The organism is Variovorax sp. 05T418, from assembly GCF_056396385.1.
On the sequence record NZ_JBFTLJ010000005.1, the window covers coordinates 1 to 111,215 of the forward strand.

At 66.1% G+C, this 111,215-nt stretch carries 105 protein-coding genes, 1 tRNA gene, 3 pseudogenes and 1 riboswitch (1 of these 110 running past the window's edge); of the genes and pseudogenes, 52 read left to right on the forward strand and 57 right to left on the reverse strand.

The features are described 5' to 3' along the window. The 8 genes from AC1DMS_RS12090 to AC1DMS_RS12125 form a co-directional block, all read left to right on the forward strand. Positions 1-442, forward strand: a 442-nt coding sequence (locus AC1DMS_RS12090) for an integrase core domain-containing protein (RefSeq protein WP_478181068.1), incomplete at its 5' end; no start/stop codon positions are given. Positions 443-778: 336 nt separating this feature from the next. Continuing rightward, the gene (locus tag AC1DMS_RS12095; protein ID WP_012747518.1) at positions 779-2,557 is read left to right on the forward strand and encodes a nitrite/sulfite reductase; all 1,779 of its coding nucleotides are present in this window, start codon (positions 779-781) and stop codon (positions 2,555-2,557) included. Further along, positions 2,554-2,949, forward strand: coding sequence for a DUF934 domain-containing protein (locus AC1DMS_RS12100; RefSeq protein WP_012747517.1), 396 nt, complete (start codon positions 2,554-2,556; stop codon positions 2,947-2,949). The genes AC1DMS_RS12095 and AC1DMS_RS12100 overlap by 4 nt, the downstream gene beginning before the upstream one ends. A gap of 20 nt (positions 2,950-2,969) precedes the next feature. Then, positions 2,970-3,602, forward strand: a complete 633-nt coding sequence (locus AC1DMS_RS12105) for a phosphoadenosine phosphosulfate reductase domain-containing protein (RefSeq protein WP_012747516.1) — start codon at positions 2,970-2,972, stop codon at positions 3,600-3,602. Between the two features lie 43 nt (positions 3,603-3,645). Further along, complete coding sequence (gene cysD / locus AC1DMS_RS12110) at positions 3,646-4,599, forward strand: sulfate adenylyltransferase subunit CysD (protein ID WP_012747515.1); 954 nt, start codon at positions 3,646-3,648, stop codon at positions 4,597-4,599. Next, the gene (locus AC1DMS_RS12115; RefSeq protein ID WP_012747514.1) at positions 4,599-5,936 is read left to right on the forward strand and encodes a GTP-binding protein; all 1,338 of its coding nucleotides are present in this window, start codon (positions 4,599-4,601) and stop codon (positions 5,934-5,936) included. Before cysD ends, AC1DMS_RS12115 begins: the two co-directional genes overlap by 1 nt. 43 nt (positions 5,937-5,979) lie before the next feature. After that, positions 5,980-6,309 (forward strand): ferredoxin FdxA, encoded by a 330-nt coding sequence (gene fdxA / locus AC1DMS_RS12120; RefSeq protein ID WP_012747513.1) that lies wholly within the window; start codon positions 5,980-5,982, stop codon positions 6,307-6,309. Further along, positions 6,267-7,340: an NAD(P)/FAD-dependent oxidoreductase gene (locus AC1DMS_RS12125; protein ID WP_049826086.1), complete on the forward strand. Its 1,074-nt coding sequence runs from the start codon at positions 6,267-6,269 to the stop codon at positions 7,338-7,340. The genes fdxA and AC1DMS_RS12125 overlap by 43 nt, the downstream gene beginning before the upstream one ends. On the opposite strand, the gene AC1DMS_RS12130 is transcribed toward AC1DMS_RS12125, so the two are convergent. After that, positions 7,327-8,631, reverse strand: coding sequence for an aspartate aminotransferase family protein (locus AC1DMS_RS12130; RefSeq protein WP_012747511.1), 1,305 nt, complete (start codon positions 8,629-8,631; stop codon positions 7,327-7,329). The genes AC1DMS_RS12125 and AC1DMS_RS12130 overlap by 14 nt on opposite strands. Before the next feature lie 117 nt (positions 8,632-8,748). Next, a riboswitch (TPP riboswitch) is annotated at positions 8,749-8,856 on the forward strand. A gap of 76 nt (positions 8,857-8,932) precedes the next feature. On the opposite strand from AC1DMS_RS12130, the gene AC1DMS_RS12135 reads away from it, so the two are divergent. Next, a complete protein-coding gene (locus tag AC1DMS_RS12135) occupies positions 8,933-10,273 on the forward strand; it encodes a purine-cytosine permease family protein (protein ID WP_012747510.1) in 1,341 nt (446 codons plus the stop codon). Here AC1DMS_RS12135 and thiD read toward each other — a convergent pair. After that, on the reverse strand, positions 10,221-11,084 hold the full coding sequence (gene thiD / locus AC1DMS_RS12140) for a bifunctional hydroxymethylpyrimidine kinase/phosphomethylpyrimidine kinase (protein ID WP_012747509.1): 864 nt from the start codon (positions 11,082-11,084) through the stop codon (positions 10,221-10,223). The genes AC1DMS_RS12135 and thiD overlap by 53 nt on opposite strands. A gap of 140 nt (positions 11,085-11,224) precedes the next feature. Here thiD and AC1DMS_RS12145 point away from each other — a divergent pair, with 140 nt between their 5' ends. The 13 genes from AC1DMS_RS12145 to AC1DMS_RS12205 all read left to right on the forward strand — a co-directional run bounded on the left by AC1DMS_RS12145 (position 11,225) and on the right by AC1DMS_RS12205 (position 22,631). Beyond that, a complete protein-coding gene (locus AC1DMS_RS12145) occupies positions 11,225-12,316 on the forward strand; it encodes an FAD-dependent oxidoreductase (RefSeq protein WP_012747508.1) in 1,092 nt (363 codons plus the stop codon). Beyond that, positions 12,313-12,516, forward strand: coding sequence for a sulfur carrier protein ThiS (gene thiS, locus AC1DMS_RS12150; RefSeq protein WP_012747507.1), 204 nt, complete (start codon positions 12,313-12,315; stop codon positions 12,514-12,516). The genes AC1DMS_RS12145 and thiS overlap by 4 nt, the downstream gene beginning before the upstream one ends. A 35-nt stretch (positions 12,517-12,551) precedes the next feature. Further along, positions 12,552-13,373, forward strand: a complete 822-nt coding sequence (locus AC1DMS_RS12155) for a thiazole synthase (protein WP_012747506.1) — start codon at positions 12,552-12,554, stop codon at positions 13,371-13,373. After that, a complete protein-coding gene (thiE, locus tag AC1DMS_RS12160) occupies positions 13,370-14,299 on the forward strand; it encodes a thiamine phosphate synthase (protein WP_012747505.1) in 930 nt (309 codons plus the stop codon). The genes AC1DMS_RS12155 and thiE overlap by 4 nt, the downstream gene beginning before the upstream one ends. Further along, a complete protein-coding gene (locus AC1DMS_RS12165) occupies positions 14,296-16,485 on the forward strand; it encodes a TonB-dependent siderophore receptor (protein WP_012747504.1) in 2,190 nt (729 codons plus the stop codon). The genes thiE and AC1DMS_RS12165 overlap by 4 nt, the downstream gene beginning before the upstream one ends. Before the next feature lie 90 nt (positions 16,486-16,575). Continuing rightward, positions 16,576-16,651: transfer RNA gene (locus AC1DMS_RS12170), tRNA-Asn, on the forward strand. A gap of 83 nt (positions 16,652-16,734) precedes the next feature. Then, positions 16,735-17,796 carry a tyrosine-type recombinase/integrase gene (locus tag AC1DMS_RS12175; protein WP_478181069.1) on the forward strand — a complete coding sequence of 354 codons (1,062 nt, stop codon included), beginning with the start codon at positions 16,735-16,737 and terminating at the stop codon, positions 17,794-17,796. Further along, positions 17,793-18,407 (forward strand): hypothetical protein, encoded by a 615-nt coding sequence (locus AC1DMS_RS12180; protein WP_478181070.1) that lies wholly within the window; start codon positions 17,793-17,795, stop codon positions 18,405-18,407. The genes AC1DMS_RS12175 and AC1DMS_RS12180 overlap by 4 nt, the downstream gene beginning before the upstream one ends. A 143-nt stretch (positions 18,408-18,550) precedes the next feature. After that, complete coding sequence (locus tag AC1DMS_RS12185; protein ID WP_478181071.1) at positions 18,551-18,802, forward strand: hypothetical protein; 252 nt, start codon at positions 18,551-18,553, stop codon at positions 18,800-18,802. Further along, positions 18,802-19,839, forward strand: a complete 1,038-nt coding sequence (locus tag AC1DMS_RS12190) for a ParB/RepB/Spo0J family partition protein (RefSeq protein ID WP_478181072.1) — start codon at positions 18,802-18,804, stop codon at positions 19,837-19,839. Before AC1DMS_RS12185 ends, AC1DMS_RS12190 begins: the two co-directional genes overlap by 1 nt. Then, positions 19,836-20,705: a toprim domain-containing protein gene (locus AC1DMS_RS12195; RefSeq protein WP_478181073.1), complete on the forward strand. Its 870-nt coding sequence runs from the start codon at positions 19,836-19,838 to the stop codon at positions 20,703-20,705. The genes AC1DMS_RS12190 and AC1DMS_RS12195 overlap by 4 nt, the downstream gene beginning before the upstream one ends. Then, the gene (locus tag AC1DMS_RS12200; protein WP_478181074.1) at positions 20,702-21,697 is read left to right on the forward strand and encodes an AAA family ATPase; all 996 of its coding nucleotides are present in this window, start codon (positions 20,702-20,704) and stop codon (positions 21,695-21,697) included. The genes AC1DMS_RS12195 and AC1DMS_RS12200 overlap by 4 nt, the downstream gene beginning before the upstream one ends. A gap of 697 nt (positions 21,698-22,394) precedes the next feature. Then, positions 22,395-22,631, forward strand: coding sequence for a hypothetical protein (locus tag AC1DMS_RS12205; protein WP_478181194.1), 237 nt, complete (start codon positions 22,395-22,397; stop codon positions 22,629-22,631). Between the two features lie 597 nt (positions 22,632-23,228). Here the strand turns inward: AC1DMS_RS12205 and AC1DMS_RS12210 are convergent. Continuing rightward, positions 23,229-23,435: pseudogene (locus AC1DMS_RS12210) on the reverse strand (J domain-containing protein); the annotation flags it as partial. A gap of 384 nt (positions 23,436-23,819) precedes the next feature. On the opposite strand from AC1DMS_RS12210, the gene AC1DMS_RS12215 reads away from it, so the two are divergent. Next, positions 23,820-24,338 (forward strand): hypothetical protein, encoded by a 519-nt coding sequence (locus AC1DMS_RS12215; RefSeq protein ID WP_478181075.1) that lies wholly within the window; start codon positions 23,820-23,822, stop codon positions 24,336-24,338. 107 nt (positions 24,339-24,445) lie between these two features. Here the strand turns inward: AC1DMS_RS12215 and AC1DMS_RS12220 are convergent, their stop codons facing one another. From AC1DMS_RS12220 to AC1DMS_RS12230, 3 genes are all read right to left on the reverse strand, one after another. Next, a complete protein-coding gene (locus AC1DMS_RS12220) occupies positions 24,446-24,997 on the reverse strand; it encodes a hypothetical protein (RefSeq protein WP_478181076.1) in 552 nt (183 codons plus the stop codon). Positions 24,998-25,126: 129 nt separating this feature from the next. Continuing rightward, positions 25,127-25,984, reverse strand: coding sequence for a hypothetical protein (locus tag AC1DMS_RS12225; RefSeq protein WP_478181077.1), 858 nt, complete (start codon positions 25,982-25,984; stop codon positions 25,127-25,129). A 15-nt stretch (positions 25,985-25,999) separates the two neighbouring features. Next, positions 26,000-26,374 carry a DUF2513 domain-containing protein gene (locus AC1DMS_RS12230; RefSeq protein ID WP_478181078.1) on the reverse strand — a complete coding sequence of 125 codons (375 nt, stop codon included), beginning with the start codon at positions 26,372-26,374 and terminating at the stop codon, positions 26,000-26,002. A gap of 192 nt (positions 26,375-26,566) precedes the next feature. Here AC1DMS_RS12230 and AC1DMS_RS12235 point away from each other — a divergent pair, with 192 nt between their 5' ends. Continuing rightward, positions 26,567-28,090, forward strand: coding sequence for an NYN domain-containing protein (locus AC1DMS_RS12235; RefSeq protein ID WP_478181079.1), 1,524 nt, complete (start codon positions 26,567-26,569; stop codon positions 28,088-28,090). A gap of 62 nt (positions 28,091-28,152) precedes the next feature. On the opposite strand, the gene AC1DMS_RS12240 is transcribed toward AC1DMS_RS12235, so the two are convergent. The 12 genes from AC1DMS_RS12240 to AC1DMS_RS12295 all read right to left on the reverse strand — a co-directional run bounded on the left by AC1DMS_RS12240 (position 28,153) and on the right by AC1DMS_RS12295 (position 47,363). After that, positions 28,153-28,578 carry a very short patch repair endonuclease gene (locus tag AC1DMS_RS12240; RefSeq protein WP_478181080.1) on the reverse strand — a complete coding sequence of 142 codons (426 nt, stop codon included), beginning with the start codon at positions 28,576-28,578 and terminating at the stop codon, positions 28,153-28,155. 47 nt (positions 28,579-28,625) lie between these two features. Further along, positions 28,626-29,990, reverse strand: a complete 1,365-nt coding sequence (locus tag AC1DMS_RS12245; protein ID WP_478181081.1) for a hypothetical protein — start codon at positions 29,988-29,990, stop codon at positions 28,626-28,628. Between the two features lie 479 nt (positions 29,991-30,469). After that, positions 30,470-33,607, reverse strand: a complete 3,138-nt coding sequence (locus AC1DMS_RS12250) for an SNF2-related protein (RefSeq protein ID WP_478181082.1) — start codon at positions 33,605-33,607, stop codon at positions 30,470-30,472. 167 nt (positions 33,608-33,774) lie between these two features. Continuing rightward, complete coding sequence (locus tag AC1DMS_RS12255) at positions 33,775-34,140, reverse strand: hypothetical protein (RefSeq protein WP_478181083.1); 366 nt, start codon at positions 34,138-34,140, stop codon at positions 33,775-33,777. 209 nt (positions 34,141-34,349) lie between these two features. Next, positions 34,350-36,098, reverse strand: coding sequence for a nuclease-related domain-containing DEAD/DEAH box helicase (locus tag AC1DMS_RS12260; RefSeq protein WP_478181084.1), 1,749 nt, complete (start codon positions 36,096-36,098; stop codon positions 34,350-34,352). 4 nt (positions 36,099-36,102) lie between these two features. Further along, a complete protein-coding gene (gene drmB, locus AC1DMS_RS12265) occupies positions 36,103-38,001 on the reverse strand; it encodes a DrmB family protein (RefSeq protein ID WP_478181085.1) in 1,899 nt (632 codons plus the stop codon). After that, positions 38,001-41,327, reverse strand: a complete 3,327-nt coding sequence (locus tag AC1DMS_RS12270; protein WP_478181086.1) for a helicase-related protein — start codon at positions 41,325-41,327, stop codon at positions 38,001-38,003. The genes drmB and AC1DMS_RS12270 overlap by 1 nt, the downstream gene beginning before the upstream one ends. Further along, positions 41,317-43,299, reverse strand: a complete 1,983-nt coding sequence (locus AC1DMS_RS12275; RefSeq protein WP_478181087.1) for a UvrD-helicase domain-containing protein — start codon at positions 43,297-43,299, stop codon at positions 41,317-41,319. Before AC1DMS_RS12275 ends, AC1DMS_RS12270 begins: the two co-directional genes overlap by 11 nt. Beyond that, the gene (locus tag AC1DMS_RS12280; protein ID WP_478181088.1) at positions 43,296-45,008 is read right to left on the reverse strand and encodes a DNA cytosine methyltransferase; all 1,713 of its coding nucleotides are present in this window, start codon (positions 45,006-45,008) and stop codon (positions 43,296-43,298) included. Before AC1DMS_RS12280 ends, AC1DMS_RS12275 begins: the two co-directional genes overlap by 4 nt. A gap of 119 nt (positions 45,009-45,127) precedes the next feature. Then, positions 45,128-45,598, reverse strand: a complete 471-nt coding sequence (locus AC1DMS_RS12285) for a M48 family metallopeptidase (RefSeq protein WP_478181089.1) — start codon at positions 45,596-45,598, stop codon at positions 45,128-45,130. After that, entirely contained in the window at positions 45,499-45,822 is a 324-nt protein-coding gene (locus AC1DMS_RS12290) for a YgjP-like metallopeptidase domain-containing protein (RefSeq protein WP_478181090.1), read from the reverse strand. The genes AC1DMS_RS12285 and AC1DMS_RS12290 overlap by 100 nt, the downstream gene beginning before the upstream one ends. Beyond that, on the reverse strand, positions 45,819-47,363 hold the full coding sequence (locus AC1DMS_RS12295; RefSeq protein ID WP_478181091.1) for a type I restriction enzyme subunit R domain-containing protein: 1,545 nt from the start codon (positions 47,361-47,363) through the stop codon (positions 45,819-45,821). The genes AC1DMS_RS12290 and AC1DMS_RS12295 overlap by 4 nt, the downstream gene beginning before the upstream one ends. Positions 47,364-47,395: 32 nt before the next feature. Here AC1DMS_RS12295 and AC1DMS_RS12300 point away from each other — a divergent pair. Together AC1DMS_RS12300 and AC1DMS_RS12305 are read left to right on the forward strand one after the other, a co-directional pair. Continuing rightward, positions 47,396-47,616, forward strand: a pseudogene (locus AC1DMS_RS12300) (haloacid dehalogenase type II); the annotation flags it as partial. Positions 47,617-47,727: 111 nt separating this feature from the next. Further along, a pseudogene (locus AC1DMS_RS12305) lies at positions 47,728-48,233 on the forward strand (SOS response-associated peptidase family protein); the annotation flags it as partial. A 35-nt stretch (positions 48,234-48,268) separates the two neighbouring features. Here AC1DMS_RS12305 and AC1DMS_RS12310 read toward each other — a convergent pair. Then, positions 48,269-48,511, reverse strand: a complete 243-nt coding sequence (locus tag AC1DMS_RS12310; protein ID WP_478181092.1) for a hypothetical protein — start codon at positions 48,509-48,511, stop codon at positions 48,269-48,271. A gap of 23 nt (positions 48,512-48,534) precedes the next feature. On the opposite strand from AC1DMS_RS12310, the gene AC1DMS_RS12315 reads away from it, so the two are divergent. Together AC1DMS_RS12315 and AC1DMS_RS12320 are read left to right on the forward strand one after the other, a co-directional pair. Continuing rightward, complete coding sequence (locus AC1DMS_RS12315) at positions 48,535-50,430, forward strand: ATP-dependent nuclease (RefSeq protein WP_478181093.1); 1,896 nt, start codon at positions 48,535-48,537, stop codon at positions 50,428-50,430. Next, complete coding sequence (locus tag AC1DMS_RS12320; RefSeq protein ID WP_478181094.1) at positions 50,427-52,253, forward strand: UvrD-helicase domain-containing protein; 1,827 nt, start codon at positions 50,427-50,429, stop codon at positions 52,251-52,253. The genes AC1DMS_RS12315 and AC1DMS_RS12320 overlap by 4 nt, the downstream gene beginning before the upstream one ends. 764 nt (positions 52,254-53,017) lie before the next feature. Here AC1DMS_RS12320 and AC1DMS_RS12325 read toward each other — a convergent pair. From AC1DMS_RS12325 to AC1DMS_RS12340, 4 genes are all read right to left on the reverse strand, one after another. Further along, positions 53,018-53,443, reverse strand: a complete 426-nt coding sequence (locus AC1DMS_RS12325) for a hypothetical protein (RefSeq protein ID WP_478181095.1) — start codon at positions 53,441-53,443, stop codon at positions 53,018-53,020. Positions 53,444-53,482: 39 nt separating this feature from the next. Then, positions 53,483-54,277 carry an endonuclease/exonuclease/phosphatase family protein gene (locus tag AC1DMS_RS12330; RefSeq protein ID WP_478181096.1) on the reverse strand — a complete coding sequence of 265 codons (795 nt, stop codon included), beginning with the start codon at positions 54,275-54,277 and terminating at the stop codon, positions 53,483-53,485. 314 nt (positions 54,278-54,591) lie between these two features. Continuing rightward, on the reverse strand, positions 54,592-55,860 hold the full coding sequence (locus AC1DMS_RS12335) for a hypothetical protein (protein WP_478181097.1): 1,269 nt from the start codon (positions 55,858-55,860) through the stop codon (positions 54,592-54,594). Between the two features lie 380 nt (positions 55,861-56,240). After that, on the reverse strand, positions 56,241-56,525 hold the full coding sequence (locus tag AC1DMS_RS12340; protein ID WP_012747503.1) for a hypothetical protein: 285 nt from the start codon (positions 56,523-56,525) through the stop codon (positions 56,241-56,243). Positions 56,526-56,806: 281 nt separating this feature from the next. On the opposite strand from AC1DMS_RS12340, the gene AC1DMS_RS12345 reads away from it, so the two are divergent. Then, positions 56,807-57,214: a hypothetical protein gene (locus AC1DMS_RS12345; RefSeq protein WP_012747502.1), complete on the forward strand. Its 408-nt coding sequence runs from the start codon at positions 56,807-56,809 to the stop codon at positions 57,212-57,214. 149 nt (positions 57,215-57,363) lie between these two features. Here the strand turns inward: AC1DMS_RS12345 and AC1DMS_RS12350 are convergent, their stop codons facing one another. Together AC1DMS_RS12350 and AC1DMS_RS12355 are read right to left on the reverse strand one after the other, a co-directional pair. Further along, a complete protein-coding gene (locus AC1DMS_RS12350; protein ID WP_012747501.1) occupies positions 57,364-57,747 on the reverse strand; it encodes a helix-turn-helix domain-containing protein in 384 nt (127 codons plus the stop codon). 12 nt (positions 57,748-57,759) lie between these two features. After that, a complete protein-coding gene (locus AC1DMS_RS12355; RefSeq protein ID WP_012747500.1) occupies positions 57,760-58,071 on the reverse strand; it encodes a type II toxin-antitoxin system HigB family toxin in 312 nt (103 codons plus the stop codon). 139 nt (positions 58,072-58,210) lie between these two features. Between AC1DMS_RS12355 and AC1DMS_RS12360 the strand changes: the two genes are divergently transcribed. Both AC1DMS_RS12360 and AC1DMS_RS12365 read left to right on the forward strand, forming a co-directional pair. Next, positions 58,211-58,444 (forward strand): hypothetical protein, encoded by a 234-nt coding sequence (locus AC1DMS_RS12360; RefSeq protein WP_150106772.1) that lies wholly within the window; start codon positions 58,211-58,213, stop codon positions 58,442-58,444. Between the two features lie 217 nt (positions 58,445-58,661). Further along, positions 58,662-58,871 carry a hypothetical protein gene (locus tag AC1DMS_RS12365; RefSeq protein WP_012747498.1) on the forward strand — a complete coding sequence of 70 codons (210 nt, stop codon included), beginning with the start codon at positions 58,662-58,664 and terminating at the stop codon, positions 58,869-58,871. Positions 58,872-58,891: 20 nt separating this feature from the next. Here the strand turns inward: AC1DMS_RS12365 and AC1DMS_RS12370 are convergent, their stop codons facing one another. The 5 genes from AC1DMS_RS12370 to AC1DMS_RS12390 form a co-directional block, all read right to left on the reverse strand. Next, positions 58,892-59,194, reverse strand: a complete 303-nt coding sequence (locus tag AC1DMS_RS12370) for a hypothetical protein (protein ID WP_012747497.1) — start codon at positions 59,192-59,194, stop codon at positions 58,892-58,894. Positions 59,195-59,217: 23 nt separating this feature from the next. After that, a complete protein-coding gene (locus AC1DMS_RS12375) occupies positions 59,218-60,693 on the reverse strand; it encodes a DegQ family serine endoprotease (RefSeq protein ID WP_012747496.1) in 1,476 nt (491 codons plus the stop codon). Between the two features lie 98 nt (positions 60,694-60,791). Then, on the reverse strand, positions 60,792-62,120 hold the full coding sequence (locus AC1DMS_RS12380; protein ID WP_012747495.1) for an ATP-binding protein: 1,329 nt from the start codon (positions 62,118-62,120) through the stop codon (positions 60,792-60,794). Continuing rightward, positions 62,117-62,776, reverse strand: a complete 660-nt coding sequence (locus AC1DMS_RS12385) for a response regulator (protein ID WP_012747494.1) — start codon at positions 62,774-62,776, stop codon at positions 62,117-62,119. The genes AC1DMS_RS12380 and AC1DMS_RS12385 overlap by 4 nt, the downstream gene beginning before the upstream one ends. A 54-nt stretch (positions 62,777-62,830) precedes the next feature. Next, the gene (locus AC1DMS_RS12390) at positions 62,831-63,601 is read right to left on the reverse strand and encodes an IclR family transcriptional regulator domain-containing protein (protein ID WP_012747493.1); all 771 of its coding nucleotides are present in this window, start codon (positions 63,599-63,601) and stop codon (positions 62,831-62,833) included. Positions 63,602-63,732: 131 nt separating this feature from the next. Between AC1DMS_RS12390 and pobA the strand changes: the two genes are divergently transcribed. Beyond that, positions 63,733-64,914, forward strand: a complete 1,182-nt coding sequence (pobA, locus tag AC1DMS_RS12395) for a 4-hydroxybenzoate 3-monooxygenase (protein WP_012747492.1) — start codon at positions 63,733-63,735, stop codon at positions 64,912-64,914. On the opposite strand, the gene AC1DMS_RS12400 is transcribed toward pobA, so the two are convergent. The 3 genes from AC1DMS_RS12400 to AC1DMS_RS12410 form a co-directional block, all read right to left on the reverse strand. Continuing rightward, on the reverse strand, positions 64,911-65,312 hold the full coding sequence (locus AC1DMS_RS12400) for an SRPBCC family protein (RefSeq protein WP_012747491.1): 402 nt from the start codon (positions 65,310-65,312) through the stop codon (positions 64,911-64,913). The two genes, pobA and AC1DMS_RS12400, sit on opposite strands and share 4 nt — an antisense overlap. Before the next feature lie 74 nt (positions 65,313-65,386). After that, on the reverse strand, positions 65,387-66,289 hold the full coding sequence (locus AC1DMS_RS12405) for a helix-turn-helix domain-containing protein (RefSeq protein ID WP_012747490.1): 903 nt from the start codon (positions 66,287-66,289) through the stop codon (positions 65,387-65,389). 37 nt (positions 66,290-66,326) lie between these two features. Continuing rightward, complete coding sequence (locus AC1DMS_RS12410; RefSeq protein WP_012747489.1) at positions 66,327-68,657, reverse strand: xanthine dehydrogenase family protein molybdopterin-binding subunit; 2,331 nt, start codon at positions 68,655-68,657, stop codon at positions 66,327-66,329. A gap of 221 nt (positions 68,658-68,878) precedes the next feature. On the opposite strand from AC1DMS_RS12410, the gene aat reads away from it, so the two are divergent. From aat to AC1DMS_RS12425, 3 genes are read left to right on the forward strand one after another with little or no spacing between them, the layout of a single operon-like run. Beyond that, positions 68,879-69,634, forward strand: coding sequence for a leucyl/phenylalanyl-tRNA--protein transferase (gene aat, locus AC1DMS_RS12415; RefSeq protein ID WP_012747488.1), 756 nt, complete (start codon positions 68,879-68,881; stop codon positions 69,632-69,634). Further along, positions 69,631-70,380, forward strand: coding sequence for an arginyltransferase (locus tag AC1DMS_RS12420; protein ID WP_012747487.1), 750 nt, complete (start codon positions 69,631-69,633; stop codon positions 70,378-70,380). Before aat ends, AC1DMS_RS12420 begins: the two co-directional genes overlap by 4 nt. A 30-nt stretch (positions 70,381-70,410) precedes the next feature. After that, entirely contained in the window at positions 70,411-71,256 is an 846-nt protein-coding gene (locus AC1DMS_RS12425) for an IclR family transcriptional regulator (protein ID WP_012747486.1), read from the forward strand. 59 nt (positions 71,257-71,315) lie between these two features. On the opposite strand, the gene AC1DMS_RS12430 is transcribed toward AC1DMS_RS12425, so the two are convergent. The 8 genes from AC1DMS_RS12430 to AC1DMS_RS12465 form a co-directional block, all read right to left on the reverse strand. Continuing rightward, positions 71,316-72,500 (reverse strand): serine hydrolase, encoded by a 1,185-nt coding sequence (locus tag AC1DMS_RS12430; protein WP_012747485.1) that lies wholly within the window; start codon positions 72,498-72,500, stop codon positions 71,316-71,318. A 115-nt stretch (positions 72,501-72,615) separates the two neighbouring features. Next, entirely contained in the window at positions 72,616-74,154 is a 1,539-nt protein-coding gene (locus AC1DMS_RS12435; RefSeq protein WP_012747484.1) for a 2-isopropylmalate synthase, read from the reverse strand. Between the two features lie 61 nt (positions 74,155-74,215). Beyond that, entirely contained in the window at positions 74,216-75,919 is a 1,704-nt protein-coding gene (gene leuA, locus AC1DMS_RS12440; RefSeq protein WP_012747483.1) for a 2-isopropylmalate synthase, read from the reverse strand. Between the two features lie 184 nt (positions 75,920-76,103). Beyond that, positions 76,104-76,928 (reverse strand): CDP-diacylglycerol--serine O-phosphatidyltransferase, encoded by an 825-nt coding sequence (gene pssA, locus AC1DMS_RS12445; RefSeq protein WP_012747482.1) that lies wholly within the window; start codon positions 76,926-76,928, stop codon positions 76,104-76,106. 185 nt (positions 76,929-77,113) lie between these two features. Further along, positions 77,114-78,130, reverse strand: a complete 1,017-nt coding sequence (ilvC, locus tag AC1DMS_RS12450) for a ketol-acid reductoisomerase (RefSeq protein WP_012747481.1) — start codon at positions 78,128-78,130, stop codon at positions 77,114-77,116. Positions 78,131-78,183: 53 nt separating this feature from the next. Continuing rightward, positions 78,184-78,456: a DUF4282 domain-containing protein gene (locus AC1DMS_RS12455; RefSeq protein WP_012747480.1), complete on the reverse strand. Its 273-nt coding sequence runs from the start codon at positions 78,454-78,456 to the stop codon at positions 78,184-78,186. 55 nt (positions 78,457-78,511) lie between these two features. Continuing rightward, positions 78,512-79,003, reverse strand: a complete 492-nt coding sequence (ilvN, locus tag AC1DMS_RS12460; RefSeq protein WP_012747479.1) for an acetolactate synthase small subunit — start codon at positions 79,001-79,003, stop codon at positions 78,512-78,514. A gap of 134 nt (positions 79,004-79,137) precedes the next feature. After that, positions 79,138-80,922 (reverse strand): acetolactate synthase 3 catalytic subunit, encoded by a 1,785-nt coding sequence (locus AC1DMS_RS12465; protein WP_012747478.1) that lies wholly within the window; start codon positions 80,920-80,922, stop codon positions 79,138-79,140. A 284-nt stretch (positions 80,923-81,206) separates the two neighbouring features. Here AC1DMS_RS12465 and AC1DMS_RS12470 point away from each other — a divergent pair, with 284 nt between their 5' ends. Genes AC1DMS_RS12470 through AC1DMS_RS12495 form a run of 6 tightly spaced genes read left to right on the forward strand, consistent with a single transcriptional unit; the run spans position 81,207 to position 84,716 of the window. Continuing rightward, a complete protein-coding gene (locus AC1DMS_RS12470; RefSeq protein WP_012747477.1) occupies positions 81,207-81,773 on the forward strand; it encodes an RNA polymerase sigma factor in 567 nt (188 codons plus the stop codon). After that, on the forward strand, positions 81,770-82,198 hold the full coding sequence (locus tag AC1DMS_RS12475; protein ID WP_012747476.1) for a DUF3619 family protein: 429 nt from the start codon (positions 81,770-81,772) through the stop codon (positions 82,196-82,198). Before AC1DMS_RS12470 ends, AC1DMS_RS12475 begins: the two co-directional genes overlap by 4 nt. Before the next feature lie 20 nt (positions 82,199-82,218). Then, positions 82,219-83,109 (forward strand): DUF3106 domain-containing protein, encoded by an 891-nt coding sequence (locus AC1DMS_RS12480; RefSeq protein WP_012747475.1) that lies wholly within the window; start codon positions 82,219-82,221, stop codon positions 83,107-83,109. A 14-nt stretch (positions 83,110-83,123) separates the two neighbouring features. Then, positions 83,124-83,690: an RDD family protein gene (locus AC1DMS_RS12485; RefSeq protein WP_026284176.1), complete on the forward strand. Its 567-nt coding sequence runs from the start codon at positions 83,124-83,126 to the stop codon at positions 83,688-83,690. Next, positions 83,687-84,094 carry a diacylglycerol kinase gene (locus AC1DMS_RS12490; RefSeq protein ID WP_012747473.1) on the forward strand — a complete coding sequence of 136 codons (408 nt, stop codon included), beginning with the start codon at positions 83,687-83,689 and terminating at the stop codon, positions 84,092-84,094. Before AC1DMS_RS12485 ends, AC1DMS_RS12490 begins: the two co-directional genes overlap by 4 nt. Positions 84,095-84,125: 31 nt before the next feature. After that, positions 84,126-84,716 (forward strand): LOG family protein, encoded by a 591-nt coding sequence (locus AC1DMS_RS12495; RefSeq protein ID WP_012747472.1) that lies wholly within the window; start codon positions 84,126-84,128, stop codon positions 84,714-84,716. Positions 84,717-84,740: 24 nt separating this feature from the next. Here the strand turns inward: AC1DMS_RS12495 and AC1DMS_RS12500 are convergent, their stop codons facing one another. Beyond that, positions 84,741-85,079, reverse strand: coding sequence for a P-II family nitrogen regulator (locus AC1DMS_RS12500; protein ID WP_012747471.1), 339 nt, complete (start codon positions 85,077-85,079; stop codon positions 84,741-84,743). Then, entirely contained in the window at positions 85,076-86,770 is a 1,695-nt protein-coding gene (locus tag AC1DMS_RS12505; RefSeq protein ID WP_012747470.1) for an NAD+ synthase, read from the reverse strand. Before AC1DMS_RS12505 ends, AC1DMS_RS12500 begins: the two co-directional genes overlap by 4 nt. Before the next feature lie 19 nt (positions 86,771-86,789). On the opposite strand from AC1DMS_RS12505, the gene AC1DMS_RS12510 reads away from it, so the two are divergent. Then, on the forward strand, positions 86,790-87,971 hold the full coding sequence (locus AC1DMS_RS12510; protein WP_012747469.1) for a GNAT family N-acetyltransferase: 1,182 nt from the start codon (positions 86,790-86,792) through the stop codon (positions 87,969-87,971). A 30-nt stretch (positions 87,972-88,001) separates the two neighbouring features. On the opposite strand, the gene ppa is transcribed toward AC1DMS_RS12510, so the two are convergent. Next, complete coding sequence (gene ppa / locus AC1DMS_RS12515; RefSeq protein ID WP_012747468.1) at positions 88,002-88,529, reverse strand: inorganic diphosphatase; 528 nt, start codon at positions 88,527-88,529, stop codon at positions 88,002-88,004. A gap of 254 nt (positions 88,530-88,783) precedes the next feature. Between ppa and AC1DMS_RS12520 the strand changes: the two genes are divergently transcribed. Next, a complete protein-coding gene (locus AC1DMS_RS12520) occupies positions 88,784-91,312 on the forward strand; it encodes a sodium-translocating pyrophosphatase (protein ID WP_012747467.1) in 2,529 nt (842 codons plus the stop codon). Beyond that, entirely contained in the window at positions 91,312-91,680 is a 369-nt protein-coding gene (locus tag AC1DMS_RS12525) for a nuclear transport factor 2 family protein (RefSeq protein WP_012747466.1), read from the forward strand. The genes AC1DMS_RS12520 and AC1DMS_RS12525 overlap by 1 nt, the downstream gene beginning before the upstream one ends. Before the next feature lie 19 nt (positions 91,681-91,699). Here AC1DMS_RS12525 and AC1DMS_RS12530 read toward each other — a convergent pair whose 3' ends face one another. Then, positions 91,700-92,314, reverse strand: coding sequence for a TetR/AcrR family transcriptional regulator (locus AC1DMS_RS12530; protein ID WP_012747465.1), 615 nt, complete (start codon positions 92,312-92,314; stop codon positions 91,700-91,702). 113 nt (positions 92,315-92,427) lie between these two features. Here AC1DMS_RS12530 and AC1DMS_RS12535 point away from each other — a divergent pair, with 113 nt between their 5' ends. Further along, positions 92,428-93,264: a metal-dependent hydrolase gene (locus tag AC1DMS_RS12535; protein WP_012747464.1), complete on the forward strand. Its 837-nt coding sequence runs from the start codon at positions 92,428-92,430 to the stop codon at positions 93,262-93,264. On the opposite strand, the gene AC1DMS_RS12540 is transcribed toward AC1DMS_RS12535, so the two are convergent. From AC1DMS_RS12540 to AC1DMS_RS12575, 8 genes are all read right to left on the reverse strand, one after another. Then, entirely contained in the window at positions 93,258-93,839 is a 582-nt protein-coding gene (locus AC1DMS_RS12540; protein ID WP_012747463.1) for a hypothetical protein, read from the reverse strand. The genes AC1DMS_RS12535 and AC1DMS_RS12540 overlap by 7 nt on opposite strands. A 222-nt stretch (positions 93,840-94,061) precedes the next feature. Further along, positions 94,062-94,292, reverse strand: coding sequence for a hypothetical protein (locus tag AC1DMS_RS12545; protein WP_012747462.1), 231 nt, complete (start codon positions 94,290-94,292; stop codon positions 94,062-94,064). Continuing rightward, on the reverse strand, positions 94,279-94,647 hold the full coding sequence (locus AC1DMS_RS12550) for a hypothetical protein (RefSeq protein WP_012747461.1): 369 nt from the start codon (positions 94,645-94,647) through the stop codon (positions 94,279-94,281). The genes AC1DMS_RS12545 and AC1DMS_RS12550 overlap by 14 nt, the downstream gene beginning before the upstream one ends. A 32-nt stretch (positions 94,648-94,679) precedes the next feature. Further along, complete coding sequence (locus AC1DMS_RS12555) at positions 94,680-95,564, reverse strand: DUF6999 family protein (RefSeq protein ID WP_012747460.1); 885 nt, start codon at positions 95,562-95,564, stop codon at positions 94,680-94,682. Then, positions 95,548-97,491 carry a beta-ketoacyl-ACP synthase III gene (locus AC1DMS_RS12560; RefSeq protein WP_012747459.1) on the reverse strand — a complete coding sequence of 648 codons (1,944 nt, stop codon included), beginning with the start codon at positions 97,489-97,491 and terminating at the stop codon, positions 95,548-95,550. The genes AC1DMS_RS12555 and AC1DMS_RS12560 overlap by 17 nt, the downstream gene beginning before the upstream one ends. 3 nt (positions 97,492-97,494) lie before the next feature. Continuing rightward, positions 97,495-98,451, reverse strand: coding sequence for a fatty acid desaturase (locus AC1DMS_RS12565; protein WP_012747458.1), 957 nt, complete (start codon positions 98,449-98,451; stop codon positions 97,495-97,497). Further along, the gene (locus AC1DMS_RS12570) at positions 98,435-99,223 is read right to left on the reverse strand and encodes a sterol desaturase family protein (RefSeq protein ID WP_012747457.1); all 789 of its coding nucleotides are present in this window, start codon (positions 99,221-99,223) and stop codon (positions 98,435-98,437) included. Before AC1DMS_RS12570 ends, AC1DMS_RS12565 begins: the two co-directional genes overlap by 17 nt. 9 nt (positions 99,224-99,232) lie before the next feature. Next, positions 99,233-100,807 carry a phospholipase D family protein gene (locus AC1DMS_RS12575; RefSeq protein ID WP_012747456.1) on the reverse strand — a complete coding sequence of 525 codons (1,575 nt, stop codon included), beginning with the start codon at positions 100,805-100,807 and terminating at the stop codon, positions 99,233-99,235. 44 nt (positions 100,808-100,851) lie between these two features. On the opposite strand from AC1DMS_RS12575, the gene AC1DMS_RS12580 reads away from it, so the two are divergent. The 5 genes from AC1DMS_RS12580 (at position 100,852) to moeA (ending at position 106,073) form a co-directional block, all read left to right on the forward strand. Next, the gene (locus AC1DMS_RS12580; RefSeq protein ID WP_012747455.1) at positions 100,852-101,412 is read left to right on the forward strand and encodes a peroxiredoxin; all 561 of its coding nucleotides are present in this window, start codon (positions 100,852-100,854) and stop codon (positions 101,410-101,412) included. A 20-nt stretch (positions 101,413-101,432) separates the two neighbouring features. After that, positions 101,433-102,866 carry an aldehyde dehydrogenase family protein gene (locus AC1DMS_RS12585; protein ID WP_012747454.1) on the forward strand — a complete coding sequence of 478 codons (1,434 nt, stop codon included), beginning with the start codon at positions 101,433-101,435 and terminating at the stop codon, positions 102,864-102,866. Between the two features lie 101 nt (positions 102,867-102,967). Continuing rightward, a complete protein-coding gene (gene moaA, locus AC1DMS_RS12590; protein WP_012747453.1) occupies positions 102,968-104,119 on the forward strand; it encodes a GTP 3',8-cyclase MoaA in 1,152 nt (383 codons plus the stop codon). Beyond that, the gene (gene mobA / locus AC1DMS_RS12595) at positions 104,116-104,766 is read left to right on the forward strand and encodes a molybdenum cofactor guanylyltransferase MobA (RefSeq protein WP_012747452.1); all 651 of its coding nucleotides are present in this window, start codon (positions 104,116-104,118) and stop codon (positions 104,764-104,766) included. The genes moaA and mobA overlap by 4 nt, the downstream gene beginning before the upstream one ends. Then, on the forward strand, positions 104,763-106,073 hold the full coding sequence (gene moeA, locus AC1DMS_RS12600; protein ID WP_012747451.1) for a molybdopterin molybdotransferase MoeA: 1,311 nt from the start codon (positions 104,763-104,765) through the stop codon (positions 106,071-106,073). Before mobA ends, moeA begins: the two co-directional genes overlap by 4 nt. Positions 106,074-106,107: 34 nt before the next feature. Here the strand turns inward: moeA and rnhA are convergent, their stop codons facing one another. Together rnhA and AC1DMS_RS12610 are read right to left on the reverse strand one after the other, a co-directional pair. After that, positions 106,108-106,557, reverse strand: coding sequence for a ribonuclease HI (gene rnhA, locus AC1DMS_RS12605; RefSeq protein ID WP_012747450.1), 450 nt, complete (start codon positions 106,555-106,557; stop codon positions 106,108-106,110). A gap of 55 nt (positions 106,558-106,612) precedes the next feature. Next, a complete protein-coding gene (locus AC1DMS_RS12610) occupies positions 106,613-107,368 on the reverse strand; it encodes a class I SAM-dependent methyltransferase (RefSeq protein ID WP_012747449.1) in 756 nt (251 codons plus the stop codon). Positions 107,369-107,387: 19 nt separating this feature from the next. Between AC1DMS_RS12610 and gloB the strand changes: the two genes are divergently transcribed. Next, positions 107,388-108,167 (forward strand): hydroxyacylglutathione hydrolase, encoded by a 780-nt coding sequence (gene gloB, locus AC1DMS_RS12615; protein WP_478181098.1) that lies wholly within the window; start codon positions 107,388-107,390, stop codon positions 108,165-108,167. Then, complete coding sequence (locus tag AC1DMS_RS12620) at positions 108,164-109,780, forward strand: transglycosylase SLT domain-containing protein (protein WP_012747447.1); 1,617 nt, start codon at positions 108,164-108,166, stop codon at positions 109,778-109,780. Before gloB ends, AC1DMS_RS12620 begins: the two co-directional genes overlap by 4 nt. Positions 109,781-109,818: 38 nt before the next feature. Here the strand turns inward: AC1DMS_RS12620 and AC1DMS_RS12625 are convergent, their stop codons facing one another. Both AC1DMS_RS12625 and AC1DMS_RS12630 read right to left on the reverse strand, forming a co-directional pair. Continuing rightward, positions 109,819-110,652 (reverse strand): ABC transporter permease, encoded by an 834-nt coding sequence (locus AC1DMS_RS12625; RefSeq protein WP_012747446.1) that lies wholly within the window; start codon positions 110,650-110,652, stop codon positions 109,819-109,821. Further along, positions 110,649-111,215, reverse strand: the 3' portion of a protein-coding gene (locus AC1DMS_RS12630; RefSeq protein ID WP_012747445.1) for an ABC transporter ATP-binding protein. Its footprint extends 279 nt past the window's final position; 567 of the gene's 846 nt are visible here — the last part of the coding sequence; the start codon falls outside the window, past its right edge — the gene reads right to left on this strand; the stop codon is at positions 110,649-110,651. Before AC1DMS_RS12630 ends, AC1DMS_RS12625 begins: the two co-directional genes overlap by 4 nt.

Genomic DNA, 111,215 nt, shown 5'->3' on the forward strand with positions numbered 1-111,215 from the left:
CAGCGCGCCCTACCACCCGCAGACCAATGGCAAATTGGAGCGCTTCCATCGTTCGCTCAAGGCCGAGGTGCTCAACGGACGCAGCTTCATGGACCTGGCTCAGGCTCAGGACGCCTTCGAGCACTGGCGCAGCGTGTACAACCACGAGCGCCCGCACGAGGCGCTGGGCATGCAAACACCCGCAGCGCGCTATCAGGTGAGCCCTCGGGCCCTGCCTGCCGTGCTGGCACCGATCGAATATGGACCCGATGACCAGGTGCTCACGGTGGGCTGGAACGGCTGGGTGCACTTCGAGGGTCGCAAGCTGCGCCTGTCCAGTGCCTTGCACAGGCTGCCCGTGGCGATGCGGCCGGCCCCCAAGGTTGACGGCTGCTTCGACGCCTTCTTCTGCCACCACCGCTTCATGCGGCTGGACCTGCGCAACCTCGCCACTCCAACCTGAGCGTCCAAGGTGTTTACTATGTCCCCGCACACCTGTTACCCAGGTCCCCGGTCCATACAGCGAAGCAAAAGAAAGTAGCTCGCCCGCCGGGGCGAGACCCGGCCCCGGAAAAAAATCAACCCACGTCGCCCCCCAAAAAAACCCCTATCGCCCTTATCCAGAATAAGCATCCAACCGCCCGCAAACCCGCATGAACACTGAAGAATAAGCTTATCCGCATAAAGCCCGAACCAAAAAATAGTTTGCTTCCATAAGCCCCGGTTTCAGAATCTCCGCTTCTTGCTGGGGCGCCCCGTTGTACGTGCGGCACCGCACTTCTTCAAGATCACACGCACGATGTACCAATACACAGAATTCGATCGCCAGTTCGTCCATCAACGGGCTGCCCAGTTCAGAGACCAGCTCGAGCGCTGGCAGAAGGGCCGCCTGCACGAAGACGAGTTCCGTCCGCTGCGGCTGCAAAACGGCTGGTATGTGCAGCGCTACGCGCCGATGCTGCGCGTGGCCGTGCCCTACGGCGAGCTTTCGAGCCGCCAGCTGCGCGTGCTCGCCCGCATCGCCCGCGAGTACGACGAGCCCGAAGCCGAGGTCTACCGCAAGGCCGTCGAGACGCAGGGCCTGCTCGGCAGCCACAAGCTGCCCACGCACTACGCCCACTTCTCGACGCGCCAGAACGTCCAGTACAACTGGATTCCGCTGTCGAAGTCGGCCGACGTGATGGACCTGCTGGCCTCGGTCGACATGCACGGCATCCAGACCAGCGGCAACTGCATCCGCAACATCACGAGCGACGAGCGCGCCGGCATCGCGGTCGACGAGATCGCCGATCCGCGCCCCTACGCCGAAATCATGCGCCAGTGGAGCACGCTGCATCCTGAATTCGCGTTCCTGCCGCGCAAGTTCAAGATCGCGATCACCGGCGCCGCCGAAGACCGCGCCGCCACCGGCTGGCACGACGTGGGCCTGAGGCTCGTGAAGAACGAAGCGGGCGAGATCGGTTTTCGTGTGCAGGTGGGCGGCGGCATGGGCCGCACGCCGATCATCGGCACCGTGCTGCGCGAGTTCCTGCCGTGGCAGCAGATCATGAACTACCTCGAAGCGGTGATCCGGATCTACAACCGCTATGGCCGCCGCGACAACATCTACAAGGCGCGCATCAAGATCCTCGTGAAGGCCGAAGGCCAGCGCTACATCGACGATGTCGAGGCCGAGTACAAGCAGATCATCGAGCACGACGGCGCGCCGCACACCATCACGCAGGAAGAGTACGACCGTGTGGCCGCCTCCTTCGTGCCGCCGACGCTCGCCACCCGCGTGCTGCAAAGCGCCGAGAAGACCGACGCCGAGCTGCGTGCCCACGCCGACGACGACGTGATGTTCGCGCGCTGGCTGGCCCGCAACGTGGCCGCGCACAAGAACCCCGCGCTGCGTGCCGTCACGCTGTCGTTCAAGCGCCTGAAGCAGGCGCCCGGCGACGCCTCGGCCGACCAGCTCGACACGCTCGCCGAACTGGCCGAACGCTTCTCGGCCGGCGAGGCCCGCGTCACGCACGACCAAAACATCGTGCTGCCCTGGGTGCATGCCGAAGACCTGCACGCGCTGTGGCTCGCTGCCCGCGCGGCCGGCTTTGCCAGCGCCAACGTGCACCTGCTGACCGACATGATCGCCTGCCCCGGCGGCGATTTCTGCGCGCTGGCCAATGCGCGCTCCATTCCCATTGCCGAAGCCATCACCGAGCGCTATCAAGACCTCGACGAACTCGACGACCTGGGCGAGATCGACCTGCACATCAGCGGCTGCATCAACTCCTGCGGGCACCACCACAGCGGCCACATCGGCATCCTGGGCGTCGACAAGGACGGCAAGGAGTGGTACCAGGTCACCCTTGGCGGCTCCGACGGCTCGGCCCTCAGCGGCACGCCGCAGGCCGGCAAGGTGGTCGGCCCTTCGTTCTCGGCGGCCGAAGTGCCGGGCGTGATCGAGGCCGTGCTCACCACCTACCGCGACACCCGCGAAGGCGGCGAGACCTTCATCGACACGCTGCGCCGCGTCGGCCACGACCCGTTCAAGGCCGCGGCCAACGGTGCGCGCTTCAAGGTGGAGGAAGCGGCATGAACCGGCGCCTCAACATCCTTGCCGCCGAGGAACATATCGACGACGGCGACCCGAAGGTGCTGCAGCTGCCCAACGATGCCGATCCGCTCGCCATCGAGGTGTGCCTGGAAGACATCGAGCGCATCGACCTGAACTTTCCGAAGTTCACCGATGGCCGCGCCTACAGCCAGGCCTTTTTGCTGCGCCGCCGGCTCGGTTTCAAGGGCGACATCCGCGCCACCGGTGACGTGCTGATCGACCAGTTGGTGCAGATGGAACGCACCGGCTTCTCGAGCGCCGTGCTCAAGGAAGGCGTGGACGCCACCGACGCACAGCGCCAGTTCGACCGCTTCTCGGCCTTCTATCAGGGCGATGCAATAAAGCCCGCGCCGCACTTCGCGGCCGGCACCTGAGCCCGCACGGAACCATCGACATGAGCATCGCCACGAACATCGATCTTGCACGCATCAACGCCGAACTCGGCCGCAACGCCGAGGGCCTGGTGGACTGGGCCATCGGCCTCGGCCAGCGCGCGATCGTCACCACCAATTTCCGCCCGTTCGAGGCGGTGATCCTGCACATGGTCACGCGCGCCAAGCGCGATGTTCCTGTGGTCTGGATGGACAACGGCTACAACACCGAGGCCACCTACCGCTTTGCCGACGAGGTGACCAGGCAGCTGGGCCTGGACCTGTACATCTACCTGCCGCGCCGTTCGCGTGCGCATCGCGAAGCCGTGGAAGGCCCGACGCCGGCGCTCGACGATCCGCGCCATGCCGCCTTTACCGAGGAAGTGAAGCTCGAGCCCTTTGCCCGCGCGCTGCGCGAGACGGCACCGCAGGTCTGGTTCACCGCGCTTCGGGCCACCGACACGGCCGTGCGCGCGCAGATGGACCCGGTCAGCGTCAATCCGGACGGCTTGATCAAGGTCGCGCCGCTCCTGCACTGGTCGTCCAAGGACCTGTACACGTACTGCGAAGCGCATGGCCTGCCCAACAACTTCGACTACGTGGACCCGACCAAGGGCGAAGACAACCGCGAGTGCGGATTGCACCTCTCGCACTGAGCGCCCACGCCTCGCCGATCCTCCGCATCCAGCACCCACCCCGATGAACGCCCGTACCGAAACCGAACTGCTGCTGCCGCCCATGCACTCTCCCGCGCGCCTGTCCAACACCCATCTCGATGCGCTGGAAGAGGAAACCGTCTTCATCCTGCGCGAAGTGGCGGCCGCCTTCGAGCGCCCCACCCTGCTGTTCTCAGGCGGCAAGGATTCGCTGGTGCTGCTCAAGTGCGCGGAAAAGGCCTTTGGCGCCGGCCGCATTCCGTACCCGCTGCTGATGATCGACACGGGTCACAACTTCCCCGAAGTGACGGCCTACCGCGACCAGCGCGCGAAGGAACTGGGCGCCGAACTCATCGTGCGCAGCGTGGAAGATTCGATGGCGCGCGGCACCGTGCGCCTCGCCCACCCCGGCGAATCGCGCAATGCGCACCAGTCGGTCACGCTGCTCGAGGCCATTGAAGAATTCCGCTTCGACGCGCTGATCGGCGGCGCGCGCCGCGACGAGGAAAAGGCGCGCGCCAAGGAGCGCATCTTTTCGCACCGCGATTCCTTCGGCCAATGGCAGCCCAAGGACCAGCGCCCCGAGCTGTGGACGCTGTTCAACACCCGCCTCGCACCGGGCGAGCACTTCCGCGTGTTCCCGATCTCCAACTGGACCGAGCTCGACGTGTGGCAGTACATCGAGCGCGAGCACGTCGGCCTGCCGTCGATCTACTACACGCACAAGCGCGAAGTGGTCGAGCGCCGCGGCCTGCTGGTGCCCGTGACCGAACTCACCCCGCCGCGCGACGGCGAAACCGTGCAGGTGCGCGACGTGCGCTTTCGCACCGTGGGCGACATCACGACCACCTGCCCGGTCGAGAGCCTGGCGGCCGACGCGGGCGACGTGGTCCTCGAGACGCTGAGCGTCGACGTCAGCGAGCGCGGCGCGACGCGGATGGACGACATGACTTCGGAAGCTTCGATGGAGAAGCGCAAAAAAGACGGGTATTTCTGATGAGCACGACAACGGCAACCCTTGACAACACCGCCCTCCACGGCGACACCGGCACCGCCCTGCGCTTCATCACCTGCGGCTCGGTCGACGACGGCAAGAGCACGCTGATCGGCCGCCTGCTGGTCGACAGCAAGACCGTGCTGCAGGACCAGCTCGCCGGCGTGCAGCGCGGCGGCGAAACCGACCTGGCCCTTTTGACCGACGGTCTCTCGGCCGAACGCGAGCAGGGCATCACGATCGACGTGGCCTACCGCTACTTCTCGACCGCCAAGCGCAAGTTCATCATCGGCGACGCGCCGGGCCATGAGCAGTACACCCGCAACATGGTCACGGCCGCCTCGGCTGCCGATGCCGCCGTGGTGCTGGTCGATGCCACCAAGCTGGCCTGGGCCGCCGAAGTGGAAGACGGCACCGTGGTCAAGCGCGAGTTGCTGCCGCAGACCCGCCGCCACACACTGCTGTGCCACCTTCTGCGCGTGCAGTCGATCGTGTTCGCGGTCAACAAGCTCGACGCCATCGACGACGCGGGCCTGGCCTTCGAGCGCATCTCGACCGCGCTCAACGCCTTTGCCGAAGCGGCCGGCGTGCAGGTGGCGGCCATCGTGCCGATCTCGGCGCTCAAGGGCTGGAACGTGGCCACGCGCCATGGCGACTGGGTCGGCTACGAGGGCCCGAGCCTGCTCGAACTGCTCGAGGAATTGCCGGTCACCGCGCAGGACGAGGACGTGCCCTTCGCCTTCCCGGTGCAGTGGGTCGAGAAGTTCTCGGCCTCGGCCGACACCTCGCAGGGCCGCCGCGTGTTCTGGGGCCGCGTGGCTTCCGGCCATGTGGAACCGGGCCAGCGCGTGACCGTGCTACCGAGCAACCAGACCGCCACGGTCGCGCAGGTGCTGAGCCACACGCGGCAGCCGAAGGTGGTGCATGCGGGCCACAGCGCCGGCATCGTGCTCGACCGCGAGGTCGACGTCTCGCGCGGCGACTGGCTGCTGGCGCCCGGCGCCTTCGAGCCGATGCGCGAGATCACCGCCACCGTGGCCTGGCTCGACGACGAGCCGCTGGTCGCGGGCCGCGTCTACTGGGCGCTGCAGGGCCACCGCTGGGTCAAGGCCAAGGTGGCGCGCATCGTCGACCGGGTGAACATCACCACGCTCGAATCCGAGCCCGCAACGCAGCTGGAAGCCAATTCCATCGGCGACGTGGTGCTTTCGCTGCAGCAGCCGCTGGCCGTGCTGCCCTTCACGCAATCGCGCGCCCTGGGCTCGCTGGTGCTGGTCGATACGGCCTCCCACAAGACCGCTGCCGCCGTGCTCGTGCAGCCTGCCGCCGCAAAGGCCTAAAATCTGGGGTTTTCCCCGACCTCACACTGACGTTAGAAGACAAATGACCCACGTCGTCTCCGAAGCCTGCATCCGTTGCAAATACACCGACTGCGTGGACGTATGCCCCGTGGATTGCTTCCGCGAAGGCCCCAACATGCTGGTGATCGACCCGGACGAATGCATCGACTGCGCCGTCTGCATCCCCGAGTGCCCGGTCAACGCGATCTATGCCGAGGAAGACCTTCCGGCCAACCAGATCGCGTTCATCAAGCTCAACGCCGAACTCGCGGTGGCCGATGGCTGGAAGAGCATCACCAAGCGCAAGCCCGCGCTGCCCGACGCCGAAGAATGGAAAGACAAGACCGACAAGGTCGGCGAACTGGTCCGTTGAACCCCCAAGGCCGAGCCCCCGTCGAAACCGACGCGCTGATCATCGGCGCCGGTCCGGTCGGGCTGTTCCAGGCCTTCCAGCTCGGCCTGCTCGAGATCTCCTGCCATATCGTCGATGCACTGCCCACCGCGGGCGGCCAGTGCGTGGCGCTCTACGGCGGCAAGCCGATCTACGACATTCCGGGCACGCCGGTCACCAACGGAAGCGAACTCGCGCAGTCGCTGCTCAAGCAGGTCGAGCCGTTCAAGCCCCAGTTCCATTTTGGCGAGCAGGTGGCCACGCTCGAACGGCAGGCCGACGAGCGCCTGCTGCTGACCACCACCGCCGGCACGGCTTTCCTGGCGAAGACCGTGTTCATCGCGGCCGGTGTCGGTGCCTTCGTGCCCAAGCGCATCGCGCTCGAAGGCATTGCGCAGTTCGAAGGCCGCTCGCTTTTCTACCACCCCGATTCGCTGGACCGCTTTGCCAGGCAGGCGGTGGTGGTGAATGGCGGCGACGACGTGGCGCTGGAAACCGCCATCGCGCTCACGGCCATTGCGAAGCAGGTCACGCTGGTCCACCGGCGCGACGGGTTCCAGGCCGACGAGGCGCTGGTCGCGTCGATGCGCGCGCTGGTGGCCGACGGCAAGCTCGCGTTCAAGGTCGGCCAACCCACCGCTTTCGACGGCAGGCAACTGCAGATCACCACGCCCGACGCAACCACCGTCGACCTGCCGCTCGACGCGCTGATCGCCTGCCTGGGCATCTCCCCGCGCCTCGGCCCCATTGCCGACTGGGGCCTGGAACTGGAGCGCAAGCAGGTGCCGGTCGACACCGAGAAGTACGAAACCCGTGAACGCGGCGTGTTCGCGGTGGGTGACATCAACACCTATCCGGGCAAGAAGAAGCTCATCGTCTGCGGCTTCCATGAAGCCACGCTGGCGGCCTGGGGCGCCACCGCCATCGTGTTCCCGGGCAAGGCGATTCCGCTGCAGTACACGACCACCAGCACGCGGCTGCACGAGCTGCTGGGCGTGGCTACTTCGCGCTAGGCAGCAGCGCGCGGTATTCGCCGATGAAGCGGCCGATGGCGGCGGCGAACCGGTCGATGTCCGCATCGGTCAGCGGCAGAGACAGCACGATGAAGCCGCGCGGCGAGGCGTAGATGCCCTCGCCCAGCAGGTGGAAGAACAGCAACTGCCGCAGCCGCCCGTCGACCGCCGCCAGGTCGTCCACGCGCCGCACTTCCCCGCGCACGAAATGTGCGTTCATCAGCGAACCGACGCCGGTGAACTGCATGGCCACATCCTCTTTCGCACACAGCGCATTGAGCCGCGCACGCATCGCCTCGCCGCGCTCGGCCAGCCTGCCTGCCGCCTCGGGCGTGAACAGCTTCGTGAGGCCCGCATAGCCGGCCGCCATGGTCATCACGTTGTTGTTGAAGGTGCCCGAATGGGAGAGCGACCCGGTGCGCGGATCGAACTGCGCCATCACGTCCGAGCGCCCGCCGAAAGCGCCGAACGACATGCCGCCGCCGATGTACTTGCCCAGCGTGGTCAGGTCCGACCGGATGCCCAGCTTGTTGGCGAGGCCGTTCGGTGCGAGGCGCGAGGTCATGACCTCGTCGAAGACCAGCAGCGCGCCCACCTTCGTCGCACCCTCGCGAAGTGCTTGCAGAAAGTCGAGGCGCCCCGGAATGCAGCCGCTCGCACCCTGCATCGGCTCGACCAGGATCGCGGCGATCTCCGACCCGTGCTTCTCGATCTGTTCGCTCGCAGCCTGCACATCGTTGTAGGGCAGCACCAGGAAGTCGAAGGGCACGGTCGTCGGCAGCGGCTTGGCGCCGAACCCGAGCACGCCGCCGTGGTAGCCGCCCGAAAACACCACGATCTTCCGCCGCCCCGTGAAGTGCAGCGCGGCCGTGAGCGCCATCAGGTTGGCCTCGGTGCCCGAGTTGGTGAAGCGCAATTGCTCGATCTGCGGAAAGCGCTCGCAGATGGTCTTGGCGAGCCTTCCTTCGAGCAGGTTGTGGCCCGTGAGGTTGATGCCACCCTGCATTGCCTCGACGACGGCATCGCGGATCTCGGGTGCCGAGTGGCCGTAGACGCCGGCCGTGTATTCGGCGATGAAGTCGGCATAGCGGTGGCCGTCGGCATCCCAGAGCGCAGCGCCCTCGCCCTTGGCGATGGTGAGCGGAAACGGCGCATAGAACAGCACCGAGCGGCTGTTGGCACCGGGCATGTAGCGCACCTGCGCCTCGAACTGGCGCCGGCTGGCCGGGTTGGCCTCGGTGAAGCGCTGGAAGGCCTGGGCAAGGGACTGGTCGATTGCGGAATCGCTCATGGAACACATCCTCGAAGTGGCGGCATGCGGATTGCCATATCCGGACCATCATCCATGGTTTGGAGGCTGGGCGCACAGGCTCGTACAATAGTTTCCGCTTTGCGCCACGGCGCGGAGCACCACCGCTAGGGGTGTCGAACCGGGATCCGTTCCGGGGCTGACTGAGAGAGTCCCTTTGAACCTGACTGAGGTAATCCTCGCGCAGGGAAGCTGGTCCGGCGGCCTGTCGCGTTGTCTCGCGCGATGGCTCCACCGCCGGAGCCTCGCCCACCTGCCAAACCTTTTGCACTGGAGCAACTGGATGGCACACGACGACGAACTTTCTTCCGCCAACGAGGCGCTGGCGCCCCTGCCCGCGTCGCAGCGCGTGTTCGGCTGGCACGACCACGCATCGCTCTGGTTCAGCCTGGGCGTCGGGCTGCTGGTGATGCAGATCGGTGCCTACCTGGTGCCGGCGGTGGGCACGCGCGACGCGGCCATCGCGATCGTGCTGGGTTCGCTGCTCGGCGCAGGCCTGTTGGCCTGGACTGCGCGGCTCGGCTGCGAGAGCGGCCTGGCGAGCGCCGGGCTGATGCACGCCACCTACGGCAGCGCCTTCGCACGGCTGCCGGTGCTGCTCAACATCGTGCAGCTGGTGGGCTGGACCACCTTCGAGCTCGTCATCATGCGCGAAGGCACGCAGGCGATCGGCCAGCAGGCCTTCGGCCTGGCGCTCGGCGGGCCGCTGGGCGGCGCCCTCACCACGCTGCTCTGGGGCGCGGTGCTGCTGGCGCTTTTGGCCGGCTCCATGGTCAAGCTGGTGCGGCGCTTCGTGAGCCGCTTCGGCCTGCCGCTGGTGGTGCTTTCTCTGCTCTGGCTGACCTGGCAGTTCGCGACGCGCCTGCAAGCCAAGGGCCTCGACGCCTTCTGGGCGCGCCCCGGCGACGGCGGCATGGGCATGTTCAGCGCGCTCGACCTGGTGATTGCGATGCCGGTCTCGTGGCTGCCGCTGGTGGCCGACTACGCGCGCCACGGCAAGCGCAGCGCAGGCGGCCTGGGCAGCGCCTTCAGCGGCACCTGGATCGGCTATGCGCTGGCCAACGTCTGGTGCTATGCGCTCGGCGTGATGGTGGTGAGCGTGGCGGAGCCGGGCACCGGCCTGGTCACCGCGCTGCTGCTCGCCCAAGGCGGCCTGGTGGCGCTGGGCCTGATCCTGATCGACGAGCTCGACAACGCGTACGGCGATGTGTATTCGGGCTCGGTGTCCACCCATAGCCTGCTGCCGCGCTGGAGCGTGCGGCGCTGGGGCCTCCTGCTGGCGGCGCTGTGCACGGCGCTCGCGCTGGTGCTGCCGATGCACACGCTCGAGCCGTTCCTGCTGATGCTGAGTTCGGTGTTCGTGCCGCTCTACGGCGTAATCCTGGGGCGGCTGGGCACGGGCCAGGCGGTCTTGTCGGTGGGCACGCGCCGGGTCGACCTGGGCGCGGCGCTGATCTGGATTGCGGGCATCGCGGCCTACCACGCGCTCGCCAAGTGGGCGCCGCAATTCGGCTCGGCGCTGCCCACGCTGGCCGCGACATTCCTGCTGGCCTGGGCCAGCCGGCCCAAGGCTACGCCGACGGCGGCAGGCGGTGCGTCGGCACTGGCGCAAAACCGTGGTTGAGCGGACCGTGTCCCGCGCCGGTCTTCACATGCGCACCGGCGGCCATCGCGCCGAGGATGTAGGCGCGCGCGCATTCGACGGCCTCGGGCAACGCAAGCCCCAGCGCCAGGTGCGCGGCAATGGCGGACGACAGCGTGCAGCCCGTGCCATGCAGGTTGCGGCTCGCGATGCGCTGCGAGGCCAGCCGCTTTCGAGCGCCGCCCGCCTGCAGCAGCACGTCGACCACCTCGTCGCCCGGCAAGTGCCCGCCCTTGAGCAGCACGGCCTGCGCGCCGAGCGCCAGCAGTTCGTTGGCCGCATCGTCGAGGGCATCGATGCCGCCGATCGCATGGCCGATCAGCAAGGCCGCTTCGTCGAGGTTGGGCGTGACCACCACGGCGCGCGGGAACAGCTCGCGCACCAGCACCTGCACGGTTTCGGAGGCGATCAGGCGGTCGCCGCTGGTGGCGACCATCACCGGGTCGAGCACTACGTTGGGCAGCCGGTAGTGATCGATGGCCCAGGCCACCACCTCGACCACCTCGGGCGCATGCAGCATGCCGAGCTTGACCGCATCCACGCCGATGTCCTCGACCACCGCCTGGATCTGCGCCTTGAGGAAAGCCGGCGGCACGCCATGGATGCCCGACACGCCGAGCGTGTTCTGCGCGGTGAGCGCCGTGATGGCCGTCATGCCGTAGCAGCCGAGCGCCGCGAAGGTCTTCAGGTCGGCCTGGATGCCGGCACCGCCGCCGCTGTCGGAGCCGGCGATCGAGAGCACGCGTGCGTAGCGCAGGGGCCCCTGGGGCGCGTCGGAAAGTGCTTGGGTCATGCTGAAAATTATCGGCGACTGGCCCTGCCTTGCTCCCTTCCCTTCCGGGGGAGGGCCGGGGCGGGGGCGCGCGGCGCATCCACGGGGCGCTCCGGTGGCCCCCCTCCCCACCTTCCCCCGGCGGGGGAAGAAGCAAGACCATGAGCCTCCCATTCCAATCCGCCGCCATCCTCGGCGCGGGCCTCATGGGCCGGTTGCTCGCGGTCACGCTGGCGCGGGCCGGCTGCAAGGTCGAGCTGTTCGAAGCGGGCAGCCCCGAAGCCGAAGGCGCCGCCGCGCGCGTGGCGGCCGCCATGCTCGCGCCGCTGGCCGAATCGGCCGTGGCGCCGGTGCCGCTCGTGCGCATGGGGCAGTACGCGCTGGGCCGCTGGCCCGAGTTGCTGGCACCGCTGGCGCAGCCCGTGTTCTTCCAGCGCGAAGGCACGCTGGTGCTGTGGCACCGCCAGGACGCCGCCGAGGCCGCGCGGCTCGCGCGCGTGCTGGCGCGCACCGGCACGCAGGTGCCTGAGCTCGCCCCCATGCGCACGCTCGACGGCAGCGGGATTGCCGCGCTCGAGCCGTCGCTCGGCCAGCGCTTCGCGCAGGGTTTGTTCCTTCCGGGCGAAGGCCAGCTCGACAACCGCGCGCTGCTGGCTTCGCTGCTGGCCACGCTGCAGGCCAGCCCCGGGGTGAAGCTGCATTGGCAGTCGCCACGCACGCCTGGCGATTTTTCTCCGGGCACGCCGGGCCAGCCCGACTGGGTGATCGACTGCCGCGGCCTCGGCGCCAAGCCGCAGTGGAACGCGCTGCGCGGCGTGCGCGGCGAAGTCGTCCGCGTGCATGCGCCCGAGGTGAGGCTGCAGCGGCCCACGCGGCTGGTGCATCCGCGCTATCCGCTCTACATCGCACCCAAGCCCGGCAGCGTGTTCGTGATCGGCGCGACCGAGATCGAATCCGACGACATGTCGCCCGCCAGCGTGCGCTCCACGCTCGAGCTGCTGAGCGCGGCCTATGCGGTGCACAGCGGCTTCGCCGAAGCCCGCATCCTCGAGATCGCGACCCAATGCCGCCCCACGCTGCCCGACAACCTGCCCGCGATCCGCCAGCCGCAGCCGCGCGTGCTGCAGATCAACGGCCTGTACCGCCACGGTTTCATGATTGCGCCCGCCGTGCTCGACGCCGCCATGGAGCTGCTCGTGCACGGCCGCTCTGCGCTCGCGCAGAAGCTCGGCCTGGAGACACCCGAAGCATGACGATGAATGTCCTGATCAACGACAAGCCCTACACGCTGCCGGACGGCGCCACCGTGGTCGACGCGCTGGCCGCACTCGATGCGGTGCCGCCGTTCGCGGTGGCCGTGAACCGCGAGTTCGTGCCGCGCTCGGCCCATGCGGCGCGCGCGCTGCAGCCCGAAGACCGCATCGAAGTGATCCGCCCCGTGACCGGCGGCTGAACAAGCAACCCACAGAGATGGAGACAACACGCACCATGACGACCGCATCTGCAATTCCGGACAACGATCCGCTGGTTCTCTACGGCCAGACCTTCCATAGCCGCCTGCTGCTGGGCACCGCGCGCTATCCCTCGCCGGACCTGCTCGAAGCCGCGGTGAAGCGCGCCAAGCCCGCCATGCTGACGGCCTCGCTGCGCCGCCAGTCCGCCAGCCCCGGCGCAAGCGACAGCGGCAACGGCTTCTGGGAGCTGCTGCGCCGGCTCGCGGTGCCGGTGCTGCCCAACACCGCCGGCTGCCACAGCGTGCAGGAGGTGATCGCCACCGCGCAGATGGCGCGCGAGCTGTTCGACACGCCATGGATCAAGCTCGAACTGATCGGCGACGACTACACGCTGCAGCCCGACACGCTGAACCTCGTCGATGCCGCATCGCAGCTGATCCGCGACGGTTTCCAGGTGCTGCCCTATTGCACCGAGGACCTCGTGCTGTGCCAGCGGCTGGTCGACGTCGGCTGCCAGGCCGTGATGCCCTGGGCGGCGCCCATCGGCACCGGCCGCGGACCGGTCAACCCCTACGCGCTGCAGCTGCTGCGCGAGCGGCTCAGCGTGCCGATGCTGGTCGATGCGGGCCTCGGCCTGCCCTCGCATGCCTGCCAGGTCATGGAATGGGGCTACGACGGCGTACTGCTCAACACCGCCGTGGCGCTGGCGCAAGACCCGGTGTCGATGGCCGGCGCCTTCGCCGACGCCGTGCAGGCTGGCCGCGCCGCCCACCGCGCCGGTGCCATGGCCGCGCAAGACTCCGCGCAGCCCAGCACGCCGGTGCTCGGCACGCCCTTCTGGCATCACGCACCATGAGCGCTTCGACAGACGCCCGCGCCATCTCGCAGGCCATCGTCGCGACGCACGGGCTGCGCTTCGGCACCAACATGCCCGCGGCCATTTCAGCGGGCCGCTTTTCCTCGGACGAGCCGGTGTACCGCGGCGCAAAGCAGGCCTGCACGGCGCTCGGCTTCATCGAGATCGATGCCGAATGCCTGGCACGCGCCTGGCAGGCGCAGACGGCGCGCACCGGTGCTTTCGATGCCAACCAGTGGCCCGAAACGCCCGTCGATTTCGGTATGCGCGCGTTCCCGCCCACCGAACGCGACGACGCCTTCGCGCCCTGCCCCGAACGGCTCGGCCTCTACGCCGTGCTGCCCGATGCGCAATGGGTCGGCCGCATGGCGCGCGCCGGCGTTCCCACGGTGCAGCTGCGCTTCAAGTCGGACGACGCGGCAGCCACCGAGCGCGAAGTGCATTCGGCCGTCGACGCGGTGCGCGGCACCGGCGCGCTGCTCTTCATCAACGACCACTGGCAGACGGCCATTGCCGCGGGTGCCTACGGCGTGCACCTGGGCCAGGAAGACCTCGACGCGCTCGCGCCCGAACAGGTGCAGCAGATCCGCGATGCGGACCTGCGGCTCGGCGTCAGCACCCACGGCTATGCCGAGATGGTGCGCGCCGATGCGGTGAGCCCGAGCTACATCGCGATGGGCGCGGTGTATCCGACCACCCTCAAGAAGATGGCGACCGCACCGCAGGGCGTGGCGCGGCTAGCGGCCTATGCGCGCCTGCTGCGCGGCTATCCGCAGGTGGGCATCGGTGGCATCGACGCTGTGCGGCTGCCCGAGGTGCTGGCCACCGGCGTCGGCTCCGTCGCCGTGGTGCGCGCGCTTGTCGCCGCAGAAGATCCCGAGGCCACGGCCGCGCAATGGATGGCGTCGATAGCCGCCGCCACATGAACGAAGCAATGACACAAAAGAAATTCCGATCCTGGCCGCTGACGCCGGTCTCTCGTGCAGTAGCCACCACCTTTCTTCTTCTGGCGGCCGGCGGCGCGCAAGCCCAGCAGCCAACCGAGCAGTTGCCCGCCATCACGGTGAACGAAAGCAGCGCCGCCCCGCAAGCCGAAGTGAGCGGCTTCGGCGACGTGCCGCTGCGCGAGCTGCCGCTCTCGGCCACGGTGATCGACAGCACGCAGCTTCGCACGAGCGGCGCGCGCCGCCTCGCCGACCTCACGCAGTTCGATTCCTCGGTGACCGATGCCTACAACTCGGCCGGCTACTGGGACTACCTCACGGTGCGCGGCTTCGTGCTGGACAACCGCTTCAACTACCGGCGCGAAGGCCTGCCGATCAGCGCCGAGACATCGATCCCGCTCGACAACAAGGAGCGCATCGAGATCCTGCGCGGCACCAGCGGCATCCAGGCCGGCACCAGCGCGCCGGGCGGGCTGGTCAACTACGTGGTCAAGCGGCCCACCGAGCAGGACCTGCGCACGCTGCGCATCGAAACCACCAGCCGCGGCAGCGTGCTCGGCGCGCTCGACCTGGGCGGGCGCTTCGGTGCGAACCGCGAGTTCGGCTACCGGCTCAACATCGCGAGCGAAAACCTCAAGCCGCTCGTGCACAACCTCGACGGCAACCGCAACCTGTTCTCGCTGGCGGGCGACTGGCGCATCACGCGCGATTCGGTGCTCGAGTTCGAGATCGAGCGCAGCCACAAGACCCAGCCGAGCCAGAACGGCTTCAGCCTGCTGGGCAGCACGCTGCCGGTGCCGGTCGATCCGAGGATCAACCTCAACAACCAGCCGTGGTCGCAGCCTTCGGAATTCAACGCGCTCACCGGCAGCGTGCGCTTCAGCCAGGCGCTCAATGCCGACTGGCGCTGGAGCGCGCAGATCGGCCAGCAAAGGCTCAAGACCGATGACCGCCTGGCCTATGCCTTCGGCTTCGATTGCCACCCTGAAAGCAACTTCTCTTACTGTGATCGCTACGGCCCCGACGGCACCTTCGACTTCTACGACTTCCGCAGCGAAAACGAGCGGCGCACGCAAACGGCCGGCAGCCTCAACCTCAAGGGCAACGTGACGGCCGGCAGCGTGCGGCACGAGCTCGGCTTCGGCCTGCTCGCGAGCCACGTGCGCAACCGCTTCCAGGACCAGGCCTACAACTACGTCGGCACCGGCAACGTGTGGGCCACGGCCGTGGTGCCGCCCGACCCCACGCTGACCGACGCCAACACCAACCGCGACGAGCGTTCCACCGAGCTCTCGGTGCAGGACGCGATCCGCTGGAACAGCCGCTTCACCACCTGGCTCGGCGTGCGCCACACGCGGCTGGACCGCGACAGCATCCGCACCGATGGCACGCGCCCCACCGGCTACAAGGACGGCATCACCACCCCATGGATCGCCGCCAGCTTCGCCATCCAGCCGGGCCTGCTGGCCTATGCGAGCTGGGGCAAGGGCGTCGAGTCGCAGGTGGTGCCGAACAAGAGTTCGCAGTACAACAACGCCGGCGAGGCGCTGCCCGCGCTGACCTCGCGCCAGTGGGAGCTGGGCCTCAAGGGCGGAAGCGACGTCTTCGCCTGGCAGCTCGCGTGGTTCGACATCAAGCGCCCGATGACGAACCTCGATGCCTGCAACCGTCTCGGCACCACACCCTGCGACGGACGCTACGACGGCAGCGCCGTGCACCGCGGGCTCGAAGCGGGCGCACAGTGGAACACGGGGCCCTGGCGCCTTGCAGGCAGCGTCACGCTGATCGATGCCAAGCGCCGCGGAAGCACCGCCGAGCCGGCCACCAACGGCCAGTCGCCCACCAACGTGCCCAAGCAGGTGCTGCGCGCGCAGGCCGGCTACCGCGTGGCTTCGGTGCCGGGCCTCGAGTTGCTCGGACAGCTCTCGCATGAAGGCCGGCGCAACGTGCTGCCCGATGGTTCGATCGCCCTGCCCTCATGGACGCGCGTCGATGCCGTGCTGCGCTACGACACCCGGCTGCGCGGCGTGAACACGAGCTGGAGCATCGCCATCGACAACCTGTTCGATCGCCGCTACTGGAAGGAATCGCCCTACCAGTTCGGCCACGTCTATCTCTTTCCAGGTGCACCGCGCACGCTGCGCCTGGGCTTGAGCGTGTCGCTCTGAATGAGTGCCCGAATTTTTTTCAGAAATTTATGGCGGCCACATTGGTGCGCTCGAAAGGCCCAAAAAATCACGCTATAATCTGAGGCTTGTTCCTCGATAGCTCAGTTGGTAGAGCGCCGGACTGTTAATCCGTAGGTCCCTGGTTCGAGCCCAGGTCGAGGAGCCAAAACTCTTGAGTTGACGGGCCTTTCAGGTCTCCGCGAATAGTCCGCCGGTAACGGCGGGTCCTAGATCGCAAGGAGTCCCGAAATGGCAACAGTGAACAAGTCCGCCGGTGACGGCAGTGCGTCTGACAGCGTGCTGCAAACCGGCTCTACAGGCTTCCCTCTCCCCGAGGGAGGCCTTTCTTTTTCCGGCGTTCGCTCCGGCGCGCTGCCCGCAATCCCGATGCGGGCCGGCGGCATCACGGTCGTAACGCTGATCAACCTGTACATGGCGCACTACGCCGGCCGCGACACGACGCGCCCGCAGCGCCTGTCGTGGTGGGCGGGCCACATCGGCCACCTCGCTCTGCAGGATGTGACCGACGATCACGTGCACGCCGCGCTCGAGGACCTTTCCCAGTGCCGCGCCACCTACTACGCCGGGCTGGATGCGACCGGCAAGCCCATCTACAAGGCCAAGCGCAAGGCGATCGCGCCCGCCACCATCAACCGCTACAGCGCCAGCATCGCCGCGGTCTTCACTTGGGCGATCAAGCGCCGCGTCGCGCCCAAGGGCTGGGTTCACCCGTGCCGCAGCATCGAGCGCCGCGCCGAGCACAACGAGCAGACCCGCTTCCTGTCCGAGGAGGAGCGGGTCCGCGTGCTCGAGGCCTGCAAGGCCTCCCCCTACCCCCGCCTCTACCTGCTGGTGCTGACCGCGCTCACCACGGGGGCACGCAAGGGCGAACTGCTGGGGCTGCGCTGGCAGGACATCGACCACGGGCACGGCGTTGCCTACGTCGGCCGCAGCAAGAACGGCGACCCCAAGACCCTGCCACTGGTGCCGGCGGTGGCGGGCCTGCTCAGGTCGTTCGGCACCGGGGCCGCACCGTCCTCGCGGGTGTTCGCCTCGTCACGCAACCCTTCCCAGCCGTACGCATTCGAGGAGCGCTGGAAGGAGGCGCTGCGCGCCGCCAAGGTGCGCAACTTCAGGTTCCACGACCTGCGTCACACTTGCGCGTCGATGCTGGCGCAGAACGGTGCCACCCTGCTGGAAATCGGCGACCTGCTCGGGCACCGGCAGCTGCAGGTCACGAAACGGTACAGCCACCTGGCGACCGGCCACAAGGCCGCGCTCGTCAATCGAGTTCTCGGAGGCATTCAATGAAGGCGAACCCAAAGGTCCATGACGGCAAGGTTGCAAAGAAGCGAACCCGCCCTGCACCACCCTCCGTCCACAGTAGGAGGATGCTGCGCGAACCCGACCCTCACGCTGATCTCACACAAGACGAGCGCAACGCCATGCCCCCATTGCAGTCGGACGATTTCGATCGCTGGCTCGTGATCGCGGTGCTGCGGCACAACCGTTCCCTCATCGAAGAAAACGGAGTCGCCCTCCTGCAGGCGATCGCCCAATGCCTCGACCACGGGGTGTCGCCGCCCGAGTGGTTGGCACGGGAGTTTGTGATTCGCATGCAAGCCTTCTTGAATTTCGAGAACGCCTCGCTGGACGGGGCGTTCGATGCGCGCCCTGTCACCGAAGACAAGCGCAAGATCATCGCCAAGAGGAAGCGCCTGATCTGGCCAGTCTCCGATGCAATCATGTCGGCTCTCAGGGAGGATCCGACCTTACCCATCAGCCCGGAACTGTTCGAAAAAGTGGGAGCAAAGCTGGCCATCGGCGCGAAGATGTGCCAGGAACTGTATGCGGAAGGCGTCGAGCACTACGGCACCCCTGACCCCAAGAGCTACCGGCGGGCGATGAAGTCGAAGCGTTGAGGCCCGCACCCTGATCGCAATTGGTGGCAAAACTGCGATTTCGCCACTAAGGAAAAAACTCACGCAGTCGCGAGACTCCTCGAATCAACACGCACTTGTGTTGAGGCGGGTCCTGTCAGGCCCGTCAATTCAGGAGTTTCTCGATGAATGACGAATCCGATTCGCGTCTGGCGTGCCTGCTCACGCTGGAGGGATACCAGCAGCGCACGGCCCCGATCTTTTCCGGCATCCACTCCTTGCGCTGGTACATCCGCCCGCGCAAGGAACAGCTGGTGGCGGCGGGCGCGCTGCTGTACATCGCCGGTCGCCTGTGGGTGAACCCCGACAAGTTCGACGCTTGTGTTCTGGAAGCGGGCTCCGCGCCCCGTCAGCCTGCGGCCGCACAGGAGGCCTGATGAATTCACCGGCAACTCCCGTGACCGGCCCGAACGCCGAGTTCCCCAGGATCGACAAAAGCAGTGCTCAGCGGACAGGCAACCCTGGTCCGACCGGCAACTTGGCCTTAGCTGGCGTCTTCGCGAAGGCGCCGCAGGGCCTCACGCGGCACGCCCTTTCCGGAGCGTTTCCGGACATGTCACCGGAAGACTACGAGCGCCTGAAGGGCAGCATCGCCATCTATGGCGTCCAACACGCCATCGTCCTCTACGACGGCGAAGTCCTCGAAGGTTGGCACCGCTACCGGGCCGCCTCGGAACTCAGGATCGACTGCCCCTGCATCGGTCCGGATATCCAGGACCCTCAACAATACGTATTTGCCGCCAACGCGGCTCGGCGTCACCTGACCGCGAGTCAGCTCGCCTTCGCGGCGGTCTCGGTGTATGCGTGGCTTCCTATTGGATCGAACCAACACGGTGGGTCCGCACCCGGTGCGCACCCTCAAAAATCCATCGCTGAGGTCGCGAAGATCACCGGGCTGTCCGAGCGCATCATTGCCTATGCGAAGTCGGTGAAAGCCGCCGACAAGCCGGATGTGGCGGACAAGGTCAAGGCCGGCAGGCTTTCCCTGAAGCAGGCTGCGGAGCAGGTGAAAGCGCCCCCCCCGATTGTCGGTCCCGCGGCACTTCCCGATCCCGGGCGTCCTCGCGATGCCGCGGCCGGCCTCGACAGCCCGGCGCGTGCAGCAGTGTCGGCACTCCCGCAACAGCAGCCCTCCGACCGCCGCAAGGAAAACCCGGTCGACGAGACGGAGGCCGTGCAGCAGCGCGTCCGCGAACTCGAAGGCCAGCTCGCATCGCTCACGAAAAAGCTCGCGGATGAGACGAGCCGCGGCAAGGTCCACGCCGACCTGTTCACCCAGTTGCAGCAACTCCTGAACGTCGGCTCGGCCGACCAGGTTGTGGCCGAAGTGAAGCGACTCCTTTCTGACGTTGGTTGTTCGCGCTCCGCAACATTGAACACCGTCATCGGTGAAGCGAAGTGTGCTCCCGCATGAAGCGAAACATCCTCACCCTGCCGAGTTCCCGGCAACTGATTTCCTGGTCGGACTTCGCCGTGGGCGACCACCGCATTTCCTGCCCGTCCTGCGGTCGCAAGCCCAGCGACAAGACCATGGGCGTCCGGATCAACGAGGACGGACGTGGCGTCGCGCATTGCTTTCGGTGCGGGTATGTCGAAATCCGCCATCGCGAGCGCGATCCGTCGACGCTGAAACGTCATGACCTCGCGCGTGTGGTCAACGTCATGACCGGCCTGCACTTCGCCGAACAACGGCAACGCGAAGCCGAAGCGGCTACTGGCGCCCTGGTGCGCTGGGCAGCGGCTGACTGGGCGACCCGGGAGCACCGCTACCTGACCGTCAAGGGGGTTGGCGCTCACGGTATTCGGATCGACGGCGACCTGCTGCTCGTGCCCATCCGGGACAACAACCGCTGCCTCCTGAGTTTGCAGAGCATCAGCCCCTTCGGCGTCAAGCGCTTTCACCCGCGCGGGCGGGTCAAGGGCGGTTACCACGCATTCGGTTGCCCGATCGGCAAGGTGGTGATCTGCGAGGGCTATGCCACCGGGGCCACCATTCACGAGGACACCAATTGCGCCGTGGCCGTGGCCTTCAACGCGGGCAATCTGATGCCCGTGGCGCTGGCCCTGCGCGCCAAGTACCCGGAGCTGACGCTCGTTGTCGCCGCGGATGACGACTGGAAGACCCCCGGCAATCCTGGCCTGACTGCGGCGAGGCGAGCCGCCGCGGCGGTGGGCGGCCTCCTGGCCGTGCCCGATTTCACCGGCCTGCCGCGAGGGGACAGCGACAGTGACTTCAACGACCTGCACCGGCTCGCTGGCCGGATCGAGGTGGCCGAATGAGCGCAGTGCGTGAAAACAACCCGGTGCTGGCGGCCATCCAAGCCGCTTACCCCGTGCCAACAGACGACCTGCCGCCTCTGCACGCCGTGGACGCGGCCGAGCTGGCCGCGATGGATTTCAAACCGCGCCAGCCGCTGCTGTCACCATGGCTTTGCAGTCAGGACCTTGCGATGGTCTTCGCGTCGCGCGGTATCGGCAAGACGCATTTCGCCTTGGCCGTGGCCTTTGCCGTGGCCACAGGCGGGCCCTTTGCCCGCTGGCAAGCTCCCGCTGCGCGCAAGGTGCTCTATCTGGACGGGGAACTGCCTGGTGCGCTGATGCAGCAGCGTCTGCTGATGCACTGCCCGGACACTGAGCCGGCACCGGGCTACCTGCGCATCTTCACGCCTGACCTCGTGCCCGACGGGCGCACGCTGCCTGACTTGTCCACGCACGAAGGCCAGGCCGTCATCGACGCCATGATCGAGCCCGACACCGCCCTGGTGGTGGTGGACAACCTCAGTGCCTGGGCCCGCTCCGGACGCGAGAACGAGGCGGAATCCTGGCACCCCATCGCCGACTGGCTGCTGTCCCTGCGCCGCCGCGGCATCGCGGTCCTGCTGGTGCATCACGCTGGCAAGGGCGGACAGCAGCGCGGCACCTCCAAGCGCGAAGACCTGCTGGACGTCGTGATCAGCCTCTCGCGCCCCAATGACTATGACCCGCAGCAGGGCGCCGTGTTCGTCGTGGAGTTCTCGAAGGCCCGCAACCTCGTCGGCGACCAGGCCGAGAGCATCGAGCTCGAACTGAACGTTGCCGTCGATCGCGCCACCTGGCGTTGCAGAACGGTGGAAGCATCGACCTTCGAGCGTGTCGTGGATCTCGCCAACGAGGGTTTGAGGCCCAACGACATTGCACTCGAGCTGGACATCAACAAGTCGAGCGTGAGCCGGCATCTGCGCACGGCGCGCGAAAAAGGTCTGATCAAGGCCGACAAGGCGCCGAGGCCATGAAGCTGCGTGACGCCCTGAAGGCGGCCGTCGAGCGGCAAGTTGCACGTTGCGTGCCCCAGCAAACGCAACATGCAACTTCTGCCCCCGAGCATGCAACCGCATATGCAACTCCTGCGCAACTCCGGGCTGCAACCCCGCGTGGCTGCCGGGTTCTGCATGCAACCGCCGATGCAACGAGTGCGCAACCTGCGAGTTGCATCGCCGCTCGGGAGCGTGCACTGCCGCACGCCACGGGTGCAACTGTCTGTCTGTTTCGGCTGTCCCGAGAGCAGGCCGACACCTGTCACGCGCAGCCGTGGACCGACGAAGAGGCCAGCACCTTCGTGCGCCGCCGCGCCGCGCTTCTCGAGCGAGGGCTCGGAGAGGTCGATGCGGACGACCTTGCCGGGCAATTGCACCTGCGCGATGTGGAGGGCGACGACCGCCGGCGTTGCGTCGAGTGCAGGCACCTTGCGGGAAAGGCGTCTACCGGATGGGAATGCCGGGAGCCTACGGCTTCCGGGTTCGGGCCCGGACTGCCGTTAGAGCTAGTGACGATCTCGCAGCGGTGTCCGGCGTTCCTCAGCGCGGAAACGACGACACCCGCGCGGCCGGAGGATGGTGATCAAACGCTCGGCGCGAACCAGCCCTGCTAGCTTCTTCCTCTCGAACAGTAAAAGGCTCGCACACGAGCCAAGGCGCACCGCGCATTCGCGTCTTGGGTCCGAGCGCAATCGGCGTTGATTTCGACTTCGGCTCGGCAGGCCTCGTGCAAGGCCACGCGGAGCGCTTCGATCTGACTGGTCCCCATGCTCCAAGCCGCTTTCTTGCGGTCAATGACGTCCTGGACGAATTGCTGATCAAAGGCGAAGGAGTGTTCAGGGTCGATCAGAGGAACCAGCCGCTCCAGGCGCGCGAGTTCCTGGTTGTATTGCGCTCTGGCCTGCAGCTCTGACTCCGATTCACGCGGCGCCAGCGCCGGTGGGGAAGTGGAAGGCACTGGTGCCTCGGGCGCATTTAGTTTCGCCAGAAGGACTGGATCAGTTATGTACTTGCCAGGGCTCGGCGGTGCAGCGCCGACGCGCGCTCCCGCCACTTGCGACGCCGCAGCGAAAATTCGCGGCGCATCGGGACCGATGGGTAAAACCTCGATAACCGCCCAAGCAACTAGCACCCAAATTAGCCCGCCAACGGCCCATGCGCGCCATGGTGCGGTCACGAAGCGGCGTGGCTTGCAGGTTCCCCTGATATCCGCATTGGCCCGGTGGACCGACGCCGATTCAGCTGCAGTTGTCCCCTCATTTCGATGGCCGGCCTGTTGCGTTCTCCGGGGATCGGGTGCCTTAGGTTGCGCGGGAGGTGGCTTAGGCGCAGGCGCAGGTGGTGGTGGTGGTGGTGGCGGTGTCGGTGGCGGTGGACGCGCTGCTGCTGCAGACGCGGCGCCAGCGGCTTGCCCGTCTCGCCACGCTTCTTGTCGCTCTGTATTCCGAGTCCGGCGCACTACGGCCTCTACCTCGGCATCCAGATCGCGCAGTTCCGAATCGTATTTCGAACGAAGTTCCGGATTCGACAGCACCCTGTACGCCTCGTTGAGCGCCTGCATCTCACGATGGGCACGCTGTGGATCGGCGGTGTTCTTGTCGGGATGGCAATTCTGAGCAAGCGCGCGGTAAGACGCACGAACGACGGCGGCACTTGCGCCGCGCGATACCTGAAGGATGTCGTAGTAGGGTGGGGAGCTGCGAAAACGATTCACCATAAAAGCCAGTCCAGGATGTTGGCTCGCTCCTCTCGACAAGGCGGCAGCGTGGCTGAAGCGGGCTGCATCACCGCGCGGCGCCCGCCGAGCCTCAGTTCAGTCGTCATCGGCCCCGCCTTTCGGATTGCTTCTTGACAGCCTACCGAGGCAGCTTTTGGATCGCAATGGGACGATTGTCATGAGCTCCAGAGCGACTAATGTCCGCCGCTCTGCCACGTCGCCGATCGCTCGCTGACGCGGGAAGGACCTCGCAGTTTTTTCTGGGGTCAATTCCAGCAATGCCTCAGCGCTGCCGACGAGTTGCCTGATGATTTCGTATTCTGTGGAGCGGTGAACATGGGACGTGGCGGGATCAGGTACGGCGCTGGCCGACCCGGCTGGAAGATGAAAGCCGAACAGTGCCTGCGCATAGACGTGCGCGTGTTGCAGCGCGCCGGGCTCCTGGCGCCAGGTGCATTCGGCTCTTCGGGATGGAGCCGCGCTGGCAAAAGCATGGGGATCATCGGCACGCTCGCCGAGCCCGGTGTCCTGTGGCTGCGCTACGCGACCGAGGGCCGGCCAGGCGACCATCGGGTCAAGCTCGAGCGCACCGCATGCACCTACGGAGGATGGCGCCCCTGGTTCGCCTGTCCGAGTTGTGCCCGGCGCGCGGCGGTGCTCTATTTGTGCAGCGGCGCGTTTCGCTGCCGGCTGTGTGCGAGCGTGGCCTATGCGAGCCAATCGGAGGGCGAAATTGGTCGCTCCTGGCGCAAACAGGAGAAGGCCGAAGCGAGATTGCGCAGGAAGGGGATACATCGGGCAACCTTCGATCACCTGGTGTCCACGATCGTGGACTGTGAAGAGCGCCGTGAGCAGGCCGTGTTCGCGTTTCTCGCGCGAATGCGGCCTGACGCGAAGGGGTGACGCTGGCCGAGTCCCCGCCGTCCTTCAAGACGGCATGCGGCCTGTGTAGGCGACACGGCACGTCGGAAGCAAGCACCACGTGTGCTGGACGACGGAGGCAGCGGCGGCTACGGCTTAACGGCAGCACGTGCGTCAAGCACGACCTGAATGCGCTGCACCAACTCCGGTGCCAGCTCTGCTTCGACAATAGTGCCCACCGAAGTGGTGACGGTGCCGCGCATGGTCTTGATCGGGCTTTCTTGTACAAAGTCCGCGATGTAGCCTAGCCATGCGCTGCGAGACAACTCGGTGGCGAAGTTCGCCTTCTGCCCGTGATCCAGTCGCCTGGGCACGTCGTCCAGCATCTGCGAGACGTCCTGCAGCGCAAACCGCCTCGCCTTCCCCCGGCCAATCACCCAGCCCACCGATGAAATGGTCACGGGCCTCTCGGCGACGTTGGTCACGTCAAAGTTGACGAATTCGGTGCGCTGCGTCCCGTCTCCGGGTATGAGCCAGTAGATGCCGACGCGGGTCTTGAGTCGCACACGGCGAGAGTCGAGCGCAAGCCACAGCGAGACGATGACCGCTGCCAGCGTGCCGAGGCCGGCCACCCATGTGCCGACCGCGTTGGCGATCTGAATCCACTGATCCAGGCTGAGGGGAGCCGATGCCGCATTCATGAATTCACCAATGCGGAGTACAGATGCCACCACCAACCCGTGCGCGTCTCGGCTTTCTTGAGGCACTGGAACATTGACAGCGGTTCGGTCGGGTTGAAGGAACACATGCCGATCTGAAGCGCATGCCGCTCATTCTCCACGCGGACCAGAGCGGCCCCCAGCCAGAGGCTGAATGCGAGCAGGATCACAACAAGGGGCATGAGGGTGGTGCACTTCATGGCTCGGCATTCTGCACGGGCCCACGCTGCCCTCCTGCATCGGCCTACGGGCCGCGTCGCCGCCCCGGAGTGGGAGGGGGGCACGAAACTCCTTCTGGCGCTCCTGGCCCGTCACGTGGTCGTTCGGCATCCGCTTGAAGACCACGGGGCCCACGAGCCTCCACCAATGCCGGTCGATGCGATACCGGAGCGCGGTGGTCATGTGCTGACGAAGGACGAGCATGGCGTCGTCGTACCGGGTTGGCCGGCGTGGGTCGGTGCCTGCGATCAGGTGCTCGGCCTTGAGCATGTTGCGGCTGACCTCGCCCCGCCAATCGCCCTTGTCGCGTCGCAACTCCGCCGTGAGGTCCAGGCAATCGTTGAAGCTGGTGGCGTCCAAGTACCAGTCGGAGAGCGCGGCGGTCTGAGTCGTGTCCAGGGTCTCATCAGCCACCAGGGCCGGGAGCGCGGTCGCGAGGCCGTGCAGGGGCACCCGATAGGCTGGAGACTGCACTCGCCCCCTGAGGTAGGTCTGGGCCAGCACGCGGCCGGTGCGTAGGTCGAGGCCTATCACGGCGAAGTACCCACGTCGAACGCGCTTGCGTTCACGCGCGGCCAGCCACTGAGGCGCCTTGATGGCGACATAGAGGGCGACGATGGCGCCGACAGCCTGGACCCAAGCGGCCCACTCGCTGCGAGGCATGCAGGTCAACTCCCAGGACCACTGCCAGAAAAGGCACCACTCGGGCGGGTTCGGGATGGCGGCGATGATGGCGGGATTGTTGGGCAAGGAGACCGGCATCTACTACGCGATCCCGCCGATCACTTGGTCAAGCGCCACCTTGCCCAGGGCCTTCACCGCATCCAGCGACAGCTCCAGCCCCTTGTCCTTGGCCATTGACTTGACCTTGGTCCAGACCGTCTTGGATCGGATGATGTCCAGAAGCTCGTGTCCCTCCCAGGTCAGCTCGGGACATGCAATGCCCGGCCCACCGAGGGAGTCGAAGCGGACGGCCTGGATGAAGCCAGCATCGCGCAGCAGGAGCAGGTGCCGCACCCTCTCGGTCTCATCGGGCGGGGTGTCCTGGCTGTAGGAGTACTGGGCTCCCTGGAATTGCTGCTCACCCAAGCCCTCAATTTCTTCGAGGACGGAGCGGATGGTGTCCCAGTCGCGTTTCATGGGAGGGCATTGTGAGGCCGAAGTCCGGGCGCGCCTACCGGCGACCAGGGCGCGCCCATAGGCTGAGCATGACGACAGGTTGATGGGGCGAAGCCGCCACCTCACCACAGGGCGGCACACGCGCTTCGCCGTAGCACCCATCGAAGCAAGCGGCGATGATGTCGGCTTCGTCAAGAAACCAAGAATTCGAACATGAAGAGCGCCCTGTTTGTGGACTTTGACAACGTCTTTTCGGGTCTGCGCCGGCTTGACCCGGCTCTCGCCGATCGGTTTGCATCACAGCCCCTGACCTGGATTCGATGGTTGACTGAATCGCTGCCAGCGCCGCCCCATGCACCGTCCGGGTCCAACCGACGACTGCTCGTGCGGCGTTGCTATCTCAATCCACAGGTCTACCAGCGTTTCCGTCCCGCATTCAACCGCGCCGGTTTCGAGATCATCGATTGCCCCGCCATGACCAGCGAGGGCAAGACCAGCACCGACATCCACATGGTGTTGGACATCGTCGATCTGCTGCAGCACGACGTCCACTACGACGAGTTCATCGTCTTCTCGGCCGACGCGGATTTCACACCCGTGCTGCGGAAACTCAGACGCTGGGATCGGCGCACGACGGTCCTGGCCATCGGATTCCCCTCGGCCGCCTACCAGGCGTCGGCCGACCTGCTGATCGACCAGGATGAGTTCGTCCGGGCCGGACTTGGCTTTTACGAGACAGAGGCAGAGGAGCCGCCAGCGCCGGTCGCACCCGTGCGGTCGCAGGCAGACATCGCCAGTGGCGTGGCGAGGTTTATCGGCAGGACCGTGAGTGATTCGGCCAGACCGGTGGCACTGGCCTGGCTGGCGAGCAAGGCCCCGGTCGAAGTGCAGGGGCTCGATGCAGCCAACTGGGCTGGCTTCAACAGTTTTCGGGGGCTGCTGAACTCGCTGAAGCTCGAACCGCTCCTGGTGAACTGGGAGCTGGGCCTCGTCGCAGATCCAAAGCGCCACGCGCTGCCGGATCGCTCTGTCGCGTCCATTCAGAAGCCCGCCCAAAGCGCTGAAAGCGCGCTTGATGGGGTGGCGCACCTGGTTCGGGACGAGGTTTTGAAAGCCCGGAAGCCGGTGCCCTGCGGGCGCTTGGCCCAATTGATCACCGACCAGTTCGGCCCTATTGCAGCCGACTGGGGCGGCAAAGGGACGTTCCGCAAATTCATGGAGGCGTTGAACCTCTCGCCGCTGCAGGTGGATTGGTCAGTGGGGAGTGGGCGGGTGATCGATCCTCGTGTTACCGCGCCGACAGCGGCCGAGTCCCGCACTGATGCCACTGAAGATTGGGGGCCTGACAACCACCTGTTGCCGCTCTTGACTCAAGTGCATGTTGCAACAGGCATGCCCCTCCTATCACCGACAGAGTTTCGCTTCCTGCTCGGTTGTCTGGCAGCCGACCTCTCAGAGCATCCGTTCCTGCTGACCGACACGGGCAAGCGGGTTCGGGATCGATGCCGGAATACGGGCCATTCAATCAGCCGCAGCGATGTGAGCTTCGTGCTCAAGGGCATCGTGCTCGGAGGGCACTCATTCGGAAGCAACCCTGTCGCTCAGGACACCATGGGTCAGAAGTTCGTGGACAGCGTCCTGGATCTGTGCCGGCGGGAGCAGTTGCTCCTCGACGACGCGCAGGAAGCCCAGCTGCGCAATTGGGCTCGCAGTCCGCAGGCCGGGTCCCACGTCTAGCAGCTCGGCGGTCCACCTGGCCGAGCGCCGCATGGTCCGTCATCCCGCCCTTCCCCATCCTGTCATTCAGGTTCTGCGCTCTGGGCCCTGATCGACCAATACAGGCCGTCAAGCCTGACAGGGTCCCGGGCTTCGCACTCCCAGATGGTGAAGACAGTCCATCCGAGGCGTTCGAGGAGAGCCGATTTCGCCGCGTCCCTTTCTACATTGCCCCGGAATTTCTTCTCCCAGAAATCGGGATTCGACGCTGGCGTGGTGGCGAGCCTGCACCCGCTGTGGCGGTGCCAGAAACAGCCATGCACGAAGATCACGACGCGATGGCGAGGAAGGACGATATCGGGCTTGCCCGGGAGCCGGCCGTCATGAAGGCGAAACCGGAGACCCGTGCCGTGCAGATACCTCCGAACGGAAAGCTCGGGCGCTGTGTTGGCGGGGCCGATAGCGGCCATCATTCTCGAGCGCGTGGCTCGGTCGACGATGTCAACCATCACTCACCCCGGCCCCGACCTCGACACCATTTCGGTCAATCGCACTCTCACATCTGGTCCTTCGAGACGAACCTGTCTTCCCGTTCGGCCGGAAGATAGGTTCGTATTTCAGGCACGTCAATTGCCCGAACGATCGTGCCGAGCGTGGTCCCGCCGTGACCCGCGAGGCTCAAGCCATACGCTACCGACAGCCGATCAAAATCGTCGGCATGCCACCCTGTGTCGACGAGATCTCGCGGCACGGGCAGGCGCACGATCTCGACGCCGACCCGCCATTCCGGCGTCGTGTTGATGGCCTCCCCGATGCGACCATAGAAGCGCATGCGCGATCCGCCACCGCAGAGTAGCAAGGGGACGCGCTGGAGTTGCGTGCTCGGCAGGCCCTTTCCCACCTTCGCGTCGTTGATGCTCCCGGCGACCTCCGCCCGATAGCGCTTGACGAAGAAGTCTTCGTCGACATCCTGTCCAACGACCTCGAGCTGATAGGCAGGCAGGTACTCTCGCACCGATTCCGGAATGGGGCGCAACCTGTCGGTGGGCATCGAGATTGCGGCAAGATGTGCGCCTGTCGCCTCATCGTTGTCGACATCTGGAAGAAGTGATTGCAGCCAGTCGACACGTGCACGATGCAAGTTCATCGCACCGTTGGGCTCAACCCGGCTCGAGTAGAAGGTCAGCACGCCACCGCCGTCGGCCGATGCACGAACGTGGAACATCGCGGAATCCACGGTGCCTGCGCCCACATCGACCAGCATCATCACCGGCCTGGAGTTCCAGTCCCATCGGGCGGACGACATGAAGCCCTGCAATTGCGCACTTACCTCGGGTACGGCGTCCACGCCCGACCAGTCGAATTCCGCCACTCCGTCCGGCGCGTCCGAGGCTGCCGAGAGCGAGCGGAGGCGGTAGTGGTCGACCTTCTCGAGGGTAATGGTGTCCGCACCAGGATCAGCCGCCAGATTCGCGGCAGCCCAGGCCAGCCGCCGGAACAAGGTCACGGTGTCCTTATCCTGATAGGAGCGCGCCGCCAGACCCAGGTTCAGGCGCCAGTTCAGCGCGTGCCGCCGGTAGATGTCGCCATGCTCCGTGAACAGCCAACTCCGGGCCCGGCGGATGACGAGTGCAAGGAAAGCACAGCAGTCGTTGAATTCCGTCACCGGGCTCTTCGCCCTGCAGGCAAGCAGCCCGAGCTTGAGGTTCGCGACGCGATGCGTGCCCTGCTCCAGCGAATAGGTTTCGCCGGTCCGGAAAACGCGCGTCGGAAGCAGGTAGCCATTGATGCCGGGACGCGCGCCATTCAGGGGGACAGGAAAGACTCCCGTGGCCGCAAACGAATCCCGGATGACTGCCTTGGTTGCGGAAGTGCCGAAATCGAGACCGATGATGAGGTCCGTCTCGTTCTCCGGCTGCATGGTCAACTGTCGTTCCGTTCCACGGTACTCGAATGCGGGCAGAGAACCGCCGTCGGCAGGATCGTCGACGAAGAGCGGATGTGGATGAAAGTCACCCCTACGAAGCAGCCGCGTTCTCGGCCGCGGTGGCTTCGCAGCGACCGCCTGTTCCGGCCGGACCGCCGCTCGCCCTGGCGCTGGCGACGGTTCCGGTTGTCGCGTTTTCGTGGTCAGGCGATTTCGTCCGCCGGGCGATCCGCCGGTGGTCGGCGCGGGGGAGGCCAGACGCACGGGTCCCGTCGCGCGTCGGGGTGGCACTGCCGGCGCCGCCCTCCCCACCGTGTCGGTTTTTTGCGCCAGCCCGCCGGGCAGTCGATCGGCGCCGGTCCTCGGCCCGCTCGAATCGGCCTTGCGGACGCCAAGTCCGAGGGCCTTCAACGCATCCCTCAGCTGCGTTCCCAACCTCTTCATCCTCTTCTCCTTGACTTGTTGACCCGTCCTCAATCGATCAGCACAACGCCCGCACAGACGAGCATCGACTCGTGCCGCACTTCCCTCCGGTTCTGTAGCCTCGCCCGACGCTCGGCTGCCCTTTCGCGGATCTTGGCGAGCCGCCCCTGGTTCGCCTTGATCGTCCGCAACTTTCCCTGCTGCCGCAGACGATCGATCATTTCCTGCAGACGCTGGATCTCGCGTGCCTCCTGCCGGTCGACCTGGTCCAGCTGGAAACTTACCCTGTCCCGGTTCTCCCGCCCTGCGCCGGCCGTGTAGTCCTGGTACCTGCCGTCGAGCGCATCCATGACCGTTTCGAAGCAGTCGCCAATGGTGTCGCCATCCAGCTGTCCGTGTGCTGCCGGCCATGGCAGGCCCTGCATGACGGCCACCGTCACCAGCCGCTCGGCATCGTCGGCGGAGAGACTGCCGGACGCTCCCGGTCTGAAGACCTCGAACGCGAGGCGCTCCGAGTCCTGTTCGCCGCTGATGCTCCATCGAGTGACCGCGAACACATGCACCCCGGCTCCAACCCCGACTCCACGGACTGCATCCCCAGGGAGGCGAACCGCCGACACCACTGCATGTCGATGCCGCTCCTCGGCCTCCAGTCGCCGGCGCACGAACGCGACAAGCGGGTGATACTGGGAGATCGATTCCGCGTCGATCCGGCCCCGCTTTAGGACGTTCTCGAATACACAGGGCTGGCGGCCACTGGCGGCTATCGCGAGCCTGGTCCTGCCCTGCAGGCGCTCCTTCTCCAGAAAGTCGGCAAACGCAGCCCGTGCCGGGGGGCCGAGATCGATCTCCCACAGGGCCGGGTCCCCCTCACCGACACGAACCAGCTGGGCGCCCTGGCAGTACTCGCCGATGAAATCACCGACGTACGACTGCAGGTCTTCCGAGCTCACATACCGATTGAGCTCCCTGGCCGCAGCGATCCGATGCTGGAGGTAGTCACCATGCGCCACCAGGCGTCCCGCCTCCTGCTCCAGGTTCTCCTCGATTCGTGACCGCTGTTCGACCGCCACGCATGTCTGTTCGATGACGCCCGCTTCCTCCTCCTCCGTCAGGTCGTGTTGCAGCAGGTCGAAACTCATCACCCGGATCATCTCGCCCAGGATTCCTTCGAGGCTGCCGAGCGCACGCTCGAAGATCCGGAGGCGCTCGAAAAGGCGGACGTATACGCGGTCATCAAGTGAGCCGCCGAGGAAGAGGTTGAGGATGACGATACGCTCTGCCTTCTGCCCGATGCGGTCGATGCGGCCGATGCGCTGCTCGATCCGCATGGGATTCCATGGCAGGTCGTAGTTCACCAGCAGCGAGGAGAACTGCAGGTCGATGCCCTCACTCGCGACCTCCGATGCGAGCAGCAGGCGCGGTCCGTCAGCGGACCGGAAGCGTGCAAGGGCCGCCGGCTTGTCCATACCGCCCATCAGCACGACCGAGTCAACGCCGATCTCCGCGAATCGTTCGGCAAGGTAGGTCAGCGTGTCACGGAAGTACGCGAACAGCACGACCTTGGCGCCGCTGGTCGTCTTCCAGTACGTGAGCAGCTGGTCGCGCAGTTTTTCGAACTTCGAATCGTGTCGCCGCAAGGCCTCGAAGTTGCCCACGTCTCGCGCGATGCGCGAAAGCTGGGCGATCAGGCTGTCGGCGTTCGGGCGCTTTCGGGCCCTGGCATCGAGGGACGCATCCTCGCCAAAGGCATCCCAAAGGATCTGATCGATCTCGTCGTCCAATTCGCTGCTGCGCCGCGACCATGATCGACACGCCGCTGCCATGGAGCTGCACATCTGCCGCTGAGGAATCGTCAACAGGAAGCCCTCGGCCATGTCGAGATCCCGGCAATACTTTCGCACGGCAGCCGTCACCTGGTCGTAGAAGTCGGCTTCGATCGGTGTCATGTCCACGCGCAGCGCGATAGGCTGACGCACCACACGGCGCTCGTGGACATCGCGCTTGCGAGTCCGGGTGACGACCTTGGTGATGGGGTTGATCCGGTCGATCTGCTCGGCCAGTGCCAAGCGGTGACTCACGGACGAGAGGGTCTCCGCACTGGGAGGCGACGCCAGGAGGAACTGCAGCGCCTCGCTGCGAACGGCCACCGCGGAGCCCCTCACGTCATCGAGAGTCGCCCCGATCGCCTCGACGTCCGGCTTGCCCTGCAGCAGCAGGTCACGCAGCCTGATCAGTGGTGCGTTCTCCTGCAACGCATGATCGAACGACCACTCGTGCGGGAACGAGTCGCTGTCGACCAGGTTCAGCAAGTGGAACAGGTCCGAGTTGCGGAGATGCACCGGAGTCGCGGACAGCAGGACGAGGTTGTTCGTCATGCGCCGCAGAATCTGCCCGAGCCGCGCCGTCTGCGTCTCGGGGTTCCGCATGTAATGCGCCTCGTCGACGATCACCAGGTCGAGCGCGGCATCGTCGCCGGCGCTGTCGTCGGCGATCCGTCGCAGCCGGGCGGCCAGCGACTGTTCCTCGTCATCGTCTTCAGGCAAGTCGGAAAGGCCACGCAGCCCCTGCATGCTGGCAATGATCGCGAAGGAAGCCCGCGAGTTGCCGGCCGCATGCTCGAGGACCTCCACGGCCTCCTGCGCGCCGCATTTGCGCGCGTCCACGCCGAATCGGTCCGCCAGCTCCTGCTTCCACTTGTCCTGCAGCATCGCGGGGCACACGACCAGCAGCCGGCGCGCATCCTCGCGGCTGCGCAGCTCGGTCCAGATCAGCCCGGCCTCGATGGTCTTGCCCAGCCCGACCTCGTCGGCGATCAGGATGCCGCGCGAGGGCGAATCCAGAAACGAGAGCACGGGCTTGAACTGGTAGGCGTAGAAATCGGTATTGGTCGTGTACAGGCTGTAGATCAGGTCGGCGAGCTTCCCGCCGAGCCTTGCGTGCGTAAGCGCCGAGCGCAGGTCCCGCGGCTTGCCGAACCGCAACCTGCGCATGTCGTCGTAGGGGTTCGAACCTTCCTCGGGTACCGGCTCCAAAGCCAGGCCCGGCACGAAATCGGTCCGGTCAGGAAAGATCACCTGCCATCTCGGTGAGATCGGGTTCCCGGTCTTCTCGCCCGAGAGCACACCGGCGCGTACCGGATTCGACTTCAGGCGAACACGCAGACCGGCGTGAAATTCGATCGTCATGGCACCTGCACCGTTGTCATCGGGTCATGATTGCGAACGCGAGCCAGGTCACGTGAGCTCCTCCATTTTGCAAAGGACAGCGGACAGGCCCACCGCCCGGCGGAGGGGTTTGCATTGCGCCACCAGCGCGATCGAGTCAGCCCGGACATGATTCGTCGGCCCTTGTCCTATCGGGCGGCCCCGAGACTGTGCTCGATGGCGGTCACAATCGCTTCGACATGCGCAGCGTCGGCAAAGCCGACCCGCGGCCAGTTGAACTGCGGGTCTGGCCACACGTCGCGGCCCGTCCGAGCCCGGAATTCGGCAACCAGCGCCCGGATCTCCCCCTCTGATATCGAGAGCCGCCTGGCCATGGACACTGGCTCGAACGCCACTTCGGCCTGGTTCCCGGTGGCGAGATCCGCGTGATAGACGGTGAGCTTGCCACGCCGAACGGATTGGAACCGAACCCCTGTGCCGCTGTCGAGCGGACGTCCCGTCCCGAAATGTTCCCCCAGTCTGGCGACGAGCGAATCGAAGATCTGGTTCTGCATGATTTCCTCAAGCTTTCATCTGAACTTCTTGCTGCTGACCTGCTGCCCGAGCCTGCCGGTGAAGACCACGTTCATCACCACGTCCCCCGGTGGTTCCCGGGTCGCCTCCCGCTTGCCCCTTCCGGCTCTCCGTGCCGCACTCGAAATTCGCGGGGCGGGTCGAGGATCGGCCGTTCGAAGGATCGGATCGCTTCCATGGAGCAGGACCGTCAGGCCGCTCGAGTGCTGGACATGTGACCGGGCATTCTCGCGGCGAAGGCCCCGGCCTGTTTCCCGTACGGGGCGCGGGACGCTTCGGGCAGCAGGACATGCAGCAGTCCCCGGGCTCGCGACAGGCCGGCGTAGTGGAGCATCGACCTCTCGGGTTCGCCCATGCCGTCCAGGTCGATAGCCAGCACGACGAGCCGCTCCAGCCCCTTGAAGGCGTGCATGGTGGAGAAGATCATGTCGCCTTCCTTGGCCGTGGCCGCATCCACAAGTGGCACCCTCGCCAAATCGCGGACGTCGGCCACCAGCGAGTTCTCGCGAGTCCGGGTGGAGAGGACGGCGATGTCCTGTGGACGGACATCCTGTTTGAGGAGTCTGGCCACCGTGGCCTCGAGCGAGGTCTTCAGCGCCTTCCGATCGCGGCTGTAGATGTTGTCGCACTCCGGCCCTTCGGGTGCACCTTCGATCGCCAGATCGATGCCGGAAATGATCGATGACTGCACGGCGACCTGGCGGGTGTTGCGGCAGTTCTCGAACAGGTCGTCGAAGGCAGGCTGCGCCTCGGCGAGGCGCCTGTCTACCTGATCCTGCACGTCGACGCCGTAGATGTTCTGGTTGCGATCGAAGAAGATGTGCCAGCGTCCACGATTGATTCCTGCGTCTCCGAGCATCAGGTCGAAGGCGTCGATGTTGTCGGGCGTGAGCAGATCCTGGGCCTCGTCGATCACGAGCACATCCCATGAAGGAAGGCCGCACTCCAGCGCGGCTTCGACGAAGGCGCGCGGGAACACCTCCGCGAACAGTTGCTGCGTGTTCGGTGCGGCCTCGAGCCGATCGAGCATGCCCGCCTTGGCGATGACATCGCGGTATAGCGCGTGCACGTGTCGAACGTCGATGTTCCGTGCAAGCGGATCAGTGGACATCCCGATACGGATGTGCTCGGCGAGGAGCTGGTTGAAGCAGAGGAACAGCACCTTGCATCCTTCGGCGGCAAGCTGCCTCGCCCGCTCGACAGCAATGACTGTCTTGCCCGTGCCGGCCTTGCCCCTCACGATCGTGCGCGGGTTGGCCGACATGCGTCGCGATGCACGAATCTGGTCCCGGGAGAGCTGCACCAGTCTGGACTCGACGCCCGTCAGGTAGCTTCCCAGGCTGAAGGCGGAGTCGACATCGGGTCGAAGGATCTGCCGGGCCCGCTGTATGTCTGCCCGCGTGGGCAGCCTCGGCGTGCGGCCGTGCTTGGCCTGGTATGTGGCCATCCAATGACGGTGGAGCTGCCCGATGTAGTAGCCCAGGTTCCGCCTGAATTCGCGCTTGTCGAGAAGCACCGCGGGCTCGATCTCGGCGCCCGTCGTGGTGAATGTCTCCATGGGCATGACGACGCCGAAGCCGTCCAGCAGGTCCCTGAATCCCGCGTCGGCCTCGACGAGCCTCTTGCGGACCGCGAACATCGTCCCCTTGGCCTGCGTCCAGGGGTCTTCGCGTTTCTCGTACGTCAGGCCGCCAGGCTCGCCGAACACCCATACGCCGTTGCGACAGGCGACCTTTCCGCCCTTCACTTCCAGCGAGAAGAATCCCCTGGTCGAAAGCACGACGATGTCGGCCTCGCCCCAGATCTTTGTCTCGTGCCCGTGCAGACCGAGAGAGTGCATGCAGATCCAGTCGGCATCCAGGTCCCGGCCAAGCTTTTCATAGACGATCCGCTCGCCGTACTTGCAGTCCTTGGGCTGGTCTGGAATCAGTGTCGCCATCGGGTCAGTCCGCCTGGTTTCCGAAATAGCCTTGCCAGTCGCCGAACTCGGACGACTCGGGGGAGCCGACGAGCATCGTGCGATCCAGCTCGCGATTGAACTTCTCGCACGCCGTCTCGGGCACCAAAAGGCAGCAGTGGCACGCGGCGCCGCTAATGCGATCGCCGGACTGGGCGGGGTCAGCCTCTAGGCAGACCGGGTCGCTCCCGCACCAGCGTGCGTTGCGGATGGTCTGGAGCACGATCCGCTCCAGCTGCCCCGGTTCTGCCAGACGGACCAATCCACCGAGACTGCCTTCCGAATCCGGCGACCCCGTGTAGATGAGGACGCCATTCATGGCCGGGCGCAGCTCGTCTGCTTCACCCACATAGAGCCGCTCGCGCAGCGCCGAGGAGGAGTATCCGCAGTCGATCGAGATCGTCCGGATCAGTGCATGAGCGAAGGAGTGGACGAGCAGCAGCCTGGCAGTAATGCGGTAGTCGCGGGGGTGTCCGCGCTCCTGCGCGACGGCAGCGGAACGCCCTTCCAGCACCCGGACGCGCTTGCCAATCGCTGGATTCGCTGCAACCCACGTGTCGATGGCGTCGCTCCTGAACCGGAGAAACAGACCCTCGCCACGGATCTCTGCGGCAGGCAGCCAGTTGCGGGGCGCCTTCGAGAGGGGCGAGACCAGGCCGTCCTGGATGGCCTTCGCGATCCGCTCACCACTGACCGGGTAGGGTTCGATCCGGCTGAACCCTGCGAGTGCTCTCACCTCGCGCAGGCGGGAAACCGCGCCGACGAGGTCGAACCACGGGGCGATCGCCTCGGGAGGCGCCGACACGTCATTGCTGAATTGCGGGACGATGCCTCCGACGACGGGATCGTCACGATCGTTCGACAGGGCCGCGTATTCCTCCGCACGCGACCCGGCATCGGTGAACTCGCCCTGCATCCCCTCGATCTTCTGCTTCTCGCGGTACGCCGCCATGAGCGCGTCCAGCGGAATGCCGTATGCATTTGCAAGGTTCGTCAAGACGGGCTCGACCGCTTCGCCGGGAAGCGCACCAAGTGTCATCCAGTGTCCCTCGATGATCTGGAAGGTGGCCTCGGAGACCGGCGGAATCGAAAGCGCCGATGCGACGACAGGGAAGTGTGCGTTCGAGGCACCGCGCTGGATCACCCGGGGTGGAGCGTCGCAATCCGGCTGCCGGTCGTGAAGCCACGGCCGGACGCCACGGCAGTTCATGCCCTTGAGGCTCTCCGGCCGGAATGCGTCACCCATCGACTCCGAGGAGTTGCAGGTGCGGCAACGCACATAGAGATCGGCAAGAGCAGCCGACTTTCCCCGCGACTTGAGCTCCAGCGCCGGCCGATCGCAAATCCCCTCGCTGCGCCTTCTGTGCGCCCACCATGCCCACGGGAACTCGTCCATATGGCCCTTGCGGCAGGCAAGCACGAAACGGACGGGCGTCGTGGGCACCCCCTTGGAGTGCCCTGCGCATTCGAGCTGGCTGCCGTCAGCGGACAGTTGGAATGGATCGCCTTCCGTGCCGATGCGATGGCACATCGGACACTCATGCCATGTCGGGAAGCGTATGGCGGGTGCGGAATGCGCCGGATCGACGCGCCCCGAGGGCCCGAACTCCTCCATCACGGGTGGCAGCCTGAAGTGGCTCACCCCGAGCTGGACCTGGAGGCGTGCCTCTCCGATGGTGAGGGACGGAAGGCGGGTTGCGCCTTCCCAGTCCTCCAGGCCCATCGGCATGAAGGAACCCTTCTCGAGATCGATGATCGCCCCGATGCCGTAGGTCGCGATCGTCTGGGATCGCCTCACCTTGCCCAGGGGCTGGACCCCCGCGATCGCAGCGGTCGCGCTCTTCGAAGGCGAACCAGTACGGAACGGTTTTCTGGTCGTGGCCACTATGCGCCCCCCGTCTTTCGTGGAATCACCTTGAGGACGAACGCCGTCGACGGCTCGACCTCGCGCATCGTGTTCGGAGTCGGCCACGCGAGACTTCCCCTTGATGCGCCCTCCTCTGCAGAGCACATCAGGTGAGGCGCCGTCCTGCCGAACGGAGCCTTCTTCTCCCAGTAGCGCAGACGGCCGGACGACGATCGGGCGTCCTGGCTGCGGCGCGCCCACTCCTCGAGCACGGCGGCGATCTCGTCCTTCGTATCCGATGCTTCCTTGCTGTCCGACGCGGCAGACACGCGGGCGAGTATCGACGTGACCAGCGCCTTGACCGAAGGACTGGACGGATCGAACTGTGCCGCATCCTCGTCGCCCTCAAGGCCTGGCACCAGATGCCGTACCACCGAGGCAACGACGGCATGAAGCGCCTTGTCTCGCGCGCGCGGTGCCCATGGGGTGACGCTGGTCGCCTCGACATTGCGATAGAGAGCACTGTGATACGTGCGGAAATGCTCGAAGTGGGACAGGTCGCGCGGCCGGCCGAAGTTGTAGAGCGTGACCACGAGACCGGGTATGCCACGGCCCACCCGGCTGCTGGCCTGTATGTACTCCGCGGTCGACTTGGGCTGCCCGTTGACCACCATCAGCCCGAGCCTGGGGACATCCACACCGACCGAGATCATGTTCGATGCCAGCACGGCGTCCTTCGGTGCCGCGTATTCGAATGGGTCGGACCTGAACTGCGCCAGCGTCGTGGACAACGCATGCAGGAGCCCCGGCAACTCGCGTGAGGACTGGCGGCTGCTCAGCTCCTCGGGTTCGAGTTCGAGCTCGCGCCTCGGCGTGCCGAGCCGCCCGGCAAGGAACTGCATCTGCCGCGGAACGTCATCCTGCATCAGGACGTAGGCGCCACCCAGCTCGCGCAGGCTGTTGAAGTAGGCGACGCAGGTCCAGTAGGCATCGATCGAGGCGTCGTCGGCCTTGCCGGTCGCGACCAGCGAGGCCGCAGATTGCAACAGGGCACCGATCACCGCCTGCAGGGCGAACTTCGGACTGCGGCCGGCCGTCGGGATGCCGATGTACAGCCGGTCGGGGCCGTCCGCATCGCGCACCGCGAAGAAGGAGTCGGACGCATCGAAACCCGGCGGCGGAAACTGGAGCACGCTCCGGTCGAAGAGTGCACGCACCTGGGCTGCCGCATACCCGATGGTCGCGGTCGAACCGATCACCTTGGGGCGAACACCGTCTCGGGTGCACAGCAGGTCGACACTCGTCTCATAGAGGCCTGCGATGGAACCCAGCGGCCCCGAGATCAGATGGAGTTCGTCCTGGACGATCAGTGCCGGAGGCAGTCCGCCGTCGAGGCCGAAGATCCGCCGGATATCGGTTCGCTTGGGTATCTGTGCGAACTTGTCGATGGTCCCGATGAGCAACGAAGGCGGGTTCTCATAGATCGTCGCATCGACGGTCAGCACAGGCAAGGGCAGCCCGCCGGTCTCGCAGTCCGCCTGGCTGCAGATGATGTCGATGCGCGGCTGCAAAGGGTCGGCCCGGTAGGCCACGGCCGGTAGCTCAGCCCCGCACACCGGACACCGGAGCAGCTGGCGGGGTGAGGATTTCGGCTTCTGATCGGCGTGTTCCTGATCCAGGGCTTCCCGGGCAACCTCCATGTTGTTGGGCGTCGCGTCGCCGCCAACGTAGAGCCCGAGGGTAATGCGCGCATGTCCAAGACGCCCGTCCGTCTCGCGCATTGCATCGCATGCGGCAATCAGCGACGCCGCACGCTGGAACTGCTGCACGGTCAGGAGTCGCAGGGTGTAGCGCATGAGCACGTCGACGCCACCGACCGCTCTCCGGTGCCCGTTCGTCAGGCGCCTGTGGAAGATCTGGAACGCGGTCAGCGCGAGATATGCCTCCGTCTTGCCACCACCGGTGGGAAACCACAGCAGATCCATGCACTGTCGATCATCCAGCGCGGGATCGGCGAGTCCGGGTATGACCAGCAACATGAACGCCAGCTGGAAGGGTCGCCAGACCAGCGGCCTCGCGCCCTGCCCCTTGGCACGAAAGCGCGACTGGCGGTCCATCGCGGCATTGGCCAGAGCAAAGGCAACCCACGCAGCCTCGTCGTTGCGAAGCGCATCCACACCGGCACGGATCCGACCCAGGGTCGAAGCGCATCGATCGATGTTGGCATCTGCCGCCCGGCGCAGTTCGCCGTGGAACTGGTCCTGCCGTGCCCTGAGCGTCTGCTGGATCCACAGCGCGTAGCACTCTGCGAATGCACCGAGTGATGCGGTGACCGCGTCCCGGGCGGATTCGCGTCCGAGGAATTCGGCCTTCAGCGCGTCAGGGTGGGATCGCCTGAAGGCCGCCAGGAGATCGTGACCATCCGGACTCGTGCCGAAGACACGGGTTTCGGGCAGCCAGGCCGTACGGACTTCCCGAACCACGTCGGCCGGGTCGGACGTCCAGGTCGCGGCGATGCCATGGCCGACAGCGAACTCCCGGACGTCCCGGTACAACAGCGCGTTTGTGAGCGCATCTTCGTCACTGCTCGTGATCGGCGGTGTTTTCCGCGGCTGTATGCCGGGTGCATCGCCCACCACGGCCTCGACGACCAAGCCCGCCTGGAACAGGCACCGGGCGTCCCTGGGCCCGGAGTTGTTCTCGTCGTCCAGTTCCTCGTTGATCAGCGTCACGGTCAGGACGTGCTGGTCGGGACCCGCACGCCGTCGCACGTGCACCGAGAGACGCCGATCGATGACCGCGCGTCCCTGGGCATCGATGAATTCGTGCTTGGGCGGAGGGGGGCCCGACTCCGGCCCCAGCCGCACGGAATACCCCAGCCGCCGTCGAGCCCAGGCCTTGCCGGATTGCGGCGCGCCCTCTTCCGACACTGAAGGTGAGCTGCCTTCCGGCGCATTGGTCGGCCTGCGCCCACCTGTGGGCTCCGGCCCGGCGTCGTCATCCTGCACCCGATCGGATTGCCCGATGTCCACGGGAACGTATCTCGAAGTCTCACCCAGGCTGATGATCACGGTCGCGCCCGTTCCGACCGCGAATGTGATGCCGATGGAGCAGGGACGAATGGCCCGGTAGCCAGGAACTGCTGTCTCCACTCCGGATGTCGGATCACTGCCCGAGTCCAGCCCGGCGTCATCGTCGATGCCGTCGACCGGCGCCCCGCGCGGCCAGAGAATGCCCGTCAGGTAGGTGTCGATCGGTGCAGACTCGATGAGTTCATCGGAACGAAGCGGCCCCATGAGCAAGCCGCTAGCCGCAGCCGCCAAGGCCGCCCTCACCTCGTCCTGCCGTGACGGATCATTTGCCATTGCGTTTCCAGGTCTTGAAGTCGCCAGTTCCGAAGAGCGTGATCCCGAGCCACAGGCGGCTCGATTGCCAGGGTTGGGGAACGGTCGGGGCCACGTCGCCGCGGGCTGCCAGCGAGATGACTTCGCCGATGCGCAGGTTGAATATCTTGTTCGGCAGGGACAGCCCCCGGCCCCACAGGAGATCCAGCAAGTCCGTGGTGACCTGCTGTGACGTGCATGCCAGCCTGAGCCCCTGCCCGTCTCCCTCCTGAAGGCAGATCTCGTATCGGGTATCGCGTGCGCGCGTCTTCTCGTGGGAGGATTCGATGCGCGTGAGGACGACCTTGTGCCCCCGGAGTGCTGCGACCCGTGCGGCAAGCTCGTGCTGCACGGCAGCGACCTGTTCAGCCCCGTCGTGGAAGTTCTGGTCCACAAGGCTGGCAGGATCGATGTCGCCAGGAAGGCCGAACTGCAAGTTGATCAGCTTTCCCCACGAGAGGAAGCGGCTCCTCCCACTTGGAAGGACGCATTCGTACGGAGCCTTGTAGATGCATTCCGAAGGAATCCGGCCGAGCGCCTTCCCTGCTCTCGTGACGGCGACGAACCCGACGTTGGCCACCTCGAGTGGATCCTCGGCGGGTGCCGCATCATCACGAGACCGCGGGTCGAGCAAGGCGACGTTGTCGAATTCCATCCCCTTGGCCTGATGGATGGTCGTGACATGGACCACAGCGCTTTCGGCGAGCTGGTCATCCGGAAAGGAGTCCGGCCAGGCGAGCCGCTCGCGCAGGTCACCAAGATCTATCGACGTGGCCTGTTCCGGCGCGCCGCTGGCCCGTGCGAGCCGCCACCACGCGCTCTCGCGTGGTGGCATGTGGAGAAAGGCGCGACTTGGAGGGTCGAAGCGCTCCTCTGCCCGCTGATAGACCATGTCAAAGGTGGATCGCGAAACGACCTGCGGCTTGAACTGCGAAAGGAGCACGGCGATCCACGCCGGCGCAATGGGTTGCGAACCAGCGACCCGAAGCCGGACTGACACTGCCGGTCCCTCCACGCGGTCGCCCAAGAGCATCTTGGTCACCCGGACCGCTTCCCCGTTGCTCCTCGTGAGAACCGCGACGGTGCCCTCCGGCAATGTCGCCAGCCATTCGGGACCCAGCTTTGCTTCGCGCGGTGACGCCGGCAGTCGCTCGAGAAACCGCTGCATCGCGGCAAGCTTCTTCTCCGCAGTGAGAAGGTCGCTTTGCAGGATCTTCCGCAGGCTGGAGGCCATGCTCGCCAGCTTCTCGGTGGATCGATGATTGCGGGTCAGTTGCGCCTCGCGCAGGCCAGTGCCCATCCGTCTCTTCAGGTCGTCCCAGGGATCGGGTGGCTCTCGCTGCCCCCTCGAGCGAGCCGCCCACCGGTAGATGGATTGAACCGGATCGCCGAGGACCGTGAACCCGACGGACTGCCCGCCCGAATTCAGTCTCGACAGAAGTTCGATCACCATTCCGGCGCGCACGCCGGGCAAGTCCTGGAACTCGTCGACGATGACGTGGCGGATGCCGGCCAGGCGCTCGCTGATTGCAGTGTTCGTGCCATCGGTGAAGGCCGCCGTTGCCGCGACAATGTTCTCGTCGTGCTGACGCGCTAGGAGTTCCGAAACTGCTGCGCCCCCCTGCCTCAGGATGCGAAATGCCCAGGAATCGAATGTCCGTATCGCGAGATGTCGGAGATCCTCGACGACCCCGGCGTCGGCGAGCCGGAGCGCGGCGAGTCGACGGGTCAATGTCGCGACAGCGCTTCGTGAGAAGCTGAGCACCAGAATCTGCGCGGGCTGCAGGCCCTCCCGAATCAGGTGCACAAGGCGCATTGCGGCCACCTGCGTCTTGCCGGTTCCAGGCCCTGCCACCACCAGAAGCCATTCACCGATGGCAGCCTCGATAACCGCCCGCTGTTCGGGAGTGGGCTCGAATTCGCTGTCGGCGACTGACTCGGTGGCGTTGGTCATGCTGCGCTGCTCTCCGCCAGGCTCCTGCGCTGTTCGCGTGATCTTCTCGGTCGCTCGCGGACGAGCCCGTGTACCACCTCCGCAATGCGTCGGGCAAGCAGCGGCGGAACAGCATTTCCTACCTGGACATACTGCTGCGTTCGAGTTCCCTCGAAAAAGTAGTCCTCGGGAAACGTCTGCAGCCTTGCCGCCTCGCGCACCGTGAGGCTCCTGCACTGGGTCGGGTCGTAGTGGATGTAGTAATGACCGTCCTTGGCGATGTGCGACACGATCGTGCTGGATGGGGCTCCGGCGCACTGCACCCGGAAGCGGTCCGGAAACGGCGTGCGGCGCTCAATCAACTCGCGGGCGTTCTCGTGGTCCGGAAGCAAGGCATCAGGGAAGGCATCGAGCTTGGGCGGATAGCCGAATTCCTGTGCGAAAGTCGCCGCGAAGAGGTAGCGCGCGAGGTCGCTTGCCATATGTTGGCGGGCCTCGTGCTGGATGACGCCGCCAAGACCGGGCGCCTCGAGCCAGCGGGCCAGATCCTTTGGCGCACCCGAAAGCGGCGACCGCTTGCCCTTGAACAACGCGCCGGTGTCATCAAGATCTGCGGACACCTGTGCCGCCGCGCTCATGGCTGCGACGACCTGCCTTTCACCATCGACGCCCCACCCGCGCACGGTCGATGACGCCTTCCGGACTGCGGCATGCCAGGCCGCCGCCGAGTCCGTGCCACGTGACAGCTTGCTCCTGATGCGAGGAAGCCCGGCCAGGGTCTGCTTGACCGTGACAGGACGATCGCTCGCGACGAGCAAGTCGGAATGACGGTCGGAGAGGTCGGAACGAACGCCGAGCAGGATCACCCGGTGGCGCGTCTGCGGGATCCCGTATCGCTCCGCTTCGATGATGTAGTCGTCCGGCATCATGTCGGACGCCTCATACGGCTTTACCAGCGACCTGATCTCGTACGAGAGACCCCGGGCCGGCGCCGCCAAGTCCTTGCAGATGCGCGAGAAGATCGGAAGGCCGCCATGATGGGAAGACAGCATTCCCTTGACGTTCTCCATCACGAACACGGGCGGCGCGTGCGCCCTGATGATGCGCAGGTATTCCCGATAGAGAAAGTGCTTCTCGTCAGCCTCGAACGCCACGTCATTCGTGCGCCTGGCCCGTCCGGCAAGCGAGTACGCCTGACAGGGGGGTCCGCCGATCAATACCCAGTTGGTCGCGCCGGCGAGCGCTTTCCGAATCCGGCCATCGACAAGTGCGGCGTCGCACTTGCCCAGTTCCGCGTTCATGATTTCGGTATGGACCTCGGTCAAGGCCTCCTGAACGACGGGCAATGCATCGAACTCGCTTCGGTCAATCTCGCCTCGGAGCATCGCGTAGTACGTGTCCAGCTTGCCCGCACCGGCCAGATGCCGTCGAAGTGCGCGCAGCCGCAAGGTTGCGCATGCGACCGGCTCCTTCTCGACCGAGAGCGCAATCCGGAATGCACGCGCTCCATCTTGATCCGTGAGTGCGGAAAAACCCTCGCCGAGGCCGCCCGGGCCAGCGAAGACATCGATTATCGGGACCGCTGATGCTCCTCCCACTGCGTTGTGTCCTTCTTGTTTCGTTCGGATGCTGGCCATCCGCGCATCGCCGGTCGGCAGATCTGCGGGCCCTGCACCCGGGCTGCGACCCTGCCAGCCCTTTTCGATCTGGCTTTTTACGACTGTATCCAAAATTAACACTGCGCGGCTACTCGCAACGCGAAAAAGAGAACGTCGGGATACTGGGAATGGAGCGCGGCCGATCCGATCGACGCCCATCCCGGTTCGCTCCTCACCACCTGTCGAAATCGCTACAACCCTTCCAGCTCGCCACCGTGCGTGGCAAGCCAAGTCCTGCGCTGCCCGAAACCCGGCATTGCGCGCTCGACGCGCCGCCAGTACTCGGGCGTGTGGTGCGGCTCGTGCAGGTGCGCCATCTCGTGCACCACCACGTACTCGGCGATCCGAGCCGGCAAAAGGATCGTCTTCCAGTGGAAGTAGAGCCATTCCCCCTTGCCGCACGAGCCCCATCGATACCCCAGGTCCTGCACCCGCACCCCCGCTGGCGCGACCTCCATCCGCGCCGCGTACTCGCCGACCTTGTCCTCCAGCCACGGTCGTGCCCGGCTGCAGTACCAGCGGATCAGGTGCTCGCGACCGTCCTTCGCCAGGGCCTGGGGCATCACGAAGCGCCCGCCCACCAGCTTGACCGCTGCATCCGACTCGGCCACCAGCCGCAGGCGGTAGCTGCGGCCCAGGTAGGGAAACCCTTCCCCATCCACGAACACCTTCCGGTGCGGCTGCTGCCCCAGGGCTCCTGGCGGGCGAGCTGCCGGTAGACCCACATGCGCTTGCGCTGCACGAAGTCCCGCAGCCTTGTCTCATCGACCGTGGGCGGCGCCGACAGCACCAGCTCGCCCGTGCGATCCACGATGATTTCCATCGACCGCCGCGCGCTGCTGCGCCGCAGCTCGAAGCGCAGGTCGTTGACCAATAGGGCGCTCATGACTTGCCCAGCCGGTCGTGGTTGGCGCGCGCCAGCTCCATCAGCCTGTCGGTCAGGGCCTCGAGCTGGGGAGTCGGCAACAGACGCGATCGCATCAGGACCTCGAAGACCCGGGCCCCGAGGCCATCCTGCGCCGGCTTGCGGTTGGGCCGCCAGAAAGTAGGAGTGAGCTCGCCCACGATAATGTCGACGAGCTCCACCGTCAGGTCCACCAGCTTCTTGCGCTCGGCGTCGGCGATCGCGCGGTCGCCGACCGCGGCATCGATGATCAGGCGCAGAAACGGTCCGTAGTTTGCCGGCAGGTCGGGGAGGCGATCGTCGGCCGCCATCGTCCCGGCCTTGATCTCGTCGACGAGTCCCCGCAGGGCGGCGGTCAGGTCGTCCCACTGCTCGCCCAGCCTCTCCAGCAGTTCACGCAGGCGCTCGCTCAATTTGCGATAGGCGACGGGGTCCTGGTCGAGGTTCTCGCGGATGTGGGCCCGGATGGCGTGCTCCATCTCGGAGGCCTTGGCACGGTCATTGGGCTCGCGCGCGACCTTCTCGCCGAAGTCGGCGTCGGTCAGTGACACCGGCGGGATCTTGGGGTCCACCCCCATCGACACCACGTGGTCGTCGATCAGCTTGCGGACCTTGGCGCCCACGTCCTTGCCGAGGATGGGAGTGTCCCGGTAACGGTTGCGGGCGCGGGCGTAGATGAAGGCCAGCAGCTTGGCGTCCGGGGCGAAGGGCAGTCCCTCCGGGCGCGGCAGCACCACGTCCAGGGTGTCGAGGAACTGCTTGAGCTTGACCGCGAACTCGGCGCGCAGCCGCTCGTCGTTCAGCACCTCGACGCAGGCCTCGTGGTCCGACAGGTTCTCGACACCGCGGCGGCGGAACAGGTCCACCACCCGCAGGTGGCGATCACGCAGCACCGGGATCTCGTCCTTCAGGCTCTGCAGGGCCCCGTCGATGTCTTCGTCGGCATAGACGTTCAGCGCCTGCTTCAGGTGGTGCGCCAGGCCGTAGTAGTCGACCACGATGCCGAACTTCTTGTCGTGGCCCGTGCGGTTCACCCGGGCGATGGTCTGCAGCAACTCGGCCTCGCGGATCGGGCGATCCAGGTACATCACCCCCTCGATCGGCGCGTCGAAGCCGGTCAGGAGCATCGACTTGACGATGAGGAAGGCCAGGGGGTCCCCCTTGACAGGGTCGGCATGGGTCAAAGGCTGCTTGAAGCGCTTGATGCGCTGCTCCTGAGCTGCGCCGTCGGTCCAGGGCCTCCATGCCGGGTCGTCGTTGTTGCTGCCCGAGATCACGGGCGCGAACTCCAGGCGCCGGAGGGTGTCCCGGTAGCGCCAGGCCTGCACCTTGGGCGGGCGCCGGCACAGGGCCTCGTCGTCGAGCGCCTTGTCCTCGGCGCTCAGCTGCTCCGCCTGGGCCAGCAGCTCGTCGCGTGCGGTGCTGAAGGCATCGAGGTAGCGCACCACCGCCAGACGGCTGTAGGCCACCACCTGGGCCTTGAAACCGTTGGGCAGGATGTTGGTCACGTAGTGGCCGAGCATGTCGCGGGCCTTGTCGGCGATCAGGGCCGGGGCCTCGCCTGCGCCCCTTCGAATACATGATCGACTGCTTGAATGCCAAGCGGAAGACTTCCTGCATGTGTCCTCATCGATGCGCTATGACCACATGTCCGCCCGCGACGTGGGCATCAAGGACAAGGCCTTCGTCAATCGCAACCACGAGCCCGGCATGCCGGCCTATGGCACGACCGAGATCTCCGACATCGGCGGCCTGCCGGCGCTGGTCGGCCTCTGAGCCTGAAGCGATCGCTTCATCGGGGCGATCGGTTCGCGGTTCCACGATCGAGAAGCTCTTGATCGATAGAGACGTGCGGCCGGTGGCGGTCAGCTCGGCCGTGGTCTCTCCTACGCCCCCGTGATGATCTGGGAGGACGGGCAGCGCGTGGTCAAGCCCATGCGCTATCAGTGCCGTCCTGCCGGAAAGCCCGCGAGCTACGACTCCCTCTATCCGGGCACCTACAACGCCCGGCGCGACAACCTGGAGGGGTTCTGGAAGGACGTCTTCGGTTTGTCGCACGGGGTCATGGTCGTCAATGCCTTCTATGAGCACGTGAAACGGGACGGCGAGGATGTGGTTCTTGAATTCGGGCCGCGGCCGCTGCAGGACATGCTGGTTGCATGCCTGTAGTCGGAATGGTCAGGGCCGGGCGAGCCGGACCGGCTCTCGTTCGCGGCGATCACCGATGAACCGCCGGCAGAGATCGCAGCCGCCGGTCACGACCGCTGCATCATGCCGATTAAGCCGGAGAACGTCGACGCTTGGCTGAGCCCGACCGCTCAAACCTGGAGGCCTCGTACGCAGTCCTCGATGACCGGGAGCGACCGTACTACGAGCACAGGCCAGCGGCATAGGACCGTGTGCGTAACTGCCACTGGCCGAAGGCTGCTCAGACTGAAAGCCGCAGTTCGCTAACGGCAGCTTTGCGGCATCTCAGTTCGCCTGCTTCAACCGCGACGAGGCAGTCAGCTAGCATCAGACGTTCGGGGGCGGCGCGCAAAAAACCTCCCGTGGCAGCAAAGACAAAGCCGACCTTGTCGGCAGGCAGCGCAGCCGACAGCGCCGGCAACAAGCAGGTGATTTCGCCGCCCTGCGGCCGCCAACCGAATGAGACGAACTGCAGGCCTGACATTCTTCAGGCAGGGGAGAAAGACAATGCACCTGGCCAAACTGGTCATCAAGAATTTCCGCAAGCTCAAACACGCGGAACTGTTCTTTCAAGCTGGCCTGAACGTCCTGGTCGGCGGCAACAACGTCGGCAAGACGGCCGTGGTCGATGCCTTGCGCGCGCTGCTAGCCGGCCATGACGAACCCTATCCACGCCTCGGCGAAGAAGATGTGCACCGCCCCCGCGACGGCACATCGTCCGGTGACATAGTGTTCGAGTACGTATTCAGCGGACTCAGTCTCGACGACGAAGCGGACTTCCTGGCTGCGCTGGTGCCTCGCGCGTCCGGCGGACTGGAAGCACACATCAAAATCCGCTACTCGGACCCCGACAAGGCTGGCCGCCTGCGCGCCAAGCGGTGGTGCGGCGAGCACGAGGACGTCGGACTGACGGCGGACATGATGGAGAACCTACGGGGCGTGTACCTGCCGCCGCTGCGCGACGCCTCGCAAGGCCTGAAGCCTGGCCGGACGAGCCAGCTTGCGCGACTTCTGCAACTGCTGGCGGACGAAGCCGGCATCGATGGCATCAACAAGGCGTTGCAGGAACTCGATGGCAAGCTAAAGACGCACTTGCCCATCGTCAACACGCACGAAGCAGTCAACAACCGACACAAGACGATGCTGGGCCCGCAGCTCGCGCAGCTGCTGGATGTCGGCCTGAGCGCCAGCGACTTCAAAAGTCTGAAGTCACGGTTGTCGTTGGTGGTGGACGCATTCGAGATCGAGCAAAACGGGTTGGGATTCAACAACCTGATCTACATGGCGGTCGTGCTGAGCGAGCTGACCAAGAATCCCGACTCCTGCTACCGGGGCCTGATCGTCGAGGAGCCCGAGGCGCATCTGCATCCCCAGCTCCAGGCGGTGTTGCTGCAGTACCTGCAGTCGATCCAGGCCGTCCAAGGTGAAACGCCGGTCCAGCTCTTCGTGACCAGTCACTCCCCGAACTTCGCGAGCATCGCCGACCTGGACAGCCTAGTATGCCTGGTCGACACCGGCATTGCGGTCGAGACCTTCCTCCCGCGAAGCGTCGTTTTCGAGAAAGGCAAGCGCGAGAAGCTCGAGCGCTACCTCGATGTCACGCGCGCCGAGCTCTTCTTCGCCCGCCGCGTCATCTTCGTCGAGGGCGCCGCTGAACTCATGATGGTTAACGCGCTAGCCAAGCGCATCGGCTACGACCTGCGTCAGCACGGCGTGAGCCTGATCAGCGTCGAGGGACTGAACTTCGATTCGTTCCTGCCCCTCTTCGGGGAAAAGGCGCTGAGGATTCCAGTCGCAGTACTGACCGACGCCGATCCAGTGCCGCCCAAGACTGATCCCTCAGCAGCGGCCGTGACGCCCCCGCCAGCGCCGGCCGCAGCTCCGACCGCTCCTGCCACCGCGGTCGACATCCTGATCGCTGCGCGTTCTGCGGCGCCGGTCGCAGCCGCCGTTTACGAGTCTGAAGAGGAAGAAGAGGACGAGGACGCGGAGCCGGTGTACCCCGCGCCCGGAGACACCATCACCGTCTCGGCCAACACTGCCAAAATGAAGGCCTGCGAAGACGCCCACGTCAAGGTGTTCCATGGCCTCAAGACCTTCGAGTACGACCTGGCACTGGAGTCGGACAACCGCTCGGCCATGCTCAAGGCACTGGCCGAGTTGCACCCGAGGATCGCGAAGTCCCTGACGACCACTGTCGCTATCGAAGTGGGTGATGCGGCCCAGGCCAAGGCGCTGTTCCGCGGCATGTTCGAGCGCCCGCAGAACAATGTGCAAAAAGGCAGCTTCGCCCAGTCGCTGGCGCAGGTCATTTCTGACGACAAGGTGGCCTTCAAGGTGCCGGCGTACATCCAGGCAGCCATTCAGCACGCTTGCCAGACGGCGGCGAATCCCAAGCCATGAGTGCGCTGACCCCTGAGCAGCAGGAGGTGGTCGACGCGCCGATGGTGCCTTTGTGCGTCATCGCATGCGCCGGCAGCGGCAAGACTAAGACGGCGGTGCACCGCCTCGTCCGGATGCGCCGCAATCTCGGCGAGGCGCGCGGCCGTGTGGCGCTGCTGTCGTTCTCCAACGTGGCCGTCGACACATTCCGCAAGGCCTATGACGACCTGGCGAGCAGCCTGCCGTCCAGCGCTGGCCGGTCGCGGGTCAACATCGACACCCTGGACGGATTCATCACCACCAACATAATCCGCCCGCATGGCCATCGGACTATGAAGTCCGAGCGGGCTGCCTTCCTGGTGACCGGCAGCGAGGCCTTCCTGGAAGGCTTCAAGTTCTCGACATCGTCGTTTCCACAATCGATCACGGCGCTTCACTTGGCGTTTGTGAGCGGTGACGAGGTCTTCTTCCATGTCTACAACGACCAGATTGAGCTGGTAAACACCTCGACGGCCCGCAACCTCATCGCGAAGCTGGGCCGCACCGGCGCCTATACGCATGACCTAGGACGCTACTGGGCTTACCGAGCGCTGAAGGAGCGGCCCGAGCTGCTCGCGGCTCTGGCCCGCCGCTACCCGCACATCGTGATCGACGAAGCGCAGGACATTGGGTCAGTGCATCGGGCCATCTTGGAGCTGCTCATCGGCGCCGGCTCGTGCGTGACGCTCATTGGCGATCCGAACCAGGGCATCTACGAGTTCGCGGGCGCCGACGGTACTTTCCTGACCGACTACCTTCAGCGCGCAGGCGTGAAGCAGCACTCGCTTCGACGGAACTTCCGGTCGGCCCCTAGCATCGTGGATCTTGCCAACGGCCTCTGTGGCCGAAGCGATGTCGCGGAGCGAGCTGCGCCCAGCGCGCCCCATGGCGCCTTCTTCACGGGCTACAAGCGGGACCAGCACCCACAACTCATCACCGCGTTTCAGGTCGCGATGTCCGCCGTCGGCGCCGACATCACGAGGTCCGCCGTCCTCTGCAGGGGAAAAGGTCTCGCGGCAACACTGCGTGGCGACGAAGCGCCGGCTGGTCAAGGTCTGATCAAGGCTTTCGCGGCTGCTGCGGTGCTGCGCGACCGGCGAAAAGACTTCCTGAAGGCTTTTCAGCGCGTAGCCGTCGCCGTGGTCGCGCTGTTGGACAACGCGCCCCATGGCCTGGTGAGTCAGATCACGCAACCCTCCAGTGACGCAGCGGCACGGGAGCTCCGCAGGGCGATCTGGGCATTTACGCGCGATGCGGCTACTGGCCTCCCCTCCTCGTCGCTGATAGCCGACACCCAGTGGCACTCTTTGCTGTTGTCCCGCATCAAGGTCTTGCTCGCCAGTCTGAAGTCAAAGTTCGGCCTTACGCCGATCGACAACATCGGCCGTAAGCTGTCCAAGAAGGCTTTGCCCAGCGCGCCGCTCGCAAGTGCCGAGGATCTGGCCGACAGCGATGCCACAACGCTACGGGTCGACACCGTTCACAAGGCTAAGGGAGAAAGCTTGGACGCCGTGCTGTACATGACCCTCAAGGAGCATGTGCAGGCGTTGGTGGACGGTGTCAGCACGGAGGTCGGTCGCATTGGCTACGTCGCGGCGACACGAGCCCGGGACCTGCTGTGGGTAGCGGTACCGCACAGTGCTCTGAAGGAATTGAGGCCGACGCTGCTGGCCAGGGGTTTCAAGGAAGTGGGCATCGCAGTGATGCCGGCCCCTGTGGCTAAGGCCAAGGACAGCACGCCCGTACTGATCGCGCCCGTCGTCGCGACAACGCCCGTCATCCCGACCACAGCTCAAACGCCATGATCTAACCGCAGTGTCCGATCTCAGTTTCGGTGGATCGGCTAGGCGCCCGTTGACGACGGCCGGTGAAGGGGACGATTAAGGGGGCTCCTAGGGGGCCTGGGAATCCAAGGGGGTTGCACCGGGTGTCGACGCACGGCCTGACCCTTGGTTCCTTCGATGCGTCCTTCACGCCGTGCTCCGCGCCGGCTTTGCCGACAGCTTCGCGTCCGTCCGCACCCTGCAGCGACTCTAGACCGCCGCGCTTCGTCGCACGAGAAGCAAGCTGAGCCTAGGGATGTGGTCGGCGCGTTGCCCGGGTTGGCGTGGCTGGATGAGGGCGTTTCGTGGCCGCGCGGCCGTGGGCTGGTGCTGAACTTGGACGGCGGGGGTGGTAGGTGCGAGGCAGTTTGTTTTCCTGCTGAGTGAAGAGGGGGGGGCGACCCCGCGTGGAGAGGGACCTACGGGCGTGTGCTTGTCGAAGCATGCCGCTGCCTTCTGCAGGCCATCCGGGCTGCCTGACGCGATGGGTGCTGCGTGCTGCCGGCGGTGATCAACAGTTCCGCCCTCATAAGGCCTTCCAACCGCGCCAGAAGCCGTAGATGGCCACGGCGATGCGTGCGCCATTGAGTCGTCGTGCGGCGCGCCACTGAACCTCTGTAGATATCGATTTCGCGCAGCGGAGTTTTGCGTGTGTCAGGCCATGTACAGCGGCTTAGGGCCCAGAACAGTCCTTTCCTCCGTCCAGTAAGCCAACGCTCAGATCCGCCAGTAGGTTGGCGCTTGGCTCACGGAAGCCTTTTGCCCCTGCGGTAGTGCACCGGCGAGAGCCGTTTGATGGGATCGAACTGCGCCATGTGTTCGGAGACCTCCCACAGCCACGCCTCCTGAACTTCATACCTCGAGTCGTACAGGATCCAGACGAGGAAGTCCCATTCGTAGTTTGTCGCCTTTGGCACGCAAGTCACAAAGCTGCCCGGCTTGCCGCTCGGCCGGTTGCCCTTGACTTGATAACGCTTGCCCCGGAAAACGAAATCGTAGCCCTTCTGCACAGCCGTCGCACCATACATGCATTCGGAGTACTGCTCCAGCGTAAGCCCCAACAACATTGCCGCATCGTATTCGGACAGAGTTGAGGTAATCGAGGGTGCGTTGCCGAACGCCTGCTCCCACTTGAGAGCCGCCTGGACGAGTTGCTGACGGAGCTGCCGCATAAGCGCCCTACCTCGATTTGCCCATAGGCATTCAGGGACCTATTCGGAAACCTCAGGCGAACTGAGCACCGGGACGCTCTCAAGGTCGCACATGAGCACGGCGTGATCAGAGATAGAGTTAGCCTGACCGCAAAGGGAGAATTCACCGACGGTTGTCAGCACGACTGGATGCGTCGCCCGACATTGGCGTGTAACCAGCACATGGTCAATCTCGCTGCGCACTCCATTGTGTCCATGGTACGTTGCCCCTACCGTTGCCACGCGGGTCCACCCGCTTGCCAGGATGGCCTGGAGGTGCCTGCCCTTCTGATAACCAAGAGATTTCAGGGAAACGTTCAGGTCCCCCAGAATGACCGCTGGCTGCTCACAAAGTCGCGCTGCCAGGTCCGAAGCCCACTCCCACGCCGCGAGCAGATGCGCCGCCTCAAGACCGTCGTAAGCCGGGACGCGCATACCCACGATCGTGAGTTCGTCCGTGCGGACGCCAAGGACATTTGTGCGCAGGTGAGGTTCGTGCGTCGGTACCTGCAAGTCGACCTGCTCCATGGGCTTACGAGACGCAATAAGTACCCTGTTCGCCTGCACTCCACTCGGGGCTGCAGGTGAGATGAGCTGATGGCAGTACCCCGATTCGAACAGCACTCGCCTAAAGGATTCTTCTTCGCTCTTCGGATAGAACTCGTTCAAGCAGATGAGGTCCGCGTCCAGGGCGCAGGCAGCATGCGCCGCCTCCGGTCTGAAAGTCGTCCGGCCAACCCTATGATTGACATTCCAAGTGGCTATTCGCATGCGGTTCCCGTTCATCATTCCGCCGAGCCGGTTGCAGCGAAGCATGTCTCCCTAGCCGAAACTCGGGACAAAACTTTTCTCGTTCGCTACCTCGTACGCACACGATAGTTGAAGCTCACCGGCCCTGGCGAGGGGCATTTGTCATGTCTTCGAACATGGCGACGGCGGCGGGAACACGCTCGGGTATGCGCCTCGAACGTCGGCTCCCAAGCGAATTGGGCCTCGTCGGTGAATGTCGGGTTGTGGCGCATCCTGCCACATCTCTGCCGGCGCGATCGGCGCTCATAGCTGACATTCAGGCGGCAATTCGGAATGGCTCCGCCAGGCACAGTGGTACCGCGTTGGCGACGCCCGCGCGGCTACGCCAACTGCGGGACCGCCTTGTACACCGCTTCGCACACGAGCTTGGCGTCCTCTGGCGTAGTGAGGCTCCTGTTCCAAACAAGAACCTGTTGCAGCGAATAGTCGAGCACCCCGGAGCCGGCCGGCCTGAAGAGAAACAGCACTGCTTGAATGGTGGCCTTGAAGTGATTAAACCGCGCCGCAGCAGCTTGGATGTGCTCTGGGTAGGTCGGCTTCAGCTCTTGGAACAGGCCAAAGATGTCGCGTCGGCAATGCTCAGGGACCTCCGGGTCCCCGTAGGTCGCCAGCATGCAGTCGTGCATGTCAACCGAGCCCATCAAGACGTCCGAGATGCACACCACGACGATGTTGAATATGCCTTCTCCGTTCTCGAGGAACTTGATAGGCTTACCCTCCGCGTTCTCGACTTTGCTAAGCAATGTGCCCTGGACCCGAAACACTTCGGCCTGCTCGTCTTCACCATCTTTCAGCACCTCATAGACCTTCGTGGCCGCGAGTTGCTTCGCGATGTCTTCCGCTGTCTTTTGGTCCTGCTGCAGCAAGCGCAGCTCGAAGTAGGCGGCTTCACCTGAGGGCACCTTCATCCTGAAATCAATAGAGCTCGTCTGTTCGGCTACCTGCTTCGCCTCGTAGTCCAGAGGGAACCCCGCGGTCTCGAACTGGTAGGCGAACGTGGCCTCCAATAGGAGTGCCAAGAAATTGCTCTTGTCATTCGACTTGGCAATGCCTTTGAGGAGCTGACCATAGCGGCCAATTGCTTCCAGGTAGACGAGCTTCTTGAAGAGACCCTCGACCTGGTCGCTGGGCTGCTCCGCGCCGCCGGAGGCTTTGATGGCGGCTTCAATGGTCTGGCGGTTGAGGGGCATATGCGATTGTGGGCGAGGTCGGAACGTCCGTCCTGGCTGCGGATTCCGGCGGTTGGCGCATTCGGCCCTTCCCCGCAGTAGGCGCGGAGCCTCGCCTCTCGATCCCCCTCCCCCCAGCGGCTGCATGGGCAGCCCGTTGACGGTTAGATGGCCGTAGGGCTCCCCTCGTGCATGAGGCGGTTCGAGCCACAGGCCGCGCGCGGCCAGCGAGGACGTCTCCAGCGCCTTGGTCGACAGCCACTCGCCAGTATTTCTGCGACGCAGAGAACTCGACCTTGAGCTCTTCGGCCCTGCCGCCTCCTGCGGCAGCGCGAGCGAGTCCACCTGTGCGATGCGCTCGCCGATTGAGCGCGCGCACGGCACCGCTTGCGGGTCGCTCAGCACCTTGCTGGGCGGCAATCCTTGCCGTCACCTTGGTCTTCACCATGCCGCTGGCTGGGTGAAGGCAAAGGTGAAGCCGGGTGCTTGGGATTTCCAGCGTCGAAGCGCCTGTTGGCGCCGTAGTTCGGCCCCCGTATTCGTCTGCCACCAATCCAGAACGGATCCCCGTCTGCTCAACCGACCGGGCACTGCTGTTGCTGAGGGAGAAGAAAGTCCGGCGCTGATTGGGATCCTTGAGCGCGTGATTGTGTGTACGATGGTGCCTCGCGGAGTCCTTGGCGGGTCTGTTAATCCGTAGGTCCCTGGTTCGAGCCCAGGTCGAGGAGCCACTACATGCCGCAAGGCCTCTGGATGCCCCGCTACCCAAAAGGTAGCGGGGCATTTCCTTTTGGGGCACCTCACCCCATCTTCGGCAGCCCGAATCCGAAGCCGAAGACAGAGCCGCTCTTCTTCTTGGCCCGCGCGGGCTCGGGCTCATCCTCGCGCGGCCCGATGTCGAGATCGTCGACCATCTTCTGCAGCTCGAGCAGCCCGGCGGCCATCGCGGCCTTGTAGGTCTTCATGGACCTCGCCTGCTGGCTGAGGACATGCCAGCCCTCGCCCTCGAGTTCGACCAGGCGCCAGCGGTAGGCGCCCTCTTCCTCTTCGATCACGGTGACGGCGATCCGGCGGAGAAGCTGCATGGCGCGATGCTCGCCCCGATCCGCGCTTCGGCACGTCGGACAAGCTCGACTCTCCGATCGCCATCAGGCAAAAAAACGCCCAGCACGCGGCTGGGCGGAATCCCTGGCGATGTCGCCAAGGGCCCCGCAAAACCAAGATTCGGGGGCAACTGCAAAGGGGATTCGAGCATTGGCTCGGAGTCCTGATATTACTGTATATTCATACAGCTTTGATGCGGACGGTCGAGATACCCGTTCGAAGGTCAGGCGCTTTCCAGCAAGAAGGCAGAGGAGAAATGCACATGAACCAGGCCGAACTTTTCTACCCGCAGGCTGCGGCTCCAACCCACGAGGCCGCGCTCCCGCAGGCCGATGTTTCGGAAGAGCCGCCTTTCAGGTTCGAAGACATCGAGCCCGAACCGCGGGTTGCCTACACCGTGCGGCTTGCCGACTACCCGCATCCGGCTGCGGACGCCGTCAAGGTTTCGGAGCAGCGCTTCCGGCGCGAGCTCGACCGGCAGCTCGGCGGCGACGTCACGCGTGCGCTGCGCGCGTTCCACAATGCCAGCGAATCCAGCGAAACCGACCTCACGAGAGAAGAGATGGCGCTCGCCAGGCGCTGGATGAAGGCCTATGACGCAGCCCGAACCGCCGGCTTTCGCGACCTTGGAGACACCGATGAAGCGTTCTTCGACGTGCGGGCGGTCTGAGTACGAATCCTGCCGGACTGCGCCGCTATTCCCCGATTGGGTTGCATCGATCGCGAGCCTGGACCAGCGCTTGCTCGACCCGGCCCGCTTGGCATGGCGCGGCATGTCGGCGCTGCTCGGCATCCGCCGTCCACGCGCACGGCCCGGTGTCAGGCCGCGATGGGCGCATTTCGCTCTTGGCCAATGAGCACGTCGGCCGGAATGCCCAAACCCTTGTTGAGGCGGCGAATCATGTGCAGCGTCAGCGGGCGCTTGCGCGCGAGCACTTCGTAGACGCGGTTCAGCGGGCCGATGTATGGCACGAGGTCGCGCACTCCCAAACCCGACTGCTCCATGCGGAAGCGGATCGCCTCGATGGGATCGGGCGGGTCGACGGGGTAGTGCTCGGCTTCGTAAGCTTGCACCAGCGTGCCGATCACTTCGAGACGTTCACCCTCGGGCGATTCGCGATCAGGATCGAGGTCGATCAGTGCAGACACCTCGCGCAGCGCCGCGCGGTAGTCGGCATCGGTGCGGATGGCTCTGACTTCCATGGTCGGACTCCTTTATTTGAACTGGTCGACGGTCGCAGCATCGATCTGGTCGTATTGCGCGTGCGTACCGATGAACTTGATAAAGACGTACTGCATCCTGTAGGCGATGGCGACGATCAGGCGGTAGTCGTTCCCCTTGATGTTGAACACCACGCGGTTGTTCGCAATGATGCTGGCGTTGGCGTACTGGGCCTTCACGACAGCGGGTGTCGTCCACTTTGCATTTTTTGCCTCTTCGTACCACGCCCTTAATCCGGGTTCGGCATCTCGATAACTCGGATCTTGGTAGAAACCGATGAGGTTCGAGTTTGCGACTACGTGCATCAGGAGAAAGTTTAGTCCCAAATTGGGACTAGCGCTAGTTGCCCCCTCCCAGAGTCCGACGCCTGTAGGGTGATCCGCACGAATCTCGTCAACGCAGGCTGAACACAAGCCGCCGCGGTTGGGCCATGATGTTCCCATCGTGCCAGCTACACCCATTGAGTACCTGCTCGAACTCGAACATGCCAGGTTCCCGGTTCATGTCCGGGATCCGGAGTTGATCCAGGCCATCGCGACGCTCAAGGCGCTGGGCTGCGTCGAAGCCGACATCACCCCGCCGCTCGATCTTCGCAGTTCGTTCAGGAACTACGAATCCGCGGTGGTCGTGAAGATCACTTCGGAAGGAATCACGGAACTCGCACTGGCGTACGGGTGACCGCCCCCTTCACCCGCTTCAGGTTCTTCCGGTCTGGGACGAGCGGCTCATCCCTTCCTTCGAATTCGTCTGCTCGCCGACGGATCCCTCGCGCGGAGCGGGCCACCGTCTAGTGCAGATTCAGAAATGTCAAAAAGAGGGTATTTCCCAAACCACAAATCGGTCGCCGAACGGTAACGACGCGTACATTAGCGCCAACGTACTATTGCCTCGCGCCATGCACTTGAAACCTCTACTCATCACCGCGCTCCTGCTCGTTGCGGGCGGCCTGTTCTGGTGGTGGGCCTCCGGCGGCGGATTCATTGCCGTGATCGTTGCCATTGGCCTGGGTGCCGTGCTCTTCCTGGTCCTTCGAGGAAACCGGTCCATCAAGGACGAACTCGATGCGCAGGCTCCCGACAAGGATCGGGGCGACAAGGAATCCTGAACCGGGGCGCCGGCCTCAGCTCAGCGCAGCGCAAACGCCAGCGTCACCGCGCCCAGGGCCAGCAGCGCGAGGCCCGCGATGAAGACCATCTCGCCCCAGGCCTCCAGCCGCACGCCCGAACTGCGCGAGCGCATCGAGATGAAAGACAGCAGCGCGCTGGCCAGGAAGACCAGCGCGTCGATGGCCAGCAGGCGGTCGATCAGGAGCCGCAGGTCGTCGCGCGGGCCCAGGTGGCCGATCGACATCACGGTCATGCACACGCCGATCATGGTGGCCGACGTGGGCAGGATGTGCGCCGAAAGGCCGCCCGCGGATGAAGCCATCTTTTTTTGTCCTGGCGCGGGCTTCACCCGATCCGCACCGGCACGAAGATCTTGTCTTCGCCGCGCTGGATCAAGAGCGCGACCGACTTGTCGGCCTTGGCCACCACCTCGCGCACCTGCTCCAGGCTCCTGGCGGGCGTGCCGTTGATGGCCAGCAGCACATCGCCCGCCTGCACGCCGGCCATGGCGGACGGGCCCGCCACATCCTCGACGAGCAGCCCGTTCTCGATGGCGGCTTCGCGCTTTTCCTGCGGCTGCAGCGGCCGCAACGCAAGGCCGAGCTTGCCCTGCCCCGCCGCGCTCTCGTTCTTGGCGACCTGCGCGGGCTTGTCGCTCGCATCGCCGAGCTTGGCCGAAAGCTCCTGCCGCTCGCCCTGGCGCCAGACTTCGAGCGTGACCTTCTTGCCCGGCGTCTGCTGCCCGATGACCGCAGGCAGGTCGCCCGACGAGACGATGGGCTGGCCGTCCACCTTGCGGATCACGTCGCCCGCCTTCAGGCCGGCCTTGTCGCCGGGGCCGCCCTTCTCGATGTTGGAGACCAGCGCGCCCTCGGGCTTGTCCAGCTTGAAGGAGTCGGCAAAGGCCTGGTTCACTTCCTGCACCGCCACGCCAAGGCGCGCATGCGTGGCCTTGCCGGTCGCGACGATCTGGTCCTTCACCTGCACCGCCACGTCGATCGGAATGGCGAACGACACGCCCTGGTAGCCGCCGCTGCGGCTGTAGATCTGCGAATTGATGCCGACCACTTCGCCGCGCGTGTTCAGCAGCGGGCCGCCGGAGTTGCCGGGGTTCACCGCGACGTCGGTCTGGATGAACGGCACGTAGCTGTCATCGGGCAGCGAGCGGCCCTTGGCGCTCACGACGCCGGCCGTCACCGTGCTCTCGAAGCCGAAGGGCGAGCCGATGGCCAGCACCCATTCGCCGACCTTCAGGTCCTTGGTGTTGCCGAGCGCGAGCGTGGGCAGGTTCCTGGCATCGATCTTGAGCACCGCGATGTCGGTCTTGGCGTCGGCGCCGAGCACCTTCGCGCGGTATTCGCGCCGGTCGGTCAACTTGACGGTGACCTCCTTGGCGTCTTTCACGACGTGCGCGTTGGTCATGATGATGCCGTCGGGGCTCACGATGAAGCCCGAGCCCTGCGCGCGCACCGGCACTTCGCGCTGCTGGGCGCGCGGGCCGATCTGGCCCTGGAAGCGGCGGAAGAACTGGAACATCGGATCGTCCGGATCGATGCCCTGGATCTCGGCCGCGGCCTGGTCCTCGGACGCCTTGGCGGTGCCCGTCACGCTGATGTTGACCACCGCGGGACCGTCGCGCGAAGTGATGGTGGAGAAGTCGGGCAGCGTCACCATGGCCGCGGGCGCCACGCTCGTGGCGTTGGTGGTCGGCGCATTCACGGCGCGGGCACTGGTGTAGGCGCCGGCACCGACGGCACCGATGACCCCGGCGGTCGCCAAGGCAAGCACCAGGGCATGGGGGGAAGTCAGTCGGGTGTTCATTTCTAGCTTTCCTTTCAATGCGTCTGCACGCAAACACGATGAAAGGAATGTCGGCCCGTTGGCTTAAGCGCGGCTTAAACAACGAACCGCGCGGCGATTCAGGCCTTGGCGGCAAATCGCACCAGCACCCGCAGCCCGCCCAGCGTCGGCGAGGCCGCAAGCGCCACCGTGGCGCCGTGCATCTGGGCGATCGACTTCACGATGGCCAGGCCGAGCCCGCTGCCCGGCGCCTGCGGCTCGCCCGAGCGGTAGAAGCGGTCGAGCACGCGTTCGCGCTCTTCTTCCGGCAGGCCGGGGCCGCTGTCGTCCACGCTCAGCTCCACCGCCGTGCCCAGGCTTGCAATGCCGACGTCGACCCGCCCCTCTTCGGGCGTGTACTTGACGGCGTTGTCGATCAGGTTGCGCAGCAGCATGCGCAGCGCCTCGGGCTGGCCGTTCACCACGGCCGGGTCGGCATGCGAGATGCCGATGTCGATGCGCCGGGCCTGCGCCGCCGCGACCGCGTCCGAGATGGCCAGGCGCGCCACTTCGCCCATGTCGACCGGTTCGGACTTTGCCCCCGCCGCCATGCTGGCCTCATGCCGGGCCAGCGCAAGCATCTGCTCGACCAGGCGCGTCGCGCGGTCGATGCCCGCGACCAGCCGGCTCACGGCCAGCTCGCGCGACGCGGCATCGGACGCGCGCTGCAGGCCCTGCACCTGCAGCTTCAGCGCGGCCAGCGGCGAGCGCAGTTCGTGCGCCGCATCGGCGACGAAGTGCTTCTGCGCATCGAAGGCATGCCGCACCCGGTCGAACAGCAGGTTGAGCTCCTGCACCAGCGGGCGCACCTCGTCGGGCAGGTTCTCCTCGCTCACGGGGGAAAGATCGTCGGCCTGCCGCGAGGCGACCTGCCCACGCACGCGCGACACCGGCGCAAGCGACCGGCTCACCACCCACCACACCACCAGCATGAGCAGCGGCGCCATCAAAGCCACCGGTGCGATGGTGCGCAGCGCCAGCGCGCCGGCCATGTTGCGGCGCGCCGCCATGTCTTGCGCCACCTGGATCACGAGCCCGCTGGTCTGCATCGAGAACACGCGGTAGGTGGTGCCGCGCGCGCGCACGTCGGCAAAGCCCAGCACCGCCAGCTGCGGCAGCGCGGCTTGTTCGGCCGATTCGAAGATGCGCACGCCGTCCGCGGTCCACACCTGCACCACGAAATCGAAGTTCTGCTCGCCGCTGCCCAGGCCGCCCACGGCCGCGCTCGGCGGCAGGCCGGCGCGCAGCGACAGCGCCATCTGCTGCATGTGGTAGTCGAAGATCTCGTCGGCCTCCTTCAGCACCGTGCGGTAGGCCACCAGCGCCTGCGCGCCGGCGGCCAGCACGATGGCCGCGAGCAGGAACCACAGCAGGCGCGCGCGCAGCGATCCGGTCAGCGCGCGGATCATGCCTTCGGCACCATGTAGCCGACGCCCCGCACGTTGCGGATCAGTTCGGCGCCGAGTTTCTTGCGCAGGCCGTGCACGTAGACCTCGACCGCATTGCTGCTGATCTCGTCCTTCCAGCTGTAGAGCTTTTCCTCGAGCTGGGCGCGCGACAGCACCATGCCGGGCCGCGCGATCAGCGGTTCGAGCACGGCCCATTCGCGCGCCGAAAGCACCACCGGCTGGCCCTCCACCGCGACCTCGCGCGTGGCCGGGTTGATGCTCACGCCCATGTGCTCGTACACCGGCTCGGCGCGCCCCGCGGCGCGGCGCAGCAGGGCGCGGATGCGCGCCAGCAGCTCGTCGAGATCGTAGGGCTTGAGCACGTAGTCGTCGGCGCCCGCGTCGAGCCCTTCGATGCGCTGCTGCACCGAGTCGCGTGCCGTGGCAATCAGCACCGGCATGCGCTGCTTGCGGGCGCGCAGGCTGCGCAGCACTTCAAGCCCGTCGCGGCGCGGCACGCCCAGGTCGAGCAGCACGAGGTCGTACTGCTGGGTGCGCAATGCGGATTCGGCCGCCTCGCCATCCTTCACCCAGTCCACCGCGTACTGCTCGGCGCGCAGCAGGTCGAGCACGGCCTCGCCGATCATCACGTCGTCTTCGAGAAGCAGGAGTCGCATGGTCTTGTTGTGTCCGTTTCGGGATTCGAGGCGGCGGCCGCGCGGAAGTTCAGCTCACAGCAGCGAGCGCACTTCGCGCGCCGCCTCGAAGAGCAGCGGCAGCATCTCGCGCTGGAGCGTCTCTTCCTGGTAGCGCGTGCCCGACAGCACCACGTTGAGCGCGGCCACGGTGCGGCCCTGCATGTCGCGCAGCGGCACCGCGAGCGCCTGCACGCCGAGTTCGTGCTCTTCGCTGGCAAAGCAGTAGTCGTCCTTGCGCACGCGGGAAATCAGCTGGCGCAGGCCGCGCGCCTGGGTGGTGGTGTGCGGCGTGAGCCGCGCGAGGTGGCGTCCCTTGAGCCACTGCGTGAACTGGGCCGGCGCCATGGCCGCGAGCAGCACCCGTCCGGTCGAGGTGGCATGGGCCGGCAGGCGCGCGCCAAGGTGCAGGCCATAGGCCAGCACGCGCGTCGGCGTGCCGTAGGCGCCGCTGCGCGCAATGATGACCGCCTCTTCGCCGTCGAGCACCACGGCCGAGAACGATTCACCGGTCTGCGCCGCCAGCCGGTTCAGCGTGGGCTGCAGCGCGCGCGGCAGCCGCGACGAGGCCAGGTAGCTGCCCGAGAAGCGCAGCACCTTGGGTGCCATCCAGAAATAGCTGCCATCGGTCTCCAGGTAGCCCAGGTGGGCCAGCGTGAGCAGGTGCCGGCGCGCGGCGGCGCGCGTGAGGCCGGCGCGCTCGGCGGCCAGCGTGGCGTTGAGGCGCTGGCGCTCGGTGTCGAAGCTTTCGAGCACCGCCATTCCCTTGGCGATGCCCTCGATGAAGTCGGCCTTGGCGATGGTCATTTCGGTCAATCTGCGAAGTGTTGCGCGATGATCGCGCAGCCATTCGCATGATCGCACAGAGCCTTGCCGCACGCCGCGACAGCCGGCCGCGCACGCCCTACGCTCTCGGAAAACCCATTGGAGACACGAACATGCGCACACAGGTCGCGATCATCGGCGCAGGCCCGGCAGGCCTGCTTCTCGGACAGCTGCTTTTCAAGGCCGGCATCGACAACGTCATCGTCGAGCGGCAGAGCGGCGACTACGTGCTCGGACGCATCCGCGCCGGCGTGCTCGAGCAGGTCACCATGGACCTGCTGGCACGCGCGGGTGTCGATGCGCGCGCCAAGGCCGAGGGGCTGCCGCACGAAGGCATCGAACTGCTGTTCAAGGGCGCGCGGCACCGCATCGACATGCACGGCCTGACAAACGGCAAGCAGGTCACGGTCTACGGCCAGACCGAAGTGACGCGCGACCTGATGGAAGCGCGTTCGGCCGAAGGCCTTGCCACCATCTACAGCGCCGCCAACGTCAGCCTGCACGACTTCGATTCGCAGCGCCCGCGCGTGCGCTACGAAAAAGACGGCCAGACGCACGAGATCGAGTGCGATTTCATCGCCGGCTGCGACGGCTACCACGGCGTGAGCCGCGCCAGCGTGCCGGCCGACGCCATCCAGACCTACGAAAAGATCTATCCCTTCGGCTGGCTCGGCGTGCTGGCCGACGTGCCGCCGGTGTCGCACGAACTGATCTACGCTAACACCGAACGCGGCTTTGCGCTGTGCAGCATGCGCAGCGCGCACCGCAGCCGCTACTACGTGCAGGTGCCGGCCGACGAGAAGGTCCAGAACTGGAGCGACGAGGCCTTCTGGAATGAGCTGCGCGCACGGCTCGACCCCGAGGCCCGCGAGCGGCTGGTGACCGGCCCTTCGCTCGAGAAAAGCATTGCGCCGCTGCGCAGCTTCGTGGCCGAACCGATGCGCTTCGGCGCGCTGTTCCTGGCCGGCGACGCCGCGCACATCGTGCCGCCGACCGGCGCCAAGGGGCTCAACCTGGCGACGGCCGACGTGGGCTACCTCTCGCGCGCGCTCGAGATCTTCTACGGCGAAAGATCGGCTTCCGCGCTCGACCGGTATTCCGACCTCTGCCTGCGCCGCGTCTGGAAGGCGGAGCGCTTCTCGTGGTGGTTCACCTCGCTGATGCACCGCTTCCCCGAGACCGGCGCCTTCGGCCAGAAGATCCAGGAAGCCGAACTTGACTACCTCGTGCATTCGCACGCGGCCTCCACCGCGCTGGCGGAGAACTACGTCGGCCTGCCGCTCGAAGACTTCTAGCCGGCCGCCTCGAGCGTCTTCTTCATCGCCACGCCGCCCTGCACCATCATCGGTTCGATGTAGGCGGCCAGTTCGTCGGGCAGCACATCGGTGATCCAGACGAAGCGCGAGCGCCCTTCGCCCAGCGCGAACACCTGGGCCGAGGCGTGGTGGTGGCTCGCCTTGCCGCCGGTCACGGTATAGGCCAGCCGACTGTTGGCCTCGTCGATGCCCACCAGCAGTTCACGCGCCACCAGGCCGTTGGCAAAGCTCACGATGCGCGCGCCCTTGCCGTCCAGCTCGCAGCCGGTGAGAAAGCCGGGCGCGAGGCGCGTGTGCACGGCGCCGAAGTCGCGCAGTGCGTCCCAGACGCGCGAGGCATCGGCTTCGACGATGAATTCCTTGTAGATCGTTGCCATGGTCGTGCGCCTTCAGGGGCAGGCCGCCGCATCGCAGCACCGGCTTGCGGCAAGGTCTTCGGGTTTCAGTCCGATCAGGTCGTACATGGCGATGGCTTTCTGCTCGATGGGTGGATCAGGCGGTCATCATCGAACAGTGCGGCCAGGCGGTCTTGGAAAATCTTGCGGTCGCCCTTGGCGGCCTGGCGAAAGCCGCGCGGCGATACCCCGGCCGCGCGGTGGAAGGTGCGAACGAAGTTGCTCAGGTCGGCAAAGCCGACCTCGAAGGCCACGTCGGTCACGGGCCGGTCGTCGTCCGCCAGCAGCCGCGCCGCGTGGCGCAGGCGCGAACGGACCAGGTACTGGTGCGGCGTGACGCCGAGCACCTGCGAGAACAGGCGCAGGAAGTGGAACGGACTCAGTCCCGCTTCGAAGGCCGCGGTTTCGAGGCCGATATCGCCGTGCGAGTTCGCGTCGATCCACATCGCCGCGTCGACCGCACGGCGCCTGTCGCGTGCCGCAGCGGATTGCGGCGCGGGTTTGCTGCGCCCTTCCACCACCTCGACGAAACGGCTCGCGAAGCACACGCCCAGCTCGTCGAGGCCTGCATCGCTGCGCCCCTCGGCCGCGGCCTGCGCAAGCTCGCCGAGCACCATCAGCTCGGGCAGCGGCGGAAGCCCTGCCGTGCGCCAGGTCCGCTGGTCGCCGCCGACCAGGTCGACGAAGCCCGGCGACAAATGGAACGCCAGGCATTCGTCGCCACAGACATGGTGGTCGTGAGTGCAGACGTATTCATCGCCCGGGCAACCCACCAGCACGGAGCCGGCCACCAGTTCATAAGCATTGCCGCGCGTGCGGTAGCCGAAGCTGCCCTTGCGCACGTACGAGACCGAATACTCGGCGTGCACCTCGGTGAACGGCCGCGCGCCAGGCTGGGCGTCGCAGCGGTAGCTCGACACGCGGATCGCATCGGTCTGCAGTTCGGTGGTGACGAGCATGGTGTGTGCGCCCTTCGATCACCCGGCCCGAGGATGCTCAATCGACGGTGTGCATGGCCTGCCACACGCGCGCCGGGCTCAGCGGCATGTGCAGGCGCGGAGCGCTGGCCGCAAGGCCGTTGCGCGCGAAGGCGTCGGCCACGGCGTTCACGATGGCGGGCGTGGCGCCGATGGTGCCCAGCTCGCCCACGCCCTTCACGCCCAGCGGGTTGTTGGCGCACGGCGTCGACTCGTCCATCTCCATGTGGAACATGGCCTGGACGATGTCCGCGCGCGGCGCCGCGTAGTCCATGAGGCTGCCGGTGAGCGGCTGGCCGGTTTCGTTGTCGTACACCACCTGCTCGTACAGCGCCTGGCCGATGCCTTGCACCGCGCCGCCTTCGAGCTGGCCGCGAACGATCATCGGGTTGATCACGCGGCCCACGTCATTGACCGAGCTGTAGGCCACCACGCTGATCTCGCCCGTGGGCGGATCGATCTCGATCTCGCAGACGTGGCAGCCGTTGGGCCAGGTCGGACCGGCCACGGTGCTGGTGGAGTCGACGAATATCTCGCGCTCGGGCTGCTTGCCTGCCAGGGCGAACAGGTCGAGTTCGAGGTCGGTGCCGGCCACCGTGAAGACACCGCGGGTGTAGGTGATGTCGTCGATGGCGGCTTCGAACTCCTGGGCTGCGAGTGCGCGCGCCTTGTCGATGGTGCGTTCGGCGCCGATGCGGACCGCCGAGCCGCCGGTGAAGAGAGAGCGCGAACCAGCGCTGCCGAAGCCGTCGCCGCGGTCGGTGTCGCCGAGCACGACGCGCACCTTCTCGATCGGCACGCCGAAGGCATCGACCGCCAGCTGCGCAAGCGAGGTGGCAATGCCCTGCCCCATGGCGTTGACGGCGGAGAACACCTCGATCACGCCATCGGCCTGCACCGAGACCGTGACGCGCTCCTCGAACACATTGCCGCCGGTCCATTCGAGAAAGGTGGCAATGCCCAGGCCGCGGTGCTTGCCGTTGTTCGCCGACTCGGCGGCCCGGGCGTCGAAACCCTGCCAGTCGGCCAGCGCCAGCGCCTGGTCCATCACCGACTCGAACTTGCCGGTGTCGTAGGTCTGCGCCATCGGGTTCTTGTAGGGCATCTGCTCGGGGCGGATGAAGTTGCGGCGGCGCAGCGCGATGCGGTCGATGCCGATCTGGCGGGCGGCCTCGTCCATCAGGCGCTCGATGGTGAAGATCGCCTCGGGACGGCCCGCACCGCGGTAGGCGCCAGTGGGCGCGGTGTTGGTGAGCACCGCCTTGAAATGGAAGTCGATGGTCTGGATGTCGTAGACGCTGGTCTGCACCCAGGGGCCGATCAGCAGTTGGATCGCAACGCCGGTGCCGGTGGCATAGGCCCCGACGTTGGCCAGCGTCCTGATGCGCAGCGCAAGGATCTTTCCGTCCGCATCGAGCGCGAGCTCAGCCCTGGCCTCGATGTCGCGGCCGTGCGCGCTCGAAAGAAACTCCTCGCTGCGGTCGGCCACCCACTTCACGGGGCGCCCGACCTGCAGCGCCGCAAACGCAACGGCAATGTCCTCCGGATAGGCGCCGGTCTTCATGCCGAAGCCGCCGCCCACGTCGCCCACCACCACGCGCACCTTTTCCTTGGCGAGGCCGATGGCGGCGCACACCGAATCGCGCACGCCCGACGGCATCTGGGTGCTCATGCGGATGGTGAGGCGGCCCGATTCGGCGTCAGGCGCGGCGAGCACCGAGCGCGGCTCGATGGTCAGCGCCACCACGCGCTGGTTGACCACGTCGAGCGCCACCACGTGCTTGGCCTTGGCAAAGGCGGCGGTTGCGGCGTCGCTGCTGCCATGGCGCATTTCGGCGGCGACGTTGCCGGTGGCCTCCTCGCACAGCAGCGGCGCGCCGTCGGCGGTGGCGCTTGCGAGGTCGACCACCATGGGAAGCGCTTCGTAGTCGACCACCACCGCCTCGGCGGCATCGCGTGCCTGCTGGACGGTTTCGGCCACCACCGCGGCCACGGCCTCGCCCACGAAGCGGGCTGTGCCATGCGCCAGGGCCAGGCGCGGAGGGCTGGCGCAATCGCTGCCGTCGGCCCGCTTGAAGCCCACGGCGCCCGGCATCGGCTTGACGCCGGCCTCGGCCAGCTCGGCGCCGGTGATCACGCGCAGCACGCCGGGCATGGCGGCAGCGGCGGCCGTGTCGATCGACACGATGCGCGCATGCGGATAGGGAGACCGAAGGAAGACGAGATGCGTCTGGCCGGGGAGCGCGACGTCGTCGGTATAGCGGCCTGCGCCGGACAGCAGGCTCTCGTCCTCGAGGCGGCGCACTGCCTGGCCGCTGCCGAAACGGGTGGGGATGGAATCAGTGGTCAACGTGGTCCTCTTGGGCAGGCCTGTACCGGGCGACGCCGGCCCGGCGGGTCCGCATGGAGTGTGCAAATGGGAAGCAGCACTATATGGGCTTCGGATAGTCTTGTGCGCTTCACGGGCAGCGCCTGTGGCGCCCGGGCCGCAATCGTTTGCCTTCCCGCTGCGGGACGGGCATTTTCCCGGCCTCGGCCGAAGCCCGGGCGAAGCCGTGTATACCTACGGCCATGCAACAACTGCCCTGGCTCGAACCCGGCGACGCACTGCCCGACCCCGCCTCCGCCTGGGGCGAGCACGATCCCGTACCCGGCCTGCTCGCCGCCGGCGGAGCGCTCGACGTCGACACCCTGGTGCACGCCTACGGCCGCTGCGTGTTCCCCTGGTTCAGCGAAGACCAGCCGATTCTCTGGTGGAGCCCCGATCCGCGCATGGTGCTGCAGGTGGCCGAATTCAAGCTCCACCGGTCGCTGCGCAAGACGCTGGCGCGGTTCACCCAGACCGCCGGCTGCGAGGTGCGCATCGACCATGACTTCGCCTCGGTCATCGCGGCCTGCTCGCAGTCGCCGCGCACCGGCCAATCGGGCACCTGGATCGTGCCGGACATGGTGCAGGCCTACATGGCGATGCACCGGGCCGGCCACGCGCACAGCGTGGAGACCTGGATCGACGGCCAGCTCGCGGGCGGCCTCTACTGCGTGGGGCTGGGGCGCGCGGTGTTCGGCGAATCGATGTTCACGCGCCGTCCGGACGCCTCCAAGATCGCGCTGGCCGCGCTGGTATGCCTGTGCCGCCGCTTCCAGGTGAAGATGATCGACTGCCAGCAGAACACCTCGCACCTGGCCAGCCTGGGCGCCCGCGAAATGTCGCGCAGCCGCTTCGTGGCGCACGTCGCCCGGGCCCGGGAACAACAGGGCCCACAGTGGCATTTCGAGCCCGTATACTGGGCAGAACTCCTTTCCGCGCGACCTTCCGGACCGACGTGACGCACCTCAAGGATCTTCCGCTTCACACGCTGCAGTTCTACGCGACGGCGCCCTATCCCTGCAGCTACCTGCCGGACCGCCAGGCCCGCTCGCAGGTGGCCACGCCCAGCCACCTGATCCACAACGACGCCTACTCCGACCTGGTGCTCAGCGGCTTCCGGCGCAGCGGCATGTTCACCTACCGGCCCTATTGCGACGGCTGCCGCGCCTGCATACCGCTGCGCGTGCTGGTCAACAGCTTCCAGCCCAGCCGCAGCCAGCGCCGCGCCGTGAAGCAGCACCAGAACCTGCTGGCGCGCGTGCTCAAGCTGTGCTTCGTGCCCGAGCACTACAAGCTCTACCTGCGCTACCAAACCGGCCGCCACGCCGGCGGCGGCATGGACCACGACAGCATCGACCAGTACACCCAGTTCCTGCTGCAAAGCCGCGTCAACTCCAGGCTGGTCGAATTCCGCGAGGCGCTGCCCGACGGCACGGCCGGCGCGCTCAAGATGGTGTCGATACTCGACGTGCTGAACGACGGTATCTCCGCGGTCTACACCTTCTACGAACCCGACAGCAGCGCCGGCTACGGCACCTACAGCGTGATGTGGCAGATCGAGCAGGCGCGCAAGCTCGGCCTGCCGCACGTCTATCTCGGCTACTGGATCGAAGGCAGCGCCAAGATGAACTACAAGGCGCGCTTTGCGCCGCACGAGCTGCTGATCGACGGACGCTGGCAAGCACCATCCGATTTCACAAGGTAAAATGGCGCCCGGTCCACACCGCATCGCGCCATGAGAAAAAACCAATCCGACGTTCCTGCCGTTCCAGTCATCCAGGTGATCGAGCGCATGTTCGCGCTGATCGACGTGCTCGCCTCCCGCGAGGAGGCCATTTCGCTGAAGGAAATCAGCGAGAAGACGGGCCTGCACCCCTCCACCACCCACCGCATCCTCAACGACCTGGCGGTCGGCCGCTTTGTCGACCGGCCCGAGGCCGGCAGCTACCGTCTCGGCATGCGGCTGCTGGAACTCGGCAACCTCGTCAAGGGCCGGCTCAACGTGCGCGACGCAGCCCTCGGGCCGATGCGCGAGCTGCACAAGCTCACCCAGCAGCCCGTCAACCTCAGCATGCGCCAGGGCGACGAGATCGTCTACATCGAGCGCTCTTACAGCGAGCGTTCGGGCATGCAGGTGGTGCGCGCCATCGGCGGGCGGGCCGCCCTGCACCTGACCTCCACCGGCAAGCTGTTCCTGGCGGCCGACGATCCGCAGCGCGTGCGCAGCTACGCCACGCGAACCGGCCTGGCCGGCCACACGCGCAACAGCATCACGCAGTTGCCCGCGCTCGAGCGCGAGCTGTCGAAGGCGCGCCAGTACGGCATTGCACGCGACAACGAGGAGCTCGAGCTGGGCGTGCGCTGCATGGCCGCCGGCATCTACGACGACCAGGGCAAACTGGTGGCGGGATTGTCGATTTCCGCACCCGCGGACCGGCTCGACGAAGGATGGCTGCCCAAGCTGCAGGCCACGGCCAACGAGATCTCGGGAGCGCTGGGCTACAAGGATGCCGCAGCGGCGGCGGCCGCGGGCCCTGCGGCAATCGGTGCCAGCAGCGCTTCAGGCCCCAGCGGGGGCTGATCGGCCGGCCCCGCCGGCGGTTCTCGACATGCCGCCCCTGTTCGGGGCGGCGGGTTCGATCAGCCGGCGACCTGGTAGGCCGCAGTGCTGCGCGATGCAGCCGGCGAGCCCGTCGAGGCGTGCGTGGCCTCGACCCAGCGGCGAACACGTTCCGCATCGGCAATGCGGCTGAACTTGCCGGCCGAATCCAGGAACACCATGATCAGCTTGCGCCCCGCCACCTTGGCCTGCATCACGAGGCACTGGCCGGCTTCGGAGATGTAGCCCGTCTTCTGCACGCCGATTTCCCAATCCGGACTCTTCACGAGACGGTTGGTGGTGTTGAACTGCAGCACGCGGTTGCCCACCTCGACCTGGTATTCAGGCGAGGTCGACAGCGAGCGCACCGTGGCGTCGGAATAGGCGGCATTGACGAGCAGCGCGAGATCCTGCGCGCTCGACTGGTTGCGGCTCGACAGGCCGGTGGGCTCCACGTAGCGCGTGTCCTTCATGCCGAGCATCTTCGCCTTGGCATTCATGATGCTCACGAAGGTTGCGAGGCCGCCGGGATAGGTGCGGCCCAGTGCATGCGCCGCACGGTTCTCGCTCGACATCAGGGCCAGGTGCAGGAGCTCGCCACGCGACAGCGTGGTGCCGACCGTCAGGCGCGAACGGCTGCCTTTTTCGGTGTCGACGTCGTCCTGCGTGATGGTGATCAGTTCGTCGTTGGGCAGATGCGCTTCGCTGATCAGGAGGCCGGTCATCAGCTTGGTGAGCGATGCGATCGGGAGCACCGCATGGTCGTTCTTGCTGAACAGCACTTCGTGCGTGTCCTGGTCGATCACCAGCGCAACGCTCGACTTCAGGTCGAGCGCGTCGTCGGTTCCGTGCAGGCCGGCCAGTTGCCCGAAGGACTGGCGCGCCGGCGTTTCGACGCGAACCACCGAGCGTCGCTGCACGGCAACCACGGTCTTGCCGTTCTTCTGGCGAATGGAAGCCACCACGTTGCGGCCGCCACGGACGACCTTCTCGCTTCTGTCGGCGACCTTGACGCCACGCGGCGCCTTGCCGGAGCGTTTGACTTCCACCGGCACCGGTCCTGCGGACTTCTTGGCCACGGAGGTCTTGGCTGCGGTTGTTTTTTCCTTCTTGGCGGCCTGTGCACCGGACAGCAAAAACGCCGTGGCGCAGAGCGCGACGGCGACGAATTTGACTGCGGGCAAGAACCGCTGGCTGGAAACTCGGCGGGGGCGGGTTTCGGGCATTAATAAATCTCCAGCGGCGAAATTGAGAACCGCAGTGTATCCAAATCAAAAAAGGCACGCAATATCAGTTACTTGCGTCCTGTTCTTCAATCGAATAACAAGAATCGCCTGTCACCTAACCTTGTGCCGCCACTTTCTCAGCTTGGCTCTGTAACTTGTTGAGCGCACTCAAATAAGCCTTTGCCGACGCGACCACGATGTCTGGATCTGCCCCGACACCGTTGACCACCCGCCCCGCATTTTGTAACCGAACTGTAACTTCTCCTTGGCTTTCTGTCGAGCCACTGATCGCATTCACCGAGTAAAGCACCATTTCGGCGCCGCTCTTGACATGCGATTCGATGGCCTTGAGAGAAGCATCGACCGGGCCATTGCCATCGGATTCACCAGTGACTTCCTTGCCCTGGACGGTGAAGACAACCTTGGCCTGGGGACGTTCACCGGTTTCACTGTGCTGCGAGAGCGAGACAAAAGCAAACTGTTCGTCAACGTTCGAGTGCTCTTCAGCGCTGACGAGCGCGAGGATGTCCTCGTCGAAAATTTCGGACTTGCGGTCCGCCAGTTCCTTGAAGCGCAAGAAGGCGGCGTTAATGTCGGCTTCGCTGGCCATGGTCACGCCCAGTTCCTGCAGCCGCTGCTTGAATGCATTGCGCCCGCTGAGCTTGCCCAGCACGATCTTGTTGGCGGCCCAGCCCACGTCCTCGGCCCGCATGATCTCGTAGGTGTCGCGGGCCTTGAGCACGCCGTCCTGGTGAATGCCCGAGGCGTGCGCGAAGGCGTTGGCGCCCACCACGGCCTTGTTGGGCTGCACCACGAAGCCGGTGGTCTGGCTCACCATGCGGCTCGCAGCCACGATGTGCGTGGTGTCGATGTTGAGGTCCAGTCCGAAGTAGTCCCTGCGCGTCTTGACCGCCATCACCACCTCTTCGAGCGAGCAGTTGCCCGCACGCTCGCCCAGGCCGTTGATCGTGCATTCGACCTGGCGCGCGCCGCCGATCTTCACGCCCGCCAGCGAGTTGGCCACGGCCATGCCAAGGTCGTTGTGGCAATGCACCGACCAGATCGCCTTGTCGCTATTGGGAACGCGCTCGCGCAGCATCTTGATGAAGTTGCCGTAGAGCTCGGGAATGGCGTAGCCCACGGTGTCGGGCACGTTGATGGTGGTGGCGCCCTCGTTGATCACGGTCTCCAGCACGCGGCAGAGAAAGTCGGGATCGCTGCGGTAGCCGTCCTCGGGGCTGAACTCCACGTCGGACACGAGGTTGCGCGCAAAGCGCACGGCAAGCTTCGCCTGCTCGTGCACTTCGTCGGGCGACATGCGCAGCTTCTTTTCCATGTGCAGCGGCGAAGTCGCGATGAAGGTGTGGATGCGCCCGCGCGCCGCGCCCTTGAGCGCCTCGGCGGCGCGCGAGATGTCGCGGTCGTTGGCGCGCGACAGGCCGCACACGGTCGATTCCTTGATGATGTCGGCGATCGCCTTGACGGCCTCGAAGTCGCCGTTCGAACTGGCTGGAAAGCCCGCTTCGATGACGTCGACCTTGAGCCGCTCGAGCTGCTTGGCGATGCGCATCTTCTCGTCGCGCGTCATCGAGGCGCCGGGCGACTGCTCGCCGTCGCGCAAGGTGGTGTCGAAAATAATGAGTTGGTCGGTCATCGTGGATCTCCTTGGTTCCTCTTGATCATTTCGCACCTTGCGCATACGGCGGGGGACGGCGTCAGGCGAGCTCAACCACCGATTGTGCGCTGTGCGCGCCGCGGGTCCGCGAGCGCTGCACGCCCGAGACAATGGCCTTCAGCGAAGCGGAGATCACGTTCGCGTCGATGCCCACGCCAAACAGCGTCTGCGCCTCGTCCACGCGCAGCTCGAGGTACGCCACCGACTTGGCATCGGCACCCGCGCCGATGGCGTGCTGGTGGTAGTCCATCACGCGCACGGTATGGCCCGTGGCCTTGCTCAGCGCCTGGGTGAAGGCGTCGATCGGCCCGTTGCCGCGGCCTTCGATGGCGCGGATCTCGCCGTCCCAGGGCAGGTCGCCGCGCAGCACCACCGAGGCGCTGGCGCCCTCGCCTTCTTCCTCGATCACGCGGTGCTGCAAAGAATGCGCGGCCTCGAGGCCGTATTCGCGCACGAACAGTTCCCAGAGGTCGGCGGCAGTGAGCTCTTTGCCGGCCACGTCCATCACGCGCTGCACGGTCTGCATGAATTCCATCTGCAGGCGGCGCGGCATCTCGAGGCCGTATTCGCTCTCGAGCAGGTAGGCCATGCCGCCCTTGCCCGACTGGCTGTTCACGCGAATCACGGCCTCGTAGCTGCGGCCCACGTCCTTCGGATCGATCGGCAGGTAGGGCATGTCCCAGATGTCGCCGTCCTTGCGCGCCGCGAAGGCCTTCTTGATCGCGTCCTGGTGCGAACCCGAGAACGAGGTGTAGACGAGATCGCCCACATACGGATGGCGCGGATGCACCGGGATCTGGTTGCAATGCTCGACCGTCGCGCGGATCTCGTCGATGTTCGAGAAATCGAGCTCGGGCGAAACGCCCTGGGTGTAGAGGTTGAGCGCGACGTTCACGAGGTCGAGATTGCCGGTGCGCTCGCCATTGCCGAACAGGCAGCCCTCGATGCGCTCGGCCCCCGCCATCAGCGCCAGTTCGCCGGCCGCCGTGCCGGTGCCGCGGTCGTTGTGCGGATGCACGCACAGCACGATCGAATCGCGGCGCGCGAGGTTGCGGTGCATCCACTCGATCATGTCGGCAAAGATGTTCGGCGTGGAATGCTCGACCGTGGTGGGCAGGTTGACGATGCACTTGCGCTCTGGCGTCGGCGCCCAGACTTCCGTCACCGCGTCGACCACGCGCTTGGAGAACACGACGTCGGTGCCCGAGAACATTTCGGGCGAATACTGGAAGGTCCACTGCGTGTTCGGCTGCTTCGCGGCAAACTCGTTGAACATGCGCGCATGGCTGCTCGCGAGTTCGACGATCTGGTCTTCGTCCATGCCGAGCACCACGCGCCGCATCACGGGAGCCACCGCGTTGTAGAGGTGGACGATGGCGCGCGGCGCGCCCTGCAGCGATTCGAAGGTGCGCGCAATGAGGTGGTCGCGCGCCTGCGTCAGCACCTGGATCGTCACGTCGTCGGGAATGCGGTCTTCCTCGATGAGCTTGCGCACGAAGTCGAATTCGATCTGCGAGGCAGAGGGAAAGCCGACTTCGATTTCCTTGAAGCCGATCGCCACCAGCGTCTCGAACATGCGCATCTTGCGCGCGATGTCCATCGGCTCGACCAGCGCCTGGTTGCCATCGCGCAGGTCGGTCGACAGCCAGATCGGGGCCTTGGTCAGCACGGCATCGGGCCAGGTGCGGTCCTTGAGGCCGATCGGGGCGAATGCGCGGTATTTGGCTTGAGGTTGCTTCAGCATGTCGATTTCTCTGTGATGGTTGGAATCAACCAGCAACCCCAAAAACAAACGGCCCGTTGCTGGTGCGAACGGGCCGTGGTGAGGGATTTGCGCGTGCGCTACCGTCTCCGCCCGTGAGGGAGGGCTAGTAGGGCCAGCAGCGAAATCTTGGTCATGAGGGTTGTGAATGTAGCACAAGCCGGCTTCAGTTATGCAAGCCCCGCTCGTCGGGCTCTTCGGTCGAGGTGCTGATCACGCTCGCCTGCTGCCCCTTGGCCTTGCGCCACGCGTAGACCACATAGCCGCTCAGGCCATAGGCCACGAAGAGGCCGAAAAGCACCGTGGGCGGATGGATGTTGATGACCGCGATGCCGAGCGCGATGAGCACGATCACCACGAAGGGCACGCTCTTTTTCATCTGGACGTCCTTGAAGCTGTAGAACGGCGCATTGGTGACCATGGAAAGTCCGGCGTAGAGCGTGAACGCGAAGGTGATCCACGTGATCTGCGTCCACGAGAGATACAGCACCTCGCCGCCGCGCTTGCCCCACTCGGTCATGAGCCAGATGAAGCCGGCCACGAGCGCCGCCGCCGCCGGGGACGGCAGCCCCTGGAACCAGCGCTTGTCGACCACGCCGGTATTGACGTTGAAGCGCGCCAGCCGCAGCGCCGCGCAGGCGCAGTAGACGAAGGCCGCGATCCAGCCCCAGCGGCCCAGTCCCTTGAGCGACCATTCGTAGGCGATGAGCGCAGGAGCGGCGCCGAACGACACCATGTCGGACAGCGAATCCATCTGCTCGCCGAACGCGCTTTGCGTGTTGGTCATGCGGGCCACGCGGCCGTCCAGGCTGTCGAGGATCATTGCGGCGAACACGCCGATCGCCGCGAGGTCGAAACGCGCATTCATCGCCATCACGATCGAATAGAAGCCCCCGAACAGCGCAGCGAGCGTGAACAGGTTCGGCAGTATGTAGATGCCCTTGCGGCGCTTGCGCGGCGGCACTTCGTCGGGAACCGTGTCGTCATGCATTGAATTTGCCTCCGTCCCTCGTGGGCACTGCGCGAACAGCTATCCATCCGATAGCTTCCTGGTCTGTAAATCGCATGGGTTCGCAGTGTAGTTCAGGGGGGATGGTCCGCCCCCTCATGAAAAAAGGCCACCCCGGCGGGTGGCCCTCGGAAAACGGGTGCCGCGGCACCCGCTTCATTGGCGGATCAGTTGCGGGTCTGGTCGACCAGCTTGTTCTTCTTGATCCACGGCATCATCGCGCGCAGCTTCTCGCCGACGACTTCGATCTGATGCTCGGAGTTCAGGCGGCGGCGGCTGATCAGCGTGGGAGCGCCGGCAGCGTTTTCCAGCACGAAGCTCTTGGCGTATTCGCCGGTCTGGATGTCCTTGAGCACTTGCTTCATGACCTTCTTGGTCTCTTCGGTCACGATGCGCGGGCCCGTGACGTACTCGCCGTATTCGGCGTTGTTCGAGATCGAGTAGTTCATGTTGGCGATGCCGCCTTCATAGATCAGGTCGACGATCAGCTTGAGCTCGTGCAGGCATTCGAAGTACGCCATTTCGGGCGCGTAGCCGGCTTCCACCAGCGTCTCGAAACCGGCCTTGATCAGCTCGACCGTGCCGCCGCACAGAACCGCCTGTTCGCCGAACAGGTCGGTCTCGGTTTCTTCGCGGAAGTTGGTCTCGATGATGCCGGCCTTGCCGCCGCCGTTGGCGGTGGCGTAGCTCAGCGCGAGGTCGCGCGCCTTGCCGCTCTTGTCCTGGTGCACAGCCACGAGGTGGGGCACGCCGCCGCCTTGCGTGTAGGTGCTGCGCACGGTGTGGCCGGGGGCCTTGGGAGCGACCATCCACACGTCGAGGTCGGCGCGCGGCTGCACGAAGCCGTAGTGCACGTTGAAGCCGTGCGCGAAGACCAGCGAAGCGCCTTCCTTGATGTTCGGTGCCACGTCGTTCTTGTAGACGCTGGCGATCTGCTCGTCGGGCAGCAGGATCATGACCACGTCGGCGGCCTTCACGGCGTCGGCCACTTCGGCGACCTTGAGGCCGGCCTTCTCGACCTTGGGCCAGGAGGCGCCGCCCTTGCGCAGGCCGACCACGACCTTGACGCCGCTGTCGTTCAGGTTCTGCGCATGCGCATGGCCTTGCGAGCCGTAACCGATGATTGCGACCGTCTTGCCCTTGATGAGGCTGAGGTCGGCGTCCTTGTCGTAGTAAACCTTCATGATGCGTCTTTCCTATTTAATCTCTGGCACCCCCTGCGCAGGGGTGCGTTCACTCACAGTTGGCCGGAGGGATTCCGGTCCTTCATTTGCTGGTTGATGGACACGAGGTTGTCGTGAATGCGGAACAGCAGGATCAGCAATTCGCTGTAGACGCGAACCATGATCGCGCCAAAAATCAGGATCGCGAAGCCGGTAAGAATGCCTCTGAAGCCGCCGCTGAAGAGCGCGCCCACGCCGGAAATCAATACCACCAGCAATCCCAGGAAATACAGTATCCGGATGACGATCGGGGTGACCATCTTCTCGAAGCCCAGCAAGTCTTGCATTACCTTCTCCTCGTGCCTTGGTTTAGAACAGTGGAACTGAGGGGATCTTCACCCCCTACACGCGCAGGATGCGCTCGCCGCGCCCGATGCCGCTGGCACCGGTGCGGACAGTCTCGAGGATAGCGCTACGGTCGATCGCTTCCAGGAAAGCGTCGTTCTTGCCGTGGTCGCCGGTGAGTTCGATGGTGTAGCTCTTGTCCGTGACGTCGATGATGCGGCCGCGGAAGATCTCGGCCATGCGCATCATTTCCTCGCGCTCCTTGCCGACTGCGCGCACCTTCACCATCATGAGCTCGCGCTCCGTATACGCGCCTTCGGTCAGGTCGACGACCTTCACCACTTCGATCAGCCGGTTGAGATGCTTGGTGATCTGTTCGATCACGTCGTCGGAGCCGGCGGTGACGATGGTCATGCGCGAGAGGCTCGCGTCCTCGGTCGGCGCGACGGTCAGCGATTCGATGTTGTAGCCGCGGGCCGAGAACAGGCCCACCACGCGGGAAAGAGCACCCGGCTCGTTTTCCAGCAGCACTGCAATGATGTGTTTCATGTTTGCGTGACTCCTCTTTTCGCCTGCGCGGAAGCTTTCGCTTTCGCCGCCCTCCCCCGCGCACGGTAATGCGCAGGCTCGGCGGGCAATAGATTCGTCAGTAAAGGGTTAAAAGCAAATGCGCCGCAGACCGGTCAGAGGTCTTCGGAGCCCAGCAGCATCTCGGTGATGCCCATGCCGGCCTTGACCATCGGGAACACGTTCTCGGTGGGGTCGGTGCGGAAGTCCATGAACACCGTGCGGTCCTTGAGCTTGCGTGCTTCGCGCAGCGCCGGCTCCACGTCCTGTGGACGTTCGATCAGCATGCCGACGTGCCCGTAGGCCTCGGCCAGCTTCACGAAATTGGGCAGCGCATCCATGTAGCTGTGGCTATAGCGGCCGGAGTATTCGATCTCCTGCCACTGGCGCACCATGCCCAGGTAGCGGTTGTTGAGCGAGCAGATCTTGATCGGCGTGTTGTACTGCAGGCAGGTGGAGAGCTCCTGGATGCACATCTGCACCGAGCCTTCGCCGGTGATGGTGAACACTTCCGAATCGGGCTTGGCGAGCTTGATGCCCATGGCGTACGGAATGCCCACGCCCATGGTGCCCAGGCCACCCGAATTGATCCAGCGGCGCGGCTCGTCGAAGCGGTAGTACTGCGCCGCCCACATCTGGTGCTGGCCCACGTCCGAGGTGATGTACGCGTCGGCGTCCTTGGTCATGTTCCAGAGCGTTTCGACCACGTACTGCGGCTTGATCACGTCCTTGTTGCCGCGGTCGTACTTGAGGCAGTCGCGCGAGCGCCAGGCCTCGATGGTCTTCCACCAGTCGGCCAGCGCGCCGGCGTCGGGCTTGGTGGTGCTCTCGCGGATCATCGAGATCAGCTCGGTGAGCACGTCCTTCACGTCGCCGACGATCGGGATGTCGACCTTCACGCGCTTGGAGATGCTCGACGGATCGATGTCGACGTGGATGATCTTGCGTTCGTTCGTCGCGAAGTGCTTGGGATTGCCGATCACGCGGTCATCGAAGCGCGCGCCCACGGCCAGCAGCACGTCGCAGTTCTGCATGGCGTTGTTGGCTTCGATGGTGCCGTGCATGCCCAGCATGCCCAGGAACTTGCGGTCGCTCGCCGGATAGGCGCCCAGGCCCATCAGCGTATTGGTGACCGGGTAGCCGAGCATGTCGACCAGCGTGCGCAGTTCGTTGCAGGCGTTGCCCAGCAGCACGCCGCCGCCCGTGTAGATGTAGGGGCGCTTGGCGTTCAGCAGCAGCTGCAGCGCCTTGCGGATCTGACCGCCGTGGCCCTTGCGCACCGGGTTGTACGAGCGCATCTCGACCTTGTCGGGATAGCCGGCATACGGGGTCTTCTTGAAGGAAACGTCCTTGGGCACGTCCACCACCACCGGGCCGGGGCGGCCGCTGCGTGCGATGTGGAAGGCCTTTTTCATCGTCATGGCCAGATCCTTCGGATCCTTGACGAGGAAGTTGTGCTTCACGATGGGGCGGGTGATGCCCACGGTGTCGCATTCCTGGAAGGCGTCCAGGCCGATGGCGGCGGTGGGTACCTGGCCCGAGATGATCACCATCGGGATCGAGTCCATGTACGCCGTGGCGATGCCGGTGACGGCATTCGTGAGGCCGGGGCCCGAGGTAACCAGCGCCACGCCGACCTCGCCGGTGGCGCGCGCATAGCCGTCGGCCGCGTGGACGGCTGCCTGCTCGTGGCGCACCAGCACGTGCTGGATGGTGTCCTGCTTGTAGAACGCGTCGTAGATGTACAGAACCGCGCCGCCGGGATAGCCCCAGATGTACTGGACGCCTTCGGCCTGCAGTGCCTTGACCAGCACTTCAGCGCCCATGAGTTCTTGCGTTGGGTTGCCGGCGCCAGAGGACGCGGCTGCTGCGGAAGCGAGTTCCGCCTTCGAGATTTCCATGATCAACCTTTGGAGTTTTTTCGGGAACGAAAAACCTTGGGTGCCCCTTGCCAGCCCTTGTGGGGCCGCGCCAGGACTTGAGGCCAAAGCCATGAGCGGACTGATGTTCCGCCGGACCTTGACCCGTTTGCCTTTTGACTTGCAGCGCGGATTATGACATTGATGAGCCAGCCGCCGCGCAAAAAACCCGGTGAAAAGGCACCGGGGCATAATCCGCGGCAGAAAAACATAAGCGCTTCCCGACATCCATTCCCCACGCGGCGCCCCCCGGCGCCCCCTCTCGCTTGGCCACTGAACAAGAACTTTCCGACTTTCTGAAGAGCGTCGAACGGCGCGCTTTCAAGCGCTCGGTCTACCACGTGCGGGACGAGGAAGCCGCGCTCGACATCGTGCAGGACAGCATGATGAAGCTGGCGCAGCACTACGGCGACAAGCCGCCGGAAGAGCTGCCGATGCTGTTCCAGCGCATTCTTTCGAATTGCACCCTCGACTGGTTCCGCCGTCAGAAGACCCGCCGCGCCCTGTTCTCCAACCTCGGCGACTTCGAATCTGCCGGAGACGACGGAGATTTCGATCTGCTGGAGAACTTCGTCTCGCCAACCGACTCCAGAGAAACGGAGAGTGCCGAGGACACGACCCGCCGCGCCCAGATCTTCCACGAGATCGAAGAACAGATCGCGGCTTTGCCAGGTCGTCAACGCGAGGCTTTCCTGATGCGTTACTGGGAAGAAATGGATGTGGCGGAGACGGCCGCTGCAATGGGCTGCTCCGAAGGCAGCGTCAAAACCCATTGTTCGCGGGCCGTGCACGCCCTGAGCAAGGCGCTCAAAGCCAAGGGAATTTCGCTATGAACACTAAGGTTCCAACCTCTTCTTTTGCTGCCGAGGATCAATTCGGCCGGCGCATCGCTGCGCGGCTGTCCGAGGGCAACCAGGAGCTACCGCACGACATCGGCGAGCGGCTGCGGGTCGCGCGCGCGCAAGCCGTCGCCATGCGCAAGCAGGCACCCCAGCTGCGGGCGGCCTCGACGGTCATGCAGTCCGGCCATGTGGCAACGATGGGCGGCGGCTGGTGGACCCGCATCGGCTCGGTGGTGCCCCTGCTTGCACTGGCTGCAGGGCTGATCACCATCAGCGTGATGCAGGACGAGGACCGGGCGAGCGAATTGGCCGAAGTCGATTCCGCCCTGCTGACGGACGATCTTCCCCCTGCCGCCTACACCGACCCTGGTTTTGCCCAGTTTCTCAAGGTCAAGGCGGATGGCGCTTCCGACTGAGTCATTTCTCTGTTGAACGAATGCGACGCCCTCCCGTTTCCCGCACCGATACGCCTCGCCCGCTGCGCCCGCCAACGTCGGGCGCTGTCATTTGGGCGGGTGTCCTTGCCGCCGCGTTGTTCGGCCTGACGCTCGCCAGCGCCCAGACGCATTCGGAGCAGCCGCTCAAATCCGCCGGCAGCGGCGCACAGGCGGCGGGTTCGCCGCCATCCGCCTCGAAAACCGCCCCGGCCACCCGGCCGTACTGGAGCGAACTCAGCGCGAAGCAGCAGCAGGCGCTGCGGCCGCTCGCGCCGCACTGGCACGCCCTGAACCCGGGGCACAAGCGCAAATGGCTGGCACTGTCACGCAACTACGCGAACATGTCGGCCGATGACCAAGCCACCTTGCACAGCCGAATGATCGAATGGGCCGCCCTGAGCAATCAGCAGCGGGCCCAGGCGCGCCTCAACTTTGCCGAGGTGAAACGCGTCCCTGCCGACGAACGCAAGGCCAAGTGGGAGGAGTACCAGGCCCTGAGCGAGGAAGAAAAGCGCCGGCTGGCGGAGCGCGCGCCCGCCAAGCCGCGCGGCGCTGCCATTCCGGTGCGCCCGGTTCCTGCGCAGAAGCTGGTGACGGTGCCGGCCGTGACGCCGGCGGGGCAGCACACCCCCCGCATCATGCTGGCCCCGCCTGCCGCTTCCGTGCCAGCCACGGTGCCCGCCGCCATCATGGTGGCGTCCCCGCCGGAACGCATCCCGTCCGCCGTCTCCGCGCCCTCCCCATCCGCCACCATGTCGCAGCCGACTCCGGCCGAGGCCCAGGTACCCATGCCATCATCGGCGGCCGCCCCGGTTTCGCCGCCATCGTCGCCATCACCGTCCGCCTCCAACCCTGCAGGCCGTGGCGCCGAGCAGCCCTTGCCCCCCTGATTCCCAAGGTTTCGATGGCTTCAAATTCTTCCGAGTTCTCGGAATCGAATCCCTCTTCATCGCTCGCAGATACCCCCTCCAGCGCTCCTCTTCTGATAGTGCCCGGCCTGTGGCGGCGAATGGCATGCTGGCTGTATGAAGGCATGCTGCTGTTCGCCGTGGTGTTCGTTGCGGGCTGGCTGTTCAGCACGCTCGGCCAGATGCGGGACGCCATGGATTCCCGCCGGCACCTGCTCCAGGCCTTCCTGTTCGTGGTGTTCGGCGTCTATTTCGTCTGGTTCTGGACCCGGGGCCAGACGCTGGCCATGAAGACCTGGAACATCCGCATCGTCGATGCGCACGGACGCCCGCTCACCCAGGCCCGCGCGCTCCTGCGCTACCTGCTCAGCTGGATCTGGTTCCTGCCGCCGCTGGCCGCCATCGCGCCTTTCAAGCTTTCGGGCGGAGAATCCACGGTGCTGATCTTCGGATGGGTCGCCGTCTGGGCATTGCTGGCGCGCTTTCACCCCGAGCGCCAGTTCTGGCACGACGCCTGGGCCGGTACGCGGCTCATAACCTCCAAGCCGATGAGCCGCCGATGAGTGCCCTGCCCAAGCTTCCCGACCCCGCCGTGAACCCGCAAAAGGCCCGCAAGGGCCTCGAGCGCGTGTGGCATGCCACCCTGATCTCGCTGCACGGCCTTCGCGCGGGCTGGAGCGAGCCGGCGTTCCGCCAGGAAGCCATCATGGCCGTCGTGATGATCCCGGCGGCCTTCTGGCTCGGCCGCAGCTGGGTCGAAGTGGCCCTGCTCGCCGGCAGCGCCATCCTCGTGATGATCGTCGAGCTGCTCAACACCGCAGTCGAAGCCGCCATCGACCGCATCGGCCCCGAATGGCACGACCTCTCCAAGCGCGCCAAGGACATGGGCAGCGCCGCCGTGCTGCTGTCGCTCACCCTGTGCGGCGGCATCTGGCTGGCGGCGCTGTGGCATCGCTTCGCGTCATGAAGATGCCCGCCGCACGAGGCATGATGGCGGCATGAATCCTGAATTTTCGATCTGTGTGTATTGCGGTTCGCGACCCGGCGAGCGAGTCGAGTTTTCCAAGGCCGCGGAAGCGGTCGGCCAGTGGATCGGCGCGCACCGCGGCCAGCTGGTCTACGGCGGCGGACGCACCGGCCTGATGGGCACGGTGGCCGAGGCCACCCGCAACGCCGGCGGCCGCGTGGTCGGCATCATTCCCAAGGCGCTGGTCGACCGGGAACTGGCCAATCCCCTGTGCGACGAGCTCCACGTGGTCGACACCATGCACGAGCGCAAGGCCATGATGGGCGAGCGCGCCGACGCCTTCGTCGCGCTGCCGGGCGGCATTGGCACCTTCGAGGAACTTTTCGAGATCTGGACCTGGCGCCAGCTCGGCTACCACGACAAGCCCACCGGCATCCTCAATACCGCCGGCTACTACGACGGCCTGCTGGGCTTCCTGGCGCACAGCGTGCGCGAGGGCTTCATGGGCGATTGGCAGATGGAACTGATCCGCACCGGCACCAACCCCACCGAACTGCTCAGCGCGCTGCGCGCCGAGGTGCCCCTGCACCCCCGCAACGACCGGCTGGCCGAAAACCTGTAGCGCGCTTCCCGGAGCGGGCCTTTTTCAGACGGCGTTCTCGTTTTCCTCGCCGGTGCGGATGCGCACGATGCGCTCCACGCCGGTGACGAAGATCTTTCCGTCGCCGATCTTGCCGGTGCGCGCGGAATTGACGATGGCTTCGATGCAGCGCTCCACGTCGCCTTCGTTGACGACCACTTCCACCTTCATCTTCGGCAGGAAGTCGACCACGTATTCCGCACCACGATAGAGCTCGGTGTGCCCCTTCTGGCGTCCGAAGCCCTTGACCTCGGTCACTGTGAGGCCGGTAACGCCCACCTCAGCCAGGGCTTCGCGTACGTCCTCGAGCTTGAAGGGTTTGACGATGGCGGTGATCTGCTTCATGGTTTTTGCGCTCCGGCGGTTTCGTTGAACTTGCTGGTGATAGGGTAACGCCAATCCTTGCCGAAACTCCGGTGGGTCACCCGAATGCCCACAGGCGCCTGGCGCCGCTTGTATTCATTGATCTTGATGAGCCGCGCAACCCGCTCGACCACCGCGCGCTCGTAGCCGGCGGCGATGATCTCGTCGATGCCCTCGTCGTCCTGCATGTAGCGTGCCAGGATGCCGTCGAGGATGTCGTAGGGCGGCAGGCTGTCCTGGTCGGTCTGGTCAGGCCGCAGCTCGGCGCTCGGGGGCCGCGTGATGATCCGGTCGGGAATCGGCGAGGCGCCGGTGCCGTACGGGTCGTGCGCATTGCGCCAGCGGGCCAGCGCGAACACCGTGGTCTTCAGCAGGTCCTTGATGACCGCGAAGCCGCCCGCCATGTCGCCATAGAGCGTGCAGTAGCCGGTGGCCATCTCGCTCTTGTTGCCGGTGGTGAGAACGATCGAGCCGAACTTGTTCGACAGCGCCATCAGCAGCGTGCCGCGGATGCGGGCCTGGATGTTCTCCTCCGCCGTGTCCTCGGGCAGGCCCTTGAACTCATCAGCGAGTGCGCCCTTGAACGACTCGAAGGTGTGCTTGATCGAGATCTCGTCGTAGCGCACGCCCAGGCGGGTGGCCATTTCGCGCGCGTCGATCCAGCTGATGTCGGCGGTGTAGGGCGAAGGCATCATGACGGCGCGCACCTTGTCCTTGCCGAGTGCATCGACCGCGATGGCAAGCACCAATGCGGAGTCGATGCCGCCCGAGAGCCCCAGGATGGCGCCAGGAAAGCCGTTCTTGCCGATGTAGTCGCGCACGCCCAGTACCAGTGCATCCCACAGCTGGGCTTCCGCTTCGCGCGGCGCAGCGATGGCCGAAGGCGCCGCCACCACTTCCACGCCCTGGGGCGAGCGCTCCATCTGCATGAAGACCAGGCTCTCCTTGAAACTCTCGGCCTGCATGGCCAGCGCGCCATCGGCCTGCAGCGCAAAGGAGGCGCCATCGAAGACCACTTCGTCCTGCCCGCCCACCAGGTGCGCATAGACCAGCGGCAGCCCGACGGCGCGCGCCCGGTCGGCCATCCGCGCCACGCGCTCGCCTTCCTTGCCGACGTGGTACGGCGACGCGTTGATGACGGCCAGCACTTCGGCACCCGCCGCGCGGGCCAGTTCGGCCGGTTCGTCGAACCAGGCGTCCTCGCAGATCAGCACGCCCACCGAGACGCCGCCGGCCTCGAACACGCAGGTGCCCTGCCCCGGCGTGAAATAGCGGCGCTCGTCGAACACCTGGTAATTCGGCAGCTCGCGCTTGGCGTAGGTTTCGAGGATGCGGCCTTCCTTGATCACGCTGGCGGCGTTGTAGCGCATCTGCACTGCCACCGAGCGGCTGCGCAGGCTGCCGCCGGTCGGATGCCCCACCACCACGACCATGTCTTTGAGATCGGCCAGTGCGGCGGCAATGCCTTTCACGGCATCATCGCAAGCTTCGGTGAAGGCGGGACGCAGGAAAAGATCCTCTGCCGCATAGCCGGCGATCGAGAGTTCGGGCGTCAGCAGAAGGCGTGCACCTTGGGCGTGGGCCTGGCGCGCGGCATCGACGATTTTCCTGGCGTTGCCGGCGAGGTCGCCCACCACAAAATTGAGTTGCGCGATGGCGAGCTTGAGCGTCATACGGAAGGAAGAAAAAGGCTTGAACGATTATGTCATTCGGGTGGTGGCGTCGCTGTCGGACCTGGACCCGAAAGCATGGAACGCCCTCCTCGCGGCCGAGGCGCAGCCCTCGCCCTTCATGCGCCATGAATACCTTTCGGCATTGCACGACAGCGGCAGCGCCTCGCCCGAAAGCGGCTGGATGCCGCAGTTCATCACCCTGTGGCGCGGCGAGGAACTGCGGGCGGCCTGCCCGGCCTACATCAAGACCCACTCCTATGGCGAATATGTCTTCGACTGGGCCTGGGCCAACGCCTACGAGCAGCATGGGCTTGCCTACTATCCCAAGGCGGTGGTGGCCGTGCCGTTCACGCCGGTGCCCGGCGCACGCCTGCTGGCGCGCGATGCGCAGGACCGCACGCTGCTGGTGCAGGCACTGGTGGCCTGGTGCAGGAAGGAAGAACTGTCGTCGCTGCATCTGTTGTTCGGCGCGGACGCCGACATTGCCGCCTGCACCGAAGCGGGCCTGATGCTGCGCAACACGGTGCAGTTCCACTGGACGAATGCCGCCCCGGGGGAATCAGGCGAGACAGCCGGCTACGCGGACTTCGAAGCCTTTCTTGCCAGCCTGTCGCACGACAAGCGCAAGAAGATCCGGCAGGAGCGCCGCAAGGTGGCCGAGGCCGGCGTGACCTTTCGCTGGTCGCGCGGCGCAGACATCGCCCGGTCGGATTGGGATTTCTTCTACCGCTGCTATGCGCGCACCTACCGCGAGCATGGCAACCCGCCCTATCTTTCGCGCGACTTCTTCCAGCGCATGGCCGACACCATGCCCGAAGCCTGGCTGCTGTTCGTCGCCGAGCGCGGAGGAAAGCCCATCGCGGCGAGCCTGATCGCGCTGTCCACCCACGGGGACGACGCGCTGGTGGCCTATGGCCGCTACTGGGGCGCCGTGGAGCGCGTCGACTGCCTGCATTTCGAGGCCTGCTACTACCAGCCGCTGGCCTGGTGCATTGCCCACGGCGCCCGGCGCTTCGAAGGCGGGGCGCAGGGCGAGCACAAGATGGCGCGCGCATTGATGCCGGTGAAGACCACCAGCGCGCACTGGCTCGCGCACCCCGGCTTCGCCGACGCGGTCGAACGTTTTCTCGAGCGCGAGGGCGAAGGCATCGAGAACTACATGGACCACCTGGGCGAACGCAGCCCCTTCAAGGCCGGCTGAGCAGCCGGCCGCGAACACCCGGGAAGCCGCTTACTTCTTGTAGGCGGCGATGCCGTCGACGATTTCCTTCTTGGCCGCGTCGATACCTTCCCAGCCCAGCACCTTGACCCACTTGCCGGCTTCCAGGTCCTTGTAGTGCTCGAAGAAGTGGCTGATGGCCTTCAGGCGCATCGGGTTCACGTCGTCGACCGACTTCCAGTGGCTGTAGATCGGCAGCACCTTGTCGGTGGGCACGGCCAGCACCTTGCCGTCGACGCCGGCTTCGTCCTCCATCATCAGGATGCCCAGGGGGCGGCAGGGCACGACCACGCCCGGCAGCAGCGGGTACGGCGCGATCACCAGCACATCGACCGGGTCGCCGTCGCCGGAGAGGGTCTGCGGCACGTAGCCGTAGTTGGCCGGGTAGTACATCGCCGTCGTCATGAAGCGGTCGACGAAGATCGCGCCCGATTCCTTGTCGACTTCGTACTTGATCGGGTCGGCATTCATCGGGATTTCGATCACGACATTGAAGGCGTCGGGGATGTTCTTGCCGGGGGAGACTTTGTCGAAGGACATGACGTTTTCGAGTAGTTGAAAAGTATGAGGGGAGATGGGGACAAACCCGGAGTTTACTTTCCGTGTCACGGCCCGGTCGCACGCGTTCTTGTTTTTGCCTGTAAATTGCACCCGTTGGCCAATCGGCTCCGCACCTCGGTGCTGCGAGCTTCGAGGAAGCAACGCGACGGAAAACCTGGGTCCCGTACGCGTTGCGCGCAGGACCCATGCTGTCCGTCTCCACTAGTCACAACGAACGAATGGAGAAGCAAAGCATGATCGGCAACACCCCCCTGATACTCGCCATCGTCTGCGGCCTCGTGGCCGTCGGCTACGGTTTCTGGGCCCGAAGTTGGATTCTCGCCAAGGACCCGGGCAACGCGCGGATGCAGGAAATCGCGGCCGCCATCCAGGCCGGCGCATCGGCCTACCTCGCCAAGCAGTACACCACCATCGCGGTGGTCGGCGTGGTCCTGGCCATTCTCATCGGCATCTTCCTGGACGCGACCACGGCCATCGGCTTCGTGGTGGGCGCGGTGCTTTCGGGCGCCTGCGGGTTCATCGGCATGAACGTGTCGGTGCGCGCCAACGTGCGCACCGCGCAGGCGGCCACGCAAGGCATCGGCCCGGCGCTGGACGTCGCATTCCGCGGCGGCGCCATCACGGGCATGCTGGTGGTGGGGCTGGGCCTCCTGGGCGTCTCGGTCTTCTACTGGTTCCTGGCGGGCAACGGCAACCTCACGCCGGACCGCAGCCTCTCGGCCATCCTCAATCCGCTGATCGGCTTTGCCTTCGGCTCCTCGCTGATCTCGATCTTCGCGCGGCTGGGCGGCGGCATCTTCACCAAGGGCGCCGACGTGGGCGCCGACCTGGTGGGCAAGGTCGAGGCCGGTATTCCGGAAGACGACCCGCGCAACCCGGCGGTGATTGCCGACAACGTGGGCGACAACGTCGGCGACTGCGCCGGCATGGCGGCCGACCTGTTCGAGACCTATGCCGTCACGCTGATCGCCACCATGGTGCTGGGCGCGCTGATGGTCACGGCGGCGCCGCTCAATGCGGTGCTCTATCCGCTGGCACTGGGCGGCGTGTCGATCATCGCGTCGATCATCGGCTGCTTCTTCGTCAAGGCCTCGCCGGGCATGACCAACGTGATGCCGGCGCTCTACAAGGGGCTGGCGGTGGCGGGCCTCCTGTCGCTGATCGCGTTCTGGTTCGTCACGAGCTGGCTCATCCCCGACAACGCCATTGCCCCGAGCGGCAGCCAGCTCAAGCTGTTCGGCGCCTGCTTCGTGGGCCTGGCGCTCACGGCCGCGCTGGTGTGGATCACCGAGTACTACACCGGCACGCAGTACAAGCCGGTGCAGCACATCGCGCAGGCTTCCACCACGGGCCACGGCACCAACATCATCGCGGGCCTGGGCGTCTCGATGCGTTCGACGGCATGGCCGGTGATCTGCGTCTGCGTGGCCATCATGGCCTCATATGCGCTCGCCGGGCTGTTCGGCATTGCGGTGGCCGCCACGGCCATGCTGAGCATGGCGGGCATCGTGGTGGCGCTCGACGCCTACGGTCCCATCACCGACAACGCCGGCGGCATCGCCGAGATGAGCGAGCTGCCCGACAGCGTGCGCGCCGTGACCGACCCGCTCGATGCCGTGGGCAACACCACCAAGGCCGTGACCAAGGGCTACGCGATCGGCTCGGCCGGCCTCGCCTCGCTGGTGCTCTTTGCCGACTACACCCACAAGCTGGAGAGCTTCGGGCTGAACATCAGCTTCAACCTGAGCGACCCGATGGTGATCGTCGGCCTGTTCATCGGCGGGCTGATTCCCTACCTGTTCGGCGCCATGGCCATGGAGGCCGTGGGCCGGGCGGCCGGCGCGGTGGTCGAGGAGGTGCGCCGGCAGTTCCGCGAGATCCCCGGCATCATGGAAGGCACCGGCAAGCCCGAGTACGGCAAGGCCGTGGGCATGCTGACCGGCGCGGCCATCAAGGAAATGATGATCCCCTCGCTGCTGCCGGTGGTGGTGCCGATCCTGGTCGGGCTGGTGCTCGGGCCCAAGGCGCTGGGCGGCCTGCTGATGGGCACCATCGTGACCGGCCTGTTCGTCGCCATCTCGATGTGCACGGGCGGCGGCGCATGGGACAACGCCAAGAAGTACATCGAGGACGGCCACCACGGCGGCAAGGGCTCCGAGGCGCACAAGGCGGCCGTCACCGGCGACACCGTGGGCGACCCCTACAAGGACACGGCCGGCCCGGCGGTGAATCCGCTGATCAAGATCATCAACATCGTGGCGCTGCTGATCGTGCCGCTGGTGGTCAAGTTCCATGCCGGCGATGCGGCCGCGGCCGTGCCGCACAAGGTCGAGATGCCTCCGGCAGCGACCGCGCCGGCCGCCGCTGCCCAGCCCTCCGCGCCCGCAGCGCCGGTGGCGGCAGTGGCCTCCGGCACCGTGGCAGCCGCCGACGCCGCGGCCGTGAAGGTCGAGAACGGCGTGGTGAAGTTCTACTTCGAGAGCGGCAAGGCCGAGGTCGCGCCCAATGCCAAGGAAGCACTGGCCGATGTCATCAAGGCCGTGCAGAGCGGCAGCGTGCTGCTCGTGAGCGGCTACCACGATGCAAGCGGCGATCCGGCCAAGAACGCCGAGCTCGCCAAGCAGCGCGCCGTGGCCGTGGGCGATGCGCTCAAGGCCGCCGGCGCCCCCGCGGACAAGATCGAGCTTGCCAAGCCCGAGCAGACCCAGGCGGACGGGCCCGCGAGCGAAGCCCGCCGCGTCGAAGTGAAGGTCAAGGCCTGATGCCCATCACGGAAAGACTCGAGGCCTTCATTGCCGCCGTGGAAAGCGGTGCGCACGCCCAGGCCATCGAGGACTATTACACCGAGGACGCGACCATGCGCGAGAACCAGGCCGAGCCCCGGCGCGGCCGCAGCGCGCTGGTTGCGCGCGAGCAGGCGACGCTGGACCGCACCGCCTCGGTGGTTTCGACCTGCGTGCGCCCGGTGTTCGTGAACGGCGACCACGTGGTGATCCGCTGGGTCTTCGATTTCCGCTTCAAGGACGGCAAGGCCATGCGCATGGAAGAACTCGCCTGGCAGCGCTGGGAGGGCGAGCGCATCGCCCAGGAAGAGTTCTTCTACGATCCGGCGCAGGCCAGGCCCACCTGACGCTCTTTGCTAGCTGGTACTACCTGGCGCTCTCCGCCGCCACCGCGCGCACCAGGCGCGTGGCCGGCGGCACCAGCTGGCCGAGCTCACCCACCCGGTCCTGTTCGATGGCCTGCAGCACCAGTTCGTTGATGCCGCCCACCACGGTCATCGCCATTTCGCTCGTCAGGTGCGCCGCGGGGCCGTTGTTGATGGCCGCCTGGATGAAGCCGGCGATTTCGCCGTTCACCCGGCGCCGCGCCGCCAGCCCCGGCATGCCCAGGCCGAGGATCTCGACGAACAGTGTGCGCAGCAGCGCCGGATCCTGCGCAAGGTAGTCGAAATACGCGGTGATCGCCCGCTCCACCTGCGCATGCCAGGGCTGGGCCGGATCGAAGGCTTCGCTCACCGCGCGCAGCGCCAGCTTGCTGGCTGCCTCGTACAGCGCGATCAGGCACTCCGACTTGGTCGTGAAATGCTCGTAGAAGGTGCGGCGCGACACGGCGGCCTCGCGCACGATGTCGGCAATGGTGGTGTCCGCGTAGCCCTTGGCGGCCACGGCGCGCGCCATGCCTTCCAGCAGCCGGGCGTAGTGCTCGTGGGCCGGCTCTGCGGAGGCGGCCTCAAGGGCTGGTTTTTCAGTCGCGATGCTCATGGAAAAGACATTGTCCTCCGCATTGGTACTTGACGGTACCAGCCGTGGCGCGCACCATTCCAGGAAATTGGTACGAATGTGTACCGCATCGCATTTTCCAAGGAACATCCGCCATGGCCGACCTTGTCGTGCGCCGCCTTCTGATCGACCTGCAAACGCCGTTCGGCCGCAACTGGTGCGGCGGCAACGCATTCTCCACCGCCTTTTTCAATGCGCTGTCGATGAGCTTTCCGTTCGGCGAGCAGTTCTTCATCGATGCCGTGCGCGACGCCGCGGCCACGCTGCCGGCGCAAGCACAGGAAGCGCTTCGCGCCGACGTGCGCGGCTTCATCGGCCAGGAGGCTACGCACCGGCGCATTCATTCGCTTTTCAACACCCACCTGCAGGACCAGGGCCTGGTGGACGGTTGGACTCCCCGCGCCGCCAGGCGCATGCAGTTGCTGGAGGGCGCCGATCCGCGCCATGCGCTGGCAGCCACCGCAGCCACGGAGCACTTCACCGCCATGTTCGCCGAATGGCTGCTCGCCCACCCCCAGGTGCTCGACGGCGCCGAGCCGCGGCTGCGCACCATGTGGCTCTGGCACAGCGCCGAAGAGCTGGAGCACAAGGCCGTGGCGTTCGACATCTACCAGGCTGCGCAAGGGTCCGACGCCTGGCGCAGGCGCTGGTTCCGGCGCGTGACGCTGATGTTCCTGGGCGACCTCATGCGCCAGACCGCCGACAACCTGCGCCGCGAAGGCCAGCTGTGGAAATGGGCGACCTGGAAGAGCGCCGCGCGCATCCTGCTTGGCAAAGGCGGCCTGCTCAGAGGCAACCGGCAGGCCTGGCGCAGCTACTTTCGCGCCGATTTCCATCCGGCGCAGCAGGACAGCAGCCTGTCGGCACGCTGGCTCGAGAACAACCGCGCACACTACACGGCGGTAGGCGCGGCGGCCGAGGCTCTTCAGTAGAAACTGGCCCTGTGGCTGGGGGGAGTGGCGGCGGCCCGCTGTTCGGGGCGCATTGCCAGGTCGTGCAGGGTGTCGAAGTCCGAAGGGGCATCCGGAATGCGCATCACGGTTTCCTGCTCGGTCAGCGAGGCCACCCAGAGGCCCGCGGCCGAGTCGGCGGGCTCGTCGTTGGCAAAGGTGCCGTCGCGGATGTAGAGGGTTTCGCCGTCGGGGCGTTCGGCGTGCAATTCGATCAGGCGCGAAATCGAAAAGTTGTAGGTCACCAGCTTTTCACGCGTCAGGCGGTCCTTGCCGCCGCAATTGAACGAGCCTTCCGCAGCAATGACGATGCAGGAGCCCTCCACGCCCTCGTCGACATGGCTTCCGGTGCGCCAGACGGCGTTCGGAAGGCGCGCGCGCACCTTGTCGATCACCAGGTCGCGCTGCTTGTTGAGGCTGCCCAGCGGCGGAACCAGCGAGCGCAATTGGCGCAGGCGCTCCGCAAAGATGTTGTCCATGAGGAATTCCACATGGTGCGTCGCACTGCCGGAGGAACGCTTGACCACCTGCATGACCACGTGGCGCGACTTGTTCATTGCAGATTCCTTCCGCAAATCGCCCGGCGCTGGGCGTTATTGCACATACACAAAATCATTTGCCGTCGACTACAAATTAGAACTTTTGACTAACGCAATAAATGCATCAATTGTGTCTAACTGTATATCTATTGCAGGCGATTTGGAAAGAAAATCTGCAATTCTCACGCTCGGGCATGTCGCCAAGGCGTCGCGCCGCCATGCTAGGCCCGCGAGTCCGGCTTATTCGAGCGATTCGTCGAGCGCCTTGCACGAGGGCGCGCAAACGGTCTGGGACTTGCCCAGCACCTGGCGGGTGCGCAATTGCGACCGTACGCGGTGCTTTCCGCACATGAAGCAGGACATGGTCGCCCCGCTGAACGACGCCGAAGCGCGGAACGGCGAGCCCGGTGCCTTCGATTTGTAACGCAGGCCATCGGCCACAACGGCGGTCTTGACCTCAGCTTTGGCCATCGGCTTTGTCCTTTTTCGGTTCGGTGTTGCGCATGGCGCGTGCAATGGCTTCTCTCGCGCTGACTTCGGCCGCAAGCGCCGTGTCGAGCGCCGAGCGGCAGAGGCCGGCATGTTGGTAATTGAGGTTTTCGTAGACCTCGGCGGCGGCAGGATAGGCGTCCAGCAGACGCCCCAGGTCGGCGCCCGGCTCAACGTCGTTGAATTCGTGCACCAGGTGTTCTACCACCGAGCGGTACTGCTCGGCGCCTACGGGGACGGCGCTGTGCTCAAGCCGCTCCAGCAGTTGAGCCAGCACGTGGGTCACTGCCAGATCGGTCTTGGAAGACGGATTATGGGTCGTGTTCATGGATTGCATCTGGGGGCAGCATACGCTTATGCAAGTGGCTGCTACGGCGTGGGGGTTGCCCCCTGCGCGGCCTGCATGCGCCGCAGCAGGCTGTGCAGCATCTCCGTCGACAGCCCGTGAATGACCAGCCGGTGCCCGGCCCGCAGGGTCGAAAGCGGCACCAGCGGATGCTTGTTGTTCACCAGGATGAGGTGCTCGGGGGCGCCCAGCAAGGTGGCCGCGTAGATGCCGATGGTTTCGTCCAGCTGCAGCGAATTGGCGGCGCGCCAGAAGTCGTTGTCGGTCAGCATCAGCTGGTACAGCGGCGTGAAAAGCTCGATGGCGCTCTGCAGGTCGAGAAAGTTGAGCCTGCCGCGCGGCATGTCCGAAAGCCGCAGGCCCGGGTCCCTGATCATCGAAAAATCGACCTCGGGCGCCTTGGCCAGCACCAGCCCCTTGTCGCGCAGCGCCTGGTTCAGCCGGATCACGAAGTTGAAGAGATTCAGGTCGTGCTTCAGGAAGGTCTCGTCCTTGAGCGCATCGATGTCGGCCGGCTCCAGCGGCGAGGTGCCCACGGGTACCGGCGAATTGCGGCCGATGAAGCCCAGCACCTGCGAGCCGAGGTGGAAATGCCGCAGGATCAGCCAGTTCGCTTCCGGCGAGACGAAGCGTTTCAGTCCCCAGGCCAGCAGCCGGTGCAGCAGCTTCGAGTGCGACCAGTTGCGCGGCACGAACACCTTCACCACCTGGATCAGGATGATCGTGAGCCGCGCCACTGGCCGCAGGAACGGCAGCAGGTACTGGCGCGAGCCCGAACTCGAATCGGCCAGCCACGCTGCCTTGACCTCGTCGGGCAGCGGCGTGCTCTGGTCCAGGTAGAGCGCAAGCCAGGGACTGGGATCGCGCTCGTCGTGTTCCTGCGCAAGAAAGTCAGGCGTTCGGCTCATGGGGCATCCGCTGTGTAATGTGCTGAAACTGCATCAGGTACAGCGCGGCCGTGTGGCGCGCGGTATCGATGATCTGGCGGGCCGCCCGGCCCCGGCCTTCGGCGCCCTCGCCGCCTTCCACGGCCATCACCATCTCCACCGCGGCGAGCCAGCGGTTCAGGTGGTTCTCGTCGTTGTGGCCGTGGTATTCGAGAAAGCGGAAGGCGTCGGGCAGCAGCTTCAGGCCGGCCTTGATCAGCGGCAGCAGCGCGGGAACGATGCGCTGGCCCGTGCCCTCGATGATGTAGATGGCGCCCAGCAGGCCGATCGGGTTGCGCGTGGCGGCCAGGCCGTGCAGGTAGGCATTGAGCGCCTCTCCGCCAGGGTTGCGGCGCAGATCGTCGATCCGCTCGACGGTGCCGCCGGCCTTGCGGTAGTCGCTGAAGAGAATGTTGAAGTCGTCCTGCTCCTCGCCCGCGTGCACGTCGATCAGCGCGGCCAGCGCCTGGTACGGGCCGGTCAGCGAAGCGGCGCCTTCGCGCATCCAGCGGCTGCCTTCGCGCACCTGCGGGATCCACTGCTCCATCCAGTTCAGGTAGTCGGGCAAGGCAAGGCGGCGCTCGCGGATCTGGCGGATCAGCGGCGTGCGCCAGGCGCGCGAGCGGTAGTCGTGCCAGATGCCGGCCAGTTCGGTCAGCAGCGCGCCGAGGCCTTCGGGCGCGGCGGCCGGGTCGTGCGGCGGAGCGATCGCGGCTTCGTCGTCCGGGGCCGCGTCGGCCGTGGTGCGCGGAACGGCCAGCGCCTGGGCGGGCGCCTCGGCGGCCTCGACCTCCAGCAGCATGTAGGCGGCCATGAAGCGTCCCGATTCCGGTACGTAGCAGAAGATCTGTTCGCCCGGCTTCAACGCCTTGGTGTGCAGGAACTCCGACAGCATGATCAGGATCGACGCGGCCCCCGTGTTGCCGCGCCAGGCCAGGTTGCTCCACCAGCGCTCGCGCGGAATGGCGAGGTCGGCCTTGGCCATCAGGTCCTCGACCACGGGAATGAATTTCTCCGACGAGTAGTGGCACAGGAAGTGGTCGATCCGCTTCGGATCGAGCCATCCGCCCTGCACCAGCGTTGCGTATTCATGGATGCCGATGTCGAACAGATGCGGCAGCAGGCGGATGTCCTGCCGCAGCGACAAGGCACCCGCCGCCTCCGCCTCGGCCCACGAGCCGAAGTCCAGATGGCCGCGCGCGCGGTCCTCGGTCAGGCCCAGCTGCATGCAGACCGGATAGTCCCCCGAGAACGCGCGCTGGTGCACCCACTTGAGCCGCAGCCGCAGCCCTGGATTGCCGGCCAGCGCGGGCGCGCCGTCCGACAGCAGCAGCGCGCCCGCGCCGTCGGAAAGCATCCAGCGCAGGAAGTGCGAATCGAAGTCGGTTTCGTAGCCGCGCGCCGCAAAGCGCGAGCGCTTGAAAAGCCGCGAGGGCATTTCGCTGGCCACCGCGAGCGCGCTGCGGTGTGCCCCCAGCTCGATGCCCTGCGCGGCCGACTGGATAGCCGACACGCCCGCAGCGCAGATGCCGTGCACCGACAGCGTCTCCATGGGCGGCGCCGCCAGTTCGCCCTGGATCATGTTGGCAAAGCCGGGCATCAGCGTGTCGCCGCCCGAAGAGCCGCTGGCCAGCAGCGACACGCGCGACAGCTCGGCGCCGCCGCGCTGCAGGCAGTCGCGGATCGCGCATGCCGCCAGCTGCGCATTGGTGTGGCGCGTCATGCCCTCCTCGTCGATCGCATAGTGCCGCGTGAGGATGCCGTTCTCGGCCAGGATGCGCCGCTTGATGCGCTCCGACATCCGGTTGAGCGGTGCGATGTAGGCATCCATGCGCTCGTTGGGAATGGGCTCGCCGGGCATGAAGTAGCCGGCGCTCTCGATATAGACGCGTTGGAATGGGACGGGCATGGTTCAGTGGGTTGGAGACTCGGGCGGCACGGGCACGGACGGCATCAGCGGGCGGCTGCGAAAACGCGGCCACAGCGCTCCGAGCACGAACACGCGAACCATGTAGGGCACCAGTCCCTGCTCGTTGAGCGCAGGATCGACCTGCGCGCGGTAGCGCGTGCGGTGCAGCTGCGTGAGCTCGGACCAGTGGACATGCGGGTTCTCGTGATGTGCGGTGTGCAGGCCGATGTTGAACAGCAAAGGGTTCACCAGCCCCTCGAAATTGCGCGCGTAGTTCAGGCGGGTACCCGCGGTATCGCGCCGCGCCTCCACATCCGGCACGGGCCGGCGTCCGTCGGCATGTGCGTGCTGCAGATAGTTGGTGGCCAGCAGCCAGTGCAGCCCGTGCAGCTGCGGCACGATCACCAGCAGAAGGGCCTTGCGCCAGTCGAGCAGCAGCAGCGCGCTCCAGCTGCCGAGCCACAGGGCGTACTGCGCCATGCAGTAGCGCCAGGGTCCCGGCCGGCGCCTGCGAAGCCGCGCGAGCCAGCCGAAGAACACCGGCACCAGCACCCACACGGCCTGGAACGGATGCAGCAGGTAGCCCCGCAGATGGTTGGTGTCGCCGCCGAAGCGGTAGGTGCGCGCCACGTCCCGCGGCCCGTGCCGGTGGCGATGGTGGTTGGCCACGTGCGCCGGCCAGAAGACGAAGGTTGGATGGCCCTGCAGCAGCGTGATCCAGAAGTCGGTGACCCGGTTCATGCGCCGCCCGCGCCACATGCGCAGATGCACATGGTTGTGGTGGATCACGCCCACGCCCAGCGTCAGGAACAGCATCGGCGCATAGAGCAGCACGGCAAAGCCGTGCATCCACTGCCATGCCGCCAGCGCCGGGAGCGCCGCCAGGTACGCCAGGCTCTGCCAGTCGCGCCCATGGCGAAGGCGCGCCGGCCGGCGCGGCGCCTCAGGCCGGCGTGCCATGCTGCGGTTGGCGTTGCTGCTTCTCGCGGAAGGCCAGGAACTGCGGCTCGGCCGCGTCGGCGGCAATGCGCGTGCCGAACAACCGGTCCATGAAAGTGAACTGGAAGCCGTAGTTGCCGCTGTGGCAGGCGTGGTGCAAATGGTGCCGGCGGCTTGCGGCAAACCAGTGGCTGTACGACGCCCGGGGAAAGAAGTCGTAGTTCGAATGCCCGATGCTGTTGAAGAACAGGCTGAACAGCGGCACCGACGCGAGCGACCAGAAGCTGAAGTCGTGCAGCAGCATCGGCAGCAGGATCACGTTGCCGAGCATGGCCGCCTCGATCGGATGGAAGCTGTACGTCGCCCATGGCGTGGTCACGACCGAGCGGTGGTGCGGCCCGTGAAAGCGCCGCAGCCAGCGCGTGTGCAGCAGCCGGTGGTTGAACCAGAAATGAACGTCGTTCCAGATCGCGAGCACCAGGATTTCGGCCGCGACCTGGCGCCAGCCCGCGTCGGCATCGAGCCGCGCCCAGCCCAGCTGGAGCAAGCCCCACGGAAACACCATGCCCAGCCCGAACACGAGCACCGACACGCCCGACTGCGCCAGTTCGCGGCGCAGCTGCCCCGGCTGCAGCGGCCGCGGGTCGAGCACGCGCCCGATGCCGAGCGCGGGCAGCACCCGCCGGGCCAGTAGCCAGTTGAGGACACCGAATCCCAGGTAGATGCCGCCGAAAAAGATCAGCCCCCAGCACATCACCTGGAGGGCCGACAACGAAATGAAGCTTTGCGCCATCCCCCGAGGCTACAGCAGCATTTCGGGAACCAGGGGTGCAATGATCAGGTTGTGGAGGCGCTGGAAGAAGCTCGATTCCGGCTCCGACGTGAGGATGACTTCCTTCTCGCCATCGGTGGTGAGCCACTGCAGCGTGCCGGTGTCCTTGGCAATGCGCAGCCGGTACGAATTCTGCAGCTTGCTGATGTTGATGACGCGCAGCATCTCGCGCGCCAGCTGCGGGCTGTCGACCACCACGCCCATCTCGGTGTTCTGGCTCGCCGAGCGCGGATCGAGGTTCATCGAGCCGATGAAGATGCGGGTCTTGTCGATGGCGGCGGTCTTGGAGTGCAGCCGCCCCAGCGATTTGCCGAACATGCCGAAGCGCTCGCCCGCGGTGGTGCGCTGCGGGCTCAGCTCGTACAGGTCGGCACCGCTCCTGAGCAGCCGCTCGCGGTAGCGCGCATAGCCGGTGTGCACCAGCGGCTCGTCGTTGGCGGCCAGCGAATTGGTCAAGAGCGTGAGCTTGACCTTGCGCCTGGCAAGGTCCTCGAAGGCCGCCATGCCGCGCTCGCCGGGCACCAGGTAGGGCGAGGTCAGGTCGACCTCGACCTTGGCGTCCATCAGCAGCGTCCAGACCTTCATGGTCACGCTGGTGGCAATGGCCTCGTCCTCGGTCATCGTTGCGGGCTTGGTGGGCGGATCGGCAATCGCGCGGGCCTCGCCCCACAGCAGGCCCATGCGGCCACCGTCGAGTTCTTCCGCGATCGGCCCGTAGCCCAGCACGTCGGACGGCGGCAGCACGATCTTCGGCGGCGGCGCGGCCATGCCGATCCAGGCGTCGAAGTCGGCGGCCGTGGGCGTGCGGCCGCCCTCCCCGCGCACGATGTCGGCAATGGGCCAGACCTGCTCGCTGTTCCAGTAGGCGTCGAAGATCGATTCGAGCTGCGGCAGCACCTTGCCCACCACCAGCGCGTCCATGTCGATGAAGTTCTGCGCCTCGCTCAGCACGAAATACTCGTCGGCGATGTTGCGCCCGCCCACCACCGCCATGACGCCGTCGGCGATGAAGAGCTTGTTGTGCATGCGGTGGTTGAGCCGCCCGATCTCGTGCGGCGAGGCCGCGAAGCGCGAGAGAAAACCGCCGCGTCCGCAGCAGAACGGATTGAACAGCCGCACCTGCACATTGGGCGTGGCCGAAAGCGCGAGCAGCGGCTGCTGGCTCTTGACTGTGTAGAGATCGTCCACCAGCAGCCGCACCTGCACCCCGCGCCCGGCCGCCTCGCGCAGCGCGCGCATCAGGAGGCGGCCGGTGGCGTCGTTCTCGAACTGGTAGTACTGGACCACCAGCGAGCGCTGGGCGCGCTCTGCAAGCTGCACGCGCGCGTCGAGCGAATACACGCCGAGCGGCATCAGCCGGAAGCCCGAATGCTCGCCCGGCGGCGTCGAGGCGGCTGCGATGCGTGCCAGGGTGGTGGACGGATCGGCCGCGGCGGCGTTCACCGCCGCCCGCTCGCGCGCCGGCGGCAGCGAGCCGCACGCCGCCAGCGCCGCAGCCATGGCGCCGGCAAGACAGATACGCAGAAGTGGGGTCCAGAGGTTCATGATGGCATCCTAGAATTCGTTTCACCCCTGCTCGGAGTTACACCATGGCAAGACCGATCCTCTCACGCATTGCCCTGATGTCGGTCGCCGCCGGGCTGGCACTGCCCGCCTGGGCTGCACTGGACATCGGCGATCCGGTGCCCAAGTTCACCGCCAACGCCGCGCTCGGCGGCAAGACCTTCCGCTATTCGCTGGCCGAGGCGCTGGCCAAGGGCCCGGTGGTGGTGTACTTCTTTCCGGCGGCCGACTCCAGCGATTGTTCGATCGAAGCGCATGCCTTCGCCGAAGCCGTCGACCAGTTCGCCGCGCTCGGCGCCACGGTCATCGGCGTGTCGGCCGACGACATCGACACCCTCTCCAAGTTCTCGGTCAAGTCGTGCCAGAGCCGCTTTCCCGTGGCTTCGGATGAATCCAAATCCGTGATCAACGGCTTCGACGCCCTGATGCAGACCCGGCCCGACTTCGCCAACCGACTGTCCTACGTGATCGCGCCGAACGGCAAGGTGGCCTATTACTACCAGAACCTGAATCCGGACAAGCACGTGGAGCGCATGCTCAACGCGGTCCGGGCGCTGCCGCGGCCGGGCGCAGGCGCACCCCGGTAGCGGGTGCAAAATCCCGTCCCATGCAACTCAACTTCATCGCCAACGCCGACGTCCCGTCATCCTCCGGCCGCACCCTGCAGGTGCTCGACCCCTCCGACGGCCAGCCTTTCGACGAAATCCAGCGCAGCAATGCCGCCGACATCGATTCCGCCGTGCGCGCGGCGCGCGACTGCTTCGAGGGCGTCTGGCACAAGGTGAGCGCGGCCGACCGCGGCCGCCTGCTCTACAAGCTCTCGCAGAAGGTTGCCGAGCACGTCGACGAGCTCGCGCTCATCGAGCAGCGCGATTGCGGCAAGCCGGTGAAGCAGGCCCGCGCCGACGCACTCGCGCTGGTGCGCTATTTCGAGTTCTATGCCGGCGCCTGCGACAAGCTGCACGGCGAGACCATTCCCTACCAGGACGGCTACAGCGTCTTCACCTGGCGCGAGCCGCACGGCGTCACCGGCCACATCATTCCGTGGAACTACCCGATGCAGATCTTCGGGCGCAGCGTGGGCGGCGCGCTGGCGGCCGGCAACGTGTGCGTGGTGAAGCCGGCCGAGGATGCCTGCCTTTCCCTCATTCGCGTGGCGCAGCTGGCGGCCGAGGTCGGCTTTCCGGCCGGCGCGCTCAACATCGTGACAGGCTACGGCCATGAAGTGGGCGACGCGCTCGCGCGGCACGAAGGCATCGACCACATCAGCTTCACCGGCAGCCCGAAGATCGGCACGCTGATCCAGCAGGTGGCGGCGGAGCGGCATTGCCCGGTCACGCTCGAACTCGGCGGCAAGAGCCCGCAGATCATCTTTGCCGACGCCGACCTCGACGCGGCCATTCCGGTGATCATCAACGCCATCGTGCAGAACGCCGGCCAGACCTGTTCGGCCGGCTCGCGCGTGCTGATCCAGCGCGGCATCTACGAGCCGCTGCTCGAGCGCCTCGGCCGTGCCTTCGAGGCCCTGCGCGTCGGCCCCGCGGCCATGGACCTGGACGTCGGCCCGCTGATCCGCCAGACACAGCAGCAGCGCGTGTGGGATTTCCTGAGCGACGCCCAGGTGGCGGGCATCCCGATGGTGGCCCACGGCATCGTGGTCGACGAGGCGCCCGAAACCGGCTTCTACCAGGCCCCCACCCTGCTGCGCGACGTGCCGGTGAACCACCGCCTCGCCCAGGAAGAGGTGTTCGGCCCGGTGCTCGCCGCGATGCAGTTCGCCGACGAGGACGAAGCGGTGGCGCTCGCCAACGCCACGCAGTTCGGCCTTGTGGCCGGCGTCTGGACGACCGACGGTGCGCGCCAGTTCCGCATGGCCAAGCGGGTTCGCAGCGGCCAGGTGTTCATCAACAACTACGGCGCCGGCGGCGGCGTGGAACTGCCGTTCGGCGGCGTCAAGTCGTCGGGCTACGGACGCGAAAAGGGCTTCGAAGCGCTCTACGGCTTCACCACGCTCAAGACGGTGGCCATCAAGCACGGCTGAGGCGCGCGCCGCGTGCAGGGCCGGGTTCCGGGCGGCGCTCGCCGAGGAGTAGCCCTTTTCGGAATCGGCCCGCGCCCGATGGAGTAAATTGGCCGCTGTCCATGAACCGCAAAAGCACCACCGTCATTCCGCTCTCCGAGGTCGGCCGCGCGCGCCCCGCCGTGGCGGTTCCGGAGGTGGCCGTGCCCGCCACCGGGCGGCTGCTCGACCGCCTGGGCCGGCCGCTCACCGACCTGCGCATCAGCGTGACCGACCGCTGCAACTTCCGCTGCAGCTACTGCATGCCGAAGGACGTGTTCGACAAGGACTACCAGTACCTGCCGCACAGCGCGCTGCTGAGCTTCGAGGAAATGACCCGGCTCGCGCGCCTGTTCGCGGCCCATGGCGTGCGCAAGATCCGCCTCACCGGCGGCGAGCCGCTGCTGCGCAAGAACATCGAGGCGCTGATCGCGCAGCTCTCTGAAATCCGCACCCCGGGCGGCGAACCGCTCGCGCTCACGCTCACCACCAACGGCTCGCTGCTGCAGCGCAAGGCGGCCGCGCTGGCCGCCGCCGGCCTGCAGCGTGTGACCGTGAGCCTCGACAGCCTGGACGATGCGGTCTTCCGCCACATGAACGACGTCGATTTTCCGGTGGCCGACGTGCTCGCCGGCATCGAGGCGGCGCTGGCCGCGGGCCTCGGTCCGCTGAAGGTGAACATGGTGGTCAAGCGCGGCACCAACGAGCAGGAAATCCTGCCGATGGCGCGCTACTTCCGCGACCACCACGGCGGCAAGGTGGTGCTGCGCTTCATCGAATACATGGACGTGGGCGCCACCAACGGCTGGCGCATGGACGAGGTGCTGCCCTCGGCCGAGGTCATTGCGCGCATCGGCGCCGAGTTTCCGCTGGTGCCGCTCGAGCCCAGCGCGCCGGGCGAAACCGCCCAGCGATGGGCCTACGCCGACGGCGGCGGGGAAATCGGCGTGATCAGCAGCGTGACCCAGGCCTTCTGCCACGACTGCAGCCGTGCGCGCCTGTCCACCGAGGGCAAGCTCTACCTCTGCCTCTTCGCGAGCGCGGGCCACGACCTGCGCCCCCTGCTGCGCGGCACCGCCACCGACGAGGACATCGGCTCCGCCATCGGCCACATCTGGCAGGGCCGCGCCGACCGCTATTCCGAACTGCGCGCGCTGCGCGGCCCCGACAGCGGCGAGCACGACGCCAACAACCCCGCGCCGCGCCGCGTCGAAATGAGCTACATCGGCGGATGACCCCCAAAACACAAGATTCCATTTCCCCCGGCGAGATCACCGGCCTGCTGCTGGCCGGCGGCCGCGGCTCCCGCATGGGCGGCATCGACAAGGGCCTGCAGAACTTCAACGGCTCGCCGCTTGCCATGCATGCCGTGCTGCGCCTGGGCATGCAGGTGGGCGAGGTCATGATCAATGCCAACCGCAACCTGGCGGCTTACGAGTCCTTCGGCGTTCCGGTGTGGCCCGACAGCCTGGCCGACTATGCCGGCCCGCTCGCGGGCTTCCTGACCGGGCTCGAACGCTGCGAAACGCCCTACCTTCTCACAGTGCCCTGCGACACGCCGCTGTTTCCGCTCGACCTGGCGAGCCGGCTGGCCGAGGCCCTGGTGGCCGACAACGCGGAAATCGCCATGGTGAGCGCGCCCGAGGCCGCCGCCGAGCCCGGCGCAGCGCCGGTGCTGCGGCCGCAGCCGGTGTTCTGCCTGCTGCACACCACGCTGCTCGAAAGCCTGGTGAACTTCACCCAGTCCGGCGGACGCAAGATCGACGCCTGGACCGCGCAGCACCGCACGGTGCTCGTGCCCTTCGACCGCCCCGGCGACGCCCCCGACGCCTTCTTCAATGCCAACACGCTGGCCGAACTGCACGCGCTGGAAAACCGATGAGCCGCATCGCCGACATTGCCGCCGCCCTTGCCGGCTATGACCCCCAGGCGCTGAGCGTCCAGGGCGTGCAGGCCTTCCTGGCGCAACTGGTAGCACCCGCCGTGGTGGCCGAGCGCGAGGAAGTCGCGCTGCGCGAAGCGCTCGGCCGTGTGCTGGCCGAAGACATCATCTCGCCGGTCAGCGTGCCGCCGCACGACAACTCCGCGATGGACGGCTTTGCCTTCGACGGCGCGATCCTGCGGGACGATTCGCCGACCGACGCCTCCATCGAGCTGCGCGTGGTGGGCACTGCCTTGGCCGGCACGGCCTGGCGCGGCGTGCTCGCCGCCGGCGACGCGGTTCGCATCATGACGGGCGCGGTCATGCCCGAAGGGCTCGACACCGTGATCCCGCAGGAATTCTGCAAGGTCGACGGCGACCGCGTGCGCTTTCCCGCCAAGGTGCTTCGGCGCGGCGACAACCGCCGCTTCGCGGGTGAAGACCTCATGCAGGGCCAGCCGGCCCTGCGCCGCGGCGAGCGCCTGTCGCCTGCCGCGCTGGGCATGGTCGCCAGCCTGGGCCTGCCTTCGGTGCCCGCGCTGCGGCGGCTGCGCGTGGCCTATTTCTCGACCGGCGACGAGATCCTGAGCCTTGGCGAGCCGCCGCGCGAAGGCGCGGTGTACGACAGCAACCGCTACACCGTGTTCGGCCTGCTCACGCGGCTGGGCTGCGAAGTGATCGACCTGGGCCTGGTGCGCGACGACCCGGCCACGCTCGCCGCCACGCTGCAGCATGCCGCGGGCCAGGCCGACGCCATCATCACCAGCGGCGGCGTGAGCGTCGGCGCCGCCGACCACACGCGCGCCGTGATGCAGCAGCTCGGCGACATGGCTTTCTGGCGCGTGGCGATGCGTCCCGGCCGGCCGATGGCGGTGGGGCTCGTTCCTCGCAGCCAGCAGGCCGCGCCAGGCTCGGCGGTGCTCTTCGGCCTGCCCGGCAATCCGGTGGCCGTCATGGTCACCTTCCTCGCCTTCGTGCGGCCCGCCCTGCTGCGCATGATGGGCTGCCACGAGATTGCCGCCGCGCCGGCGCCGCTGCTGCGCGCGCGCGCCGCGAGCGCCATCCGCAAGAAGCCCGGCCGCACCGAATACCAGCGCGGCTTCGTGCGGGCCGTGGCCGGTGCGCTGCCCGAGGTCCGCATTGCCGGCAACCAGGGCTCCGGCGTGCTGAGCTCGATGGTCGAGGCCAACGGGCTCGTGGTGCTGCACCACGACCAGGGCAATGTGGCCGCGGGCGACGAAGTCGACGTGATGATGCTGGAGGCGTAGCCCGCCACGGGCCGCGCACTCGGCAGGCAGCGGCTCAGATCCGGCCCAGCGCCTTGTCCACGCCCTTGTTGGCCAGCATGTCGGCACGCTCGTTGCCGACGTCGCCCGAGTGGCCCTTGACCCAGCGCCATTCGATCACGTGGCCTCCTTCGGCCACCAGCTTGTCGAGTTTCTGCCAGAGCTCGACGTTCTTGACCGGCTGCTTGGTCGAGGTGCGCCAGCCCTTGGCCTTCCAGCCGCGGATCCATTCGGTGATGCCCATGCGCACGTACTGGCTGTCCAGGTAGAGGATGACCTTGCAGGGCCGCTTGAGCGCGGCCAGGCCCTCGATCACGGCGGTGAGCTCCATCCGGTTGTTGGTGGTGTTGAGTTCGCCGCCGAACAGTTCCTTTTCGGTGGCGCCCGACTTGAGCCACGCGCCCCAGCCGCCAGGGCCGGGATTGCCTTTGCACGCACCATCGGTGTAGATCACGACTTCGTTCAAAACGCTCTTTTCCTTCTTCTTCAATATTCAATATTCAATATTCAATATTCAATGTTCAATCGGCGCGGTCGGCCTTGGCCCTGTGCATCTTGCCTGCAATGGGTACCGGCGCGGTGGCGCGCGCCGCCGCGCGGCGCCAATCGGCGCTCAGCAGGCGCATGCCGCGCACCCGCTTGACGGCCACCAGGAAGTACGCCGCGCCGAAGATGGGCCACCAGCGCTCGCCGGCGGCGTCCATCCAGCGGCAGCGCTCGAGCCATGCCTCGCTGCGCACCGCGGGCCGGTAGACGCCGAAGCGCCCCGACTCCACCTCGAAGCTCAGGAGCCGCAGCCAGTCGCGCATGCGCCAGTAGCCGATGAACTCGCCGCCCTCGGGCAGAAAGAGATCGCCGAGGCCGAGCCGGCGGTACAAGTGCGCGCGGCGCTGCCTCATGCCCCAGAGGCTGGCCGGATTGAGCCCGCAGATCACCACGCGGCCCTCGGGCACCAGCACCCGCTCCACTTCGCGCAGGGCCGCGTGGGGGTCCTGGCTCAGCTCCAGCGCATGCGGCAGCACCACCAGGTCGAGGCTGTTGGCGGCAAACGGCAGCGCCGCAAAATCGGTGTACAGCGCAGCCCTGCCGGACGGCTGGCCGGGGTCGGGCAGCGCCAGCCAACGGTGCGGCATGCGGTTGGTGCGCAGGCCATCGACCCCGGCAGCGCCGAGCTGCAGCGCGTGGTAGCCGAAAACATCCGCCACGGCTTCGTCGAACTGGGCCTGCTCCCACGCGAGCAGGTAGCGGCCGGGGGGGGTCGCGAACCAATCCTGCAAACCTATAATTTGACCGCTCATGACCCTTGTTCCGCTGCCCGCCTTCGCTGACAACTACATCTGGATGCTGCAGGACGGGTCCAACGCGATCGTGGTGGACCCGGGCGACGCCCAACCGGTGTTCGACGCCTTGGCGCGCGACAAGCTGCAGCTCGCCGCGATTCTAGTCACGCACCATCACCCCGATCACACGGGCGGCGTGGCCGCGCTCCATGCCGCCACCGGCGCGCCGGCCTTCGGTCCGGCACGCGAACGCATTCCGCAGCCCTTCAAGCCGCTGTCGCATGGCGACACCGCCGAGGTGCTCGGGCTGCGCTTTTCGGTCATCGACGTGCCTGGCCACACGGCCGGCCACATCGCCTACTTCCTGCCCGCAAGCGCAGGCCGGGCGCCGCTTCTTTTTTGCGGCGACACGCTGTTCTCCGGCGGCTGCGGCCGGCTGTTCGAAGGCACGCCAGCGCAGATGCTGGCCTCGCTCGATGCGCTGGCGGCGCTGCCGGGCGACACCCGCGTGTGCTGCGCGCACGAATACACACTTGCTAACCTGCGTTTCGCCCGCGCGGTGGAACCCGGCAATGCCGATCTGACTCAGTACAGCGCGCACTGCGAAAGCCTGCGCGCGCAGGGGCGGCCCACGCTGCCCTCGCAACTGGCCACCGAACGCCGGATCAACCCCTTTCTTCGCAGCCGCGAAGCCACTGTCCTTAGAGCGGTGCGCGAGCACGCCGAGCTTTCCGCCGATGCGGCCGAAGCCGAGGTGTTCGCTGCGCTGCGCCAATGGAAAAACGACTTCCGATGAAACTTATCGCTGCTGTCTGCCTTGCAGGCTCACTGTTGCTCGCGGGCTGCGCGGGCACCAACAGCCCGTCTTCCTCCTCCACCACCACATCCGCGCAATCCACCGCCGGCGGCACCGGCGCCAAGGCTTCCGGCAGCGCGGCGCCGGTCTACCCGGGCGGACCGCTCACCCCCATCACCAGCAGCGAAGCCCATTCGCAGAGCGTCGTCACGCTGGCGCCGCCCGCCGACATGTGGGACCGCATCCGCCGCGGCTTCAAGATGCCGAACCTCGAAAGCGACCTGGTGCGCGACCGCGAGCAGTGGTATGCCACCCGGCCCGACTACATCCAGCGCATGACCGAGCGCTCGAACAAGTACATCTTCCACATCGTCGAAGAACTCGAGCGGCGCAACATGCCGACCGAACTCGCGCTGCTGCCGTACATCGAGAGCGCGTTCAATCCGCAGGCCATTTCCAGCGCACGCGCCGCGGGCATGTGGCAGTTCATGCCCGCCACCGGCACCGACTTCGACCTCAAGCAGAACATCTTCCGCGACGACCGGCGCGACGTGGTGGCCTCGACGCGCGCCGCACTCGACTACCTGCAAAAGCTCTACGGCATGTTCGGCGACTGGCAGCTCGCGCTGGCCGCCTACAACTGGGGCGAAGGCAGCGTGAGCCGCGCCATCGCCAAGAACCAGCGCCTGGGCCTGCCCACCACCTACAGCGATCTTTCCATGCCGGCCGAAACGCGGCTCTACGTGCCCAAGCTGCAGGCGGTGAAGAACATCGTGGCCAATCCGCAGGCGTTCAACACCGAGCTGCCGCTGATCGCGAACCACCCGTACTTCCAGACCGTAACGCTCACGCGCGACCTCGACGTCGAACTGGCGGCCAAGCTGGCCGACATCCGCCTCGAGGACTTCCGCGCCCTCAACCCGGCCGCGCACAAGCCGGTGCTGCTGGCGGCCGGCACGCCGCAGATCCTCCTGCCCTGGGACAACGCGGCCGTGTTCCAGCGCAACTTCGATGCGTACTCGCAAGGCCAGTACGCCAGCTGGACGGCATGGGTGGTTCCCAACACGATGACGGTGGCCGACGCAGCCCAGCGCTCGGGCATGAGCGAAGCCGACCTGCGCGCACTCAACAGCATTCCGCCGCGCATGCTCATCAAGGCCGGCTCCACGCTCATCGTGCCGCGCGGCGCGCGCGTCAAGGAAGACGTGACGGCGCTGGTGGCCGACAGCGGCCACCTGAGCTTCCAGCCCGAAATCGTCAATCGCCGCACCACCGTCAAGGCCGGACGCAACGACAGCGTGGCCAGCATCGCGCGCCGCTACAAGCTCAAGCCCGACAGCGTGGCCGAGTGGAACGACGTCAAGCTCAACCATTCGTTCAAGCGCGGCTACAGCGTGGTGGTGTACCTGCCGGTCCGCGCTGCACCCGAAGCGCGCGTCGGCACGGGCGCGGCACGGGCGCACGGCCGCACCGCCGTTGCCGACAAGCGCGGCGGCGGCCCCGTGAAGGCGGTTGCCGCACGCGGCCGCAACGTGGTGGTGGTGAAGACGCCGGCAGGCAAGCAGGTGGTGCGCGAGAAGCGCGGCGGCACGCCGTCGAAGAAAAAGCGCTGAGCCTTGCCCGCGAGCCGGCGGCAACCGAAGCGCGGACGCTAGAGCTTTTCGGTTTCGCCGCTGCGCGGCTGCCACTTCATGAGGCGCTTCTCGATGAGGCCGACCAGGCCGTCGAGCAAGAGCGCAAAGGCCGTCAGCACCACGATGCCGGCAAAGACGGTGTTCACGTCGAAGGTGCCCTCGGCCTGCAGGATCAGGTAGCCCACGCCGCGCGCCGAGCCCAGGTACTCCCCGACCACGGCGCCGACGAAGGCCAGGCCCACCGAAGTGTGCAGGCTCGAGAACACCCAGCTCGTCGCGCTCGGCAGGTAGACCGTGCGAAGCAGCTGCCGCTGGTTGGCGCCGAGCATCTTCGCGTTGGCCAGCACCACCGGGCTCACCTCGCGCACGCCCTGGTAGACGTTGAAGAACACGATGAAGAACACCAGCGTGACGGCCAGCGCCACCTTGCTCCAGATGCCGAGGCCGAACCACAGCGCGAAGATCGGCGCGAGGATCACGCGCGGCATCGAGTTGGCGGCCTTGATGTAGGGATCGAGGATCAGGCTCGCGGTGGGTGCCAGCGCCAGCCAGAGCCCGCAGGCCAGGCCCAGCACGGTGCCGATGCCGAAGGCCAGCACCGTCTCGAGCAGCGTGGTGCCCAGGTGCCGGTAGATGTCGGCATTGCCCTTCAGGCCTTCAGGAAACAGCAGGTTCGGCGGCACCTCGAACGGCAGGAACCAGCTCCAGATGCGCCCCGCCACCTGGATCGGCTCGCCCAGGAAAAAGGCGATCTGCTGGTTGCGCGACGCCAGGTGCCAGCCCACCAGGATGATCGCGAGCAGCACCAGCTGCCAGAAGCGCGCATTGCGTTCGTTCAGGCGCGGCATCATGCGGCCTTCCTGAGCTGCTGCGCATAGCCCTTGAGCACTTCGTCGCGCAGCACCTCCCAGATCTGGGTGTGCAGCTCGACGAAGCGCGGCTGCGTGCGCACCTCGGCCACGTCGCGCGGCCGCGCCAGGTCGATGGCGAACTCGCCGATCGGATGCGTGGCCGGGCCAGCCGACAGCACCACCACGCGGTCGCTCATTGCAATGGCTTCGTCGAGATCGTGCGTGATGAAGAGCACGGCCTTCCGACCTTGTGAGCCCCCGGGCGCTGCGCGGCTCGGCGCGCTCCAGATGTCGAGTACCTCGTTCTCCATCAGCTGGCGCGTCTGGATGTCGAGCGCGCTGAAGGGCTCGTCCATGAGGATGATGTCGGGGTCGAGCACCAGCGTCTGCGCGAGCGCCACGCGCTTGCGCATGCCGCCCGAGAGCTGGTGCGGATAGCGGTCGCCAAAGCCCGAGAGGCCCACGCGCGAAAGCCAGGCCTCGGCCTGCCCGCGTGCATCGGCATCGGGCACGCCGCGGTACTGCAGCCCCACCATCACGTTGTCGATGGCGCTTCGCCACGG

Excerpts from the sequence above, each read along its gene's own strand:
- AC1DMS_RS12215 (WP_478181075.1), top strand. The coding sequence starts at position 23,820 with ATGAAAGCCGAACAGTGCCTGCGCATAGACGTGCGCGTGTTGCAGCGC.
- AC1DMS_RS12345 (WP_012747502.1), top strand. The coding sequence starts at position 56,807 with ATGAACCAGGCCGAACTTTTCTACCCGCAGGCTGCGGCTCCAACCCAC.
- AC1DMS_RS12275 (WP_478181087.1), bottom strand. The coding sequence starts at position 43,299 with ATGACCAACGCCACCGAGTCAGTCGCCGACAGCGAATTCGAGCCCACT.
- moaA (WP_012747453.1), top strand. The coding sequence starts at position 102,968 with ATGAACCGCAAAAGCACCACCGTCATTCCGCTCTCCGAGGTCGGCCGC.
- AC1DMS_RS12495 (WP_012747472.1), top strand. The coding sequence starts at position 84,126 with ATGAATCCTGAATTTTCGATCTGTGTGTATTGCGGTTCGCGACCCGGC.
- AC1DMS_RS12100 (WP_012747517.1), top strand. The coding sequence starts at position 2,554 with ATGAACCGGCGCCTCAACATCCTTGCCGCCGAGGAACATATCGACGAC.
- AC1DMS_RS12485 (WP_026284176.1), top strand. The coding sequence starts at position 83,124 with ATGGCTTCAAATTCTTCCGAGTTCTCGGAATCGAATCCCTCTTCATCG.
- ilvC (WP_012747481.1), bottom strand. The coding sequence starts at position 78,130 with ATGAAGGTTTACTACGACAAGGACGCCGACCTCAGCCTCATCAAGGGC.
- AC1DMS_RS12240 (WP_478181080.1), bottom strand. The coding sequence starts at position 28,578 with ATGGTTGACATCGTCGACCGAGCCACGCGCTCGAGAATGATGGCCGCT.
- AC1DMS_RS12425 (WP_012747486.1), top strand. The coding sequence starts at position 70,411 with ATGAGAAAAAACCAATCCGACGTTCCTGCCGTTCCAGTCATCCAGGTG.
- AC1DMS_RS12365 (WP_012747498.1), top strand. The coding sequence starts at position 58,662 with ATGCACTTGAAACCTCTACTCATCACCGCGCTCCTGCTCGTTGCGGGC.
- ilvN (WP_012747479.1), bottom strand. The coding sequence starts at position 79,003 with ATGAAACACATCATTGCAGTGCTGCTGGAAAACGAGCCGGGTGCTCTT.
- moeA (WP_012747451.1), top strand. The coding sequence starts at position 104,763 with ATGAGCCGCATCGCCGACATTGCCGCCGCCCTTGCCGGCTATGACCCC.
- AC1DMS_RS12350 (WP_012747501.1), bottom strand. The coding sequence starts at position 57,747 with ATGGAAGTCAGAGCCATCCGCACCGATGCCGACTACCGCGCGGCGCTG.
- AC1DMS_RS12185 (WP_478181071.1), top strand. The coding sequence starts at position 18,551 with ATGAATGACGAATCCGATTCGCGTCTGGCGTGCCTGCTCACGCTGGAG.
- AC1DMS_RS12405 (WP_012747490.1), bottom strand. The coding sequence starts at position 66,289 with ATGCTCGTCACCACCGAACTGCAGACCGATGCGATCCGCGTGTCGAGC.
- AC1DMS_RS12500 (WP_012747471.1), bottom strand. The coding sequence starts at position 85,079 with ATGAAGCAGATCACCGCCATCGTCAAACCCTTCAAGCTCGAGGACGTA.
- AC1DMS_RS12570 (WP_012747457.1), bottom strand. The coding sequence starts at position 99,223 with ATGGCGCAAAGCTTCATTTCGTTGTCGGCCCTCCAGGTGATGTGCTGG.
- pobA (WP_012747492.1), top strand. The coding sequence starts at position 63,733 with ATGCGCACACAGGTCGCGATCATCGGCGCAGGCCCGGCAGGCCTGCTT.
- AC1DMS_RS12580 (WP_012747455.1), top strand. The coding sequence starts at position 100,852 with ATGGCAAGACCGATCCTCTCACGCATTGCCCTGATGTCGGTCGCCGCC.
- AC1DMS_RS12125 (WP_049826086.1), top strand. The coding sequence starts at position 6,267 with ATGGAAAGACAAGACCGACAAGGTCGGCGAACTGGTCCGTTGAACCCC.
- pssA (WP_012747482.1), bottom strand. The coding sequence starts at position 76,928 with ATGCATGACGACACGGTTCCCGACGAAGTGCCGCCGCGCAAGCGCCGC.
- AC1DMS_RS12245 (WP_478181081.1), bottom strand. The coding sequence starts at position 29,990 with ATGCAGCCGGAGAACGAGACGGACCTCATCATCGGTCTCGATTTCGGC.
- ppa (WP_012747468.1), bottom strand. The coding sequence starts at position 88,529 with ATGTCCTTCGACAAAGTCTCCCCCGGCAAGAACATCCCCGACGCCTTC.
- AC1DMS_RS12310 (WP_478181092.1), bottom strand. The coding sequence starts at position 48,511 with ATGTCAGGCCTGCAGTTCGTCTCATTCGGTTGGCGGCCGCAGGGCGGC.
- AC1DMS_RS12545 (WP_012747462.1), bottom strand. The coding sequence starts at position 94,292 with ATGGCCAAAGCTGAGGTCAAGACCGCCGTTGTGGCCGATGGCCTGCGT.
- AC1DMS_RS12250 (WP_478181082.1), bottom strand. The coding sequence starts at position 33,607 with ATGACGATCGAATTTCACGCCGGTCTGCGTGTTCGCCTGAAGTCGAAT.
- AC1DMS_RS12230 (WP_478181078.1), bottom strand. The coding sequence starts at position 26,374 with ATGAAACGCGACTGGGACACCATCCGCTCCGTCCTCGAAGAAATTGAG.
- AC1DMS_RS12180 (WP_478181070.1), top strand. The coding sequence starts at position 17,793 with ATGAAGGCGAACCCAAAGGTCCATGACGGCAAGGTTGCAAAGAAGCGA.
- AC1DMS_RS12465 (WP_012747478.1), bottom strand. The coding sequence starts at position 80,922 with ATGGAAATCTCGAAGGCGGAACTCGCTTCCGCAGCAGCCGCGTCCTCT.
- thiD (WP_012747509.1), bottom strand. The coding sequence starts at position 11,084 with ATGACCCAAGCACTTTCCGACGCGCCCCAGGGGCCCCTGCGCTACGCA.
- AC1DMS_RS12270 (WP_478181086.1), bottom strand. The coding sequence starts at position 41,327 with ATGGCAAATGATCCGTCACGGCAGGACGAGGTGAGGGCGGCCTTGGCG.
- AC1DMS_RS12435 (WP_012747484.1), bottom strand. The coding sequence starts at position 74,154 with ATGACCGACCAACTCATTATTTTCGACACCACCTTGCGCGACGGCGAG.
- AC1DMS_RS12475 (WP_012747476.1), top strand. The coding sequence starts at position 81,770 with ATGAACACTAAGGTTCCAACCTCTTCTTTTGCTGCCGAGGATCAATTC.
- AC1DMS_RS12575 (WP_012747456.1), bottom strand. The coding sequence starts at position 100,807 with ATGAACCTCTGGACCCCACTTCTGCGTATCTGTCTTGCCGGCGCCATG.
- AC1DMS_RS12520 (WP_012747467.1), top strand. The coding sequence starts at position 88,784 with ATGATCGGCAACACCCCCCTGATACTCGCCATCGTCTGCGGCCTCGTG.
- cysD (WP_012747515.1), top strand. The coding sequence starts at position 3,646 with ATGAACGCCCGTACCGAAACCGAACTGCTGCTGCCGCCCATGCACTCT.
- AC1DMS_RS12325 (WP_478181095.1), bottom strand. The coding sequence starts at position 53,443 with ATGCGGCAGCTCCGTCAGCAACTCGTCCAGGCGGCTCTCAAGTGGGAG.
- AC1DMS_RS12390 (WP_012747493.1), bottom strand. The coding sequence starts at position 63,601 with ATGACCATCGCCAAGGCCGACTTCATCGAGGGCATCGCCAAGGGAATG.
- aat (WP_012747488.1), top strand. The coding sequence starts at position 68,879 with ATGCAACAACTGCCCTGGCTCGAACCCGGCGACGCACTGCCCGACCCC.
- AC1DMS_RS12385 (WP_012747494.1), bottom strand. The coding sequence starts at position 62,776 with ATGCGACTCCTGCTTCTCGAAGACGACGTGATGATCGGCGAGGCCGTG.
- AC1DMS_RS12130 (WP_012747511.1), bottom strand. The coding sequence starts at position 8,631 with ATGAGCGATTCCGCAATCGACCAGTCCCTTGCCCAGGCCTTCCAGCGC.
- AC1DMS_RS12400 (WP_012747491.1), bottom strand. The coding sequence starts at position 65,312 with ATGGCAACGATCTACAAGGAATTCATCGTCGAAGCCGATGCCTCGCGC.
- AC1DMS_RS12370 (WP_012747497.1), bottom strand. The coding sequence starts at position 59,194 with ATGGCTTCATCCGCGGGCGGCCTTTCGGCGCACATCCTGCCCACGTCG.
- fdxA (WP_012747513.1), top strand. The coding sequence starts at position 5,980 with ATGACCCACGTCGTCTCCGAAGCCTGCATCCGTTGCAAATACACCGAC.
- AC1DMS_RS12380 (WP_012747495.1), bottom strand. The coding sequence starts at position 62,120 with ATGATCCGCGCGCTGACCGGATCGCTGCGCGCGCGCCTGCTGTGGTTC.
- leuA (WP_012747483.1), bottom strand. The coding sequence starts at position 75,919 with ATGCTGAAGCAACCTCAAGCCAAATACCGCGCATTCGCCCCGATCGGC.
- AC1DMS_RS12165 (WP_012747504.1), top strand. The coding sequence starts at position 14,296 with ATGAACGAAGCAATGACACAAAAGAAATTCCGATCCTGGCCGCTGACG.
- AC1DMS_RS12550 (WP_012747461.1), bottom strand. The coding sequence starts at position 94,647 with ATGCAATCCATGAACACGACCCATAATCCGTCTTCCAAGACCGATCTG.
- AC1DMS_RS12200 (WP_478181074.1), top strand. The coding sequence starts at position 20,702 with ATGAGCGCAGTGCGTGAAAACAACCCGGTGCTGGCGGCCATCCAAGCC.
- AC1DMS_RS12190 (WP_478181072.1), top strand. The coding sequence starts at position 18,802 with ATGAATTCACCGGCAACTCCCGTGACCGGCCCGAACGCCGAGTTCCCC.
- AC1DMS_RS12480 (WP_012747475.1), top strand. The coding sequence starts at position 82,219 with ATGCGACGCCCTCCCGTTTCCCGCACCGATACGCCTCGCCCGCTGCGC.
- AC1DMS_RS12135 (WP_012747510.1), top strand. The coding sequence starts at position 8,933 with ATGGCACACGACGACGAACTTTCTTCCGCCAACGAGGCGCTGGCGCCC.
- AC1DMS_RS12105 (WP_012747516.1), top strand. The coding sequence starts at position 2,970 with ATGAGCATCGCCACGAACATCGATCTTGCACGCATCAACGCCGAACTC.
- AC1DMS_RS12115 (WP_012747514.1), top strand. The coding sequence starts at position 4,599 with ATGAGCACGACAACGGCAACCCTTGACAACACCGCCCTCCACGGCGAC.
- AC1DMS_RS12375 (WP_012747496.1), bottom strand. The coding sequence starts at position 60,693 with ATGAACACCCGACTGACTTCCCCCCATGCCCTGGTGCTTGCCTTGGCG.
- AC1DMS_RS12195 (WP_478181073.1), top strand. The coding sequence starts at position 19,836 with ATGAAGCGAAACATCCTCACCCTGCCGAGTTCCCGGCAACTGATTTCC.
- AC1DMS_RS12145 (WP_012747508.1), top strand. The coding sequence starts at position 11,225 with ATGAGCCTCCCATTCCAATCCGCCGCCATCCTCGGCGCGGGCCTCATG.
- thiE (WP_012747505.1), top strand. The coding sequence starts at position 13,370 with ATGAGCGCTTCGACAGACGCCCGCGCCATCTCGCAGGCCATCGTCGCG.
- AC1DMS_RS12355 (WP_012747500.1), bottom strand. The coding sequence starts at position 58,071 with ATGCACGTAGTCGCAAACTCGAACCTCATCGGTTTCTACCAAGATCCG.
- AC1DMS_RS12585 (WP_012747454.1), top strand. The coding sequence starts at position 101,433 with ATGCAACTCAACTTCATCGCCAACGCCGACGTCCCGTCATCCTCCGGC.
- AC1DMS_RS12555 (WP_012747460.1), bottom strand. The coding sequence starts at position 95,564 with ATGAGCCGAACGCCTGACTTTCTTGCGCAGGAACACGACGAGCGCGAT.
- AC1DMS_RS12235 (WP_478181079.1), top strand. The coding sequence starts at position 26,567 with ATGAAGAGCGCCCTGTTTGTGGACTTTGACAACGTCTTTTCGGGTCTG.
- AC1DMS_RS12535 (WP_012747464.1), top strand. The coding sequence starts at position 92,428 with ATGGCCGACCTTGTCGTGCGCCGCCTTCTGATCGACCTGCAAACGCCG.
- AC1DMS_RS12455 (WP_012747480.1), bottom strand. The coding sequence starts at position 78,456 with ATGCAAGACTTGCTGGGCTTCGAGAAGATGGTCACCCCGATCGTCATC.
- AC1DMS_RS12625 (WP_012747446.1), bottom strand. The coding sequence starts at position 110,652 with ATGATGCCGCGCCTGAACGAACGCAATGCGCGCTTCTGGCAGCTGGTG.
- AC1DMS_RS12430 (WP_012747485.1), bottom strand. The coding sequence starts at position 72,500 with ATGCCCGAAACCCGCCCCCGCCGAGTTTCCAGCCAGCGGTTCTTGCCC.
- AC1DMS_RS12315 (WP_478181093.1), top strand. The coding sequence starts at position 48,535 with ATGCACCTGGCCAAACTGGTCATCAAGAATTTCCGCAAGCTCAAACAC.
- AC1DMS_RS12620 (WP_012747447.1), top strand. The coding sequence starts at position 108,164 with ATGAAACTTATCGCTGCTGTCTGCCTTGCAGGCTCACTGTTGCTCGCG.
- AC1DMS_RS12320 (WP_478181094.1), top strand. The coding sequence starts at position 50,427 with ATGAGTGCGCTGACCCCTGAGCAGCAGGAGGTGGTCGACGCGCCGATG.
- AC1DMS_RS12290 (WP_478181090.1), bottom strand. The coding sequence starts at position 45,822 with ATGAGCGCCCTATTGGTCAACGACCTGCGCTTCGAGCTGCGGCGCAGC.
- AC1DMS_RS12505 (WP_012747470.1), bottom strand. The coding sequence starts at position 86,770 with ATGACGCTCAAGCTCGCCATCGCGCAACTCAATTTTGTGGTGGGCGAC.
- thiS (WP_012747507.1), top strand. The coding sequence starts at position 12,313 with ATGACGATGAATGTCCTGATCAACGACAAGCCCTACACGCTGCCGGAC.
- AC1DMS_RS12530 (WP_012747465.1), bottom strand. The coding sequence starts at position 92,314 with ATGAGCATCGCGACTGAAAAACCAGCCCTTGAGGCCGCCTCCGCAGAG.
- AC1DMS_RS12260 (WP_478181084.1), bottom strand. The coding sequence starts at position 36,098 with ATGGCGACACTGATTCCAGACCAGCCCAAGGACTGCAAGTACGGCGAG.
- AC1DMS_RS12340 (WP_012747503.1), bottom strand. The coding sequence starts at position 56,525 with ATGCAGCTTCTCCGCCGGATCGCCGTCACCGTGATCGAAGAGGAAGAG.
- mobA (WP_012747452.1), top strand. The coding sequence starts at position 104,116 with ATGACCCCCAAAACACAAGATTCCATTTCCCCCGGCGAGATCACCGGC.
- AC1DMS_RS12220 (WP_478181076.1), bottom strand. The coding sequence starts at position 24,997 with ATGAATGCGGCATCGGCTCCCCTCAGCCTGGATCAGTGGATTCAGATC.
- AC1DMS_RS12540 (WP_012747463.1), bottom strand. The coding sequence starts at position 93,839 with ATGAACAAGTCGCGCCACGTGGTCATGCAGGTGGTCAAGCGTTCCTCC.
- AC1DMS_RS12560 (WP_012747459.1), bottom strand. The coding sequence starts at position 97,491 with ATGCCCGTCCCATTCCAACGCGTCTATATCGAGAGCGCCGGCTACTTC.
- AC1DMS_RS12175 (WP_478181069.1), top strand. The coding sequence starts at position 16,735 with ATGGCAACAGTGAACAAGTCCGCCGGTGACGGCAGTGCGTCTGACAGC.
- AC1DMS_RS12095 (WP_012747518.1), top strand. The coding sequence starts at position 779 with ATGTACCAATACACAGAATTCGATCGCCAGTTCGTCCATCAACGGGCT.
- AC1DMS_RS12490 (WP_012747473.1), top strand. The coding sequence starts at position 83,687 with ATGAGTGCCCTGCCCAAGCTTCCCGACCCCGCCGTGAACCCGCAAAAG.
- AC1DMS_RS12565 (WP_012747458.1), bottom strand. The coding sequence starts at position 98,451 with ATGGCACGCCGGCCTGAGGCGCCGCGCCGGCCGGCGCGCCTTCGCCAT.
- AC1DMS_RS12255 (WP_478181083.1), bottom strand. The coding sequence starts at position 34,140 with ATGCAGAACCAGATCTTCGATTCGCTCGTCGCCAGACTGGGGGAACAT.
- AC1DMS_RS12330 (WP_478181096.1), bottom strand. The coding sequence starts at position 54,277 with ATGCTTCGCTGCAACCGGCTCGGCGGAATGATGAACGGGAACCGCATG.
- gloB (WP_478181098.1), top strand. The coding sequence starts at position 107,388 with ATGACCCTTGTTCCGCTGCCCGCCTTCGCTGACAACTACATCTGGATG.
- AC1DMS_RS12525 (WP_012747466.1), top strand. The coding sequence starts at position 91,312 with ATGCCCATCACGGAAAGACTCGAGGCCTTCATTGCCGCCGTGGAAAGC.
- AC1DMS_RS12295 (WP_478181091.1), bottom strand. The coding sequence starts at position 47,363 with ATGCTCGGCCACTACGTGACCAACATCCTGCCCAACGGTTTCAAGGCC.
- AC1DMS_RS12155 (WP_012747506.1), top strand. The coding sequence starts at position 12,552 with ATGACGACCGCATCTGCAATTCCGGACAACGATCCGCTGGTTCTCTAC.